This window comes from Micromonospora sp. CPM1, assembly GCF_023896895.1.
In the GTDB taxonomy this organism is placed as follows: domain Bacteria; phylum Actinomycetota; class Actinomycetes; order Mycobacteriales; family Micromonosporaceae; genus Micromonospora; species Micromonospora tulbaghiae.
Genome location: NZ_JAMHIU010000006.1, coordinates 1 through 114,962 on the forward strand (window position 1 = coordinate 1; position 114,962 = coordinate 114,962).

104 protein-coding genes and 1 pseudogene are annotated in these 114,962 nt (G+C 74.5%); 73 read left to right on the top strand and 32 right to left on the bottom strand.

Annotated features, from left to right (window positions below; all coding sequences use genetic code 11):
* Window positions 1-82: 82 nt before the first annotated feature.
* Entirely contained in the window at window positions 83-550 is a 468-nt protein-coding gene (locus tag M8C11_RS09005; RefSeq protein ID WP_252449233.1) for a hypothetical protein, read from the bottom strand.
* A 159-nt stretch (window positions 551-709) separates the two neighbouring features.
* Between M8C11_RS09005 and M8C11_RS09010 the strand changes: the two genes are divergently transcribed.
* The gene (locus M8C11_RS09010; protein WP_252449234.1) at window positions 710-1,801 is read left to right on the top strand and encodes a hypothetical protein; all 1,092 of its coding nucleotides are present in this window, start codon (window positions 710-712) and stop codon (window positions 1,799-1,801) included.
* A 42-nt stretch (window positions 1,802-1,843) separates the two neighbouring features.
* Here M8C11_RS09010 and M8C11_RS09015 read toward each other — a convergent pair whose 3' ends face one another.
* The gene (locus tag M8C11_RS09015; RefSeq protein ID WP_252449235.1) at window positions 1,844-2,332 is read right to left on the bottom strand and encodes a glutathione peroxidase; all 489 of its coding nucleotides are present in this window, start codon (window positions 2,330-2,332) and stop codon (window positions 1,844-1,846) included.
* 143 nt (window positions 2,333-2,475) lie between these two features.
* Here M8C11_RS09015 and M8C11_RS09020 point away from each other — a divergent pair, with 143 nt between their 5' ends.
* From M8C11_RS09020 to M8C11_RS09035, 4 genes are all read left to right on the top strand, one after another.
* Window positions 2,476-4,110 carry a glycosyl hydrolase family 18 protein gene (locus M8C11_RS09020; protein WP_252449236.1) on the top strand — a complete coding sequence of 545 codons (1,635 nt, stop codon included), beginning with the start codon at window positions 2,476-2,478 and terminating at the stop codon, window positions 4,108-4,110.
* A 173-nt stretch (window positions 4,111-4,283) separates the two neighbouring features.
* Complete coding sequence (locus M8C11_RS09025; RefSeq protein WP_252449237.1) at window positions 4,284-4,814, top strand: hypothetical protein; 531 nt, start codon at window positions 4,284-4,286, stop codon at window positions 4,812-4,814.
* 57 nt (window positions 4,815-4,871) lie between these two features.
* A complete protein-coding gene (locus M8C11_RS09030) occupies window positions 4,872-6,278 on the top strand; it encodes a class II 3-deoxy-7-phosphoheptulonate synthase (RefSeq protein WP_013475760.1) in 1,407 nt (468 codons plus the stop codon).
* Window positions 6,279-6,498: 220 nt separating this feature from the next.
* On the top strand, window positions 6,499-7,473 hold the full coding sequence (locus M8C11_RS09035; protein WP_252449373.1) for a low specificity L-threonine aldolase: 975 nt from the start codon (window positions 6,499-6,501) through the stop codon (window positions 7,471-7,473).
* A gap of 107 nt (window positions 7,474-7,580) precedes the next feature.
* Here the strand turns inward: M8C11_RS09035 and M8C11_RS09040 are convergent, their stop codons facing one another.
* Together M8C11_RS09040 and pknB are read right to left on the bottom strand one after the other, a co-directional pair.
* A complete protein-coding gene (locus tag M8C11_RS09040; RefSeq protein WP_252449374.1) occupies window positions 7,581-8,450 on the bottom strand; it encodes a deoxyribonuclease IV in 870 nt (289 codons plus the stop codon).
* Window positions 8,447-10,432: a Stk1 family PASTA domain-containing Ser/Thr kinase gene (gene pknB, locus M8C11_RS09045; protein WP_252449238.1), complete on the bottom strand. Its 1,986-nt coding sequence runs from the start codon at window positions 10,430-10,432 to the stop codon at window positions 8,447-8,449. Before pknB ends, M8C11_RS09040 begins: the two co-directional genes overlap by 4 nt.
* A gap of 142 nt (window positions 10,433-10,574) precedes the next feature.
* On the opposite strand from pknB, the gene M8C11_RS09050 reads away from it, so the two are divergent.
* Complete coding sequence (locus M8C11_RS09050) at window positions 10,575-10,955, top strand: Rv2175c family DNA-binding protein (RefSeq protein WP_252449239.1); 381 nt, start codon at window positions 10,575-10,577, stop codon at window positions 10,953-10,955.
* A gap of 103 nt (window positions 10,956-11,058) precedes the next feature.
* On the opposite strand, the gene M8C11_RS09055 is transcribed toward M8C11_RS09050, so the two are convergent.
* Both M8C11_RS09055 and M8C11_RS09060 read right to left on the bottom strand, forming a co-directional pair.
* Window positions 11,059-12,141 (bottom strand): polyprenyl synthetase family protein, encoded by a 1,083-nt coding sequence (locus M8C11_RS09055; protein WP_252449240.1) that lies wholly within the window; start codon window positions 12,139-12,141, stop codon window positions 11,059-11,061.
* Between the two features lie 63 nt (window positions 12,142-12,204).
* Window positions 12,205-13,659, bottom strand: coding sequence for a helix-turn-helix transcriptional regulator (locus M8C11_RS09060; protein ID WP_252449241.1), 1,455 nt, complete (start codon window positions 13,657-13,659; stop codon window positions 12,205-12,207).
* Window positions 13,660-13,886: 227 nt separating this feature from the next.
* Here M8C11_RS09060 and metF point away from each other — a divergent pair, with 227 nt between their 5' ends.
* Together metF and M8C11_RS09070 are read left to right on the top strand one after the other, a co-directional pair.
* On the top strand, window positions 13,887-14,804 hold the full coding sequence (gene metF / locus M8C11_RS09065) for a methylenetetrahydrofolate reductase [NAD(P)H] (protein WP_121686148.1): 918 nt from the start codon (window positions 13,887-13,889) through the stop codon (window positions 14,802-14,804).
* 44 nt (window positions 14,805-14,848) lie between these two features.
* Window positions 14,849-15,538, top strand: a complete 690-nt coding sequence (locus tag M8C11_RS09070) for a CDP-alcohol phosphatidyltransferase family protein (RefSeq protein ID WP_252449242.1) — start codon at window positions 14,849-14,851, stop codon at window positions 15,536-15,538.
* A gap of 26 nt (window positions 15,539-15,564) precedes the next feature.
* On the opposite strand, the gene M8C11_RS09075 is transcribed toward M8C11_RS09070, so the two are convergent.
* The 6 genes from M8C11_RS09075 to M8C11_RS09100 are packed head-to-tail and all read right to left on the bottom strand — an operon-like array spanning window position 15,565 to window position 20,756.
* Window positions 15,565-17,052: an NAD(P)/FAD-dependent oxidoreductase gene (locus M8C11_RS09075; RefSeq protein WP_252449243.1), complete on the bottom strand. Its 1,488-nt coding sequence runs from the start codon at window positions 17,050-17,052 to the stop codon at window positions 15,565-15,567.
* Window positions 17,053-17,064: 12 nt separating this feature from the next.
* Entirely contained in the window at window positions 17,065-18,192 is a 1,128-nt protein-coding gene (locus M8C11_RS09080; protein ID WP_252449244.1) for a glycosyltransferase family 2 protein, read from the bottom strand.
* Complete coding sequence (locus M8C11_RS09085; RefSeq protein WP_252449245.1) at window positions 18,189-18,992, bottom strand: carotenoid biosynthesis protein; 804 nt, start codon at window positions 18,990-18,992, stop codon at window positions 18,189-18,191. Before M8C11_RS09085 ends, M8C11_RS09080 begins: the two co-directional genes overlap by 4 nt.
* Window positions 18,989-19,543 carry a GNAT family N-acetyltransferase gene (locus M8C11_RS09090; RefSeq protein WP_252449246.1) on the bottom strand — a complete coding sequence of 185 codons (555 nt, stop codon included), beginning with the start codon at window positions 19,541-19,543 and terminating at the stop codon, window positions 18,989-18,991. The genes M8C11_RS09085 and M8C11_RS09090 overlap by 4 nt, the downstream gene beginning before the upstream one ends.
* A complete protein-coding gene (locus M8C11_RS09095) occupies window positions 19,540-20,271 on the bottom strand; it encodes a monooxygenase (RefSeq protein ID WP_252449247.1) in 732 nt (243 codons plus the stop codon). The genes M8C11_RS09090 and M8C11_RS09095 overlap by 4 nt, the downstream gene beginning before the upstream one ends.
* On the bottom strand, window positions 20,268-20,756 hold the full coding sequence (locus M8C11_RS09100) for a YbaK/EbsC family protein (protein WP_120568807.1): 489 nt from the start codon (window positions 20,754-20,756) through the stop codon (window positions 20,268-20,270). The genes M8C11_RS09095 and M8C11_RS09100 overlap by 4 nt, the downstream gene beginning before the upstream one ends.
* A 513-nt stretch (window positions 20,757-21,269) precedes the next feature.
* On the opposite strand from M8C11_RS09100, the gene M8C11_RS09105 reads away from it, so the two are divergent.
* From M8C11_RS09105 to M8C11_RS09145, 9 genes are all read left to right on the top strand, one after another.
* A complete protein-coding gene (locus M8C11_RS09105; RefSeq protein WP_252449248.1) occupies window positions 21,270-21,767 on the top strand; it encodes an SAV_6107 family HEPN domain-containing protein in 498 nt (165 codons plus the stop codon).
* Between the two features lie 140 nt (window positions 21,768-21,907).
* Window positions 21,908-22,669 (top strand): hypothetical protein, encoded by a 762-nt coding sequence (locus M8C11_RS09110; protein WP_120568809.1) that lies wholly within the window; start codon window positions 21,908-21,910, stop codon window positions 22,667-22,669.
* Window positions 22,666-24,339: a DNA polymerase Y family protein gene (locus M8C11_RS09115; protein WP_252449249.1), complete on the top strand. Its 1,674-nt coding sequence runs from the start codon at window positions 22,666-22,668 to the stop codon at window positions 24,337-24,339. Before M8C11_RS09110 ends, M8C11_RS09115 begins: the two co-directional genes overlap by 4 nt.
* A gap of 93 nt (window positions 24,340-24,432) precedes the next feature.
* A complete protein-coding gene (locus M8C11_RS09120) occupies window positions 24,433-27,798 on the top strand; it encodes an error-prone DNA polymerase (RefSeq protein WP_252449250.1) in 3,366 nt (1,121 codons plus the stop codon).
* Window positions 27,799-27,894: 96 nt separating this feature from the next.
* Entirely contained in the window at window positions 27,895-28,074 is a 180-nt protein-coding gene (locus tag M8C11_RS09125) for a hypothetical protein (protein ID WP_252449251.1), read from the top strand.
* Between the two features lie 31 nt (window positions 28,075-28,105).
* Complete coding sequence (locus M8C11_RS09130) at window positions 28,106-28,837, top strand: methyltransferase domain-containing protein (protein ID WP_252449252.1); 732 nt, start codon at window positions 28,106-28,108, stop codon at window positions 28,835-28,837.
* Entirely contained in the window at window positions 28,834-30,009 is a 1,176-nt protein-coding gene (locus tag M8C11_RS09135; RefSeq protein ID WP_252449253.1) for an alkaline phosphatase family protein, read from the top strand. Before M8C11_RS09130 ends, M8C11_RS09135 begins: the two co-directional genes overlap by 4 nt.
* Window positions 30,010-30,117: 108 nt before the next feature.
* Window positions 30,118-31,377, top strand: a complete 1,260-nt coding sequence (locus tag M8C11_RS09140; protein WP_252449254.1) for a DNA polymerase IV — start codon at window positions 30,118-30,120, stop codon at window positions 31,375-31,377.
* A gap of 115 nt (window positions 31,378-31,492) precedes the next feature.
* On the top strand, window positions 31,493-31,906 hold the full coding sequence (locus tag M8C11_RS09145; protein WP_120568815.1) for a DUF3040 domain-containing protein: 414 nt from the start codon (window positions 31,493-31,495) through the stop codon (window positions 31,904-31,906).
* Window positions 31,907-32,726: 820 nt separating this feature from the next.
* Here M8C11_RS09145 and M8C11_RS09150 read toward each other — a convergent pair.
* From M8C11_RS09150 to M8C11_RS09160, 3 genes are read right to left on the bottom strand one after another with little or no spacing between them, the layout of a single operon-like run.
* Window positions 32,727-35,195: a DUF3488 and transglutaminase-like domain-containing protein gene (locus M8C11_RS09150; RefSeq protein WP_121684248.1), complete on the bottom strand. Its 2,469-nt coding sequence runs from the start codon at window positions 35,193-35,195 to the stop codon at window positions 32,727-32,729.
* 16 nt (window positions 35,196-35,211) lie between these two features.
* A complete protein-coding gene (locus M8C11_RS09155; protein ID WP_121684249.1) occupies window positions 35,212-36,510 on the bottom strand; it encodes a DUF58 domain-containing protein in 1,299 nt (432 codons plus the stop codon).
* A gap of 1 nt (window position 36,511) precedes the next feature.
* Window positions 36,512-37,567, bottom strand: coding sequence for a MoxR family ATPase (locus tag M8C11_RS09160; RefSeq protein WP_013287615.1), 1,056 nt, complete (start codon window positions 37,565-37,567; stop codon window positions 36,512-36,514).
* Between the two features lie 397 nt (window positions 37,568-37,964).
* Between M8C11_RS09160 and leuS the strand changes: the two genes are divergently transcribed.
* Window positions 37,965-40,805, top strand: coding sequence for a leucine--tRNA ligase (leuS, locus tag M8C11_RS09165; protein ID WP_252449255.1), 2,841 nt, complete (start codon window positions 37,965-37,967; stop codon window positions 40,803-40,805).
* A 45-nt stretch (window positions 40,806-40,850) separates the two neighbouring features.
* Here leuS and M8C11_RS09170 read toward each other — a convergent pair whose 3' ends face one another.
* The 3 genes from M8C11_RS09170 to M8C11_RS09180 are packed head-to-tail and all read right to left on the bottom strand — an operon-like array spanning window position 40,851 to window position 43,523.
* Entirely contained in the window at window positions 40,851-41,534 is a 684-nt protein-coding gene (locus M8C11_RS09170) for a TVP38/TMEM64 family protein (protein ID WP_374667712.1), read from the bottom strand.
* A 29-nt stretch (window positions 41,535-41,563) separates the two neighbouring features.
* Entirely contained in the window at window positions 41,564-42,286 is a 723-nt protein-coding gene (locus M8C11_RS09175; protein WP_013475779.1) for a type 1 glutamine amidotransferase, read from the bottom strand.
* Window positions 42,276-43,523 (bottom strand): MurT ligase domain-containing protein, encoded by a 1,248-nt coding sequence (locus M8C11_RS09180; protein ID WP_120573665.1) that lies wholly within the window; start codon window positions 43,521-43,523, stop codon window positions 42,276-42,278. The genes M8C11_RS09175 and M8C11_RS09180 overlap by 11 nt, the downstream gene beginning before the upstream one ends.
* A gap of 355 nt (window positions 43,524-43,878) precedes the next feature.
* Here M8C11_RS09180 and mraZ point away from each other — a divergent pair, with 355 nt between their 5' ends.
* The 25 genes from mraZ (at window position 43,879) to M8C11_RS09305 (ending at window position 70,118) form a co-directional block, all read left to right on the top strand.
* Complete coding sequence (gene mraZ / locus M8C11_RS09185; RefSeq protein ID WP_013287610.1) at window positions 43,879-44,310, top strand: division/cell wall cluster transcriptional repressor MraZ; 432 nt, start codon at window positions 43,879-43,881, stop codon at window positions 44,308-44,310.
* Window positions 44,311-44,514: 204 nt separating this feature from the next.
* Window positions 44,515-45,624, top strand: a complete 1,110-nt coding sequence (rsmH, locus tag M8C11_RS09190; RefSeq protein WP_114921323.1) for a 16S rRNA (cytosine(1402)-N(4))-methyltransferase RsmH — start codon at window positions 44,515-44,517, stop codon at window positions 45,622-45,624.
* Window positions 45,621-46,202, top strand: a complete 582-nt coding sequence (locus M8C11_RS09195) for a hypothetical protein (protein WP_121684252.1) — start codon at window positions 45,621-45,623, stop codon at window positions 46,200-46,202. The genes rsmH and M8C11_RS09195 overlap by 4 nt, the downstream gene beginning before the upstream one ends.
* Before the next feature lie 3 nt (window positions 46,203-46,205).
* Window positions 46,206-48,416 carry a penicillin-binding protein 2 gene (locus M8C11_RS09200; RefSeq protein WP_252449257.1) on the top strand — a complete coding sequence of 737 codons (2,211 nt, stop codon included), beginning with the start codon at window positions 46,206-46,208 and terminating at the stop codon, window positions 48,414-48,416.
* Between the two features lie 52 nt (window positions 48,417-48,468).
* Window positions 48,469-50,031 carry a UDP-N-acetylmuramoyl-L-alanyl-D-glutamate--2,6-diaminopimelate ligase gene (locus tag M8C11_RS09205; RefSeq protein WP_252449258.1) on the top strand — a complete coding sequence of 521 codons (1,563 nt, stop codon included), beginning with the start codon at window positions 48,469-48,471 and terminating at the stop codon, window positions 50,029-50,031.
* Window positions 50,028-51,437 (top strand): UDP-N-acetylmuramoyl-tripeptide--D-alanyl-D-alanine ligase, encoded by a 1,410-nt coding sequence (gene murF / locus M8C11_RS09210; protein ID WP_252449259.1) that lies wholly within the window; start codon window positions 50,028-50,030, stop codon window positions 51,435-51,437. The genes M8C11_RS09205 and murF overlap by 4 nt, the downstream gene beginning before the upstream one ends.
* Window positions 51,434-52,561 (top strand): phospho-N-acetylmuramoyl-pentapeptide-transferase, encoded by a 1,128-nt coding sequence (gene mraY / locus M8C11_RS09215; protein ID WP_120568823.1) that lies wholly within the window; start codon window positions 51,434-51,436, stop codon window positions 52,559-52,561. Before murF ends, mraY begins: the two co-directional genes overlap by 4 nt.
* A 145-nt stretch (window positions 52,562-52,706) precedes the next feature.
* Window positions 52,707-54,209 (top strand): FtsW/RodA/SpoVE family cell cycle protein, encoded by a 1,503-nt coding sequence (locus tag M8C11_RS09220; protein ID WP_120568824.1) that lies wholly within the window; start codon window positions 52,707-52,709, stop codon window positions 54,207-54,209.
* The gene (gene murG, locus M8C11_RS09225) at window positions 54,209-55,315 is read left to right on the top strand and encodes an undecaprenyldiphospho-muramoylpentapeptide beta-N-acetylglucosaminyltransferase (protein ID WP_120568825.1); all 1,107 of its coding nucleotides are present in this window, start codon (window positions 54,209-54,211) and stop codon (window positions 55,313-55,315) included. Before M8C11_RS09220 ends, murG begins: the two co-directional genes overlap by 1 nt.
* 31 nt (window positions 55,316-55,346) lie before the next feature.
* A complete protein-coding gene (gene murC / locus M8C11_RS09230; protein ID WP_252449260.1) occupies window positions 55,347-56,828 on the top strand; it encodes a UDP-N-acetylmuramate--L-alanine ligase in 1,482 nt (493 codons plus the stop codon).
* Window positions 56,825-57,643 (top strand): cell division protein FtsQ/DivIB, encoded by an 819-nt coding sequence (locus M8C11_RS09235; RefSeq protein WP_252449261.1) that lies wholly within the window; start codon window positions 56,825-56,827, stop codon window positions 57,641-57,643. The genes murC and M8C11_RS09235 overlap by 4 nt, the downstream gene beginning before the upstream one ends.
* A gap of 228 nt (window positions 57,644-57,871) precedes the next feature.
* On the top strand, window positions 57,872-58,987 hold the full coding sequence (ftsZ, locus tag M8C11_RS09240; protein WP_030500246.1) for a cell division protein FtsZ: 1,116 nt from the start codon (window positions 57,872-57,874) through the stop codon (window positions 58,985-58,987).
* Window positions 58,988-58,996: 9 nt separating this feature from the next.
* Entirely contained in the window at window positions 58,997-59,743 is a 747-nt protein-coding gene (locus M8C11_RS09245) for a YggS family pyridoxal phosphate-dependent enzyme (protein WP_120568828.1), read from the top strand.
* Window positions 59,744-59,936: 193 nt separating this feature from the next.
* Window positions 59,937-60,638, top strand: a complete 702-nt coding sequence (locus M8C11_RS09250) for a cell division protein SepF (protein ID WP_252449262.1) — start codon at window positions 59,937-59,939, stop codon at window positions 60,636-60,638.
* Between the two features lie 28 nt (window positions 60,639-60,666).
* Entirely contained in the window at window positions 60,667-60,972 is a 306-nt protein-coding gene (locus tag M8C11_RS09255; protein ID WP_013287596.1) for a YggT family protein, read from the top strand.
* A 41-nt stretch (window positions 60,973-61,013) separates the two neighbouring features.
* A complete protein-coding gene (locus M8C11_RS09260; RefSeq protein ID WP_252449263.1) occupies window positions 61,014-61,778 on the top strand; it encodes a DivIVA domain-containing protein in 765 nt (254 codons plus the stop codon).
* Window positions 61,772-62,575 (top strand): hypothetical protein, encoded by an 804-nt coding sequence (locus tag M8C11_RS09265; RefSeq protein WP_252449264.1) that lies wholly within the window; start codon window positions 61,772-61,774, stop codon window positions 62,573-62,575. Before M8C11_RS09260 ends, M8C11_RS09265 begins: the two co-directional genes overlap by 7 nt.
* Before the next feature lie 2 nt (window positions 62,576-62,577).
* Window positions 62,578-62,886, top strand: a complete 309-nt coding sequence (locus M8C11_RS09270; protein WP_120568830.1) for a DUF167 domain-containing protein — start codon at window positions 62,578-62,580, stop codon at window positions 62,884-62,886.
* A gap of 22 nt (window positions 62,887-62,908) precedes the next feature.
* Window positions 62,909-64,414, top strand: coding sequence for a potassium/proton antiporter (locus M8C11_RS09275; RefSeq protein WP_252449265.1), 1,506 nt, complete (start codon window positions 62,909-62,911; stop codon window positions 64,412-64,414).
* Between the two features lie 224 nt (window positions 64,415-64,638).
* Complete coding sequence (locus tag M8C11_RS09280; protein WP_030500254.1) at window positions 64,639-65,058, top strand: TraR/DksA C4-type zinc finger protein; 420 nt, start codon at window positions 64,639-64,641, stop codon at window positions 65,056-65,058.
* A 66-nt stretch (window positions 65,059-65,124) separates the two neighbouring features.
* A complete protein-coding gene (lspA, locus tag M8C11_RS09285; protein WP_252449266.1) occupies window positions 65,125-65,727 on the top strand; it encodes a signal peptidase II in 603 nt (200 codons plus the stop codon).
* Window positions 65,724-66,668, top strand: a complete 945-nt coding sequence (locus M8C11_RS09290) for an RluA family pseudouridine synthase (protein WP_252449267.1) — start codon at window positions 65,724-65,726, stop codon at window positions 66,666-66,668. Before lspA ends, M8C11_RS09290 begins: the two co-directional genes overlap by 4 nt.
* Before the next feature lies 1 nt (window position 66,669).
* Complete coding sequence (locus tag M8C11_RS09295) at window positions 66,670-67,518, top strand: hypothetical protein (RefSeq protein WP_252449268.1); 849 nt, start codon at window positions 66,670-66,672, stop codon at window positions 67,516-67,518.
* Between the two features lie 140 nt (window positions 67,519-67,658).
* Window positions 67,659-69,224 (top strand): ATPase, encoded by a 1,566-nt coding sequence (locus M8C11_RS09300; protein ID WP_252449269.1) that lies wholly within the window; start codon window positions 67,659-67,661, stop codon window positions 69,222-69,224.
* A gap of 48 nt (window positions 69,225-69,272) precedes the next feature.
* Complete coding sequence (locus tag M8C11_RS09305) at window positions 69,273-70,118, top strand: DUF2567 domain-containing protein (protein WP_252449270.1); 846 nt, start codon at window positions 69,273-69,275, stop codon at window positions 70,116-70,118.
* Here the strand turns inward: M8C11_RS09305 and M8C11_RS09310 are convergent.
* Window positions 70,084-70,788, bottom strand: a complete 705-nt coding sequence (locus M8C11_RS09310) for an LON peptidase substrate-binding domain-containing protein (protein WP_120568837.1) — start codon at window positions 70,786-70,788, stop codon at window positions 70,084-70,086. The genes M8C11_RS09305 and M8C11_RS09310 overlap by 35 nt on opposite strands.
* 108 nt (window positions 70,789-70,896) lie before the next feature.
* On the opposite strand from M8C11_RS09310, the gene hisD reads away from it, so the two are divergent.
* The 12 genes from hisD (at window position 70,897) to hisF (ending at window position 79,046) form a co-directional block, all read left to right on the top strand.
* On the top strand, window positions 70,897-72,222 hold the full coding sequence (hisD, locus tag M8C11_RS09315; RefSeq protein WP_252449271.1) for a histidinol dehydrogenase: 1,326 nt from the start codon (window positions 70,897-70,899) through the stop codon (window positions 72,220-72,222).
* Complete coding sequence (locus M8C11_RS09320) at window positions 72,219-73,292, top strand: histidinol-phosphate transaminase (protein ID WP_252449272.1); 1,074 nt, start codon at window positions 72,219-72,221, stop codon at window positions 73,290-73,292. Before hisD ends, M8C11_RS09320 begins: the two co-directional genes overlap by 4 nt.
* On the top strand, window positions 73,289-73,900 hold the full coding sequence (gene hisB / locus M8C11_RS09325) for an imidazoleglycerol-phosphate dehydratase HisB (protein WP_013287582.1): 612 nt from the start codon (window positions 73,289-73,291) through the stop codon (window positions 73,898-73,900). Before M8C11_RS09320 ends, hisB begins: the two co-directional genes overlap by 4 nt.
* Before the next feature lie 5 nt (window positions 73,901-73,905).
* The gene (locus M8C11_RS09330; RefSeq protein WP_216936508.1) at window positions 73,906-74,067 is read left to right on the top strand and encodes a hypothetical protein; all 162 of its coding nucleotides are present in this window, start codon (window positions 73,906-73,908) and stop codon (window positions 74,065-74,067) included.
* Window positions 74,067-74,687: an imidazole glycerol phosphate synthase subunit HisH gene (gene hisH / locus M8C11_RS09335; RefSeq protein ID WP_013475799.1), complete on the top strand. Its 621-nt coding sequence runs from the start codon at window positions 74,067-74,069 to the stop codon at window positions 74,685-74,687. The genes M8C11_RS09330 and hisH overlap by 1 nt, the downstream gene beginning before the upstream one ends.
* A 46-nt stretch (window positions 74,688-74,733) precedes the next feature.
* Window positions 74,734-75,054 carry a hypothetical protein gene (locus M8C11_RS09340; protein ID WP_013475800.1) on the top strand — a complete coding sequence of 107 codons (321 nt, stop codon included), beginning with the start codon at window positions 74,734-74,736 and terminating at the stop codon, window positions 75,052-75,054.
* Window positions 75,055-75,073: 19 nt separating this feature from the next.
* Window positions 75,074-75,802 carry a bifunctional 1-(5-phosphoribosyl)-5-((5-phosphoribosylamino)methylideneamino)imidazole-4-carboxamide isomerase/phosphoribosylanthranilate isomerase PriA gene (gene priA, locus M8C11_RS09345; RefSeq protein ID WP_018785235.1) on the top strand — a complete coding sequence of 243 codons (729 nt, stop codon included), beginning with the start codon at window positions 75,074-75,076 and terminating at the stop codon, window positions 75,800-75,802.
* A complete protein-coding gene (locus M8C11_RS09350) occupies window positions 75,799-76,224 on the top strand; it encodes a RidA family protein (protein WP_120568841.1) in 426 nt (141 codons plus the stop codon). The genes priA and M8C11_RS09350 overlap by 4 nt, the downstream gene beginning before the upstream one ends.
* 82 nt (window positions 76,225-76,306) lie before the next feature.
* Entirely contained in the window at window positions 76,307-76,753 is a 447-nt protein-coding gene (locus tag M8C11_RS09355; protein ID WP_252449273.1) for a MarR family transcriptional regulator, read from the top strand.
* 1 nt (window position 76,754) lies between these two features.
* Window positions 76,755-77,180, top strand: a complete 426-nt coding sequence (locus tag M8C11_RS09360; RefSeq protein ID WP_252449274.1) for an organic hydroperoxide resistance protein — start codon at window positions 76,755-76,757, stop codon at window positions 77,178-77,180.
* Between the two features lie 5 nt (window positions 77,181-77,185).
* On the top strand, window positions 77,186-78,193 hold the full coding sequence (locus tag M8C11_RS09365; RefSeq protein ID WP_252449275.1) for an NADP-dependent oxidoreductase: 1,008 nt from the start codon (window positions 77,186-77,188) through the stop codon (window positions 78,191-78,193).
* 85 nt (window positions 78,194-78,278) lie between these two features.
* Complete coding sequence (gene hisF, locus M8C11_RS09370; RefSeq protein WP_252449276.1) at window positions 78,279-79,046, top strand: imidazole glycerol phosphate synthase subunit HisF; 768 nt, start codon at window positions 78,279-78,281, stop codon at window positions 79,044-79,046.
* 8 nt (window positions 79,047-79,054) lie between these two features.
* Here hisF and M8C11_RS09375 read toward each other — a convergent pair whose 3' ends face one another.
* Both M8C11_RS09375 and M8C11_RS09380 read right to left on the bottom strand, forming a co-directional pair.
* Entirely contained in the window at window positions 79,055-79,516 is a 462-nt protein-coding gene (locus M8C11_RS09375) for a hypothetical protein (protein ID WP_091420710.1), read from the bottom strand.
* A 116-nt stretch (window positions 79,517-79,632) separates the two neighbouring features.
* Entirely contained in the window at window positions 79,633-80,268 is a 636-nt protein-coding gene (locus tag M8C11_RS09380; RefSeq protein ID WP_121686157.1) for a YitT family protein, read from the bottom strand.
* A gap of 59 nt (window positions 80,269-80,327) precedes the next feature.
* On the opposite strand from M8C11_RS09380, the gene M8C11_RS09385 reads away from it, so the two are divergent.
* Window positions 80,328-81,779, top strand: coding sequence for a PLP-dependent aminotransferase family protein (locus M8C11_RS09385; RefSeq protein ID WP_252449277.1), 1,452 nt, complete (start codon window positions 80,328-80,330; stop codon window positions 81,777-81,779).
* A gap of 78 nt (window positions 81,780-81,857) precedes the next feature.
* Complete coding sequence (locus M8C11_RS09390; RefSeq protein WP_252449278.1) at window positions 81,858-83,165, top strand: low temperature requirement protein A; 1,308 nt, start codon at window positions 81,858-81,860, stop codon at window positions 83,163-83,165.
* 62 nt (window positions 83,166-83,227) lie between these two features.
* Here the strand turns inward: M8C11_RS09390 and M8C11_RS09395 are convergent, their stop codons facing one another.
* The 3 genes from M8C11_RS09395 to M8C11_RS09405 form a co-directional block, all read right to left on the bottom strand.
* A complete protein-coding gene (locus tag M8C11_RS09395; protein ID WP_252449279.1) occupies window positions 83,228-85,054 on the bottom strand; it encodes a long-chain fatty acid--CoA ligase in 1,827 nt (608 codons plus the stop codon).
* A 138-nt stretch (window positions 85,055-85,192) separates the two neighbouring features.
* Entirely contained in the window at window positions 85,193-86,143 is a 951-nt protein-coding gene (locus M8C11_RS09400; protein WP_013287567.1) for a terpene synthase, read from the bottom strand.
* 129 nt (window positions 86,144-86,272) lie between these two features.
* On the bottom strand, window positions 86,273-86,902 hold the full coding sequence (locus M8C11_RS09405) for a TIGR03085 family metal-binding protein (RefSeq protein ID WP_013287566.1): 630 nt from the start codon (window positions 86,900-86,902) through the stop codon (window positions 86,273-86,275).
* Between the two features lie 193 nt (window positions 86,903-87,095).
* Between M8C11_RS09405 and M8C11_RS09410 the strand changes: the two genes are divergently transcribed.
* Entirely contained in the window at window positions 87,096-88,970 is a 1,875-nt protein-coding gene (locus tag M8C11_RS09410; protein WP_174361725.1) for an ABC transporter ATP-binding protein, read from the top strand.
* A complete protein-coding gene (locus tag M8C11_RS09415) occupies window positions 88,967-90,748 on the top strand; it encodes an ATP-binding cassette domain-containing protein (RefSeq protein WP_252449280.1) in 1,782 nt (593 codons plus the stop codon). The genes M8C11_RS09410 and M8C11_RS09415 overlap by 4 nt, the downstream gene beginning before the upstream one ends.
* 80 nt (window positions 90,749-90,828) lie before the next feature.
* Here M8C11_RS09415 and rpsD read toward each other — a convergent pair whose 3' ends face one another.
* Complete coding sequence (rpsD, locus tag M8C11_RS09420; protein ID WP_013287563.1) at window positions 90,829-91,437, bottom strand: 30S ribosomal protein S4; 609 nt, start codon at window positions 91,435-91,437, stop codon at window positions 90,829-90,831.
* 67 nt (window positions 91,438-91,504) lie between these two features.
* On the opposite strand from rpsD, the gene M8C11_RS09425 reads away from it, so the two are divergent.
* Window positions 91,505-92,236: a DUF2470 domain-containing protein gene (locus M8C11_RS09425; protein WP_252449281.1), complete on the top strand. Its 732-nt coding sequence runs from the start codon at window positions 91,505-91,507 to the stop codon at window positions 92,234-92,236.
* A 40-nt stretch (window positions 92,237-92,276) separates the two neighbouring features.
* On the opposite strand, the gene M8C11_RS09430 is transcribed toward M8C11_RS09425, so the two are convergent.
* Genes M8C11_RS09430 through M8C11_RS09440 form a run of 3 tightly spaced genes read right to left on the bottom strand, consistent with a single transcriptional unit; the run spans window position 92,277 to window position 94,344 of the window.
* Window positions 92,277-92,873, bottom strand: a complete 597-nt coding sequence (locus tag M8C11_RS09430; protein WP_120568850.1) for a TetR family transcriptional regulator — start codon at window positions 92,871-92,873, stop codon at window positions 92,277-92,279.
* Entirely contained in the window at window positions 92,870-93,625 is a 756-nt protein-coding gene (locus M8C11_RS09435; RefSeq protein ID WP_145751853.1) for an ABC transporter permease, read from the bottom strand. Before M8C11_RS09435 ends, M8C11_RS09430 begins: the two co-directional genes overlap by 4 nt.
* Entirely contained in the window at window positions 93,622-94,344 is a 723-nt protein-coding gene (locus M8C11_RS09440) for an ABC transporter ATP-binding protein (RefSeq protein WP_252449282.1), read from the bottom strand. The genes M8C11_RS09435 and M8C11_RS09440 overlap by 4 nt, the downstream gene beginning before the upstream one ends.
* A gap of 109 nt (window positions 94,345-94,453) precedes the next feature.
* On the opposite strand from M8C11_RS09440, the gene M8C11_RS09445 reads away from it, so the two are divergent.
* From M8C11_RS09445 to M8C11_RS09465, 5 genes and pseudogenes are all read left to right on the top strand, one after another.
* Complete coding sequence (locus tag M8C11_RS09445; RefSeq protein WP_121686165.1) at window positions 94,454-94,843, top strand: MerR family transcriptional regulator; 390 nt, start codon at window positions 94,454-94,456, stop codon at window positions 94,841-94,843.
* A 162-nt stretch (window positions 94,844-95,005) separates the two neighbouring features.
* A pseudogene (locus M8C11_RS09450) lies at window positions 95,006-95,656 on the top strand (phosphoribosyl-AMP cyclohydrolase); the annotation flags it as partial.
* Window positions 95,657-95,836: 180 nt separating this feature from the next.
* Window positions 95,837-96,250: a phosphoribosyl-AMP cyclohydrolase gene (hisI, locus tag M8C11_RS09455; protein ID WP_252449375.1), complete on the top strand. Its 414-nt coding sequence runs from the start codon at window positions 95,837-95,839 to the stop codon at window positions 96,248-96,250.
* Complete coding sequence (locus M8C11_RS09460; RefSeq protein ID WP_145751857.1) at window positions 96,247-97,800, top strand: anthranilate synthase component I; 1,554 nt, start codon at window positions 96,247-96,249, stop codon at window positions 97,798-97,800. Before hisI ends, M8C11_RS09460 begins: the two co-directional genes overlap by 4 nt.
* Window positions 97,797-98,354: a Trp biosynthesis-associated membrane protein gene (locus tag M8C11_RS09465; protein ID WP_252449283.1), complete on the top strand. Its 558-nt coding sequence runs from the start codon at window positions 97,797-97,799 to the stop codon at window positions 98,352-98,354. The genes M8C11_RS09460 and M8C11_RS09465 overlap by 4 nt, the downstream gene beginning before the upstream one ends.
* On the opposite strand, the gene M8C11_RS09470 is transcribed toward M8C11_RS09465, so the two are convergent.
* Window positions 98,347-98,622 (bottom strand): hypothetical protein, encoded by a 276-nt coding sequence (locus M8C11_RS09470; RefSeq protein WP_252449284.1) that lies wholly within the window; start codon window positions 98,620-98,622, stop codon window positions 98,347-98,349. The genes M8C11_RS09465 and M8C11_RS09470 overlap by 8 nt on opposite strands.
* A 445-nt stretch (window positions 98,623-99,067) precedes the next feature.
* Here M8C11_RS09470 and trpC point away from each other — a divergent pair, with 445 nt between their 5' ends.
* From trpC to trpA, 3 genes are read left to right on the top strand one after another with little or no spacing between them, the layout of a single operon-like run.
* On the top strand, window positions 99,068-99,871 hold the full coding sequence (gene trpC, locus M8C11_RS09475) for an indole-3-glycerol phosphate synthase TrpC (RefSeq protein ID WP_252449376.1): 804 nt from the start codon (window positions 99,068-99,070) through the stop codon (window positions 99,869-99,871).
* A gap of 34 nt (window positions 99,872-99,905) precedes the next feature.
* Window positions 99,906-101,132 carry a tryptophan synthase subunit beta gene (trpB, locus tag M8C11_RS09480; protein ID WP_121686168.1) on the top strand — a complete coding sequence of 409 codons (1,227 nt, stop codon included), beginning with the start codon at window positions 99,906-99,908 and terminating at the stop codon, window positions 101,130-101,132.
* A 4-nt stretch (window positions 101,133-101,136) separates the two neighbouring features.
* Window positions 101,137-101,940, top strand: coding sequence for a tryptophan synthase subunit alpha (gene trpA / locus M8C11_RS09485; RefSeq protein ID WP_252449285.1), 804 nt, complete (start codon window positions 101,137-101,139; stop codon window positions 101,938-101,940).
* Between the two features lie 97 nt (window positions 101,941-102,037).
* Here trpA and M8C11_RS09490 read toward each other — a convergent pair whose 3' ends face one another.
* Window positions 102,038-102,568 (bottom strand): NUDIX hydrolase, encoded by a 531-nt coding sequence (locus tag M8C11_RS09490; protein ID WP_252449286.1) that lies wholly within the window; start codon window positions 102,566-102,568, stop codon window positions 102,038-102,040.
* A 102-nt stretch (window positions 102,569-102,670) separates the two neighbouring features.
* Between M8C11_RS09490 and lgt the strand changes: the two genes are divergently transcribed.
* Together lgt and M8C11_RS09500 are read left to right on the top strand one after the other, a co-directional pair.
* The gene (lgt, locus tag M8C11_RS09495; RefSeq protein ID WP_252449287.1) at window positions 102,671-103,879 is read left to right on the top strand and encodes a prolipoprotein diacylglyceryl transferase; all 1,209 of its coding nucleotides are present in this window, start codon (window positions 102,671-102,673) and stop codon (window positions 103,877-103,879) included.
* Between the two features lie 11 nt (window positions 103,880-103,890).
* The gene (locus M8C11_RS09500) at window positions 103,891-105,078 is read left to right on the top strand and encodes an NAD(P)/FAD-dependent oxidoreductase (RefSeq protein ID WP_013287548.1); all 1,188 of its coding nucleotides are present in this window, start codon (window positions 103,891-103,893) and stop codon (window positions 105,076-105,078) included.
* A gap of 132 nt (window positions 105,079-105,210) precedes the next feature.
* Here the strand turns inward: M8C11_RS09500 and M8C11_RS09505 are convergent, their stop codons facing one another.
* A complete protein-coding gene (locus tag M8C11_RS09505; RefSeq protein WP_252449288.1) occupies window positions 105,211-106,053 on the bottom strand; it encodes a GNAT family N-acetyltransferase in 843 nt (280 codons plus the stop codon).
* Between the two features lie 145 nt (window positions 106,054-106,198).
* On the opposite strand from M8C11_RS09505, the gene gltB reads away from it, so the two are divergent.
* Together gltB and M8C11_RS09515 are read left to right on the top strand one after the other, a co-directional pair.
* Window positions 106,199-110,866 carry a glutamate synthase large subunit gene (gltB, locus tag M8C11_RS09510; protein ID WP_252449289.1) on the top strand — a complete coding sequence of 1,556 codons (4,668 nt, stop codon included), beginning with the start codon at window positions 106,199-106,201 and terminating at the stop codon, window positions 110,864-110,866.
* Entirely contained in the window at window positions 110,859-112,364 is a 1,506-nt protein-coding gene (locus M8C11_RS09515; RefSeq protein ID WP_252449290.1) for a glutamate synthase subunit beta, read from the top strand. Before gltB ends, M8C11_RS09515 begins: the two co-directional genes overlap by 8 nt.
* A 53-nt stretch (window positions 112,365-112,417) precedes the next feature.
* Here the strand turns inward: M8C11_RS09515 and M8C11_RS09520 are convergent, their stop codons facing one another.
* Window positions 112,418-113,953 carry a M1 family metallopeptidase gene (locus M8C11_RS09520; RefSeq protein ID WP_252449291.1) on the bottom strand — a complete coding sequence of 512 codons (1,536 nt, stop codon included), beginning with the start codon at window positions 113,951-113,953 and terminating at the stop codon, window positions 112,418-112,420.
* A 197-nt stretch (window positions 113,954-114,150) separates the two neighbouring features.
* Between M8C11_RS09520 and M8C11_RS09525 the strand changes: the two genes are divergently transcribed.
* The gene (locus M8C11_RS09525) at window positions 114,151-114,936 is read left to right on the top strand and encodes an SGNH/GDSL hydrolase family protein (protein WP_252449292.1); all 786 of its coding nucleotides are present in this window, start codon (window positions 114,151-114,153) and stop codon (window positions 114,934-114,936) included.
* Window positions 114,937-114,962 lie beyond the last annotated feature (26 nt).

Sequence of the window (114,962 nt, forward strand, 5' to 3'; positions counted from 1 at the left end):
CCGGGCATTACGGTGGGCCATGAGACCTCCGGTTCCGTGTGGGCGTCAGCACCTCACACCTCGCCGGAGGTCTCGCCTCGTCTCAAGCCGCCACGCCGTCAACAACCCTCATGGGCATTACAGCTAGTGCGAGGCCGCCGAGCACGAGGTATGCCGTCGACCGGTCCGCCCGTTCGGCGGGCGGGCTGAGGAGGTTCGCCAGGAACGCGATGCCGGCCAGCAGGACCGTGGACCAGGTCGCAGCGAAGAATCCCACCAGCAGGATCGCCGAGACGAGCGCGTTCTGAAGTAGCCAGAGATGCCGTGCGTGGTAGCAGTGACGCAGGATCGGCTCCAGGTCGTACCCGATGGTCGGCACGACGGCCCGATGGCCCTCGTCGATCAGTTCGGCGATTACTCCATCGGCGAATCGCTCACTGCGGTATGCCGCTCCGCACAAATAGCGGGTGGTCGGCGACATCGGAGCCTGTTGTCGTTCGCGCGGCGGATTATGCGTGAAGAATCGCGTCGTTTCTGTCGGGTTCCTGTCACCGTCGATCGTGCTCGTCATGTGATCACCAATCGATGACGATGTTCCGGGGTCAGCCACGTTATGAGTTCCCGCCCTCTGCGGGAAAGTGGCCGTAGGTACCGCTCGCCGGGCTCGACGGGCCGATCCGTTCGTACGGCCGGACGGAGTTGCGGTCGAACAGGACACAGTCGCGATTCGGTGTTGCGCGACGACAACCGTTTCCGATTCACTCGGGCGAATTCTTTCTCCCGAGGACGCGGGGAGCTGCCGATGTCTGTTCGAGAATGCGCGGAATGCGGTTCGGTCGTTCCGTCTGCCGCGTCGCTCTGCCCGGTCTGCGCCGCGCCTTTCGCCCCGTTGGAAAGCGGCAGGTCCAAACCGGTGGGCCGTGACGAGCCCACGACGTCCGAGAGCGACGGCACCGCGCCGGCCCGGAGCCCCGGCACCGTGCTGGGCTTTGGCCCCGAGCCGGTCGAATTGCCGGTGCCCGTCGACGACGAGCGGGTCGCTGTGACCGGACCGGAGGTGGTGATCGAGCCGGACCGGGTCGCCGAGCTGGATCGCCTCACCGAGCCGGACGACGGCCACGGGTCGGACGGTCCCAGTACCGGGCCGGAACCGCGGCGGGCGTTCCTGCGAGCCATGCTGGTCGCCGCCGTCGTCAGCCTGGCGATCGCACTCGGGGCCGGTGGCGTCCTGTGGTTGGTGCGGGACGACGCCGACGTGCCGGGCGCCGACCCGTCGCCCGGGCAGACGCACAGAATTGAGGACGACCCGGGGGCAGGCACGGATGCGCCCTCGTCCGACCCGGCGAGCGCCGATCCGTGGGAGCTGACGCCGTCCCCTTCGGAGTCACCGGCCGTGGTCGGCCTCGTGACGATCGAGGCGGGCGTGGTGGACGCGCGAGCGGCTGAGGTCGCCCGCACCTTCGACGCCTACTTCAGCGCCGTCAACAACCGAAACTATCCGGCGGCCGCGGCCATGTTCGATCCGGCCGGGGACGTCCTCGACCCGGACGACGGCGGGGCCGTGGAACGGTTCGGGCGTCAGCTCGTCACCACGCACGACTCCGACGTGGTGCTGCGCTCGCTGACCGACGCCGGCCAGGCAGTGGTCGCGGCCGTGGTGACCTTCCGGAGCACTCAGGACCCCGGCTACGGGCCGAAGAACCGCCCGCAGGAGACCTGCACGCTGTGGCAGGTCCGGTACGAGCTCTCGACCACCTCGTCCGGGACGTACCGGATCCTGCGGAGCAAGTCCGCGGTGCCGTCGCGGCCCTGCGCGGCGTAGCCGGGGCGGCAGCCGGCCCCGGCGCCGCCCCGGCTGCGCCCGTCAGGCCGGCAGTACCTTCTCGATCGCCGCGCGCAGCTCGGGGTCCTCGGGCGTGACCTGCGGGCCGAACCGCGCGGCCGGCGTGCCGTCCGGCGCGACGAGGAACTTTTCGAAGTTCCAGCGCACGTCGCCGGTGTGTCCCTCGGCGTCCGGCGTGGACACCAGCTCCGCGTAGAGCGGGTGCCGGTCCGGCCCGTTGACATCGACCTTCTCCGTCAGCGGGAACGTCACGCCGTAGTTGACCTGGCAGAACTCCTCGATCTCGGCGGCGCTGCCCGGCTCCTGGCCGGCGAACTGGTTGCACGGCACCCCGAGCACCGTCAGCCCGCGTCCGGCGTACGTGTCGGCGAGTTCCTGGAGGCCCGCGTACTGCGGGGTGAGGCCGCAGCGGGAGGCCACATTGACCACGAGCAGGGCGCGGCCGCGGTAGCGGCCGAGGTCGGCCGGGTCGCCGGTGAGGGCGTCGATCTGGACGTCGAAAACGGTCATGGGACGAGGCTACGGGCCCTCGTGCCCACCGTCCCGCGTCACCCGTGAAATCGATGCATCTACATCTTGACGAAGTGGTGACGGCGTGAGTAGCGTCTCAGCAATCAATTTGGAAAGTTTCCTAACTATTGGAGGGACGCCGTATGAAGAGATCGCTCCGCCGGGCCCTGTGGGCCACCGGCGCCGTGGTCGCGCTCGCGGTCGCCGCGGTGCCCATGACCACCGCTTCGGCCGCCGGCAGCGTCACCGCCACGTTCGCCAAGGTGCAGGACTGGGGGACCGGCCACGAGGGGCGGGTGACAGTCACCAACGGCACCAGCTCCACCGTCAACGGCTGGCGCATCGAGTTCACGCTGCCCTCCGGCACCTCGATCAGCAGCTCCTGGGACGCCGACATCACCCGCAGCGGTGACCGCTACGTGGCGGTCAACAAGAGCTGGGCCGCGACGCTCGCCCCCGGCGCCAGCTTCAGCTGGGGCTACAACGGCACCGGCGCGTACAAGGCGCCGGTGAGCTGCACGATCAACGGTGGCTCCTGCACCGGCGGCGGCACGCCGACGACCACCGCGCCGACCACGGCGCCGCCGACCACGGCGCCGCCCACGACTGCGCCGCCGACGACCGCGCCGCCGACCACGCAGCCGCCCACCACGCCGCCGCCCGGTGGCAAGAAGGTCGTCGGCTACTTCGCCGAGTGGGGCGTCTACGCCCGCAACTACCACGTCAAGAACATCCACACCAGCGGCTCGGCCGCCAAGCTGACCCACATCCTGTACGCCTTCGGCAACACCACGGGCGGCCGGTGCAGCATCGGGGACAGCTACGCCGACTACGAGAAGGCGTACACCGCGGCGGACAGCGTCGACGGCGTCGCCGACACCTGGGACCAGCCGCTGCGCGGCAGCTTCAACCAGCTGCGCAAGCTGAAGAAGATGTACCCGAACCTGAAGGTGCTCTGGTCCTTCGGCGGCTGGACCTGGTCCGGCGGCTTCACCCAGGCCGCGCAGAACCCGGCCGCGTTCGCCGACTCCTGCTACTCCCTGGTCAAGGACCCGCGCTGGGCGGACGTCTTCGACGGCATCGACGTCGACTGGGAGTACCCGAACGCCTGCGGCCTCCAGTGCGACAGCAGCGGCCCGAACGCGTTCAAGAACGTGGTCTCGGCGCTGCGGAGCAAGTTCGGCTCCAGCTTCCTGGTCACCGCGGCGATCACCGCCGACGGCAGCAACGGCGGCAAGATCGACGCCACCGACTACGCCGGCGCCGCGAACAACCTCAACTGGCTGATGCCGATGACGTACGACTACTTCGGCGCCTTCAACGCGCAGGGACCGACCGCGCCGCACTCGCCGCTCTACTCCTACGCCGGCATCCCGCAGCAGGGCTTCTGGTCGGACGCGGCGATCCAGAAGCTCAAGTCCAAGGGCGTACCGTCCAGCAAGCTGCTGCTCGGCGTCGGGTTCTACGGACGCGGCTGGACCGGCGTGACCCAGGCCGCACCCGGCGGCAGCGCCACCGGCGCGGCCCCGGGAACCTACGAGGCGGGCATCGAGGACTACAAGGTGCTCAAGAACAGCTGCCCGGCCACCGGCACCGTCGCCGGCACGGCGTACGCCAAGTGCGGCAGCAACTGGTGGAGCTACGACACCCCGTCGACCATCGGCGGAAAGATGAGCTACGCCAACAGCCAGGGCCTCGGTGGCGCGTTCTTCTGGGAGCTCTCCGGTGACACCAGCAACGGTGAGCTGATCGGCGCCATCAAGGGCGGTCTCGGCTGAGCCGAGGGCCGACGCACCACCCACCCGGCGGGGAGGGGCCGCACCGGCCCCTCCCCGCCCGCGTGCCGTCCTGGCCGAGCGCGCCGATCCGGGTCAGGATGGGGAGTCACCCGGCCGCCCGGGCCGGATGTGGCACACTCGCCGCTCGACGAGTCCACGCGACGGGAGGACAGATGGGTCGCAGCCACCGGGGCCGGTTCGCCGGGCTCGCCCTCCTCGCGCTCCTGCCGGCGGCCCTGACCGCCTGCGGCTCGGGCGGCCAGGGCGGCGACACCCCGCCCAGCGGGAAGGCGCCGGCCGAGGAGGCGGCGGTCAAGAGCCGGGAACGCGTGCAGGCGTACCTGGACGCGCTGACCGCCCGCGACGCCGCCGCCGGCCGCAGCCAGCTCTGCGCGCCCATGCACGCCGCCTTCGACTCCGCCGCCACCGGCCCGAATGGCGACTTCGCCGACCACTTCACGGTGCCCGAGGCGACGATCACCGAGGTCCGCTCCGGCCCGAACGGCCAGGAGGTCAGCGCCTCGATCACGGTTGCCGCCGGCTCGCGCAAGGCCGCCCGGTCGCTGCTGTTCACCGTCACCCGTAACGGCGCGGACTGGTGCATCTCCGGCGAGGCGCCCGGCGAGCGCGCGGTCGAGCCGACCGCCGACCCGGCGGGGCCACCGCCGCCGGCGATGGCGCCCTCACCGGTTCCCTCCCAGTGACCGGAACCATCCCCCTCGGCGGTGAGTGATCGCGACGGTCGCCGTACGCTTTCCTTCATGCGCCATGAGTGGCATCAGCTGAGTCACCCCGCCGTGGGTAGCCCTGGTCTGCAGACCAGCCGACCGACCGCCGACTCCGCCGAGGACGCGGCCCTCGGCCTCGACCGCTGGCGGGAGCTGCCGCGCGCGCAGACCCCGCCCTGGGACGACCCGGCCCAGGTCGCCGAGGTCTGCCGGGTGCTGGACACGGTGCCCTCCGTGGTCGCGCCCTACGAGGTCGACCAGTTGCGGCAGCGGCTCGCGCTGGTCTGCGAGGGCAAGGCGTTCCTGCTCCAGGGCGGTGACTGCGCGGAGACCTTCGCCGACAACACCGAGAGCCACCTGCTCGCCAACGCCCGCACGCTGCTCCAGATGGCCATCGTGCTCACCTACGGTGCGTCGCTGCCGGTGGTCAAGGTCGCCCGGGTCGCCGGCCAGTACACCAAGCCCCGGTCGCTGCCGACCGACGCCCGCGGCCTGCCCGCCTACCGCGGCGACATGATCAACTCCCTGGAGGCCACGCCGGAGGCGCGGGTCGCCGACCCGCAGCGCATGATCCGGGCGTACGCGAACTCGGCCGCCGCGATGAACATGCTCCGCGCATACCTGGCCGGCGGGCTGGCCGACCTGCACGCCGTGCACGACTGGAACAAGGACTTCGTCCGGCGGTCCCCGGCCGGCGAGCGCTACGACGCGATCGCCCGCGAGATCGACCGGGCGCTGGCCTTCATCCGGGCCTGCGGGATGACCGACGACGAGGCGCTGCGCACCGTCACGCTGCACTGCTCGCACGAGGCGCTCGCGCTGGAGTACGACCGGGCGCTGACCCGGATCTCCAACGGCAAGGCGTACGGCCTGTCCGGGCACTTCCTGTGGATCGGCGAGCGGACCCGGCAGATCGACGGGGCGCACATCGACTTCATCTCCCGCATCGCCAACCCGATCGGGGTCAAGCTCGGCCCGACGACCACCCCGGACGAGGCGATCGAGCTCTGCGAGAAGCTCAACCCGGACAACATCCCCGGCCGGCTCACGCTGATCAGCCGGATGGGCAACCACCGGGTCCGGGACGCGCTGCCGCCGATCGTCGCCAAGGTCACCGCCGCCGGCGCAAAGGTCGTCTGGCAGTGCGATCCGATGCACGGCAACACGCACGAGTCCTCCAACGGCTACAAGACCCGGCACTTCGACCGGATCGTCGACGAGGTGCTCGGCTACTTCGAGGTGCACCGCGGCCTGGACACCCACCCGGGTGGTCTGCACGTCGAGCTGACCGGCGAGGACGTCACCGAGTGCCTCGGCGGCGCCCAGGGCATCGAGGACCTCGACCTGCCCGACCGGTACGAGACGGCCTGCGACCCCCGGCTGAACACCCAGCAGTCGCTGGAGTTGGCGTTCCTGGTGGCGGAGATGCTCCGTGGCTGACGCGAGGAGTGAGCTTGCGAGCCCCGCAGTCGGCAGCCGGAGGGGGCACAGTGGCTGACGCGAGGAGTGAGCTTGCGAGCCCCGCAGTCGGCAGCCGGAGGGGGCACAGTGGCTGACGCGAGGAGTGAGCTTGCGAGCCCCGCAGTCGGCAGCCGGAGGAGGCACCGTGGGTGAGGTCATCGATCTGCGGACGGACACCGTGACCCGGCCGACGCCGGGGATGCGGGAGGCGATGGCCGCCGCCGAGGTGGGCGACGACGTCTACGGCGAGGACCCGACGGTCACCGCGCTGGAGGCCGAGGTGGCCGCGCTGTTCGGTCATGAGGCGGCGCTGTTCGCCCCGAGCGGTTCGATGGCCAACCAGATCGCGCTCCAGTTGCACGTACCGCCCGGCGACGAGCTGCTCTGCGACGCCGACGCGCACGTGGTCACGTACGAGGTCGGTGCCGCCGCCGCGTACGGCGGGATCTCCTCGCGGACCTGGCCCGCGGTGGGCGCGGAGCTGGACCCCGACGTGGTCGCCGGGATGATCCGGCCGGACGGCTACTTCGCGGTGCCCACGCGGGCGATCGCCGTGGAGCAGACACACAACCGGGGCGGCGGTGGGGTGATCCCGCTGCCGACGCTGCGCCGGATGCGTGCGGTCGCCGACGAGCACGGGGTGGCCCTGCACTGCGACGGCGCGCGGATCTGGCACGCGCACGTGGCCGACGGGGTGCCGCTGGCCGGGTACGGCGTGCTGTTCGACACGCTCTCGGTCTGCCTCTCCAAGGGCCTCGGCGCGCCGGTCGGCTCGCTGATCGTGGGCAGCGCGGAGAAGATCGCCCGGGCGCGGTTCCTGCGCAAGCGGATGGGCGGCGGCATGCGGCAGGTCGGCATCCTCGCCGCCGCGGGCCGGTACGCGCTGGCGCACCACGTCGAGCGGCTGGCCGACGACCACGTCAAGGCGGCCCGGCTGGCCGAGGCGGTCGCCCCGCACGGGGTGCTCGCGTCGGTGGTGCGGACCAACATCGTGCCGCTGGACCTGACCAAGCACCCGCTGGACGCGCACGCGCTGGCGGCGGCCGCGCGGGCGGAGGGGCTGCTGATCTCGGTGCTCGGCCCGCGTACCGCCCGGCTGGTCACCCACCTGGACGTCACCGACGCGCAGATCGACCGCGCCGCCGCCATCCTGAACACCGCCCTGCGCGCCTGACCCACCCCGGGTCGGCGGTGATCAAGGAGTTCGTGTCCGAATCCGCGCCGGAGCGGGACACGAACTCCTTGATCACCGGAGTCACGCGGGGAGGGGAGCGAACCCCGTCAAGGGTGGAGGCGCTTGAGGGTGGCTATGTCGGCGGCGTGGCCGATGTGCTTCTCCGTGGGGGTCTCCACCAGCACGGGCACGCCGGCGGTCGCCGGATGCCGCATCAGCTCGGCGAACGCCGGCTCGCCGATGGTGCCCTTGCCGATGTTCTCGTGCCGGTCGCGGGTGGAGCCGCACAGGTCCTTCGAGTCGTTCGCGTGCACCAGCCGCAGCCGGTCCGCGCCCACAGTGGCGACCAGCGTGTCGAGCGTGGCGGTCATGCCGCCCTCGGCGGCCAGGTCGTGACCGGCCGCCCAGGCGTGACAGGTGTCGAAGCAGACCCCGAGCATCGGGTGCCGGTCGACCGCGTCCAGGTAGGGGCCGAGGTGCTCGACCCGGGACGCCAGCGACCGCCCGCCGCCGGCGCTCGGCTCGACCAGCAGCATCGGCCCGCCGGCGGCCGCGATCTCGTCGAGCAGCGGGAGCAGCGCCTCCCGGACCTGCCGCAGGGCCGCCTCGTCGTGACCGGCGTCGACCGAGCTGCCGGCGTGGAACACCACGCCCTCGGCGCCGATCGCCCGGCCCCGCCGCAGCGCGTGGGCCAGCGTCTCCGTCGACCGGGTCACTGTCGCCGGGGTGGGGGAGCCGAGGTTGACCAGCAGCGACGCGTGGATGAACACGGGCAGCCCGCGCTCGCCGCAGCCGTCGCGGAACAACGTGTCCTGCGCCGGGTCACCGGCCGGCAGCGCCCAGCCGCGCGAGTTCGAGACGTAGACCTGCACCACCTCGGACTCGGCCGCGTCCGCGTACGGCAGGGCCGCCCGGGCCAGGCCGCCGGAGGTGGGGGTGTGCGACCCCACCCGCCGGCGCCCGTCACACGCATTCACAGGCACGTCACCGTGACCGTCGTACCCGGCGGCACAGGCGTGTTCTCGGCCGGGTTCTGGAGCCGGACGATGCCGTTCGGGTTGAGCTGGACGTTGACCGGGAAGCCCTGGCTCTCCAGCGTCTGCTTGGCCTGCTGGCAGGGCATGTCGATCACCCGGGGGACGGCCACCTGCGGCGGACCCTTGCTGATCTCCAGCTTGACCTGGGCGCCCTTCTCCACGCCGGTGCCGTCGGCCGGGCTCTGGCCGAGGATCTCGTCCTTCGGCTTGTCGGAGTCCTTGACGTTCTCCACCGGCTTCAGCCCGAGCTGCGCGAGGATGGTGCGCGCCTCGGTGAGGCTCTTGCCGACCAGGTTGGGCACCGTCACCGGGGCGCGGCCCTTGCTGAGGATCACCGTCACCTTCGCCCCGGGCTTGACCACTGTGCCCACCTTCGGGTCGGTGGCCAGCACCACACCCGCGGGCAGCGTGTCGTCGTACCGGGAGGAGCCCTTGACCACGACCAGGTTGGCGCCCTCCAGCTCGGCCTGGGCCAGCGCGTAGTCCTTGCCCACCACGTCCGGCACCGGCAGCCGCTCCGGACCGAGCGACAGGGTCAGCGTGATCGTGCCGCCCTTGACGATCCGCGCGGCCGAACCGGGCGACTGCCCGAGCACCGTGTCCTTGGGGACCTGCTCGTCGTGGCGCGGGGTGGCGTACTTCAGCGTGAAGCCGCCGCGCTGGGCCTGCGCCTCCGCGTCGGCCTTGGTCAGGCTCACCATCTGCGGCGCGACCGTGTAGCGGCCCACGCCGAACCACCAGCCACCCACCGCGGCGACCAGGCCGAGCACCACGACCGCCGCGGCGACGGCCAGCCGGCCGCGCGGCGAGCCCATGATCCGGGTACGCAGAGCGGCGAACCCGGTCCCCGGGACGTCCTCCTCGACGGCGCGGCGCCGGTGCGGGCGCTGTGCGGCGCCGCCCTCGGGCAGCCGCGCCCACGCCGGGCGCTCGACCGGCTGGAGCGCGGCCACCATCTGGGTCGGCTGGCTCAGGACCGCGGTGTCGTCACTGAGCTGCGGCAGCACGGTGGTGTGCGCGTGCGGGTCGCCCAGCTGGTCGCGGACCGCCTGCACCTCGCTCAACAGCGCCGCGGCGTCGGCCGGGCGGCCGGCCGGATCGCGCCGGGTGGCCCGCGCGACGAGCGCGTCGAGAGCCGGCGGCAGCGTCGGCACCAGCGTCGACGGCGCCGGTACGTCCCGGTCGACGTGCTGCCACGCGACCTCCACCGGACGGTCGCCGTCGTAGGGCACCCGGCCGGTGAGCATCTCGAACAGCACGATGCCGGCCGAGTAGACGTCGGTGCGCGGGTCCGCGTGGCCCTGGGTGACCAGCTCCGGCGCCACGTACGCCACCGTCGCCATGAGCTGGTTGCCGTTCTCGTCCTCGGCGCTGGCCTCGACGGCCCGGGCCAGCCCGAAGTCGGCCACCTTGACCACGCTGTCGACCAGGTTGCGGCTGCCGCCGGTGGGCACCTCGGCGACCAGCACGTTCTCCGGCTTGACGTCGCGGTGCACCAGGCCGGCCCGGTGCGCGGCGGCGAGCGCGGCGAGCATCTGCTCGGTGATCGCGAGCGCCTCGTCCGGGTTGAGCCGGCGGCGCTCGGCGAGCACGTCGCGCAGCGTGCGGCCGCGGACGTACTCCATCACCAGGTACGGCAGGCCCGCGTGGATGCCCTGGTCGTAGACCGCCACCACGTTCGGGTGGGTGAGCCGGGCGATGGTCTTGGCCTCGTCGGTGAAGCGTTCGACGAAGCCGGCCATCCGGGCCTTGGCCTGCGGCGCCTGGGTCGGGTGAATGATCTTGACCGCCACGGTGCGCTCCAGGCGCTCGTCGGTGGCGGTGTACACGGTCGCCATGCCGCCTCGGGCGACGCGCCCGCGAATGCGGTAGCGCCCCTCGATCAGCGAGCCCAGCAACGTGTCGGCGACCTGTGTGTCCATCGGCAGGCAGTCTATGTGTCGGAAGGATGAAGGTAGAACAGGATGCTACCGCCGGGTTGCGACACGGGGGGACCGCCGCGCTCCCGGCGGTGGTGCGGGGTGCCGTGCACCGGGCCCGGCGGGCACGTGGCAGGGTGGTCGGGTGACCGATTCCGTACCCGCCGAGACCGGCCCCGACCTGGCCGGACCGGCCGACCCGGCCGGCTGGCTGACGCTGCCCGACGTGGCCGAGCGCCTGGACCTGTCGATCAGCAAGGTGCACCAGATGATCCGCGACCGTGAGCTGATCGCGGTGCGCCGCGACGGCGTCCGCCGGATCCCGGCCGACCTGGTGGCCAACCACACCGTGCTCAAGCACCTGCCCGGCGTGCTCAACCTGCTCGCCGACGCCGGTTACGACGACGAGGAGGCGCTGCGCTGGCTCTACCGGGAGGACCCCAGTCTTCCCGGCACCCCCGCCGTGGCCCTCGGCGGCGACCTGGCCCGAGAGGTCAAACGCCGAGCCCAGGCCGTCGCCTTCTAACCCACCCCGCCGCTGAGCCCGTCGATCATGAAGTTGGCGGCACGATCGGAGATCGACTTCGCCGCCAACTTCATGATCGACGCCCGCAAGGGGCGAGGGGCGGTCAGGCGGGGCGGCGGGTGGCGGCTATGGCCAGGTCGACCAGGGCCTGGCGGGCCTCGGTGTCCAGGTCGACAGCGGTGAGCGCGGCCAGGGCGCTCTCGGTGAGCGCGGCGATGTGCCGCTCGGCCCGATCCAGCGCGCCGCTGCTGGTGATCAGCTCACGCAGCCGGTCCACCCCGGCCGCGTCCAGGTCCGGTACGCCGAGCCCGGCCAGCAGCGCCTCCCGGCCGGCCGGGTCGAGCGTCTCCAGGGCGGCCGCCACCAGGTACGTCCGCTTGCCCTCGCGCAGGTCGTCGCCGGCCGGCTTGCCGGTGCGCTCCGGGTCGCCGAACACCCCCAGCACGTCGTCGCGGAGCTGGAACGCCTCACCCAGCGGCAGCCCGTACGCCGAGTACGCGGCGTGCACCTCGGCCGGCGCGCCGGCCAGCGCGGCGCCGAGCAGCAGCGGGCGCTCGACCGTGTACTTCGCCGACTTGTACCGGGCCACCTTGGCCGCCCGGTCCAGCGAGGTGTCCCCGGTGGCCTGGGTCAGCACGTCCAGGTACTGCCCGACTGTCACCTCGGTGCGCATCTCGTCGAAGACCGGCCGGGCGCGGGCCACTGTGGCCGGCGGCAGGCCGGATGAGTGCAGCAGCTCGTCGGACCAGACCAGGCACAGGTCGCCCAGCAGGATCGCCGCGGCGTCGCCGAAGGAGTCCGCGTCGCCGCCCCAGCTCGCCGCGCGGTGCCGGGCGGCGAACCGCCTGTGCATCGCCGGCTCGCCGCGCCGGGTGTCCGACCGGTCCATCAGGTCGTCGTGGATCAGCGCGCTGGCCTGCACGAACTCCAGCGCGGCCAGGGTGGCGACGACCTGGTCGGAGTCGACCCCGCCGGCGCCCCGGTAACCCCAGTAGCCGAACGCCGGGCGCAGCCGCTTGCCGCCGCCCAGCACGAACGCCTCGATCGCCTCGGCGACGGGCAGCAGGCCGTCGTCGACGGCGGTCAGCCAGCCGCGCTGGCCGGCGAGGAACTCGGTCAGCGCCTTGTCGATCCGCTGGCGCAGGCCGGCGCGATCGACGGGGGATACGGGAGCAGCGTGGGTCACGCCACGACGCTAGCGGTTCGCACCCGCTCTCGTCGTGCCCGGCGTCCCGGCGTGCCTCGTGCGTCACCGGGACGGACGGTCGCGCAGGTGGCGCGGCACGCCGGACGGCAGGTACGGGCGGGCCGTGGTGAGCGCTCGCGCGTACCCCCGGGTGGCCGGACCGGGCGGCGCGTGCGCCAGGCCGCGGCGGAACGCGGTGAGCTGGCCGACGGCCCGGTGGGAACCGGACCGGACCGCGTCGAGCAGCGCATCGCCGGCCACCGCGCACGCCTCGGGCACCGCGCCCAGGCCCAGGTGAGCGCGGGCCAGCCAGCCGCCGTACACGGCGGACCGGCGCGGGCGGCCCCGCGCGCCCACCGCGGGCGTCAGCAGCGGCACGGCGGCGGCCGGACGGCCCAGCGCGACGAGCGTGCGCCCGGTCATCGCCGCCAGCTCGGCCGCGTCGAGCCAGTAGAGCCAGGGCGGCTCCCGGCCGGGCTCCGGCGTGCCGGCCCGATCCGCCCCGGCCAGCGCCTGCCCGGCGGCGCGGGGACGCCCGGCGAGCGCGGCGGCGAGCGCCACCCGGTGCAGCAGCAGCGCCCGCAGGCCGGGTGAGGCGCCGGCGCGGCCGGCGGCGTACCCGATCCGGGCCAGGACCAGCGCGCCGGCCGCGTCGCCGGCGTCGGCCAGCAGGTGACTGGCCGACGCGAGCACGTACCCGGCCAGCGGCGGCTGCCCGGCGGCCACCGCCGCCCGCAGCGCCAGCCGGTACGCGACCAGGCCCCCACCGGGGTCGCCCGCGTCGGCGGCCAGCCAGCCGGCGAGCTGCGCCGACTCGGCGAGCGCGGGCAGCATCGCCCGCCGGCCGGCGGGCCCGGCGCGCCGGTAGCCGCGGACCGCCCGCCGCAGCCGGCGGGCGCCGTGCCCGGCGAGGTCGCCGCCGCCGAGCAGGTCGTCCCAGCGCCGCAGCGTGGCGAGCGTCACCCCGTCCGCCGGGTGACCACGACCGGAACCGCCTCCGGCGGGCTCGTCGTCCGGGCCGCTCGGGACGTCGGCGCCGAGCGGCCAGGGTTCGTCCGCGACGGGCCTGCGTGGGCCGCGGCGAGCGGTCCGGTGCTCGCCGTCCCGCCCGGGACGGCCGGGCCGCGGCGGCGGTGCGGCGGCGAACGGGCCGGCCGGCGTGCGGCCGCCCGGGTCGGCCGCCCAGCGGTACGCGAGCGTGAGCAGGGCCAGCCGGGCGCGGGATCCGGCCGGGTCGACCGCGGCGGGCGCCACGCCCAGCCGGCGGCTGCGGGCGGCGGCCCCGGCCAGCAGCTCGCCCGGCACCCCCAGGACCGTCGCCAGCCAGGCGGACCAGAAGTCGCCGGGAAGCCGCAGCTGGCGTTCCCAGCGGGACACCTCGTTTCGGGTCAGCGTGGGCACCCCGGAGGCGGCACACAGCTCGGCGGCCATCCGCTGCTGGCTCCAGCCACGGGCGGCCCGCAACTCGGCCAGCAGCGGCCCGAGCAGGCGCGGGCCGGGCGGCGGGGACGGGATCATCGGAACCTCCGGGGCGATGGCGCGGATGGCGACGCGGACGCCCGGCCAGGTGGTGGCGCCGGCGCGTCGCCGTCGTGGCGACCCCCGCGCGGGCCCCCGGGACGGCCGTCGGCCGCCCCACCGCGCTGCCGTAGTTCTACCCCCGGGGTACGACGTCGCGCCGGGGCAGGTGTTCGCGGGCTGGGAAGATTCCCGGTGCGGCGTGCCGTCCCGGTTACAGTCGGTCCGTGGCGCTCGGTCTTCCCTCGGTCCTTCCCAATCCCCAGCCGGCCATCGGGGAGCTGATCCGTGACGGCCGCCCCACGTTCTCCTTCGAGTTCTTCCCGCCGAAGACCCAGGCCGGGGAGAAGCTGCTCTGGCAGGCCATCCGCGAGCTGGAGTCGCTGCGTCCCTCGTTCGTGTCGATCACCTACGGCGCGGGCGGCTCGACGCGCGACACCACGGTGGCGGTGACCGAGCGGATCGCCACCGAGACGACGCTGCTGCCGATGGCGCACCTGACCGCGGTGAACCACTCGGTGGCCGAGCTGCGGCACGTGATCGGCCGGCTGGCCTCGGTCGGGGTGCGCAACGTGCTGGCCGTGCGGGGCGACCCGCCGGGCGACCCGGGCGGCGAGTGGATCGCCCACCCCGAGGGCGTCCGGTACGCCGAGGACCTGGTCCGGCTGGTCCGCGACAGCGGCGACTTCAGCGTCGGCGTGGCCGCCTTCCCGTACAAGCACCCGCGCTCGCCGGACGTGGACAGCGACACCGCGCACTTCGTCCGCAAGTGCCGGGCCGGCGCCGAGTTCGCGATCACCCAGATGTTCTTCGACGCCGACGAGTACCTGCGGCTGCGCGACCGGGTGGCCGCCGCGGGCTGCGACACGCCGATCCTGGCCGGGGTGATGCCGGTGACCCAGATCGGCACCATCGAACGGTCGGTGCAGCTGTCCGGCGCGCCGTTCCCGCCGGCGCTGGCGGAGCGGTTCGAGCGGGTGGCCGACGACCCGGAGGCGGTCCGCCGCCTCGGCGTCGAGCAGGCGAGCGAGATGTGCGAGAAGCTGCTCGACGAGGGCGTGCCGGGGATCCACTTCATCACGCTCAACCGGTCCACGGCGACCCGGGAGGTGTGGCAGCGGCTGCGCGCCGCCGCGCGGGTGTGACCACCCGCCACACGACACCCGCGCCGTGCTTCTACGGTTGATCCGTGGTGGGCACACAGCTGAACTGGGACCAGTACGCGACCGCGTGGGCGCGCTTGCACGGCGGCTTCGATCCGCGTACCGCCGCGCCGGTGGTGCGCGCCTGGCTGCGCTTCGCCTACCACGTGGGCTACGTGCTGGGCCGGCTGCGCGTCGGCCCGACCCCGGTGACCGTGTTCGGGGTGCTGCTCTGCTTCTGCGTACCCCTGTTCGTGGAGCGGCCCGGCAACGGGCCGTTCCTGGGCGCGTTGTTCGTGCTGCTGGCGGCCGTGGCCGACAGCGTCGACGGCGCGGTGGCGGTGGCCACCGGCCGCACCACCCGTCTCGGGTACGTGTACGACTCGGTCGCCGACCGGCTCGGCGAGGTGGCCTGGCTGGTCGCGTTCTGGCTGCTCGGCGCGCCGGGCGCGCTGGTGGCGGCGGCCGGCGGCCTGTCCTGGCTGCACGAGTACGTGCGGGCGCGCGCGGTGTCGGCCGGCATGCGGGAGATCGGCGCGGTGACGGTGGGGGAGCGGCCCACCCGGGTCTGCGTGGCGCTGGTCGGGCTGCTGGTCGCCGGGCTCACCGGCCTGATCGACGCCGACCTGACCGCCGGCACCATCACCATGGCCACCACGGTCTGGGTGCTGCTCGCCGGGTTCGGCCTCGGCCAGCTGCTCTCCGCCGTCCGCCGCGCCCTGGCCGACGCCGGCTGACCGCCGCGCCCCCGGGCGGCGGCACCTCACCAGGCCGGGCCGACCGCCTCCGCGACGATCTCCGCGGACAGCGTCACCATGGGCAGGCCGCCGCCCGGGTGGCTGGAGCCGCCGACCAGCCAGAGCCCGGCCACCGGGCCCCGGTTGGCCGGGCGCAGCAGCCCGCCCGCCGTGCCGTAGATCGCCCCGCCCGGCGCGCCGGTGGCCGCGTCCAGGTCCGCCGGGGTGCGGATCTCCCGGAACACCAGCCGGTCCCGCACGTCGGCCCCGCGCTCGGCCAGCACGTCGAGGATCCGGTCCGCGTACGCCTCGGCCAGGCCGGGCCGCCGCCAGTCCACGGCGCTCGCGGCGGTGCCGTGCCGGGGCGCGTTGACCAGCACGAACCACGCCTCGTGGCCGTCCGGCCGGACCGCCGGGTCGTCGGCGGCGGTGACGAACACCGTCGGGTCGGGCGCCGGGCGGGCCCGCACCCCGCGACCCGGGTCACCGAACACGGCGTCGAACTCGGCGTCGTAGTCGCGGGGGAAGAAGACGTTGTGGTGGGCCAGCCCGGAGTCGCCGCGCACGCCCAGCAGCAGCACGAACCCGGCCAGGCTGCGGTCGGTGAGCGCGGCCAGCCGGCGCGGGTCGGGCAGCAGGTCCCGGTAGACGGTGAGCGCGTCCACGTTTGCCACCACCACGTCGGCGGGCACCGGCGCGGCCGTCCCCGTCACGCGTACGCCGTGCACCCGCCCGCCCGCGGCGTCGATCCGGGTGACGGTGGCGCCGGTGCGTACCACCACGCCCAGGTCCAGGCAGCGCGACAGCAGCGCGTCGGCGAGCGTGCCCAGCCCGCCGCGCAGGTACCAGCCGCCGTACGCCAGCTCCGCGTAGGGCACGGCGACGAGCGCGGCCGGGGCGCGGCGCGGGTCCGCGCCGGTGTACGTGGCGTACCGGTCCAGCAGCATCCGCAGCCGCGGGTCGGACAGGTGGCGGCGGCCCAGCCCGCGCAGCGTACGGCCGGGGCCGATGGCGGCCAGGTCGCCCAGCCGCCAGGCCAGCGCGGCCAGGTCGCGGGGCGAGTCGACGGTACGGCGCAGGATGTCCCGGTGCGAGGCCGACCACACCCGGCCGGCGCGCCGCCACAGCCCGCGCCAGTCGGCGGCGGACCGGTCGCCGAACGCGGCGCCGATCCGGGCGGCGAACTCGTCCGGGTCGGCGCAGGAGTCGAGCGCCTGCCCGCCGCCGGGGAAGACGTGCCGCACGATCGGGTCCAGCGGGACCAGATCGAGGTATTCGTCGAGCTTCGCCCCGGTCGCCTCGAACAGGTCGTGGAAGACCTGTGGCAGCGTGAACAGGCTCGGCCCGGTGTCGAAGTGCCACACCCCCTCCGGGGTGTGGTGGGCGTACCGGCCGAGCTTGCCCCCGACCGTGCCGGCCCGTTCGAGGACGGTGACCTCGTGCCCGGTGACCGCGAGCCGGGCGGCGGCGGCGAGCCCGCCCACCCCGGCGCCGATGACCACGATGCGCGCCATGGCGTGCCCCTCCTAGGTGACCGGGCGACCCCGCCAGGTGAGCCGGTGTCGCTTCCGCAGATGGTACGACCGGACGGTCAGCCAACCGAGGACCACGACCGACACGGGGTGGCCCAGCGCGTCGGGCCACGCCCGCCCGCCGGTGGCGCGGGCGCTCACCACCCGCCCGGCGACGCCGGCCAGGTAGGCCAGGAACGCCACAGCGGCCACCGCCGGCGCGCCGGCGAGCAGCGCCCCGGCGGCCAGCAGCGGCGGCGCGACGTAGAGCGCGAACAGCAGCGCCAGCACGGCCGCCGCGGCGGTGGGATGCCCGAACGTCGCCCACAGCGACTTGGTGTAGCCGTCGCGCAGCTGCGGCCAGGTGTCGTACATCCGGCAGGACGCCAGCCGGGACCCGTCGGCGAGCGCGATCCGCCCGCCGGCCCGCTTCACCGCCCGGGCCAGCTCGATGTCCTCCAGCACCTTGTCGGCCACCGCCGCGTGCCCGCCGGCCCGCAGGTAGCCGGCCCGGTCCACGACCAGGAACTGCCCGCCCGCCGCGGCCAGCGAGGGCCGCCGCGAGCGTTCCATCGCGCGCAGCGGCAGGAACGTCAGCCACAACCACTGCAACAACGGCTGCACCAGCCGGTCGGCCGCCGTCCGCACCACGATCCGGGGGTACGGCGACAGCAGCGCCGCGTCCGCCGCGCGCAACTCGGTCACCGCCGCCGCCACCGCGTACGGGGTGAGCACCACGTCGGCGTCGACGAAGGCCAGCACGGCCGGTTCCGGGCCGGTCCGGGTGGCGAGCTGCCAGCAGGCGTGCGGCTTGCCCAGCCAGCCGGGCGGCGGGGCGACGCCGGTGAGCAGCGTGACCCGGGGATCGTCACCGGCCACCGCGCGGACCACGTCGGCGGTGCCGTCGGTCGAGCCGTCATCGAGCACCACGATGCGCAGGTCCGGCACGCCGCGCTGGGCCAGCAGCGCGCGCAGGCACGGGGTGACCCGCTCGGCCTCGTCGCGCAACGGCAGCAGCACCGCCACCGGCTCGGTCACCTCGGCCGGGCCGGCGGTGGGGCGGCGCAGCCAGGCGTACGCGTTGACGAGCGTGTGCCCGGTGAGCGCGGCGACCGCCACGGCCAGCGCGAGGGCGGCGATCATGCCGGGGCGTCGACGCGCGGCGCCGGCTGCGGCTCGGCGGCCGGGTCCCGGCGGGCCCGCCACAGCGTCACCGCCAGCGGCACCGCCGCCACCGCCATCCCGGCCGCGCCCCACAGCGCCGAGGCCGGCAGCCGCAGGAACACCGCGTGCGCCAGCACGCTGGAGGCGTACGTCCAGAGGTAGAGCGCGAACATCGGGGCGTCCCGGCCGTCGACCCGGTCCGCCGACGGCCCGGCGAGCGGGCGCAGCGCGACGGCGAGCAGCACCGCGAAGCCCAGCCACCCCAGGTAGTTGCTGATCGGGATGCCGGGTAGCCCGGGCAGCGCCGGGGTGGCGTCGAGCCAGGTCCAGTAGCCCTCGGCCACCATCTGCGGGTCGAGGAACAGGTCCCAGGCGGCCAGCCCCACCGCGGAGAGCGCGATCCGCGCGACCCGGGAGCGGACCAGCCGGACCGCGGTGAGCCAGGCCGGCCAGGCCATCCAGGTCCAGGCGAGCGGGATGATCAGCGGCACCCCGGCCAGCTTCGGGCCCAGCTCGCCGGAGTAGTCGTAGCTGCCGAACGGGAACCCGGTGGCCACGCCGATCGCCTCCACCGCGAACCCGCCGCCGGTGACGACAGCGACCAGCGCGGCGGCGGCACGGACGCCCCGGGTGAGCAGCGCGTGGCCGACCGAGAGCAGCCAGCCGAGCACCACCGTGGCCACCGTGAGCCCGGCCCGGGTCGCGCCGCCGGTGAGCGGGTAGCAGATCTGGGCGAGCACCAGCACGGCCAGCAGCGCCCAGGGCAGCCGACCCTTCATGACACGTCCGGCGGGGGCAGCGGCAGGTCCCGGCCGAGCACGCCGAACGGCCGCTCGTCGCCGGGGAAGTGGAAGTGGCGCAGGACGTCGACGAAGCCGAACCGGCGGTACAGCCGCCAGGCCCGGGACTTCTCCTCGTCGGCCTCCGGCGTGGACAGCAGCGTGGTGTCGCCCTCGGCCACGGCGAGCAGCGCGCGCAACTGGCGGGCGCCCAGGCCGTGCCCCTGCGCGGGCGGGCGGACGTGCAACTCGACCACCTCGAACGGGTGGGCCAGCCAGCGCTGCCGGTCCTGCGCGTTCAGCGCCCGGTGCACCTGGTCGTGCCACCACTGCCCGGTGGCGCCCCGGTAGCCGTACCCGAAACCGGCCAGGTGCCCCTCGCTGGTCAGGCTGGCGACGGCGCGGAAGCCGGGCCGGCGGACGTGGGTGGCGATGTAGCCGCGGCGGGCCTCCAGCAGGTCGGGCCGGTAGCCCATCGCCTCGCCGTAGACGGCCACCACGTCGTCCAGCCGCCGGACCAGGTCGTCCGGTGTCCACCGCACCAGCCTCATGCGTACCCTCTCGATGTTTCCGGGTCGCCGTCGGCGGCGGCCCAGCCGAGCACCGTACGGTCGCCGACCACGTCGCCCACCGCGAACCGCGCGAACAGTTCCTCCGCGTACCAGCCCTCGGTGGGGGTGCGGGTGATCGCGGCGCGGTGCTCCGGGGAACGGTACGCGAACGCGACCAGGTCCGCCGGGTCGCGCCACACGCTCACCGTGCCCTGCCAGCCCAGCGGCGCCTCGCCGACGCCGAACCGGGCGAGCAGGCCGGGCGCGGTGTGCAGCTCGGCGGCGACCGGCGGGATCGCGCGCCAGAACGTGGCCGCCCGGCGGGCCCGCAGCCGGGCCCGGGTCAGCGCCAGCACCGGCCCGGTGACCCGCCCGCCCGACGGCGCGCCGAACGGCTCCCGGCCGGACCACCGGCCGCGGCTGGTCAGCGGGCGCAGGTCCACCCGTACCGAGGCGTGGGCGATCCGGGCCCAGGAGCGGGCGACCGGGGAGGCTTCGAAGCCGTCCGCGTCGGCGGGGGAGTCCCAGACCACGAGCGCGGCCCACCGGGTCAGGTCGGCGTCGCCGGGGCCGAAGCCGGTGCCGGTCCCGGTGCCGAGCAGCTTGGCGAAGCGCACGCCCGGCAGCCGGCGCAGCCGTGCCGGGTGGGTGGCCATCCGGGCCGGCACACCGGGTACGGCCCGGCGGGGCACACGCCATACGTGCAGCGTGACGAGTCCGGGGTTCACGCCACCTCGGCCGGGGTGCCGGCGGTGATCCGCAGCAGTTCCGCGTACGTGGTGGGGAACACCGCCCGGGGCACGCCGCCGGCCGCCCACACCTCGTCGTACCCGGCCAGTGCGGTGTCGACGACGGTCCGCAGCGGCGCGGGGTGGCCGACCGGGGCGACGCCGCCGATCACCTGCCCGGTGTGCCGCTTGACGAACTCCGGGGTGGCCCGGCGCAGGTGGGTCACGCCCAGCGTGGCGGCCAGCCCGGCGGTGTCCACCCGGTGCGCGCCGGAGGTGAGCACCAGCAGCGGCGCGTCGTCCGCGTCGAAGATCAGCGAGTTGGCGATGGCGCCGACGGCGACGCCGAGCGCCTCGGCCGCCGCGGCCGCGGTGTGCACCGCCTCGGGCAGTAGCCGGACGAGGCTGGCCTCGCCCGATCCGTTCCGCGCGCCCGCGTCGTCGAGCGCGCGCTGCACCGCCTGCACGTTCGGGTGTGGCTGCATGCCCCCATTCTTCCCTCACCCCGGCGCGGCCCCGCCGGGGGCCGTCGCCCTCCCGTGCGTCCCCGGCGCGTCACACGTTGCGTTTTCGTCGGTGGGGAGGTGTACTGTCAGGGTAGTTAGAACGAGTGTTCGATTCCGGCTCGAATGGCAAGCGGCTCAGCTCCCCGGCTGGCCCGGCCTGATCCGAGCCGGTCGCGCACCCGTCGAACGCTCCGGAAGCGGTGTTTCGCGGCACCGGCTTCCGGGAGGTGCGGCACCGCGGGCCGCACCGGGTCTCGGACAGTCGCGAGTCCGGGCCCGTCAGGCAGGTCGTCGCCCGCCGCCCACGACCCCCGGGCGGCGGGCGACGGACCCGCCGGCACGCCGGCCGGGTGTGGGTGTGGGGAAGCGTCCACATCCGGCCGGCCGCCACCTGAAAGGGTGCGTCTTCCTCCGCACCGACCGTTCCGGGCAACCGGGCGACGTTCCCCGTCGCGCGACCGCCCGCCCCGGCCACACGCGGAGGAGAGACCCATGCCGACCAGTCCGGCCCAGGCACCCACGGTGCCCGCGCACGTGCTGCCGCACCGCACCCCCGCCCAGTTGCTCGCGGTGGCCCGCGACGGGCTGGCCGAGGCCGCACGCACCCGCCCCGACGGCCTCCGGTACGCCGCCGCCCACCTCGCGGCGCTGCGCGCCGCCGCCGCCGTGCTCGCCGCCCGGGCCCGCCCCGCGCCCACCCGCCGGCACCGGATCACCAGCGTCTGGGTGCTGCTCGTCACCGTCGCCCCCGAGTTGGACGAGTGGGCCGCTTACTTCGCCGCCGGTGCGAGCAAGCGGGCCGCCGCCGAGGCCGGCATCCCCCGCGTGGTCACCGCCCGGGAGGCCGACGACCTGCTGCGCGCCGCCGAGGAGTTCGTGACGGTGGTGGAGACCGCACTCGGCCTGGCACACCAGCCGGCGCTCGACGGCCTGCCCCGCCCGCTGCGGCTCGGCGCCTCCGACTCCCCGCCCGGAGCAGCCGCCGCCTGATTCGTGGCGCCCGGCCACCACCGGCGGGACCCCGGGTGGCCGGGCGCCGCACCCACGGCACACGCGTGCCGCGCACGACAAGATCCACAGCACCATCCACGGGTGAGGCCCGTGGCGAAACACGACGGGGGGTTGGTCCGATGGCGGGCCGCATGGTGGTCGGTTCCGCCGCCCTGGCCGATCTGGTCCGGCCGGCGAGCGCACCCGACCCGGCCGGCGGCCACCGGGTGCTTCCCGTCCGGGCCGAGCTGACCGGGCTGCTGCCCAACCGCGGCCTGCGGCGCGGCAGCACCGTCGCGGTCGGCGCCGGGCAGCCCCGGCGCAGCGGTGCCACCTCGCTGATCCTCGCGCTGCTCGCCGAGGCGTCCCGGGCCGGCTCGTGGTGCGCCGTGGTCGGCGTACCCACCTTCGGGGCCGGCGCGGCGGCCGAGGCGGGCATCGCCCTGGACCGGCTGGCCCTGGTGCCCGACCCCGGGCCGGAGTGGCCCACTGTGGTCGCCGCGCTCATCGACGGGGTCGACGTGGTGGTCACCGCCGTGCCGGCCACCGTCTCCGCCTCGGTCGCCACCCGGCTGGCCGCCCGTGCCCGGCAGCGCGGAAGCGTGCTCGTCCCGTACGGCCGGTGGGACGGCGCGGACGTCACGCTCCAGGTGGTCCGGGGCGTCTGGCAGGGGCTCGGCCCCGGTCGCGGCCGGCTGCGCCGCCGCGAGGTGACCGTCTCGGCCCGGGGCCGGGGCGCCGCCGCCCGTCCCAAGGAGATCAAGGTGTGGCTGCCCGGCGACGAACTGACCCGGGTGATCCCCCGCTCGGCCGGGCTCGGCGCCCCGTCCGCCACGCCGTCACGCCGGCTGCGCGTGGTCGCCCCACCCGCCCGTACGCTCGCCGCGGCCGGTCCGGCGTGAGCGGCGTACCGCAGCGGACGCTGCTGCTCTGGTGTCCGGACTGGCCGGTCCTCGCCGCCGAGATCGTCGACGGGGTGCCCGCCACCGACCCGGTCGTGGTGCTGCACGCCAACCGGGTGATCGCCTGCTCCGAACGGGCCCGCGCCGAGGGGATCCGGCGCGGTCTGCGCCGCCGCGAGGCGCAGGGGCGCTGCCCGCACCTCACGGTGGTCGACCACGACCCCGGCCGGGACGTGCGCGCGTTCGAACCGGTGGTGGCCGCCGTGGAGGAGGTGGTCGCCGGCGTCGAGGTGATCCGGCCCGGCGCCTGCGCCACGGCGGCCCGGGGGCCGAGCCGCTACCTCGGCGGCGAGGAGGCGGCGGCCGAGCGGATCGTGGAGCACGTCGCGCAGAGCTGCGCGGTGGAGAGCCAGGTCGGCATCGCCGACGGGGTGTTCGCGGCCGGGCTGGCCGCCCGGGAGGGCCGGATCGTGGCCCCCGGCGGCACCCGCGAGTTCCTGGCCGCCCGGCCGGTCGAGGCGCTCGGCCGGCCCGCCCTGGCCGACCTGCTGCGCCGGCTCGGCGTCCGCACCCTCGGCGACTTCGCGGCGCTGCCGGCCGGGGACGTGCTGGCCCGGTTCGGCTTCGACGGGGCGCTGGCGCACCGGCTCGCCGGCGGCCGGGACGACCGCCCGCTCGCGGTCCGGCAGCCACCCGCCGACCTCACCGTCACCGCCGACTACGACGAGCCGATCGACCGGGTCGACGCCGCCGCGTTCGCCGCCCGCACGCTCGCCGAACGGCTGCACGAGCGGCTGGCCGGGTACGGGCTGGCCTGCACCCGTCTCGGCATCGAGGCGGTCACCGCGCACGGCCAGGAGCTGCACCGGGTCTGGCGGCACGACGGCCTGCTCACCGCGGCGGCCATCGCCGACCGGGTCCGCTGGCAGCTCGACGGCTGGCTCTCCGGCAGCAACGGCCGGGGCGGGACGCGTCCGGCCCGCCCCACCGCCGGGATCGTCCGGCTGCGACTGGTGCCCGACGGGGTGCTCGCCCAGGCGGGCCTGCAACCCGGGCTGTGGGGGGAGACCGGTGAGGAGCGGGAGCGGGCGCACCGCGCGCTGAGCCGGGTACAGGGCATCCTCGGCCCCGAGGCGGTGGTCACCGCGGTGCTCGGCGGCGGGCGGTCCCCGGCCGACCAGGTGCGCCTCGTGCCGTGGGGCGACGAGCGGGTGCCCGCGCGCCCCGGCCCGCCACCCCTGCCATCCGTGGCAGCGCCTCCGGCTCCGGCGCCCGCCTCTGCCGTCGTACCCGCTGGGAGTGGTGCGGGGCGACGGGCCGGCCGGGGCCGGGCGGCGCCGGAGCCGCCGTGGCCGGGGCGGATCCCGCCACCGTCGCCGGCCGTGGTGCTGCCCACCCCGTTGCCGGCCGACGTGCGCGACGCCGCGGGGGAGCCGGTCGTGGTGAGCGCCCGGCTGGCGGTCAGCGCGGCGCCGGCCCGGCTCACCGTCGGCGACGGCCGCCCGGCCGAGATCACCGGGTGGGCCGGCCCGTGGCCGGTGGACGAGCGCTGGTGGGCGCCGGCCGAGGCGTGCCGCCGGGCCCGGTTCCAGGTGTGCCTGGCCGACGGCGCCGCCCTGCTGCTCGCGGTCGAGGGCGGGCAGTGGCTGGTGGAGGCGATCTATGACTGAGCGCCGGGGAAGATCTTGGTACGAGAGCGCCCCTCCGAGGGCCGTCTCGTACCAGGATCTCGGGCGGTCGGGTGCAGGGCGAGGCGGGCGCCGGTGAGCTTCCACAACCCGAAGATGCCGTGGTCCAAGCTGGAGCAGGTGCTCTCCGGGCGGGCCAAGGGCGAGCGGCACCTGCACGTGGTGGAGCCGCACGTGGTCGACCCGCTCGCGGTCGACGCCGACGGGGGCGACTCACCGGCCTGGAGCCGCAAACGCCAGGAGTACCGGCCGCCGGAGCTGGCCCGCCCGGACGGCGTGGTGCCGTACGCGGAGCTGCACGCGCACTCAAACTTCAGCTTCCTCGACGGGGCCAGCCACCCGGAGGAGCTGGCCGAGGAGGCGGCCCGGCTCGGGCTGACCGCACTCGCCGTCACCGACCACGACGGCTTCTACGGCGTGGTGCGCTTCGCCGAGGCGGCCCGCGCGCTGCGGCTGCCGACGATCTTCGGCGCGGAACTGTCCCTCGGGCTGCCCGGCCCGCAGAACGGTGAACCCGACCCGCTCGGCCGGCACCTGCTGGTGCTCGCGCACGGCCACGAGGGGTACGCGCGCCTGGCCGCCACCATCTCCCGCGCCCAGCTGCGCGGCGGGGAGAAGGGCCGCCCGGTCTACGGCGAGCTGGAGGAGATCGCCGACGAGCTGCGCGACCACGTGCTGGTGCTCACCGGCTGCCGCAAGGGGCACGTGCCCGCGGCGCTGCTCACCGAGGGCGTCGACGCGGCGGCCCGCGAGCTGGACCGGCTCACCGCGCTGTTCGGCGCGGAGACGGTGGCGGTGGAGCTGACCGACCACGGCCACCCGGTCGACGCCGACCGCAACGACGCGCTCGCCGAGCTGGCCGCCGCGGCCGGGCTGCCCACGGTGGCCACCAACAACGTGCACTACGCCACCCCGGGACGGCGGCGGCTGGCCACCACCGTCGCCGCGGTGCGGGCCCGGCGCAGCCTCGACGAGATCGACGGCTGGCTGCCCGCCGCGGCCACCGCCCACCTGCGCAGCGGCGCGGAGATGGCGGCGCGGTTCGCCGCGTACCCGGGGGCGGTGGCGCGGGCCGCGGAATACGGTGCGGAACTCGCCTTCGACCTCCAGCTCGTGGCGCCGAAGCTGCCGGCGTACCCGGTGCCGCCCGGGCACACCGAGATGAGCTGGCTGCGCCGGCTGACCATGGACGGCGCCCGCGAGCGCTACGGCCCGCCCGAGGCGCACCCGGAGGCGTACGCGCAGCTGGAACACGAGCTGCGGATGATCGAAGACCTCGGTTTCCCCGGCTACTTCCTGGTGGTCTACGACATCGTCGCGTTCTGCCGCGCGCAGGACATCTACTGCCAGGGCCGGGGGTCGGCGGCCAACTCGGCGGTCTGCTACGCGCTGCGCATCACCAACGTGGACGCGGTCCGGCACCGGCTGCTGTTCGAACGGTTCCTCGCCCCGGAACGCGACGGCCCGCCCGACATCGACGTGGACATCGAGTCCGACCGCCGGGAGGAGGTCATCCAGCACGTCTACGCCCGCTACGGCCGGGAGCACACCGCCCAGGTCGCCAACGTCATCTCGTACCGGCCCCGGTCGGCGGTGCGCGACGTGGCCAAGGCGTTCGGCTTCTCGCCCGGCCAGCAGGACGCCTGGAGCAAGCAGATCGACAGGTGGGGTTCGGTCGCCGCGGTCGACGTGGCGGACATCCCGGAGCAGGTGGTCGCGTACGCCAACGAGCTGCAGACCTTCCCCCGGCACCTGGGCATCCACTCCGGCGGCATGGTGATCTGCGACCGGCCGGTGATCGAGGTGTGCCCGGTGGAGTGGGGCCGGATGCCCGGCCGCAGCGTGCTCCAGTGGGACAAGGACGACTGCGCCGCCGTCGGCCTGGTCAAGTTCGACCTGCTCGGCCTCGGCATGCTCTCGGCGCTGCACTACGGCTACGACCTGATCGGGTCCAGCCTCGACCTGGGCGACATGGACCTGGACGACCCCGAGGTCTACGACATGCTCTGCCGGGCCGACTCGGTGGGCGTGTTCCAGGTGGAGAGCCGCGCCCAGATGGCCACGCTGCCCCGGCTCAAGCCCCGCGAGTTCTACGACCTGGTGGTGGAGGTGGCGCTGATCCGGCCCGGCCCGATCCAGGGCGGCTCGGTGCACCCGTACATCCGGCGCAAGAACGGCCAGGAGCCGGTCACGTACGCGCACCCGCTGATGCGCAACGCGCTGGAGAAGACGCTCGGCGTACCGCTGTTCCAGGAGCAGCTCATGCAGCTCGCCATCGACCTGGCCGGGTTCGACGCGGCCGGCGCCGACCAGCTGCGCCGGGCCATGGGGGCGAAACGCTCGGTGGAGCGGATGGCGCAGATCGCCGACCGGCTCTACGCCGGGATGGCCGAGCGGGGCATCACCGGCGAGCTGGCCGACGACGTCTACCGCAAGCTCACCGCGTTCGCCAGCTACGGCTTCCCGGAGAGCCACGCGATGAGCTTCGCCTACCTGGTGTACGCCAGCTCGTGGCTCAAGCGCTACCACCCGGGCCCGTTCCTGGCCGCGCTGCTCAACGCCCAGCCGATGGGCTTCTACTCGCCGCAGACGCTCGCCGACGACGCCCGCCGGCACGGCGTCGAGGTGCGCCGGCCGGACATCAACGCCAGCGGCGCCAAGGCGGTGCTGGAGTCCACCCCGCAGACCCGGTGGGGCAGCGTGCCGGGCGAGCCGCCGCACGCCTGGGGACTGGGCGGCCCGGCGGTACGGCTCGGGCTGGGCAGCGTCCGTACCCTCGGCGAGGACGTGGCCGAGCGGATCGAGGCGGAGCGGACCGCGCACGGGCCGTACCGGGACATGCCGGACCTGGCCCGCCGCGTCGGTCTCACCGCCGCGCAGCTGGAGGCGCTGGCCACCGCTGACGCCTTCGCCTGTTTCGGGCTGACCCGGCGGCAGGCCCTCTGGGCCGCCGGCGCGGCGGCCCAGGACCGGCCCGGCCGGCTGCCCGGCACGGTGACCGGCGCGGACCCGCCCACACTGCCCGGCATGGCCGCGGTGGACCGCCTGGTCGCCGACGTCTGGGCCACCGGTCTGTCCCCGGAGAGCCACCCGGCCCGGTTCATCCGGGACCGGCTCGACGAACTGGGCGCGGTGCCGATCGCCCGCCTCGGCCAGGTGCCGCCCGGGCAGCGGATCCGGGTCGGCGGGATCGTCACCCACCGGCAGCGTCCGGCGACCGCCGGCGGCGTCACGTTCCTCAACCTGGAGGACGAGACCGGGATGCTCAATGTCACTTGCTCCCCGGGGTTGTGGCAGAGATACCGTCGAATCGCCCGCACCAGCGGAGCACTGGTGGTGCGGGGCCGGCTGCAGCGGCACGAGGGCGTCACGAACCTCACCGCGGACCGGCTGGACGCGATCGAGCCCCCCGTCACACCGGCATCCAGGGATTTCCGTTGATGGAGTGATCCACATTACGGTTTCCGTGAGCCGGAGGCGGGAGACTCCCGACGCGGGTGGGCAGAGTGGCCCACCCGGGGTATGGGGGATGAACAGATGACCTTTCACCGCACGTACGCCGGTGGCGTAGCAAACGCCCGACGGACCCGCCTCGGCGCCGACTGGGCGCCCACCCACGAGGCCGAGCCGCGGGAATACCAGGTGACCGACGGCCCGGTGGCCAACCACCAGCGCTCCCGCGCCGAGGACGACCCCGCCGGCGGCGGCGAGTCCTGAACCCGGGCCGGGGGGTGACTAGGCTCGGCGCGTGGAGCAGATCCGAACCCTCACCCCCCGCACCGCCGTCATCTGGTCGGTGCTCCGGGCCGAGCTGGACCGGCGGGCCGGCGAACGACTCTCCGTGCTCGACGTCGGCGGCGGGACCGGCGGCTTCGCCGTCCCGCTCGCCGAGGCCGGTCACCGGGTCACCGTGGTCGACGCCAGCCCCGACGCGCTCGCCGCGCTGACCCGCCGGGCCGCCGAGGCCGGGGTCGCCGATCGGGTACGCGCGACGCAGGGCGACGCCGACGCGCTCACCGGACTCGTCGAACCGGCCACCGTGGACCTGGTGCTCTGCCACTCCGTCCTCGAAGTGGTCGACGACCCGGAACCGGTGATGTCCGCGCTGGTCACCGCGTTGCGCCCGGGTGGCGCGGCGAGCGTGCTCGTCGCCGGCCGGGCCGCCGCCGTGTTCGGCCGGGCGATGAACGGGCAACTGGACGCCGCCGCCGCGCTCGCCGCCGACCCGCGCGGCACCACCGGCGGCCGGGACACGCTGCGCCGCCGCTACGACACCACCGACGCGAGCGCGCTGCTCACCGCCGCCGGCCTCGTCGTGGAGGAGATCCACGGGGTACGGGTGCTCGCCGACCTGCTCCCGGCCGCGGTCGCCGACGGGCAGCAGGCCGCCCTGGTGGAACTGGAGCGCGCCCTGGCTGCCCGGTCCCCGTACCGCGATCTCGCCGCCCAGCTGCACCTGTTCGCCCGCCGCCCGGCATGACCGGCCCGGCCCCCGATCCGGCTCCCGGCCCGCTGGACCGGGTGGCGCCCCGCTACGACGGCGGCGGCCTGACCGACGTGCTGCCCAGCGCGCTGGCGCTGCTCGGCGTGCCGGGCGCGGCCGACCGGCTCGGCCTGGCCCCGCGCCTGACCGGGATACGCCGGATCGCGGTGCTGCTCGTCGACGGCCTCGGCTGGTACCAGATCCCCACCGCCGCCCCGTACGCCCCGACGCTCGCCGGCCTGGCCGCCACCGTCGGCCGGCCACTCACCACCGGCTTCCCGTCCACCACGCCGACCAGCCTGGTCAGCCTCGGCACCGGCACCGGGTCAGGCGCGCACGGCGTACTCGGCTTCACGGTCCGGGTGCCCGGCACCGACCGGGTGCTCAACCACGTCGACTGGGCCGGCGACCCGGACCCGGCGAGCTGGCAGCCGGTGCCCACCTGGTACCAGCGGGCGCGTGCCGCCGGGGTCGCCGTGACAGTGGTCAGCCGTCCCGAGTTCGCCGGCAGCGGCCTGACGCTCGCCGCCAACCGGGGCGGCGACTACCGGGGCGCGGCCGGCGTCGACGCGCTCGCCGCCCGGATGCTGGCGGCGCTCGCCGCCGGGGACGGGCCCGCACTCGTCTCCGGCTACCACCCCGACCTGGACCGGCACGGGCACCTCAGCGGCGTGGACTCCGCGCCCTGGCGGGCCGCCGCCGCCGACGTGGACACGCTGCTGGCCCGGCTCGTCGACGGGCTGCCGCCGGACGCCGCGCTGCTGGTCACCGCCGACCACGGCCAGCTCGACGTGCCCGCCGCGCACCGGATCGACCTGGACACCGACCCCCGCCTGCGGGCCGGGGTACGGGTGGTCGCCGGTGAGCCCCGGGTCCGCTACCTGCACGTCGAGCCGGGTGCCGAGGCCGACGTGACGGCCGCCTGGACCGAGGTGCTGGGCCCGGCCGCGCACGTGCTGACCCGGGCCGAGGCGGTGGCGACCGGCTGGTTCGGGCCGGTGCCCGAGGCACACCTGACCCGGATCGGCGACGTGGTGGTGGTCTGCCGGGACACGTACGCGGTGGTCGCCACCCGCTCCGAGCCGCCGATGGCGTCGCGGCTGGTGGCGTACCACGGCGCGGACACCGCCGCCGAGATGACGATCCCGCTGCTGGTGGTCCGCGGCTGACCCCGGTTCGTCTGTGCCTCTGCGCTGTCTCCTGGGTTGGCCCCGCCTCGTCCGGGGCCGGCGGGCGGTCGCCGTGGGGTTGTCGGACCGGCGGGCTAGCCTGCTGACATGGGCCGTAGCCAGTCGTTGCCCCGAGGCGGTGACCCGCGCTTCGGGCCGGACGCCGACGACACCGGCTGCACCGTCCTGCACGTCGACATGGACGCGTTCTACGCCTCGGTGGAGGTCCGCCGCCGGCCCGAGCTGCGCGGCCGGCCGGTGGTGGTGGGCGGCGTCGGGCCGCGCGGCGTGGTCAGCTCCGCCAGCTACGAGGCCCGGCGGTACGGCGTCCGCAGCGCCATGCCCACCGCCCGCGCCCGCGCGCTCTGCCCCGGCGCGGTCTACCTCCCGCCCGACTTCACCGCCTACACCGAGGCGTCGCGGGCGGTCATGCGGATCTTCCGGGACGTCACGCCCCTGGTCGAGCCGCTCTCGCTGGACGAGGCGTTCCTCGACGTGGCGGGCGCCCGCCGGCTGTTCGGCCGGCCCGCCGACATCGCCGCGCTGATCCGCCGCCGGGTCGCCGAGGAACAGCGACTGACCTGCTCGGTCGGCGTGGGGCCGAGCAAGTTCGTGGCCAAGCTCGGCTCCACCCGGGCCAAACCCGACGGCCTGCTCGTGGTCCCGGCCGCCCGGGTGCTGGAGTTCCTGCACCCGCTGCCGGTGTCCGCGCTGTGGGGCGTGGGGGAGCGTTCCGCGGACGCGCTGCGCCGCCTCGGCCTGCGTACCGTGCGCGACCTCGCCGAGGCACCGGCGGGCCTGCTGCGCCGGGCGGTGGGCGAGGCGTCCGCCACCCACCTGCACGAGCTGGCGTGGGGGCGTGACCCGCGCGCGGTCACGCCCGAGCAGGTGGAGAAGTCGATCGGCGCGGAGGTCACGTTCGACACCGACGTGAGCGACCCGGACGAGATCCGGCGGTCCCTGCTCGCCCTTGCCGACAAGGCCGGCGCTCGGCTGCGGGCGGCCGGACAGGTGGGCCGCACCGTGTCGCTCAAGGTCCGCTTCGCCGACTTCCGGACGGTCAGCCGCTCCCGCACGCTCGCCGTGCCCACCGACACCGCCCGGGAGATGTTCGACACGGCCTGGGCGCTGTGGGGTGCGCTGGCCCCGGGCGAGCCGGTTCGGCTGGTCGGTGTCCGGATGGAAGGTCTCGCCCCCGCAGGGGAGACCCCGCAGCAGCTCACCCTTGGTGCGCCCGAGCGCGGCTGGCGCGAGGCGGAGGCGGCGGCCGACGCCGCGGCTGCCCGATTCGGGCGGTCCGTCATAGGTCCGGCCAGTCTTCTCGGCCGTCGTGATACACGACAAGTCGAAAAACCGACCCGGCCGTAGGTCGTCCCGCTTTCCGACGCGCGGGGGCCCTCGTAGACTTGCGGGTAAGCAGCCGGTTGGCTGCCACGGTCTGTCGGCCCGACCGGGCCGACCAACGTGACCGGGGAGGAGTGCCGTGCCGCTCTCGGAGCACGAGCAGCGGCTGTTCGAGCAGATCGAGCGGTCGCTTGCCGAGGACCCCAAGTTCGCCTCGGCCGTGCGCGCCAGCGACCCGCGTTTCCATGCGCGGCGTCGCGTGCTCGTCGCTGCCGGCGTGGTCGTCGCTGGTCTGGCCCTGTTGATCTACGGTGCCGTGATCAAGATTCCTGCGGTGGCCGTGGCGGGTTTCGTCGTCATGCTGGCCTCGTTGGGCTACGCGGTGCAGTCGCACCGCCGATCCCAGTCGCCCGACCTGCACGTGGTCGGCGGCACAACGAGCCGGCGTCGTCCCCGTGGCCGCAGTGGTGGTGGCGGTGGTGGTGGCCGTCGGGGCTCCTTCCTCGACCGGATGGAGGACCGCTGGCGGCAGCGCCCGGAGGGCCACCGCTGACCGCGTCCCGCCCCTGAACCGGGGGCGGGAAACCGGCGGCGCCTCCGTAGCAGGTCGGCAAGCGCCGCCGGGGCGACCTGCTGCCGGTCGCCGCGGCACACGCGGGCGAGGGCGCTCGCTCAGTCGTGCCCGAAATCGAGTTCACCGTCCCGCCGCGGCGGGACAACCTCCCGGTACGCCTCCCGTGGACACCGCCGCGCCTCCGTCAGCGCGTTGATGCGCGCCCGGTTCGCACCCCGCCCGGGCTGTCACCGTAGAGCCTCCCCGCCTCAACGTGACACCACCTGCCCGAGCTGCCCGGCCGTCACCCAAGCCCTCGCTCCCCACGCGATCTTGCACTTCCGGCCCGAACCGTGCCCCGAATGCCTCCCTCGCGTGGCTTCTCCCGCGCGATCTTGCACTGCCGGCCCGCGCCGCCCCGATGTCTCCCGCACGATCTTGCACTTTCGGCCCGATCTGTGCCCTGAATGTCCCGTTCGCCCGGGCCCGGACTGCAAGATCGCGGATCACCACGGACTGGGCGAACAACGCGCTCACCGCCACCGCGGCGGCGGCGGGCTGCCCAGCCCGTCCGCCCCCTCAATCACGCGCCGCCCGGCAGGCGGGATTCGCCGCCCGTATCCCGGGCGCCGCCGTAGATCTTGGTACGAAAGCGCCCCTATGGGGTCCGTTTCGTACCAAGATCTCGCGTGCGTCCGCGCGGGGCAGCGGCCCAGAAGCGGTGATCAAGGAGTTTGTGTCGTCGGCGGGGCTGGAACTGGACACAAACTCCTTGATCAACGATGAGGGCGGGGCGGGCAGGCGGGCGGGAGGGAGGGGGTCAGCGGGCAGGGCGGCCGGCCAGGAGGCGGCGAGGGCTCCAGCGCGTCATCTGCTGCCGGACCTGACCGCTCGTGGTGACCACCCGGGCCGACCGCTCTGCCAGACCGGTACGCCAGCGTTGCAGCACCGACGGGGGCAGCAGCGCGGCCAGCAGCCGGGTGCGGCGATCCGCGCCCGCCGCCAGCGCGCCCCGGACCGTGCGCAGCGCCGCCGGCAACCCGGCGTCGGTCAGCGGGTCACGGGCGTACCGGGCGCGTTCCTCGGCCCGGCCGAGCAGGCGTACCCCGGTCGCGGCGTCCCCCCTCTCGGCGAGCGCCTCCCGGGCCAGCCGCTCGGCGGTGGCCCGTGGGGTCTCCGTGGGGTCGACGCGGACGTGGAAGTCGACGAGCGTGTCGAGCAGTTCGTCCCAGGCGGCGTGCGCGTCGGCGCGGGCCGCCTCGGCGTCCACGCCGACCACGACCGGCCGTGTCTCGCCGCGCTGGCCCGGCACCGGCAGCGCGGTGGCCGCGGGCGCGACCGCGCGGACGCGCCGGCGGCGGCGCAGGGCGGAGCGGCGCAGGGCCGGTACGGCGAGCAGCGCCAGCAGCACCAGCACACCGGCCAGCCACCACGGCCAGACCGGGCTCTCCTCGGCGGGGCCGCCCTGGTTCAGCGCCAGGCCCTGGTCGGTGTCCTTGTCGAGCCGGTCCGCCTCGTTCGGCCCGGCCGACGGTCCGGCCGCGTCGGGAGCGCTGGTGCTGCCGGTCGAGGGGGTGGTCTCCTCGGGGGCGTCGATGTCCGGCGCCCACGCCGAGCGGACCGAGCCCGGCACGGCCGCCGCCGGGGTGGCGTCGAACGGCACCCAGCCGATCGCGGGGCCGAAGTTGACCTCGGTCCAGGCGTGCAGGTTGCGGTTGGTCAGCACGTACGCGTCGCCGTCGGCCTTGCTGCCGTTGCTGAACCCGACCGCGACCCGGGCCGGGATGCCGGCGGCCCGGACCAGCCAGGCCATCGCTGCGGCGTACTGCTGGCAGTAGCCGACCTTGGTGGCGAGGAAGTCGGTGATGTCCTCCCCGCTGCTGCCGTTGCGGGTGGACAGCGAGTACGTGAAGCCGTTCTCCACGGAGAAGTAGTCGTAGATCGCCCGGACCTTGTCGTAGTTGTTCGACTTGCCCTTGACCAGCTCCGCGACCAGCTCCTCGACCGCCGGGACGGACGGCCGTTCGGTCTGCTGCCGCATCACCGGGCTGTCCGAGGGCAGGGACGGGGCCGCGCGCAGCGCCGCCGGGCTGAAGGTGGACCGGACGTAGTCGAACGAGTAGCTCTTGCCGCGGGCGTTGTCCCGGTTGGAGAAGACGACCTGCTGGTTCGGGTCGTACAGCCAGTTGCCGTTGAGGTCGTCGGTCTTGACCGGCTCGGCGTAGACCGGCAGCAACGGCATGTTCAGGTTCTTCGTCACCTCGACGGTGGCGCGGTAGCGCTGCCGGTCGACGCCGCGCGGGGCGTCGTCGCCCGGGTCGGCCAGCGCACGGGCGACCGACCTCCCGGTGGGCACACGTGCCTGGAAGCCGCTGGGCCGCAGGTCGTCGACCACGCCCAGGCGCAGGTAGAACGGGGTCGTCTCGTTGGTGCTGACCTTGACCAGATCGATCACCTCGCTCTGGTTGAGCTGGCCGCTGAGCGCCGCGAACAGGTCGACCCGGCCCGAGCTGCCGCCCTGGCCCGGCCGTCCGTTGCCCTCGCCGGGCCCGGCGCCGACGTTGTTCAGCAGCCCGCCGGTCATCCCGGGCACTGCGAGCGGCAGCGCCACCGCCACGATCACGCCGACCACGGCGAGCCGCCGGCCGGCCGCGGCCAGCGGGGACGCCTCCCAGACGTCCACGTCGCGTCCCTCGCCGGTGAACCGGCGGCCGAACCGGCGTACCCGGTCGACGTTGTCGGTGACCAGCAGCCAGAGGTAACCGGCGGCGCCCACCACGAACGGGGTGGCCGGGACGCTGTCCACGTACACCGCGACCGGCACCGAGTAGATGGCGAGCATCGGCAGGCCGGCCAGCGCGGGCCGGCGCAACCCGACCGCGAGCACGTCCACCACCACGGCGACCGCGCCGATGCCGAGGACCGCGAGGAACAGCAGCGAGTCGACGTCCGGCACCTTCACGCCGTACGAGCGCATGTCCTGCAACGACGTCTGGAGCAGGTCGCCGAAGTGCCCGAACGTGGCCGGGGTCGGCACGAACGCGAGCAGCTCGGTGCCACCGGGGAAGACCCACGTCAGGCCCAGGGTCAGCCCGGCCAGCATGGCCAGCACCTGCCCCCACAGCGGCATCCGGCCCAGCCGGCTCAACGCGGCCGAGCCGGCCACCACGGCGACCACGACGGCGGCCTGGATCAGCCAGGTCCAGCGTTCGAAGATCGCCGACAGCGGGGCCGCCGCCAGCAGCGTCGCCGCCGCGGCGACGAAACCGATGTTGCGGTGCGGGGTCACAGGACCATCCTTCCGGTCATCGCCGTCCGCCGGCCACCGTCTCGGCCATGGCCGCCCGCAGCGCGAAGCCCTGCGAGCCCCGCCCGGCCTGCGGCCACAGCATCGGCAGTCGGGTGCCGTGCTCCACCCCGATGACCCGCCAGCCGCTCTGCAGCAGCGCGAGCGCGGCGGCACCGTGCGCCCGCTCCGCCTCGGTCCGGGCGTTCGGCGGGAGGTTGAGCCAGGTGTTGCTGTCGAGCAGGAACGCCACACAGGTGGCGCCGGTGCCGCGCAGCCCGGCCAGCAGCTCCGCCTCGGCGGTGCCGAGCGTGCCGAGCAGCGCGATGATCAGACCGCCGTCGGCGCGCTGCCGGACCTGCTGCACCAGCGCGGTGATCTCGCCGCGCCGGTCCAGGTGCACGTCGGCGAGGTGGTCGAGCAGCAGTCCCTCGCCGCCGGCCTCGGTGGCGCCGACGTCGGCCCCGTTGCCGGTGACCAGCCGCAGCTTGTAGCCGGCCTCGCGCAGGTGCACGGCGATGCTGGCGGCGGCCGAGACCGCCCACTCGAAGCTGGCCGTCGGGCCCTCGCCCCGGTGCCCGGCGGCGCGGGTGTCGAGCACCACCGTCGCCCGGCTCTCCCACGGCTGCTCCTCGCGGCGCACCATCAGCTCACCGGTGCGGGCGGTGGACTTCCAGTGCACCCGGCGCAGGTCGTCGCCCATCCGGTACTCCCGCGTGGCGGCGTCGTCCTCGCCGTGCACCGCCACCGAGCGGGCCCGGCTGTCGCCGCTGCCGGCGTACTCACCCGGCAGCCGCACCGCGGGCAGCGGGGTGACCTGCGGGATCACCGTGAGGTGGTCGGTGCTGGGGAACGACCGGGTCAGCTCGCACAGCCCGAACGGGTCGGTCAGCCGGATCACCAGCGGCCCTACCTCGTAGCGGCCGCGCACGTCCGCGCGGACCGTGTACGCCACGGAGCTGGCCTGGTGCGCGCCGAGCCGCTCCAGCACCACCCGGGGCCGGCTGCCCAGCGCGTACGGCAGGCGGTCCTCCAGCAGCAGCGTGCCGGTGGGCAGCCGGGACAGGTTCTGCAGCCGCAGCACCACCCGGGAGCTGGCGCCGACCGGCACCCGGTGCGGCTCCAGCGACCGGTTGCAGGCCAGCTTGTACCGGCTGCGTCCGACGTACGCGGCGGCCAGCAGCGGCAGCACGGCGAGCAGGACCGCCACCCGGAGCAGGTCCTTCTCGCCCAGGATGCCGGCGGAGATCGCCGCGGCCACCGCGGCCGCCAGGAAGGAGCGGCCGCGGGTGGTCAGCCCACGCAGGCCGTCACGCACGTCACGGCCTCCGCGGCTCGTACGGCCCGCGGCCGTTGTTGCCGCCGCCGGGCCGGGTGTCGTACGGCGAGCGCTGCCGGTCGTGCGGCAGCGGCAGGCGGTGCACCAGCTCGGAGACGATCGCGTCGGTGGTGCGCCGGGCCAGCTGGGCGTCCGCGGTGGGGATGATCCGGTGCGCCAGCACCGGCACCGCGAGCACCTGGAGGTCGTCCGGCAGGACGTAGTCGCGGCCCTCCAGGGCGGCCACCGCGCGGGCGGTGCGCAGCAGCTGGAGCGTGGCACGCGGGGACGCGCCGAGCCGCAGGTCGGGCGCCTCCCGGGTGGCGGTGACCAGGTCGATCGCGTACTGCTTGACGGCGTCGGCGACGTGCACCTGCCGGACGTGGCCGATCAGCCGGCGGACGGTGGCCGCGTCGGAGACCGGCCGCAGGCCCGGCAGCGGGTCGGTGGCGCCGTGCCCGTCGAGCATGGCCAGCTCTGCGCGCGGGTCCGGGTAGCCCATCGCGATGCGGGCGGTGAACCGGTCGCGCTGCGCCTCGGGCAGCGGGTAGGTGCCCTCCATCTCGATCGGGTTCTGCGTCGCGATCACCATGAACGGCGTCTGCAACTGGTAGGTGACCCCGTCGACGGTGACCTGCCGCTCCTCCATGCACTCCAGCAGCGCCGACTGGGTCTTCGGCGAGGCCCGGTTGATCTCGTCGCCGACCACCAGGTTGGCGAAGACCGCGCCGGGGCGGAACTCGAAGTCGTGCGTCTCCTGGTTGTAGACGCTGACGCCGGTGACGTCGCTGGGAAGCAGGTCGGGGGTGAACTGGATCCGCCGGACCGAGCAGTCGATGGACCGGGCCATCGCCTTGGCGAGCTTGGTCTTGCCGACGCCGGGCACGTCCTCGATGAGCAGGTGACCCTCGGCCAGCAGCACCGCCAGGGCGAGCCGGACGGTGGCGGTCTTGCCCTCGATGACCTGCTCGATGTTGGCCACGATGGCCTCGCTGGCGGCGCGGAACTCGTCGTGCGGCAGCAGACCGCCCACCTCGTCCCAGGTCTGTTGTGTCACGGGCCTCCTCCTCGTCGCCTGGACGGCAGCTCTTTATAGAGCACCTGGACCCGCCGTTGGGTTCGCGACGCCGAGCCTCGTCTGCCGCAGAAATCTCATTGGTATCTCAGGCTAACCATGTTTGTCGTTACTGCCGACTCCCGCAGGTGGTCGGTCGGTTACGCCCGGAATATTCGCCGGACCGGGGGACCGGCCGCCGCGGGTGGAACGGGCGCGCCGCCGCCGAGGGGTGCGAGGTACACTGCCTGCATGGCCGGGTTCTTCCTGCTTCTTACCGAGCCGTGTTGATGCGCTGAACGCGCGACAGCACGGCCGCCCCTCCTGCGCGAGGGGCTTTTTTGTGCCCGCAGCAGACCGCCCACAATTTTTTCGAATCGATCCGCGCCGAGGAGACGCCATGAGTGAGGCAGCCGCACCGGCGACCGACATCCCCCCGTTCCGGTACACCGCCGCCCTGGCCGACGAGATCGAGCACCGCTGGCAGGACACCTGGGAGCGGGAGGGCACCTTCCACGCGCCGAACCCGGCCGGTCCGCTGGCCGACCCCGGCCACCCGCGCGCGGGCGCCGAGAAGCTGTACGTGCTGGACATGTTCCCGTACCCGTCCGGCGCCGGCCTGCACGTCGGCCACCCGCTGGGCTACATCGGCACCGACTGCTACGCCCGCTACCAGCGGATGGCCGGGCGCAACGTGCTGCACGCGATGGGCTTCGACGCGTTCGGCCTGCCCGCCGAGCAGTACGCGGTGCAGACCGGCACCCACCCCCGGACCACCACCGAGGCCAACATCGAGCGGTACCGGGCGCAGCTGCGCCGGCTGGGGCTGGGCCACGACGAGCGGCGTTCGGTGGCGACCATCGACACCGACTTCTACCGCTGGACCCAGTGGATCTTCCTGCAGATCTTCAACTCCTGGTACGACGCGGACGCGAAGAAGGCCCGGCCGATCGCCGAGCTGATCGCCGAGTTCGAGGGCGGCACCCGCGCCACCCCGGACGGACGTCCGTGGGCCGAGCTGTCCGTGGGGGAGCGGCGGCGGATCGTCGACGACCACCGCCTGGCGTACGTCTCGGAGGCGCCGGTGAACTGGTGCCCGGGGCTGGGCACCGTGCTGGCCAACGAGGAGGTCACCGCCGACGGCCGTTCCGAGCGCGGCAACTTCCCGGTCTTCAAGCGCAACCTGAAGCAGTGGATGATGCGGATCACCGCGTACGGGGACCGGCTGCTGGAGGATCTGGACACGCTGGACTGGCCGGAGCCGATCAAGCTGCAGCAGCGCAACTGGATCGGCCGGTCGACCGGCGCGCACATCGACTTCCCGACCGACGCGGCCCCGGTGCGGGTGTTCACCACCCGGCCGGACACCGTCTTCGGCGCCACCTACATGGTGCTGGCGCCCGAGCACGAGCTGGTCGACGTGCTGACGCCGGCCACCTGGCCGGAGGGCACCCGGGACGCCTGGACCGGCGGGCACGCCGGCCCGCGCGAGGCCGTCGAGGCGTACCGGAAGGCCGCCGCGGCCAAGACGGACATGGAGCGGCAGGCGGACAGCAAGGAGAAGACCGGCGTCTTCGTCGGCGCCTACGCCACCAACCCGGTGACCGGCGGGCAGATCCCGATCTTCATCGCCGACTACGTGCTGGCCGGATACGGCACCGGCGCGATCATGGCGGTGCCGGCCCAGGACGAGCGGGACTGGGACTTCGCCGAGGTCTTCGAGCTGCCGATCGTGCGGACCGTGCAGCCGCCGGCGGGCTTCGACGGCAAGGCGTACACCGGTGACGGCCCGGCGATCAACAGCGCCGCGCCGGAGCGCGGCATCGACCTGGACGGCCTGGGCGTGACCGAGGCCAAGGCGCGGATCATCGAGTGGCTGGAGGCCAACGGGTACGGCGCCGGCGCGGTCACCTGGCGGCTGCGCGACTGGCTGTTCTCCCGGCAGCGCTACTGGGGCGAGCCGTTCCCGATCGTCTACGACGAGACTGGGGCGCCGATCGCGCTGCCCGAGTCGATGCTGCCGGTCGAGCTGCCCGAGGTGGAGGACTTCTCGCCGAAGACGTTCGACCCGGAGGACGCCGACAGCAACCCGGAGACGCCGCTGTCGCGGCGGCGCGACTGGGTCGAGGTCGAGCTGGACCTGGGCGACGGGCCCAAGCGCTACACCCGCGAGACCAACGTGATGCCGCAGTGGGCCGGCTCCTGCTGGTACGAGCTGCGCTACCTGGACCCGACCGACTCGCAGCGCTTCGCCGATCCGGAGAACGAGGCGTACTGGATGGGTCCGCGCCGCGACGGCGACTGCGGGGGCACCGACCTGTACGTCGGCGGCGCCGAGCACGCCGTGCTGCACCTGCTGTACGCGCGCTTCTGGCACAAGGTGCTGTTCGACCTGGGCCACGTCTCGTCGTTCGAGCCGTTCCGCCGCCTGTTCAACCAGGGCATGATCCAGGCGTACGCGTTCGTCGACCCCCGTGGCGCGTACGTGCCCGCCGAGGAGGTCGTCGAGGTCGACGGCCGCTGGTTCCACGGCGAGACCGAGGTCCGGCGCGAGTACGGCAAGATGGGCAAGTCGCTGAAGAACGTGGTCACCCCGGACGACATGTGCGCGGCGTACGGCGCGGACACGTTCCGGGTGTACGAGATGTCGATGGGCCCGCTGGAGGTGTCCCGCCCGTGGGAGACCCGGGCGGTCGTCGGCTCGTACCGGTTCCTGCAGCGGGTCTGGCGCAGCGTCGTCGACGAGCAGACCGGTGAGCTGCGGGTCACCGACGAGCCGGCCGACGAGGCGACCCGGCGGCTGCTGCACAAGGTGATCGACGGGGTCCGCGCCGACATGGACGGGATCCGGTTCAACACCGCGATCGCCAAGCTGATCGAGCTGACCAACGGCCTGACCCGGCTGGCGCGTACCCCGCGCGAGGTGGCCGAGCCGCTGGTGCTGATGGTCGCCCCGTTCGCCCCGCACGTGGCCGAGGAGCTGTGGCGCAAGCTGGGCCACGACACCTCGCTGGCGTACGCCGACTTCCCGGTCGCCGACCCGGCCCTGCTGGTGGCCGAGTCGGTCACGTACCCGGTGCAGGTCAACGGCAAGGTCCGCGGCCGGGTCGAGGTGCCGGCCGACGCGACCGAGGAGACCGTCCGCGCGGCGGCGCTGGAGGCGGTCGCCGGCACGCTGGGCGGCAAGGAGCCGCGCAAGGTGATCGTGGTGAAGGGCCGGATGGTCTCGGTCGTCGCCTGACCCGGCCGGTGGGCGTGTCCACATCGGGGACGCGCCCACCGCCGGTCATGCCGGCTCGGACCGGCGCCGCCGTTCCGCCCGCCACCAGCGGTGGATGATCAGCACGCTGGCGATCAGGCCGAGGCTGGCCGGCGCCGCCGCGTACCAGTTGATCGAACCGGGCGTGGTCACGGCCGCGCCGAGCGCCGCGTAGCCGATGGCGGTCGGGGCGGAGGCGATCACGCTGCCGGCCAGGAACGGCAGCACCCGGGCGGCGGTGGTGCCGTAGCCGTAGCTGACCAGCCCGAACCCGGCGATCGGCAGCAGCCGTACGGTCACCACGCCGAAGACGCTCTGCCGGGCGAACCAGCCGTCGAGGCGGGCCAGCCGTCCGCGTACCCGCTCGGCGACGAAGTCGCGGCCGAGCATCCGGCCCACCGTGAAGCCGATGGCCGCCGCGAGCAGTGCCGCGCCGAGCGCGTACGCGGCGCCCTGCACCGGGCCGAAGATCGCGCCCGCGGCCAGCGTGACGAACGTCCGCGGCACCAGCGCCACCAGCAGCAGCGCGCCGCCGACCACCGCCGCGGGCGGACCGTAGCCGCCGAACGAGTCGGCGAGCCGGGGCAGGTCGGCCGGGTCCGGCCGGGGCACCAGCAGCAGCGTCACGCCGAACCCGGCGAGCAGCAGCAGGAGCAGCCCGAACCGGCGCGCCGAGGGCTGCCGCAGCAACCCGGCGAGCCGGCGGGCCACCGGTCGCCGCCCCGGCCGGGCGGCGTCGGTCACGGCCTCGGTGCGGCGGCCACCGCGGCGCGGCGCTCGGAGCGGAGGCGGTCGGCCCAGGTGTCGTCGAGCGGGGGGAGCTGGTGGATGCCGGTCGCCCAGCGCAGCAGCAGGTCGGCCAGGTCCGGGTTGCGGGCCAGCGCCGGGCCGTGCGAGTAGGTGCCGAGCAGCTTGCCCCGCCACGCGCCCTCGGTGGCCCCGTCGTTGCCGACGCCGGTGGTGACCCGGGCCAGCGGGGACACGCCCGGGCCGAGGTGGGTGCGGCCGCCGTGGTTCTCGAACCCGGACAGGTGCGGGATGCCCAGCCGCGGGTCGACCTCACCGGCCAGCTCGCCCACCGCCCGGGTGGGGCCGCGGTCGGAGGAGAGGTCGAGCAGCTCCAGACCGGCGCAGCGGGTGCCCTTGGCGAAGAAGGAGGTGCCGAGAAGCTGGTAGCCGGCGCAGACGCCGAACACCACCGACCCCTGGGCCACCGCCCGGTGCAGGCCGCCGTCGGCGATCAGGCGCTGGGCGCCGAGCGCCTGCGGGCCGTCCTCGCCGCCGCCGATCAGGTAGATGTCGGCGGTGGCGGGCAGCCGCTGGTCGGAGCGGACCTCCAGCACCTCGACCGGCATGCCGCGCAGCTGGGCCCGGCGGGCCAGGATCAGCGCGTTGCCCCGGTCGCCGTACGTGGACAGCAGGTCGGGATAGATCCAGACGATGCGCAGGCTCTCAGTTGACACGGTCCAGCTCCGCTCGGATGTCCTGGAAGGCGGTGTAGTTGGCGATGACCTCCAGCCGGCCGGGCGGCACGGCGCGGACGGCCTCGTCGAAGCTGCGTACGTGCTGGAACGGCACGCCGTTGACCTCCAGCCGCACCGCCAGGTCGTACGCCCGGTCGCCGGTGATCAGCACCTGCCGGCCGGTCAGCGGGGAGAAGTCCACGTCGAACAGCCAGGAGGTGTCCAGCCCGTCGGGGTCGCGGGCGTTGATGGACAGCAGTGTCGGCGCGACGTCGGCCATGTCGAACGCCTCCAGCCAGCTCGCCGGGTTCTTCGCCAGCAGCAGCCGGATGTTGCGCCCGTCGCGGTCCACCTGGGCGTAGCGGCCGGCCACCGAGGTGACGGTGCCGAGCCGGGACACCGCGTCCACCGGGCGTACGCCGAACTCGGCGGCGACGGCCAGGGCGGTGGCCGCGTTGCCGAGGTTGACCTTGCCGGGGAGCTGGAGCCGGATCTTGTGCCAGGCGCCGGTGGGGTCGAGCACGCCGTCGTCCTCGACCGTCCAGTTCGGCTCGGGGCGGCGCAGCGGGCAACCGGTGCACCACCACTGCTCGCCGGAGCGCTGGATGGTGGAGCCGCACTCGGGGCAGACCCAGGAGTCGTCGTGCCAGCGCTGCCCGGCGCTGAACCAGGTGACGTGCGGCGGCACGTGACCCTGGGCCGGGTCGGCCGGCGGGCAGGCGGCCCACACCACCATCGGGTCGTCGGCGTTGGCGACCACCCGGATCCGCGGGTGCCGGACCAGGGCGGCGCGCCAGAGCTGCGCCATCATGGCGACCTCCTTGGCGCGGTCGAGCTGGTCGCGGGAGAGGTTGAGCAGCGCCACCACGTGCGGCTCGGTCGCCTCCAGCACCTGGGCGAGGTAGTGCTCGTCCACCTCCAGCACCGCGTACGGCGTGCTGCCGGCCTTGGCGAGCGCCGAGGTGTGGCCGGTGGGCATGTTCGCGCCGAAGGAGTTGGTGGCGACCCGGCCCAGCACCCCGACCGCGGCGGTGGTGAGCCGGGTGGTGGTGGTCTTGCCGTTGGTGCCGGACACCAGGGCGATGGCGCGCCCGGCCGAGAGATGGGCGAGCAGGTCCGGGTCGATCTTGAGGCCGATCCAGCCGCCGATCACCGAGCCGTCGCCACGACCCGCGGCCCGCGACAGCGCCGCGGCGGTGCGCGACACGGAGCTGGCCACCTTTGCCCGCAAGGGCATCTTCGCGTCCGTCACCCGAGCGAGGTTACCGGACCACCACCTCCGCCAGATCGCCGCCGACGGCGAACCGTTCGGCCGGGGAGGACCCGGCGGACGGCCGGAGCGCGCGGGGCCGGACGGCGGCGGTCGATGTCGGGTAGCGGACGGTGTGGGGCGCGCCCCACCCCCTCCACTCCGCCCCACCCGCGTTGACGTGCGGTTTTGCGCGCGGAAACGCCACGCCGCGCGGGCGATTCTGGTTGCAGGTGGAGGGAAGTGGAGTAGAGTGGGGCGCGATGGTGAGGCCGGGAGGGCCACACCGGCCCGGGGGGTCAGCGGCGCCGCGAACGCCGCTCAGGGCGAGGGGGTTGGGCCGATGTTCCTCGGCACCCACACTCCGCGCCTGGACGACAAAGGCCGGTTGATCCTGCCGGCGAAGTTCCGGGACGAACTGGCGGGGGGTGTCGTGATCACCAAAGGGCAGGAGCGCTGCCTCTACGTCTTCCCGATGCCCGAGTTCCAGCGGATCGCCGACCAGTTGCGCGCGCAGCCGATGACGAGCAAGGCGGCCCGGGCCTACAGCCGGGTCTTCTTCGCCAGCGCGCACGACGAGGTGCCGGACAAGCAGGGGCGGGTCACCATTCCCGGCCACCTGCGGTCGTACGCGGCACTGGACCGGGATCTGGTCGTGATCGGAGCGAGCACCCGGGTGGAGATCTGGGACAAGGCGGCCTGGGAGGCCTACCTCGCGGAGAGCGAAGACGACTTCGCCGACATCGAGGAGGGGGTGCTGCCCGGCGGTCTGTAGGGCGTGACGGCGCCCGACGTACTGCGAGATCTCCAGCCGCTTTCGAGTTCCTGGCACCCCTTCCCCGGTGCCAGGCGCACGATCCGACACGGAGGGCCGCGGCCTCCGGCGGGCGGGAGCGGATGGGGATCTGGCGGTATGGCGAGGCGTCGTGGCGACGACGGACACATGACGGAACGGTTGGCGAACGGGGTGGGGGTCGAGATGGGGGAGCTACGCGGCACGCACGTGCCGGTGCTGCTCGAGCGGTGTCTCGAGCTGCTGGCCCCCGCACTGGGCCGGCCCGGTCGCACCGTGCACGTCGACGCCACGCTCGGCCTGGCCGGGCACGCCGAGGCGGTGCTCTCGGCGCATCCGGACACGGTGCTGATCGGCCTGGACCGGGACACCGAGGCGCTCGCCCACGCGCGGGTCCGCCTGGCCCGGTTCGCCGACCGGATCCACCTGGAGCACGCCGTCTACGACGAGCTGCCCGAGGTGCTCGACCGGCTCGGTTACCCGGCGATCGACGGGGTGCTGTTCGACCTCGGCGTCTCGTCCCTGCAACTGGACGCGCCCGACCGCGGGTTCGCGTACGCGCAGGACGCGCCGCTGGACATGCGGATGGACCAGACCCGGGGGGTGACCGCCGAGGAGGTGGTCAACACCTACTCCCACCCGGACCTGGCCCGCCTGCTGCGGGTGTACGGCGAGGAGAAGTTCGCCGGGAAGATCGCCTCGGCGATCATCCGGGAACGGGAGCGCGCCCGGATCACGTCGTCGGCCCGGCTGGCCGAGCTGGTGCGGGACGCCATTCCGGCACCGGCCCGACGAACCGGTGGACACCCGGCAAAGAGAACGTTTCAGGCTTTGCGGATCGAGGTAAACAGAGAACTGGCAGCGCTGGAGACGGCGCTGCCGGCTGCTTTGGACAAGCTCACAGTGGGCGGCCGCATGGTGGTCCTGTCCTACCACTCGCTGGAGGACCGGCTCACCAAGCAGGCGCTCGCCGACCGGGTCCGCAGTAAGGGCCCGGTCGACCTCCCGGTCGAGCTGCCCGGGTCGGGCCCGACGTTCCGGCTGTTGAGCCGGGGCGCCGAGCTGCCCGGGGAGGCGGAGGTGGCCGCGAACCCGCGTGCCGCCTCGGTGCGGCTGCGGGCCGCGGAACGGCTTGATCCGGAGGCGGCCCGGCAGGGGCGTACCGACCGCGAACGGTACCGCCGCCGGGTGAAGGCGATGCACCAACCGGGGACGGGGTCACCGGGGTCCGGCAAGGATCCCGCGTCGGCCCCGGGGGACGCGAACGGGACGGACGAGGAGGGGGAGGGGACATGAACGTCGAGAAGCGCGACGGCCGGGGAGCCGTCGGGCAGCGCGCACCGCGGTCGGGGGGCCGGACCGCGGCGCAGCGCACCACGCGGGACACGACAGCGACCGACCGCCGGGAGGCGACTCGCGCCCGGGGGACGCGCGAGTTCCCGACGCAGGGCAGCGCCGCCCTGCGGCCGGCCGAGCGTACCCGGGTCACCGGTGCGCCGGCGCCGCGCCTGCGGGTCGCCCCGCCGGCGCCGATCCGGGTGCCCCGGGCTCCGTTCGTCGCGCTGATCCTGGTGCTGGTGGTCGGTGGGGTGCTGGGCATCCTGGCGGTCAACACCAAGATCAACGAGAACGCGTTCAAGCTGGAGAAGCTCCAGCAGCAGCAGGCCAAGCTGGACGTGGACGAGCAGGAGCTGAAGAAGGAGATCGCCGAGCAGAAGGCGCCCGGCAACCTGACCGCCAACGCCCGGCGGCTCGGCCTGGTCGAGTCCGAGGACCCGGCCTACATCCGGCTGCCGGACGGGCAGACCATCGGGGTGCCGCACCCCGCGCAGGGCGCCCCGTCGGTCACCAGCCAGCAGGGCAACGGAGGCTGAGTCATGCCGCCGAGATCGGATGATCCGCGCCGGGACGCCACGGGCTCCCGGCGCGGATCGTCGCGGGGGTCGGAGCCGCGCGAGCCGGGCCTCGGCGGGATCTCCGACGCCCGCGCGTACACCCCGCGTGGGCGGACCGTGCGCGAGGGCGGCGCCGAGCAACGGCGTACCCCCCGCAGCAACCGGTCCGGCGACCCGTTCCGGCCCGCGTTGCAGGTGCTCGACGGCGGCCGGGCCGGGCGGGCCGGCACGCGCGAGCCCGCGACCGACGGCGCCCGGTCCGGCCGCCGGTCCACCGCCGCGGGCGGCCGGGCCGGCGTGGTGCGGACCGTCTCGTCCCGGCCGGTGCGGGAACCGTTCGACGACGACGAGGACGCGCCGCCGCCGCGCCGCCGGTCCCAGCCGCGCCGCCCCGCCGCCCAGCCCCGCCGCCCGGTACGCAAGCCGCGACGGCCGCCGCGACTCGGCGACCCGCGCCGGCGGCTGCGGCTCGGCACCGTGCTGGCGCTGGCGTTGTTCGCCAGCATCGGCGTGCGGCTGGTCTACCTCCAGACCGTGGACACCCCGGCGTACGCCGACGGCGGGCTGCCCAACCGGCTCGCCGTGGTCGAGTTGCCCGCCCCGCGCGGGGCGATCCTCGACCGCAGCGGCGAGCCGCTGGCGCACAGCGTCGAGGCCCGGTACGTGTTCGCCGACCCGACCCGGGTCAAGGACCGGTTCGCCACCGCGCGTCTGCTCTCCCCGCTGCTCGGCGTGCCCGTGTCCGACCTGGCCGAGAAGATGCGCAAGCGCACCCTGCCCGGCACCGACACCCCGTTGCAGTTCGTCTACCTGGCCCGCGGTGTGGAGATCGCGACCGCCAAGCGGATCATGGAGCTCGACCTGGCCGGCATCAACGTGCACCGCGACGAGCGGCGCGAGGTGCCCGGCGGTGACCTGGCCGCCAACCTGATCGGCTTCGTCAGCCAGGACATGAACGGCCTGGAAGGGCTGGAGGCCAAGTACGACGACGTGCTGCGCGGGCAGGCCGGCAAACGGACCTACGAGGTGGGCCTCGGTGACCTGGCCGCGCCCATCCCGGGCGGCTACAGCCGCACCACCCAGCCGCAGCCGGGCAGCTCGCTGAAGCTCACCGTCGACCGGGATCTCCAGTTCATGACGCAGCGGATCCTGGCGAAGCAGACCGCCAAGGTGAAGGGCAGCGTCGGCGCCGCGGTGATCATCGAGATCCCCAGCGGCGAGGTGCTGGCCCAGGCCAGTCAGCCGACGTACGACGCGGCCAACCCCACGAAGGTCACCTCGCCGTCGGACCGCGACGACGCGGCCACCACGTTCGTCGTCGACCCGGGCTCGATCCACAAGGCGATCACCTTCGGCGCCGCGCTCCAGGAGGGCGTGATCACCCCGGACACCGCGTTCCCGGTCCCCAGCACGATCGACAGGGGCGGGGTCACCTTCCGCGACACCCACCCGGTCGACGGCCGCACCATGAGCATCCCCGGCATGCTCGCCTTCTCCTCGAACGTCGGCACCATCGAGATCGGCGAGAAGCTCGGCAAGGAACGGCTCTTCGACTACCAGAAGCGGTTCGGGCTGGGCCAGGTGACCGGCGAGGGCATGCCGGGCGAGGCGGCCGGGCGGCTGCTCCCGCCCGACCAGTGGAGCGGCTCGGCGTACGGGTCGGTGCCGATCGGGCACAGCGTGGACGCCACGCCGCTGCAGATGGCCGCCGCGTACGCCACCATCGCCAACAACGGCACGTACGTGCAGCCGCACCTGGTCAAGGAGACCATCGGCGCGGACGGCGAGCGCAGCCCCGCCGCGGCGCCCACCACCCGTTCGGTGCTCAGCCCGGCCAACGCGGCGGCGCTGCGCCGGATGATGGAGGCGGTCACCACGGTCGACGGCCCGGACGGCCGGGCGACCGGACTGGCCGCGGCCGTGCCCGGCTACCGGGTGGCCGGCAAGACCGGCACCGGCCTGCGCTACGACGGCGGCAAACAGCAGCCCGGCGAGGTCGGCTCGTTCATCGGCATGGCCCCGGCGGAGAACCCCCAGTACGTCGTCGCGGTGTTCGTGTGGAGCCCCGGCGGCGGAGGCGGCGCGGTCGCCGCGCCCGCGTTCCGGGAGATGATGGGCTTCACTCTCCGCCACTACCGGGTGCCCCCGTCGCTCACCAACAAGTCCCCGAAGTTCGAGGTCTTTCCGCGCTGAGCGGGGACGGCGGGACATCATCGGTGAGTGGCGACGAACCACCGGGGCGGCTGTGCGGTCGGAACCGGACGACCGGGTAGGGTCTGACGCCGTGCCCGGCAATCCACGTCCCACAACCGTGCGTCCCGTACGGCTCGGCGACCTCGCCGCCCGCGTGGCGGCGACCCCGCCGGAGGAGGCCGCCGAACTGGCCGTCACCGGCGTGACCCACGCCTCCCAGGAGGTACGCCCCGGCGACCTGTACGCCGCCCTGCCCGGCGCCCGGCGCCACGGCGCGGAGTTCGCCGCGGCCGCCGCCGAGGCGGGCGCGGTGGCCCTGCTGACCGACCCGGCCGGCGCGGCGCTCGCCGCCGGGACCGGCCTGCCCGTGCTCGTCGTCGACGACCCGCGCGACGCGCTCGGCGAGGTGGCCGCGACCGTCTACGGCGACCCGACCGCCGCCCTGACCGTGATCGGGGTGACCGGCACCGCCGGCAAGACCTCCACCAGCTACCTGGTCGAGTCGGGGCTGCGCGCCGCCGGGCACGTCACCGGGCTGATCGGCACCGTGGAGACCCGCCTCGGCGACCTGGTGATCGACAGCGTCCGGACCACCCCGGAGGCCACCGACCTGCACGCCATGCTCGCGGTGGCCCGCGAGCACGGGGTGGACACCGTGGTCATGGAGGTGTCCAGCCACGCCCTCGCCATGGGCCGGGTCGGCGGCGTCCGGTTCGACGTCGGCGGCTACACCAACTTCGGCTCCGACCACCTGGACTTCCACGCCGACGAGGCGGACTACTTCGCGGCCAAGGCCAAGCTGTTCGACGGCCGCTGCCGGGTCGAGGTGCTCAACCACGACGACCCGGCGCTGCGTCCGCTGCACAAGCCGGGCACCGTGACCTACTCGGCGGCCGGCGACCCGGACGCGACCTGGTGGGCCGACGGGATCGACGGCGAGGGCTACGCGCAGCGCTTCACGCTGCACGGGCCGGACGGTCTGGCGCTGCCCACCGGCGTGGCGCTGCCCGGCCGGCACAACGTCGCGAACGCGCTGCTGGCGGTGGCGCTGCTGGTCGCCGCCGGAGTGGACGCGGAGACCGCGGCGCGCGGCGTGGCCGCCTGCGGCGGCGTACCCGGCCGGCTGGAACTGGTCAGCGGCGACGCGCCGGTACGCGGGGTGGTCGACTACGCGCACAAGGCCAACGCGATCGAGGCGGTGCTCATCGCGCTGCGCGACCTGACCGAAGGCCGGCTGATCTGCGTGCTGGGCGCCGGCGGCGACCGGGACCGGGGCAAGCGGCCGGTGATGGGCGGCGTGGCCGCGCGCGGCGCCGACGTGGTGCTGGTGACCGACGACAACCCGCGGACCGAGGACCCGGCCGCGATCCGGGCCGAGGTGCTGGCCGGCGCGTACGCCGCCGCGACCCCGGCCCGCGTCATCGAGGTGCCCGGGCGGCGGGCGGCGATCGAGGAGGCGGTCCGGGTGGCCGAACCGGGTGACGTGGTGGCGGTGCTGGGCAAGGGCCAGGAACGCGGTCAGGAGATCGGCGGCGAGGTGCTGCCGTTCGACGACCGGGTGGAGCTGGCGGCGGCGCTGCGCGCCCGCTTCGGCGACCTGGTGGGTCAGCGGTGATCCCGCTGACGCTGGCCGAGGTGGCCGCCGCCGTCGACGGCCGGCTCGTCGGCGCCGACCCGGACGCCCGGGTCACCGGCACCGTCGAGTTCGACTCCCGCAAGGTGAGCCCGGGTGGGCTGTTCGTCGCCTTCCCCGGCGAGCGGGTCGACGGCCACGACTACGCGGCCGGTGCGATCTCGGCCGGCGCGGTGGCGGTGCTCGGCACCCGGGAGGTGCCGGGCGTGCCGATGGTGCTCGTCGGCGACGCGCTCGACGCGATGGGCCGGCTGGCCCGCGCGGTGGTGGACCGGCTGCCCGGGCTGACCGTGATCGGGCTGACCGGCTCGTCCGGCAAGACCACCACCAAGGACCTGATCGCCCAGCTCGCGGTGCGGCTCGGCCCGACGGTGGCGCCGCCCGGCTCGTTCAACAACGAGCTGGGGCACCCGTACACCGCGTTGCAGGCCACGCCGGAGACCCGCTACCTGGTGATGGAGAAGGGTGCCCGCGGAGTCGGGCACGTCCGCTACCTGTGCGACGTGGTGCCGCCGCGGATCTCCGTGGTCCTCAACGTGGGCGTGGCGCACCTGGGCGAGTTCGGCTCGGTGGAGACCATCGCGCTCGCCAAGGGCGAACTGGTCGAGGCGCTGCCCGACGACGGGCTGGCGGTGCTCAACGCCGACGACCCGCGGGTCGACGCGATGGCGTCGCGTACCGGTGCCCGGGTGGTGCGCTACGGCGAGTCGGAGCGCGCCGACGTGCGGGCCGTGGACGTGACGCTCGACGGCCGGGGACGGCCCTCGTACACCCTGGTCACGCCGGAGGGCAGCGCGCCGGTGCGGCTCGGGCTGACCGGCCGGCACCAGGTCTCCAACTCGCTCGCCGCCGCGGCTGTCGGCCGGGAGCTGGGCCTGCCGCTGCCCGACCTGGCGGCGGCGCTGAACGAGCTGGGCCTGGTCTCGACCCGCCGGATGGACGTCTTCGAGCGTCCCGACGGGGTGACCGTGATCGACGACTCGTACAACGCCAACCCGGCGTCCACCGGCGTGGCGCTGCGGGCGTTGGCCAGCATGCGCGGCGACGGGCGTACCGTCGCGGTGCTCGGCTACATGGCCGAGCTGGGTGACTTCGAACGGGAGGGGCATCAGCAGGTCGGCCGGCTCGCGGCCGAACTGGGAGTGGACCGGCTGCTCGTGGTGGGCGAGCCGGCGGCGCCGATCCACGAGGGCGCGACAGCGGTAGGTAATTGGGGAGGAGAGTCGGTGCTGCTCACCGATCAGGCGGCGGCCGTCGAGGTGCTGCGGAGCGAGCTGCGTCCGGGAGACGTGGTGCTGGTGAAGGGCTCCCGGTACCGGACCTGGGAGGTGGCCGACGCGTTGCGCGCGGACGCCCGTGAGGGTGCGACGGAGGGCGGCGCCGCATGAGGGCGGTCATCGTCGCCATCGGGGTCGCGTTCCTGATCTCGCTGTTCTGCACCCCGATCGCGATCAAGGTGTTCGCCCGGCTGAAGGCCGGCCAGCCGATCCGATCGAATCTCGGGCTCGCCAGCAACGAGGGCAAGAAGGGCACGCCGACGATGGGCGGCGTGGTCTTCATCCTGGCCACGGTCATCGCGTACGTCGCCGGGCACCTGGCCCTGACCACGCTGCCGGACGCGCAGATCGCCCAGGTCGAGCCGACCATCACGGCGCTGGTGCTGCTGGGGCTGATGGTGTTCTCCGGCGCGGTCGGCTTCATCGACGACTTCCTGAAGGTGCGCAAGCGGCACAGCGGCGGCCTCAACAAGCGGGGCAAGCTGGCCGGGCAGATCCTGGTCGGTGCCGTGTTCGGCGCGGTGGCCGTCTACTTCCCGTCGAGCATGACCGACGCCGGCGGCAACGCGACGAACACCGAGACGGTGGGCAGCACCACGCTGAGCTTCATCCGGGACATCCCGGCGCTGGAGATCGGCAAGATCGGCGCGGTGATCGTCATCATCATGGTGGTCATGGCGGCCACCAACGGCGTCAACCTCACCGACGGCCTGGACGGCCTGGCCACCGGCGCCTCGGTGATGGTGCTCGCGGCGTACGCGCTGATCGCGTTCTGGCAGTACCGTCACTGGTGCGCCGACCCGAACTACACCGAGTCGTACTGCTACACGGTGCGCGACCCGCTGGAGATCGCGCTGATCGCCGGCGCGGCGGCCGGGGCCTGCGTGGGCTTCCTGTGGTGGAACACGTCCCCGGCGCGGATCTTCATGGGTGACACCGGCGCGCTCGGGCTGGGCGGCCTGATCGCCGGCATGGCGATGTCCACCCGGACCATCCTGCTGCTGCCGATCCTGGGCGGCCTGTTCGTGATCATCACGATGTCCGTGGTCATCCAGGTCATCTCCTTCCGCACCACCGGCAAGCGCGTGTTCCGGATGTCGCCGTTGCAGCACCACTTCGAGCTGGCCGGCTGGAGCGAGGTCAACATCGTGGTCCGGTTCTGGATCATCGCCGGTATCGGCGTGGCCATCGCGCTGGGACTGTTCTACAGCGAGTTCCTCGCCGCGGTGAGCTGACCGCACCACCGCGTCACGGCGGGGCTCCCGATTGTCACCGGGGCCCCGCCGTCTCACGTTCCGACACGCCGACCGGGCGGTTGCGCCACGGGCGGGCGGGTCGAACGGCCATGATGGGCCTGTGGGGGAGGGACGAGACATCCAGGTGACCAGCGACCCGCCGGCCCGCCGTGCCCCGGCTGCCACGCCTCCGGCCGACCCGCCCGCGGCGCGCTGGGATCCGGCCGGTGGCCTGGCCGCGCTGCGCGGCCTGCTGGCCCGGCCGCTGGCCTCGTACTACCTGCTGCTGTCCAGTGCCGGCCTGCTGCTGCTGATCGGCCTCACCATGGTCTTCTCCGCCACGAGCGTGAAGGACTTCGCCGAGGGCGGCGACGCGTCCGCGTCGCTGACCAAGCAGGCGGTGTTCGCGGTGATCGGCATCGGCGCGTTCTGGGCCTGCCAGCGGCTGCCCGCGCGCACGTTCCGGGCGGTGAGCCGCCCGGCGCTCGGCGTGGCGGTGGCGCTGCTGCTCACGCTCAACCTGTTCGTCGCGCTGAACTCGCTGTTCGGGGTGACGGCGATCGGGCCGCTGCGGGCCGAACTCCTCTCGCTCTCCCTCGGCCCGATCTCGCTGCAACCGGTCGAGGTGGCGAAGTTCGCGCTGGTGCTGTGGGCGGCGCACGTGCTGGCCCGCAAGGGCGCCGCGCTGGGCTGGTGGAAGGAACTGGCCACCCCGCTGTTCCCGGTGGTGGGCCTGCTGTTCGTGCTGGTCGGCTTCAACGACCTGGGCAGCATGCTCTGCCTGCTGGCGCTCGTGGTCGGGCTGCTCTGGGCGGCCGGCGTGCGGGGCCGGGTCTTCGCCGCGCTCTCCGCGATCGGCCTGGCCGGCATCGGCCTGCTGGTGGCCGCCGCCTCGCTCGGCGCCGGCTCCGGCTCCCGGGACGCGGACAACTACCGGCTCGGCCGCCTCACCATGTGGCTCGACCCGCCGGACCCGAAGACCTGCTTCGAGCAGAAGCTGGACTACTGCTATCAGCTCGTGCAGGCCCGCTACGCGATCGGCAACGGCGGCTGGTTCGGCGTCGGCCTGGGCCAGAGCTCGCTGAAGTGGAACTACCTGCCCGAGGCGCACAACGACTTCATCTTCGCCATCGTCGCCGAGGAACTGGGCGTGGTCGGCTGCACAGTGGTCCTGACGCTGTTCGCCGTGCTCGCGTACACCGGGATGCGGATCGCCCGCCGGGTCGAGGACCCGTTCCGCCGGCTCGCCGCCGCCGGCGTGACCGCCTGGCTGGTCGGCCAGGCCGTCATCAACATCGGTGGCGTGACCGGCCTGCTGCCGCTGACCGGCGTACCGCTGCCGTTCATCTCCGACGGCGGCAGCGCCCTGGTGGTGACGCTCGCCGCGATCGGCATGCTCGCCTCGTTCGCCCGCGCGGAGCCGGACGCGGCGCGAGCGCTGCATGCCCGTCCGCCCGCCCGATGGGTCCGACTAGTGTGGGCCCCGTTGCCGCCGCTTCCCGGCCGGCGCCGCAAGCCGGCGCCGCCCCCGGCCGACCGAGGGTCCGTGCCCCGGTCCCGGCAGCGGCGGCAGGACGATCAGGCCGCGCCCCGCGGCGCCCGGCCCGACCGGGCGCGCTCCGGCGCGGCGAGCGAGAGGAGACGCTGATGGGTCCGCTGCGTTCGGTGGTGCTCTGCGGAGGGGGTACGGGCGGGCACATCTACCCGCTGCTCGCCTTCGCCGACTGCCTGCGCCGACACGACCCGAGCGTCCGGATCACCTGTCTGGGCACACCGAAGGGGCTGGAGAACGAGCTGATCCCGCCGGCCGGCTACGACCTGCGGCAGATCCCGGCCTACCAGCTTCCCCGGTCGGTCAACATGAGCCTGGTGCGTACCCCGGACCGGATGTGGAAGGCGGCGCGCGCGGCGGGCAAGGTGATCGACGAGGTCCAGGCCGACGCCGTGGTCGGCTTCGGCGGGTACGTCTCGGTGCCCGGTTACCTGGCCGCGTGGCGGCGGGAGCTGCCCATCGTCATCCACGAGGTGAACGTGCCGCCGGGTGTGGCGAACCGGCTCGGGATGAAGTTCACCAAGAACGTCGCTGTCGGCTTCCCGCACCAGCCGGCCCAGGCCGAGGCGCTGCGCGACGCCCGCGTGGTGGGCGTGCCGCTGCGCCGGGGCATCGCCGGGCTGGACCGGGCCGCGCTGCGCGACGCCGCCCGCGCCCACTTCGGACTCCGCCCCGACCTGCCGGTGCTGTTCGTCGCCGGCGGCTCGCAGGGCGCCCGCTCGATCAACCTGGCCGTCTCCGGCGCGGCGAAGGAGCTGGCCCGCAACGGTGTGCAGGTGCTGCACGTCATCGGCGCCCGCAACGAGCCGGTCTCCGTGCCCACCGACCTGCCGGTGCCGTACGTCACGCTGCCGTACCTGTCCGAGATGGAGCTGGGTTACGCCGCGGCCGACCTGATGCTGGCCCGCGGCGGCGCGATGACCTGCGCCGAGGTGGCCGCGATCGGCCTGCCCACCGTCTACGTGCCCTACCCGCACAGCAACCAGGAGCAGAAGCGCAACGCGCTGCCGGTGGTGGAGGCGGGCGGCGGCCTGCTGGTCGACGACGCCGAGATGACCCCGGCCTGGGTGGAGCGGACGGTGATCCCGCTGATCCGGGACCCGCAGCGCCTGTACGCGATGAGCCACGCCGCAGCCGGCTACGGCCGCCGCGACGGCGACGTGGCGTTGCTGAACTTCGTCTACGAGGCGGTTTCCCGCTGATGAGGGCAACCGCGACGGGAAGGTACGTCTGATGAACACCGCGCAGTTCACGCCCGCCGGCACGATGACGGCGGAGGACCTGGGCCGGATCCACCTGATCGGGGTGGGCGGCGTCGGGATGGCCGGGCTGGCCCGGCTCTTCCTGACCCGGGGCCTGCCGGTCTCCGGCAGCGAGCTGCGGGAGTGGCCGTCGCTGGCCGGCCTGCGCGCGCTCGGCGGCACCATCCACTCCAGCCACGAGGCGTCCAACCTCGACGGGGTGGACACGGTCGTCTACTCCTCGGCCATCCCGCAGGACCACCTGGAGATGGTCGAGGCGCGCCGCCGGGGTCTGCGGGTGCTGCACCGCTCCGAGGCGCTGGCCGCCGCGATGACCGGCCGCCGCACGGTGGCGGTGGCCGGCACCCACGGCAAGACGTCCACCACCTCGATGGTCACCATGGTGCTCCAGCAGGCCGGCACCGACCCGTCGTTCGTGATCGGCGGCGAGATCTCCGAGGTGGGTTCCGGGGCGCACCACGGCACCGGCGAGCACTTCGTGGTCGAGGCGGACGAGAGCGACCGCTCGTTCCTCATCTACCGGCCGTTCGTGTCGATCATCACGAACGTCGAGGCGGACCACCTCAACACCTACGGCGACCTGGCCACCCTGGAGGCGGCGTTCGCCGAGTTCGCCCGGCTCACCGACCCGGCCGGCTTCGTGATCACCTGCGCCGACGACGCGGGCGGGCGCCGGCTGGCCGAGACGCTGCGCGCCGAGGGCCGCCGGGTCTGGACGTACGGCGAGTCCGCCGACGCGGACCTGCGGATGAGCGAGGTCGTGTCGTCCGCGCACGGGGTGCGCTACCAGGCCGAGGTCGAGGGCCGGCCGCTGGGTGAGATCCGGCTGCCCGTACCGGGCCGGCACATGGCGCTCAACAGCGCCGCCGCGGTGCTCGCCGCGTACCTGCTGGACCTGCCGGTGGCCGCGGCGGAGGCCGCGCTCGGCGCGTTCCCGGGCGTGCGGCGCCGCTTCGAGCGCAAGGGCGCCGCGGACGGCGTGCTGGTCTACGACGAGTACGCCTACCACCCGACCTCGATGACGCTGGCGTTGCAGACGCTGCGCGAGGTGGCCGGCGACGGCCGGCTGATCGTGGTGTTCCAGCCGTACCGGCTCTACCGCACCCGCGACAACCAGGCGGAGATCGCCGCCGCGCTCGGCATCGCCGACGAGGTGGTGCTGCTGGAGGTGTTCGGCCCCGGCGAGACGCGCCGCCCCGGCGAGGGCTCGGCCGCGCTGATCCAGGAGGTGTCGCTGCCGGCCGAGCGGAAGGTGTTCGTCGAGTCGTGGGACGACGTGCCGGCCGAGGTGGCCCGGCGGGCGCGGACCGGCGACGTGGTGGTGACCATGGGCGCCCCGCCGATCTCGCTGATGGGTGACCAGTTGCTCGACGCCCTGCTCGCCCGCTCCGCCGGGGGCACGGGGATCGGCGCCGGCGTCGACCCGGACGGCGCGGCGACCCCGGCCGGATGAGTCCCGGTCCGGCCCGCGGCCGTACCCCCGGACCGGACGGCGGCGGCGGGCGGCGCAGCCCGGCCCGGCGCTGGCAGCTCGTGCGGGCGAACGCGGACGCCGTGCCGCCGTCGACCCGCCGGTTCATGGCCCGGGCCCGGCAGCGGCGGATGCGGGCGGCGCTGCCCTGGGCGGTCGCCGCCGCGGTGCTCGCCGTCGCGGGCCTGGTCGCGTGGACGGTGCTGGGCACCGGCCTGTTCGGCGTGCGCGAGGTACGGGTGGTCGGCGCGCGGCTGGTCACCCCGGTGCAGATCCGCGACGCCGCCGCGGTGCCGGACAACGCGCCGCTGGCCCGGGTGGACCTGGACGCGACCGCGCGCAAGGTCGGCACGCTGCCGCCGGTGGCCCGCGCCACGGTGGAGCGCCAGTGGCCGGACACGCTCGTGATCCGGGTGCAGGAGCGCACCCCGGCGGCGGCGGTGCCGCAGGGCGAGGGCTTCGTGGTCGTCGACGGCTCGGGCGTGGTGTTCCAGCGCCTGGACCGGGCGCCGGACGGGTTGCCGCTGGTCAGGGTGGCCCGGCCGGGCCCCGACGACCCGGGTACGCGGGCCGGGCTGGCGGTGCTCGCCGCGCTGGGGGAGAAGCTGCGCGCGGAGCTGGTCGCGGTGGACGTGGCCGGGCTGGCCCGGATCACGCTGGTGCTGCGCGGGGAGCGTGAGGTCTTCTGGGGCGACGCCTCCCGCGGCACCGACAAGTCGACAGTGGCCACCGCGTTGCTGAGCCGCAAGGCGGACCGGATCGACGTCAGCGCGCCGGACGTGGTCACGTTCGAGTGACCCGTGGCTCAGCGAGCGGGTGATGTGTCCCCTGTCGCTCGGTCGGCGACACGCCGGAACAGGTCCTTGGCTCCTGGCGCGGCGGCGCATACGTTGCCCCGAAGAGATCAGTGGTTGACATAACTCTAAGCCTCTAGTAGAGGGTGAGGGTTCAGCCGTCGGAGGCCGCTGATCCGGCCAAGCCGTGTGGGGTCGGCCCATGCCAATCTCGAAGGGAAAGGACCGGAGATGACACCTCCGCACAACTACCTGGCGGTCATCAAGGTCGTCGGCATCGGGGGCGGCGGCGTCAACGCCGTCAACCGGATGATCGAGGTTGGGCTCAAGGGCGTCGAGTTCATCGCGATCAACACCGACGCGCAGGCGCTGCTGATGAGCGACGCCGACGTCAAGCTCGACGTGGGCCGGGAGCTGACCCGGGGACTGGGCGCGGGCGCCAACCCGGACGTCGGCAAGAACGCCGCCGAGGACCACCGCGACGAGATCGAAGAGGTCCTCAAGGGCGCCGACATGGTGTTCGTGACCTGCGGCGAGGGTGGCGGCACCGGCACCGGCGGCGCGCCGGTGGTGGCGAACATCGCCCGCAAGCTCGGCGCGCTCACCATCGGCGTGGTCACCCGGCCGTTCTCGTTCGAGGGCAAGCGCCGGCAGGTCCAGGCCGAGGCGGGCATCGAGGAGCTGCGCAACCAGTGCGACACGCTCATCGTGATCCCGAACGACCGGCTGCTCGCGCTCGGCGACCGCAACATCTCCATGATGGACGCGTTCCGCACCGCGGACCAGGTGCTCCTCTCCGGTGTCCAGGGCATCACCGACCTGATCACCACGCCGGGTCTGATCAACCTGGACTTCGCCGACGTGAAGAGCGTGATGAGCGGCGCCGGCAGCGCCCTCATGGGCATCGGCAGCGCCCGGGGCGAGAACCGCGCCGTCGAGGCGGCCGAGGCGGCCATCTCCAGCCCGCTGCTGGAGCAGAGCATGGACGGCGCACGCGGCGTGCTGCTGTCCATCGCCGGCGGATCGGACCTCGGCCTGTTCGAGATCAACGACGCGGCGCAGCTGGTCACCGACGCGGCCCACCCGGACGCGAACATCATCTTCGGCGCGGTCATCGACGACGCGCTCGGCGACGAGGTGCGGGTCACCGTGATCGCGGCGGGCTTCGACGGGGGCGCGCCGGCGTACAAGGCGGTGGAGCCGCCGCGCAAGAGCAACCAGAACCCGCCGGCCCAGCCGAACGCGCCGGTGAGCCCGCCGGCCACCATGCCGGCGCCGCAGCAGCCGTCGCGCCGGGTGCTCTTCGACGACGTCGACGTGCCCGACTTCCTCAAGAACGGGTCCTGAGCCGCGCCGATGACGGAGTCACAGACGGCGGTGCGGCCCGAGCGGCGCGCCGAACTCGCGGCCGGCCTGGCCCGGGTGCGGGCCCGCATCGCCGACGCCTGCGCCGCGGCCGGGCGGCAGCGCGACGAGGTCACACTGGTCGCGGTGACCAAGACGTACCCGGCGGCGGACGTGGTCGCGCTGGCCGGGCTCGGTGTGACCGACGTCGGGGAGAACCGCGACCAGGAGGCGGCGCCGAAGGCGGAGGCGGTGGCCGCCGCCGGGGCGGCGCCGCGCTGGCACTTCATCGGCCAGTTGCAGCGCAACAAGGCCCGCTCGGTGGTCCGGTACGCCGACGTGGTCCAGTCGGTGGACAGCGTCCGGCTGGCCGCCGCGCTGGACGCCGCCGCCGGCGCGGTCCGGGACCGGCCGCTGGACGTGCTGGTGCAGGTGAGCATCGACGGCGACGCGGCCCGGGGCGGGGCGCTGCCCGGCGCGGCCGATCCGCAGCGGGGGCTCGACCCGGTGGCCGCGGCGGTGGCCGGCGCCGACGGTCTGCGGCTGGCGGGCCTGATGGCGGTGGCGCCGCTGGGCTGGGAGCCGGACCGGGCGTTCGCCCGGCTGGCCGAGGTGGCGGCGGCGCTGCGGGCCGACCATCCGGGTGCGACGGTGCTGTCGGCGGGCATGAGCGGAGACCTCGAGAGCGCGATCGGTCACGGCGCGACACATGTCCGTGTCGGCAGCGCGTTGCTCGGAATGCGCCCTGCGCTGCGGTAGCCTCACCACGACGGAAGCAAATTACATCAGTGTTGTTCAGGACGGCGTTCCCGTAGCCGGGGGCCGTGACGGGCGGACCGCGAACCGCGCGTCAGGGGATTGCCGATCCGGTCCGGTGGGCATGATCGTCCACTCGTGATCAAGCGACACGGCACGGGGGCGCGTGCCGCACGGCGGACGGAAGGGCGCGGGGATGGGTGCACTGCGCAAGGCGGGGGTCTGGCTCGGTCTCGTCGAGGAGGACGACGAGCGGGCGTACGAGGACGGTGGCTACGACAAGGGTGGCTACCGGGACTCGTCGCGCTACCGGTCGAGCCGGTACGCCGAGGAGTTCGCCGACGAGGACGACGACGAGGCCGAGGAGCCGCCGACGACGCGGAGCCGGCTCGGCGACCGGGGCCGGCTGTCCGAGCGCGCCTCCAGCCGCGCGGTCGACGCCGACCGGGCCGAGTCCGAGCGCCCGGAGCGGGCCGAGCGGTCCAGCGTGCGGTCGATCACCCGGTCCTCCGCCGGGGACACCTCGGGCGCCCTGACCTACCACACCCGCGACAACCTCGCGCTCGCGCCGCAGACCCAGCCGCGGGAGCGGGAGCGTGTGGCGCCGGAGGACGAGCAGCGCTACCAGATCACCACGCTGCACCCGACCACGTACCGCGAGGCGCGGACCATCGGCGAGCACTTCCGCGACGGCGTACCGGTGATCATCAATCTCACCGAGATGGACGAGGCGGACGCCCGCCGGCTCGTCGACTTCGCCGCCGGGCTCGCGTTCGGTCTGCGCGGTACGATCGAGCGCGTGACCAACCGGGTGTTCCTGCTCTCACCGGCCAACGTCCAGGTCACCGCGGAGGACAAGGCCAAGATCGCTGAGGGCGGCTTCTTCAGCCTGAGCTGAGCCGCACGACCGAGGGACGTCGCCTGCCGTGTTGTCGATCCTGTTCCAGGTGCTCTACCTGCTGCTGTACATCTTCCTAATTGTCCTTTTGGCGCGATTTGTTCTTGGGGCGGTACTGGCCTATGGTCGCCGCTGGCAACCGGGACGGGGAGCGTCGGCGGGACTGGAAGTCGTGTGGAGCGTCACTGATCCGCCCCTGCGAGCGTTGAGGCGTGTGATCCCACCACTGCGAATTGGTACCGTGAGCATCGACCTGGCCTCCCTTGTGCTCCTGGTTATCCTGTTCGTGCTGATGGAGTTCGTGTTTAGGCGCCTGATCTTCGCGTTTGCCTGACCAGAGCGCTTTCGCGGCCGCAACTGACCCGAGGAGTTTCGATGCCGCTGACCCCGGCCGACGTCCACAACGTCGCCTTCAAAAAGCCGCCGATCGGCAAGCGGGGGTATGACGAGGAGGAGGTCGACGCCTTCCTGGACGAGGTCGAGCGCGAGCTGGCCCGTCTGATCGAGGAGAACAACGAGCTGCGCGCCCAGGTGGAGCGCGGCGGTCGGGGTGGCGCTCCCGCCGGCCCCGGCGGCGACGCCCGCCTCGCGGCGGAGCTCAACGACGTCAAGGCCCAGCTCGACCGGGTGCAGCGCGACAAGGCGGCCGCCGAGCAGGCGGCCCGCGCGATGCAGGCCGAGCTGGAGCAGGTCCGCACGCAGGGCGGCCCGGCCGGCGTGACCGGTGACGGCGAGCAGCAGGCGCTGCGGGTGCTCATGATGGCCCAGCGCACCGCCGACGACCACGTCTCCGACGCTCGTCGCGAGGCCGACCAGCTGCTCTCCGAGGCCCGTTCCAAGGCCGAGGAGGTCACCCGGGAGGCGCGCGCCAAGGCCGACGCCCTGGAGCGGGACGCCCGCCAGCGGCACCAGGAGGCCATGGGCGGCCTGGACGCCAAGCGCACCGCGCTGCAGAAGCACATCGAGGAGCTCAAGCAGTTCGAGCGCGAGTACCGCACCCGCCTCAAGGCGTACCTGGAGAGCCAGCTGCGTGACCTCGACGGTCGCGGCCAGGGTCTCGAGGTGGAGATGAACCGCTCCGAGGGCAACCGCGCCACCGGCAGCAACGGACACGACGCGGCCGGGGGTGAGCCGTGGTAGCCGCCAGCATCCTGCTCATCCTCGTCGCGGTCGTGCTGCTGATCGCCGGCCTCGCCGGCGGATCCAGCCTCCTGCTCATCGTCTCGATCGCGGCCAGCCTGCTGTCCGCCGTCGCCTTCGTCGCGTTCGCCCGCCAGGCAGCCGCGGCACGGGCCACGGCCGGCCGGGAGGCCGGGCCGCGACCGCGGACCGCGCACACCGTCCCGTCCCCGGACGAACCGGTGAGCCCGGTCCCGCACCACACGTCCACGGTCGGCGCCGGCGGATCCGGGTGGCGGCAACCGCCCGGATCGCCGGTGACCGAGCCGGACGACGTCCCGCCGCCGGCCGCGTACTCGCCGCCGGCCGAGCCGTTCGACGGGCCGTACGAGCCGGTCACCGGGACGCTCGACACCGAGGCCGCCGCGGGGCCGTACACGACGGCGTTCGACGCCGAACCCGCCGCCGGGCCGTACACGGCGCCGGACCCGGTGGTCGCGGACTCGGCGCCCTACTCGCCGCCCGGCCCGCGGACGCCGGAGACCGCGCGGCCCACCTCGCCCGCACCGGGCGAGGCGTTCGACGGCGACCCGCCGGCCGAGTTCCTCTCCACCGGTGAGGTCGCCCGGCTGGTCCGGCTGCCCGGCGAGGTCCTGGTGGTCGACGGCCACCCCCGCTTCCACCTGCCCGACTGCCCGCACCTGGTGGGCCGGGAGGACGAACCGCTGCCGGTCGCCGAGGCGGTCGCGCTGGGCTTCACCCCGTGCGCGCACTGCGCCGCCGCCACCACCCTGCTCGCCGAGGCCCGGCCGCGCTGACCATGACGATCGCGGACGACACACTCACCGTCGCGGTGCGGGTGAAGCCCGGGGCGGCCCGTGCCCGGGTGGGCGGGCGGTTCGACGGGCCGTACGGTCCGGCGCTCGTCGTCGCGGTGCACGCGCCCGCTGTGGACGGCCGCGCCACCGAGGCGGCCCGGCGCGCGCTCGCCGACGCGCTCGGCGTCCGGCCGGCGACCGTGTCCCTGCGGTCCGGCGCGGCCAGCCGCGACAAGCTCTTCCTGGTCGAGCGCCCGCACGACGGGCTGCCCGAGGTGCTGCGCCGGCTGCGCGACGGCAGCACGGCGTGAGGTCCGGTCGGGCCGGCCGGCGATGACCCCGGGGCTCGACGTCGCGCTGCTCGTGGGCGCCGCCGTGCTGCTGGTCGCGGTGGGCGCGGTGCGGTTCTCCACCCGGCTCGGCGTACCCAGTCTCCTGGTCTACCTGGCGCTCGGCGTGCTGCTCGGCGAGGCCGGCCTGGGCATCCGGTTCGACGACGTCGAGCTGACCCGGGTGCTCGGCTTCTGCGCGCTCATCGTGATCATCGCGGAGGGCGGCCTGACCGCGCGGTGGAGCACGTTGCGGCCGGTGCTGGGCCTGGCCGCGGCGCTGTCCACGGTCGGCGTCGTGGTCAGCATCGTGGTCGTCGGCGTGGTGGTGCACCTGCTGCTCGGCCTGGACTGGCGGCTGTCGCTGCTCTACGGCGCGGTGCTCTCCTCGACCGACGCCGCGGCCGTGTTCGCCACGCTGCGCCGGTTGCGCCTGCCGCCCCGGCTGGTGGCCGCGCTGGAGGCCGAGTCCGGGGTGAACGACGCCCCGGTCGTGCTGCTGGTGCTGCTGCTGTCCCGCGCCGGGGTCGAGGCCCACCACCCCTGGTGGTACGAGGTGCTGCTGCTCGGCTACGAGCTGAGCGCCGGCGCGGCGGTCGGGGTCGGCGCCGGGCTGGCCGGCCGGTACGCGCTGCGCCGGGCCGCGCTGCCGTCGGCCGGCCTGTACCCGATCGCGGTGGTCGGCTTCACCGTGCTGGCGTATGCGGCCGGCTCGATGCTGCACGCCTCGGGTTTCCTCGCCGTGTACGTCGCGGGCGTACTGCTCGGCAACTCGCGGCTGCCGCACCGCCAGGCCATCCTCGGTTTCGCCGACGGGCTGGCCTGGCTGGCCCAGATCGGCCTGTTCGTGCTGCTCGGCCTGCTGGTCTCGCCGAGCCGGCTGGACGCGGCGGTGCTGCCGGCCGTGATCACCGGGCTGGCGCTGCTGCTGCTCGCCCGGCCGCTGTCGGTGGCGGTGTCCGCGCTGCCGTTCCGGGTGAACCTGCGCGAGCAGCTGTTCCTGTCCTGGGCCGGGCTGCGCGGCGCGGTGCCGGTCGTGCTGGCGACCATCCCGCTGTCGCTGCACGTGCCGGGGGCGGACCGCCTGTTCGACGCCGTCTTCGTCCTGGTGGTGATCTTCACGTTGCTCCAGGCCGGGACGCTGGCGCCGGCGGCGCGCCGGCTGGGCGTGACCGCGCCGGCCGAGGCGAGCGAGATCCTGCTGGAGACCGCCCCGCTGGAACGGATGCGCGCGGACCTGCTCCAGCTGGAGGTGCCGGCCGGGTCGCGGCTGGCCGGGGTGCACGTGGACGAGCTGCGGCTGCCGGTCGGCGCCGCGGTGACGCTCGTGCTGCGTGACGGCGTCGGTTTCGTGCCGGGCGCCGACACCCGGCTCAAGGTCGGGGACAGCCTGCTCATCGTCGCCACCGCCGGCGTTCGGGACGAGACCGAGCGGCGGCTGCGGGCGGTGAGCCGCCGGGGTCGGCTGGCGAGGTGGTTCGGGGAGTACGGCGAGGAGCAGGCCCGCTGATCTGCTACCGTTCCTTTTGCCCCGATTGATGGCAGTCCGGGGCGGATACGTGGGACGACGGTGCGGCACGTTGTCGGACGCCTGTACGTTCCGTATTCTTGCCAACCTCCGGAGTGCACGGCGGACCCGCTCGCCGTGCACCCTTCCGTACGCGGACGACGCCGACGACGGCGTCCCCGCCCACGTACCGCTGACCGCCGCGCCACGCGGCTGAGGGAGCTGACATGGCGAAGCCAGCCGACACCAGGACCGCCGGCCGCAAGCCCGCGCCGAAGGCCACCCGCAGCGCCGCGGAGACCGAGAAGATCCGGGCCGCCCTGGCGGCACGGCGGGACGAGCTGAACGCCGAGTACGATCAGACGCTGAGCGAGATCACCGAGCTGCAGCGCGACCGGCTGACCGACTCGGCCGGGGACGACCAGGCCGACACCGGCACCAAGACGTTCGAGCGTGAGCAGGAGATCTCTCTCGCCAACAGCATCAAGGAACGGATCACGCAGGTCGAGCGCGCGCTTGAGCGCCTCGACGAGGGTGGATACGGCTGGTGCGAGCGGTGCGGCAACCCGATCCCGGTGGAGCGGCTCGCCGCGTTCCCGTCGGCCACCCTCTGCGTGACGTGCAAGCAGCTGGAGGAGCGGCGCTGATCACCGCTCCCCGGCGGCCGTACGGCAGACGGTGACCACACCGTCGCGAGCGTCGATGGGGAGCAGATGACCGCAGCACCGCCCGCCGGGGCCGGCACCACCGAGTCGGGCGCCGGCGCGCCCCGCCGTAAGGCCGTCGGCCTGCTGCTCGGCGTGTCCCTGTTCTCGCTGCTGGCGGATCTCGGCACGAAGCAGCTCGCGCTCGCCGAGCTGACCGGCCGGGAGCCGGTGTCGCTGCTCGGCGGCGCGGTCTACCTCAGCCTCACCCGCAACAGCGGCGCGGCCTGGAGCATCGGCTCCGACCACACCTGGGTCTTCCCGATCATCACGTTCGTGGTGATCGGGTGGATCGCCTGGATGGCGTTGCGGCTGCGCTCGCTGCCGTGGGCGGTGTCGCTCGGCCTGGTGCTGGGCGGCGCGCTCGGCAACCTGATCGACCGGATCTTCCGCGCGCCCGGGCACTTCGTCGGCCACGTGGTCGACATGATCAGCCTCTTCGACCCGTACGGCCAGGTCTGGCCGGTGTTCAACCTGGCCGACAGCTCGCTGGTGTGCGGCGTGGTGCTCGCGGTCTTCCTGGAGTTGACCGGCCGGCAGCGCGACGGCTCCCGGCTGCGCGACGAGAAGCGCGACGACGCCGCCCCGGCCGAGCAGCGGGAGACCGCGTGACCTCCGCGTTCGCCGCCGGCGGCGACACCCGTTCCCTGCCCGTGCCGGACGGCCTCGACGGCATGCGCCTGGACCAGGCCGTGTCCCGCCTGTTCGGGCTCTCCCGCACCGCCGCCGCCGGCCTGATCGACGCCGGGGACGCGCTCGTCGACGGCGTGGCCCGGCCCAACTCGCACAAGGTCAAGGCGGGGTCGTGGCTGGAGGTCACGCTGCCCGCGCCGCCCGCCCCGCCGACCGTGGTGCCGCAGGCCGTGCCCGGCCTGACCGTGGTGTACGCCGACGACGACATCGTGGTGGTCGACAAGCCGGTCGGGGTGGCGGCGCACCCGAGCCCGGGCTGGACCGGCCCCACCGTGATCGGCGGGCTGGCCGGCATCGGTCACCGGATCTCCACCAGCGGCGCCGCCGAGCGGCAGGGCGTGGTGCACCGGCTCGACGTGGGCACCACCGGGATCATGGCGGTGGCCAAGAGCGAGCGCGCGTACACCGCGCTGAAGCGGGCGTTCAAGTTCCGCGAGGTGGAGAAGCGCTATCACGCCGTGGTGCAGGGCCACCCGGACCCGCTGAGCGGCACCATCGACGCGCCGATCGACAGGCATCCGCACCACGACTACCGCTGGGCGGTGGTCTCCGGCGGCAAGCCGAGCATCACGCACTACGACACGATCGAGGCGTTCCCCGCCGCCAGCCTGCTCGACGTGCGGCTGGAGACCGGGCGTACGCACCAGATCCGGGTGCACTTCTCCAGCATGCGGCACCCCTGCGTGGGCGACCTGACCTACGGCGCGGACCCGACGCTGTCCGCCCGGCTCGGGTTGTCCCGGCAGTGGCTGCACGCCCGCTCGCTGAGCTTCGCGCACCCGGGCACCGGCGACGAGGTGACGTTCGTCAGCGAGTACCCGGACGACCTGGCCCGGGCGCTGGAGATCCTGCGCGACTGACGTGAGCGACGATCCCGCGCCACCGCGCCGGTCCCGGTCCGCCGCGCTGACCTGGCTCGCGCTGGCCTGCGCGCTCGTGGTGCTGGTGGTGGCGGTGGCGCAGCGGCGGGACCGCCCGGTGAGCGACCGCACGGTCGGCGAGGTGACCCGGGTCGGCGTGACCGACGGCGCGAGCATCCCGGCGTACCTGCGCGCCGCCGGGGACGAGCTGGCCCGCCTTGACGCGCCCGACGGCTACGCGCTCGTGTCGTTCGGCGACTACCTGACCCCGGCGCGGGCGGCCGCCGCGCTGGACGGCGCGCGGGTCTCGGCGGTGGTGGCGCGGGTGCCGCTGCCCGGCCGGCAGACCGAGATCGTCCGGATCGCGGCACTGCGCCTGCCGCAGGACGTGGTGGCCGGGATGGCCGGCGTCGCGACCCGCAAGGACCGGGAGGCCGCGGACTACCGGTCCCGCGCCGCCGCGACCACAGCCGATCCGGAGCTGCGCCGGGTGTACGACAGCGGCGCCGAGGTCGCCGCCCGCGAGGCGCAGGCGTACCGGGCGGGCTGCGCCTGCGTCTACGCCGCAGTGGTCGGTGCCGCGCCGGACGCCCTGCGCGCGCTCGCCGGTCGTCCGGGCGTGCGGGTGGTGGACCCGGCGCCGGAGGTGACCCGTCTGGACCGGACCGTGTTCACCCCGCCGCTGCCCGAGCAGCGTGACGTGGTCCGGCCGCCGGCCGACACCGGGCCGGCCGGGGCAGGCGGAATGGGCGATTCGTCGGAAGCCGCACGGACGGTGAGCGAACCTTCACCCACCGCCCCCGCGTCCGTCGCCGGCTCCGGGACACCCAATCCGGCTCCCACCTCCTGAGACACCGGGGCACGCGGCGACCGGGCCGATCCCATGGTGCGGCGGGCCACCGGGCGATGTGCGGCGCGGGGAGTGGTCCGAATAGGGTTTCGTTCGTAGCCTGTCAGGCGGAGATCGATGGGCTGGGGGAGGGCGAATCCTTGGACGGCAGCGAGACCGGCTGGGGTCGGCAGGGCGAGCCGGCACCGCGGTGGCGGGCGCTGCTCGACCGGGCCCGGCTCGGCGGTCGCGGCGCGGAGCACGCCGACGCCGACCGGCACGTCGAGGAGCAACCGGCGCCGCCGCCCGACCCGCTGCCCCGCCGTGGCGCGGGCACCGGGTGGACCGGCCGCGCCACCGCCGTCGGCCGCGCCCCCGACGGGTCGTACGGCGCCGAGCCCGGTTACCGGGCCGAGGCCACGTTCCGGGTCGACCCGGCCTTCCGCGCCGATCCCCGGCACGACGGCGAGCCGGCCTACCGGGCCGAATCGGCGTACCGCAGCGACCCCGAGCCGTCCTGGCGCGCCGGGCCGCCCTACCCGCCCGAGCCGTCCTGGCGCGCCGACCCGGCGCTCGCGCCCGACCCGTCGTTCCCGCCCGACCCGTCGCTCGCACCCGAGCAGCCCTTCACCGCCGAGCCGCGCCCGGAACCGTCCTGGCGACCCGAGCCGGCCCGTCCGGAGCCGCGCGGCCGGGCCGAGGCGCCGGCCGAGTCCCGGTACTCCCTTCTCGACGGCGGCTACCGGCCCGCGCCGCCGCCGGCCGAGTCCCGCTACGCGCTGCTCGACCGGGGCCGCTACCGGCCGGACACGCCGCCCGCACCGGAGCCGGTGGTGCCCGCGCCCCGCCGCCCGCTGGAGGGCCGCTCCGGCCGGGTCGACGCGGCCCAGGTGCAGTGGCGCGCCCCGGAGCCGGACCCGGAACTCGAACGGGCGACCAGCGTGCTGCGCCGCGAGCTGGGCACCCCCCGGGTGCTCGCCTTCGCCAACCCCAAGGGCGGGGTGCACAAGACCACCGCGACGGTGCTCGCCGCCGCGACGGTGGGCAGCGTACGCGGGCGCGGCGTGCTCGCCTGGGATGACAACGAGCTGCGCGGCACGCTCGGTCTGCGGGCCGGCAGCGCCCGGCACGCCCGCACCATCCGCCACCTGGTCCACGACCTGGCGCAGATCGAGATCCTCGAGGGCAACACGCTGCTGTCGCACCTCGACGACTACCTGCGGCACGCCTCCGACGGCTCGTACGACGTGCTGGCCGGCGAGGAGAGCCCGCGCTTCGCCCAGCGGCTCGACCAGTTCACCGTCAAGCGGGTGCTGGAGCTGCTGCGCCGCACCCACGAGGTGGTCTGCGTGGACACCGGCAACAACGTGGAGAGCCCGAACTGGCGCACCGTCATGCAGGCCGCCGACCAGCTCGTGGTGACCACGGTGCCGCGCGAGGACGCGGCGTTCAGCGCGGACTGGATGCTCGACCTGCTGCACGAGGTGGGCATGGGCGAGCTGGCCGACAACGCGGTCACGCTGATCTCCTGCCCCACGCCGGGGCGTACCTCGTTGCAGGACGACCTGGAACGGCACTTCGCCACCCGGACCCGCGCGGTCGCCGTGGTGCCCTACGACCCGGCGCTGGAGACCGGCTCCTCGATCGAGTACCACCAGCTCCAGGCCGAGACCCGCAACGCCTGGCTCAAGGCGGCAGCGGTGATGCTGGAACCGTTCGCGCGCTGAGCGCCGACCACCGCCCCGCGCCGTGCCCGGGCCTGAGAGGATCAACGGGTGAGTCCGGACACCCCTGAGCCCGAGCGGGCGCGCGAGCGCACCGACGGCAGCGACGCGCGTACCGGCGACGCCCCACGGCCCGGCGATGCCCCGCGTCCCGGCGGCGCGTGGCCCGCGCGCGAGCAGCCGCCCGGCTGGCCCGGTGGCCTGCCGGTGCCCGCCGGCACGCCGGTCACCGCGCCCGGCGCCGACCCGCTCGCCGGGCATCCCGGCGTGGTGGCGGAGCTGCCCGGCGCCACGCGGTCCGGCCGCCCGCTGCTCACCACCCTCGGCGTGGTCGCGCTGCTCACCGCGCTCGGCGTGCCGCTGGGGCTGCTGTGGGCGTGGGCGGCGCCCGAGACGCCGGTACGGCAGACCCCGGCCGGCGCGGTCTACGCGACCACGCAGCCGGAGCAGCCGATCGCGGCGGACGGCTGGTTCAGCCTCCTGACGCTCGGCTTCGGTGTGCTCGCCGCCGTCGCCCTGTGGGTGCTGCTGCGCCGCCGGCGCGGCCCGGCCGGTCTGCTCGCGGTGACGCTCGGCGGTCTCGGCGCGGCGGCGGTGGCCTGGCAGGTCGGCCGCCGGATCGGGTTGTCGACGTTCCAGCGGCTGGTGGAGACCGCGCCGCCGGGCACCGCGTTCACCAAGCCGGTCGACCTGCGCGCCGGCGGCGTCGACTGGTACGGCCCGCTGCCGTTGCCGCACGGGAACCTGCTGCTCGCCGCGTTCGGCGCGGCAGTCACGTACACGCTGCTGGCGGGCTGGTCGCGGTGGCCGTCGCTGCGGCCGGAGCCGGAGCCCGACGCGGCCTGGCCGCCCCCGCCCGGGTTCAGTTCGGCGCCGGGGGACCAGCCAGCTCGCTGAGCGGCACCGGCACCGCGCGCACCTGCCGCAGCAACGCCGTCTCCCGGTTGAGCAGGCGCAGCTCGGCACGCAGCCGGCCGGCGGTGTCGTCGACGGCGAGCAGCCGCTGCCGGTCGGCGACGGTCAGCGCGGCGGTCGCGGCGACCAGGTGCGACAGGACCGTCGGGTCCTCCGGCAACTGCTCGGTGATCTCCTGCTGGTCCGGCCGGATCAGGCCCAGGTACTGCCGGAACACCGAGATCACCCGGGCCGCCAGCAGGTCGGAGACCTCGTCCGGGCCGTCCGGCTCCGGCAGCCACTCCACCTCGGCGGTGAGGTACGGCTCGGCGGAGTCGTCGACCTCGGCGACCCGGAACCGCCGCCGCCCGACTGTGACGATGTCGAAGCCGCCGTCGGCCAGCTCGGTGACCTGCCGCAGCTCGGCGGTGCAGCCGACCTCGTGCAGCGTCACCTCGCCGCCGGCCGGCCCGGAACGCCCCGGCGGCCCGGCCGGCGCGACCTCCCAGCCGGCCTGGATCGCCACCACGCCGAACTCGCGCGGCGCGCCCTCGGGCAGCCCCACGAGGTGGCGCACCAGCGCCTTGTAGCGCTCCTCGAAGATGTGCAGCGGAAGGACCAGCCCGGGGAAGAGGACGGTCCCGAGCGGGAACACCGGCAGCCGTGCGCTCACGTGATCGAGCGTATCGCCAACCCGCCCGCCCGCGCGTGTCCCGGCTCACCGTCCCGGCGTGCGGGCGGGCCCGGCCGGTGACACCGGCGGCGGCCTAGACTCGCAGGCGTGCTGAATCGGATCGACCTGCGCGGCGGGGCCCGTGACCCGCGCCGCCTGCTGCCCCGTGCCCAGCTCGACGTCTCCGTGGCGGTCGAGCGGATCCGCCCGCTCGTGGAGGCGGTCCGGGACCATGGGTACCCGGCGATCCGGGAGGCGAGCGAGCGGTTCGACGGCGTCTCCCCGGAGCGGCTGCGGGTGCCGGTCGAGACGATCCGCGCCGCCGAGGACGAGCTGGACCCGCAGGTCCGCGCCGCGCTGCTGGAGTCGATCACCCGGGCCCGCAAGGTCCACGCCGACCAGCGCCGCACCGACCACACCACGACCGTGGTGCCGGGCGGCACGGTGACCGAGCGGTGGGTGCCGGTCGACCGGGTCGGTCTCTACGTCCCCGGCGGCCTGGCCATGTACCCGTCGACGGTGGTGATGAACGTGGTCCCGGCCCAGGCGGCCGGGGTGCGCTCGCTGGTGGTGGTGAGCCCGCCGCAGAAGGACAACGACGGGCTGCCCGACCGGCGGGTCCTCGCCGCCTGCGCGCTGCTCGGCGTGGACGAGGTGTACGCCGTCGGCGGCGCCCAGGCGGTCGCCATGCTCGCGTACGGCGCGGGCGTCGACCCGGCCGGCGACGAGCGCTGCGAGCCGGTCGACATGATCACCGGTCCGGGCAACATCTGGGTCACCGCCGCGAAGCGGCTGCTGCGCGGCGTGGTCGGCATCGACGCCGAGGCCGGCCCGACCGAGATCGCGATCCTGGCCGACGACACCGCCGACCCGGCGCACGTGGCCGCCGACCTGATCAGCCAGGCCGAGCACGACCCCCTCGCGGCGAGCGTGCTGGTCACCCCGTCCACCGCGCTGGCCGACGCGGTCGACGCCGAGCTGGCCCGGCAGGCGCCGGCGGCCAAGCACGCCGAGCGGATCGGCACCGCGCTGCGCGGCGAGCAGAGCGGCGTGGTCCTGGTCGACGACCTGGAGGCGGGGCTGCGGGTGGTCGACGCGTACGCGGCCGAGCACCTGGAGATCCAGACCGAGAACGCCCGCGAGTGGGCGCTGCGGGTGCGCAACGCCGGTGCGGTGTTCGTGGGCGCCTGGTCGCCGGTGTCGCTCGGCGACTACTGCGCGGGCTCCAACCACGTGCTGCCCACCGGCGGCTGCGCCCGGCACTCCTCCGGGCTGTCCGTGCAGTCCTTCCTGCGCGGTGTCCACCTGGTCGAATACACGCAGGACGCGCTGCGCGAGGTGGCGCCGCACGTGGTCACGCTGGCGACGGTGGAGGACCTGCCCGCGCACGGCCAGGCGGTCAGCGTCCGCTTCCCCGAGGGCGGCGCGTCGTGACCACGCTCGACGATCTGCCGATCCGCGACGACCTGCGCGGGCGGACGCCGTACGGTGCGCCGCAGCTCGACGTGCCGGTGCGGCTGAACACCAACGAGAACTCCTACCCGGTGCCCGAGCCGGTGGTGGAGGCGATCGGCAAGGCGGTCGCCGCCGAGCTGCGCGACCTCAACCGCTACCCGGACCGGGACGCGGTGGCGCTGCGCGCCGACCTGGCCGCCTACCTCGGTCACGGTCTCACCGCCGGCCACGTGTGGGCGGCGAACGGCTCCAACGAGATCCAGCAGCAGCTGCTCCAGGCGTTCGGCGGTCCCGGGCGCACGGCGCTCGGCTTCACGCCGGCGTACTCGATGCACCCGCTGCTGGCGCTCGGCACCGGCACCCGGTGGGTGCCCGCCCGGCGCGGCGAGGACTTCGGGCTCACCGCCGGCGAGGCGGTGGCCCAGGTCCGCGAGCACGGGCCGGACGTGGTGTTCCTCTGCTCGCCGAACAATCCGACCGGCACCGCGCTCGACCCGGCCGTGGTCGCCGCGGTGCTGGACGCGGCGCCCGGGATGGTGGTCGTGGACGAGGCGTACGCCGAGTTCGCCCGGCCCGGCACGGTGAGCGCGCTCGCCGTGCTGCCCGGCCACCCGCGGCTGGTGGTGACCCGCACCATGAGCAAGGCGTTCGGGTTCGCCGGCGGCCGGCTCGGCTACCTGGCCGCCGACCCGGCGGTGGTGGACGCGGTGCAGCTGGTCCGGCTGCCGTACCACCTGTCCGCGCTCACCCAGGCCGCGGCCCGTGCGGCGCTGGCGCACCGGGACGCCCTGCTCGGCACCGTGGCCGCGATCAAGGAGCAGCGGGACCGGATCGTCGCCGAGCTGCGCGCCCGGGGTCACCGGGTGGCCGACAGCGACGCCAACTTCGTGCTGTTCGCCGTCGAGGGGGACCAGGCGGTGGCCTGGCGTACCCTGCTCGATGCCGGCGTGCTGGTGCGCGACGTGGGCCTGCCCGGCTGGCTGCGCGTCACCGCGGGCACCCCGACCGAGACCGACGCCTTCCTCACCGCGATGGAGACAGTTTCATGAGCCGGATCGCCCGGATCGAGCGGGTCACCAACGAGACGAAGGTGCTCGTCGAGATCGACCTCGACGGCACCGGCAAGGCCGACATCGAGACCGGCGTCGGCTTCTACGACCACATGCTCAACCAGATCGCCCGGCACGGCGGCTTCGACCTGACCGTGCACACCGTCGGCGACCTGGAGATCGACGCGCACCACACGATGGAGGACACCGCGCTCGCGCTGGGCGCCGCGTTCGACCGGGCGCTGGGCGACAAGGCCGGCATCCGGCGGTACGGCTCGGCCACCGTCCCGATGGACGAGGTGCTGGTCCGGGCCGCCGTCGACCTGTCCGGCCGCCCGTACGTGGTGCACGACGAGCCGGCGCTGGCCCCGTACATCGGGCCGGTCTACCCGACGAGCATGACCCGGCACATCTGGGAGTCGTTCGGTCAGTCGGCCCGGATCACGCTGCACGTGGACGTGCTGCGCGCGGCTCGTCCCGGCGGCCACCCGGACGCCCACCACGTGGTCGAGGCGCAGTTCAAGGCCGTCTCCCGCGCGCTGCGCGAGGCCACCGCGATCGATCCGCGTAACGCGGGCGTAGTGCCGTCCACGAAGGGCGCTCTCTAATGAAGGTGCTGCCCACACTTCTGTTGATCCTGGCCGGCCTGCTGGTCGGCGGGACGTGGTCGCTGCTCAAGCAGGGCGCGCCCCGCGCCGCCGTGGTGATCACCGGCCTGCTGGCCGTGCTGGCCACCGTCGCCGGGGTGCTCTGGCTGCTGCCGGGGGAGAGCTGATGGCACGGGTGGTGGTGCTCGACTACGGCTCGGGCAACCTGCGCTCGGCCGAGCGCGCGGTGGCGCGGGCCGGCGCCGAGGTGACTGTCACCGACGACCTGGACGCCGCCGCGTCGGCCGACGGTCTGGTGGTGCCGGGCGTGGGCGCGTTCGCCGCGTGCATGGCCGGGATCGAGGCGCTGGGCGCCGGGCCGGTCATCGCCGACCGGGTCGCCGCCGGGCGGCCGGTGCTGGGCATCTGCGTCGGCATGCAGATCCTGTTCGGGCACGGCGAGGAGCACGGCGTGGTCACCAAGGGGCTCGGGCTGCTGCCGGGCGGCGTGACCCGGCTGCCCGCGCGGCGGCTGCCGCACATGGGCTGGAACACCGTGCGGCCGCCGGCCGGCTCGACGCTGTTCGCCGGGCTGCCGGACGACACCCGGTTCTACTTCGTCCACTCCTACGGCGTGACCGACCCGGCGGCGCTGGCCGAGGCGGGTGCCGCGGTGACCACCTCGCACCACGGCGCGGACTTCGTCGCGGCGGTGGAGCGGGGGCCGCTGTCGGCCGCGCAGTTCCACCCGGAGAAGTCGGCCGACGCCGGTGCCGCGCTGCTGCGCAACTGGCTCGGCACGCTGTGACCGGACCGGTCCGGGGCACGCGGGCGGGGCGTCCGCGAGTGTTCGCGTGAGCAAGGAGCGGGCCCGCCGCCGCGCGGCGCGCGAGGCCGAGCAGGAGCGGGCGCGCGCCGTCCGCGCCCGCCGGGTGGCGCGCCGGGAGCGGCGTCGTTCCCTGGTACGCCGGCTGACGCCGTCGCTGCGGCGCGGCCGTACCGGCCGGCTGCGCCGGCACACCCGCCGCGAGCGGGCGACGATCCTGGTGCTCACCGTGGTGGCGGTGGTCGCCATCTGGAATCTGGTGGACGACCTCGCGCTGCGGCTGGTGCTGGTCGTGTTGTTGTTGCTGGTCCTGCCCGCGGTCGTGGTGATCGCGCTGGACCGTCGTTGAGGATCCGAGGAGAGATGCGTTGAGCCTCACCCTGTTGCCCGCCGTGGACGTCGCCGACGGCCAGGCCGTCCGGCTCGTGCAGGGCGCCGCCGGTAGCGAGACCGCGTACGGCGACCCGCTGGACGCGGCTCTGGCCTGGCAGTCCGACGGCGCGGAGTGGATCCACCTGGTCGACCTGGACGCCGCGTTCGGGCGGGGCTCCAACGCCGCGCTGCTCGCCGAGGTGGTCGGCAAGCTGGACGTGAAGGTGGAGCTGTCGGGCGGCATCCGCGACGACGAGTCGCTGCGGGCGGCGCTCGGCACCGGGGCGGCCCGGGTCAACATCGGCACCGCCGCGCTGGAGGACCCGCAGTGGTGCGACCGGATCTGCGGCGAGTACGGCGACCGGGTGGCGATCGGGCTGGACGTGCGCGGCCGTACCCTGTCGGCGCGCGGCTGGACCCGCGACGGCGGTGACCTCTACGAGGTGCTGGCCCGGCTCGACGCCGCCGGAGCGGCGCGGTACGTGGTCACCGACATCACCAAGGACGGCACCATGCGCGGGCCCAACCTGGACCTGCTGCGCGAGGTGTGCGCCCGCACCGACGCCCCGGTGATCGCCTCCGGCGGCGTGTCCACGCTGGACGACCTGCGGGCGCTGGCCACGCTGGAGCCGGTGGGTGTGGAGGGTGTGATCGCCGGCAAGGCGCTCTACGCGGGCGCGTTCACAGTCGCCGAGGCGCTGGCGACGCTGCGGGCCGGCGCGTGACCGCCGAGCCGGTCCGGACGCCGGTGGACGCCGGGGTGGTGACCCGGCTCGGCTCGGGCGGCCCGTGGGAGGCGCTGTACGGCTACTCCCGGGTGGTCCGGGCCGGCTCGCTGGCGATCACCGCCGGCTGCACCTCCACGGTGGACGGCCGGGTGGCGCACGCGGGCGACGCGGCGGCGCAGACCGCGCAGGCGATCCGGATCGGCCTGGACGCGCTGGCCGAGGTCGGCGCCGGGCCGGGTGACGTGGTGCGGACGCGGATGTACGTGACGGACCGGATCTACGCCGACGAGGTGGGCCGGGCGCACAACGCGGTGTTCGGCCCGGTGCGTCCGGTCGCCACGATGGTGGTGGTGGCCGGGCTGATCGATCCGGATCTCCTGGTCGAGGTCGAGCTGGAGGCGTACCTGCCGGACCGCTGACCGGTCCCCGGCGCGGTCGGCGCCGGCCGTCTCGCGGCCCGATAAGTTGTGCACAACTTGATTGCACGCTACGGTTCAGGGCGTGACCGATGATCTGGTGCTGCGCCGGCAGGTGTGCTTCGCGCTCTACGCGGCGTCGCGCGCCCTGACCGACGTCTACCGGCCCATCCTCGACGAGCACGGACTGACCTACCCGCAGTACCTGGTGCTGCTGGTGCTCTGGGAGCGCGACGACGACGCCCCCACGGTCTCCGAGCTCGGCGGTCAGCTCCGGCTCGACTCCGGCACGCTCTCCCCGCTGCTCAAGCGGCTGGAGGCGGCCGGTCTGGTGGTGCGTACCCGCTCGGCTGCCGACGAGCGCCGGGTCGAGGTGGGCCTCACCGACCGGGGCCGGGCGCTGCGGGAGCGGATGGGTGACGTGCCGCGCCGGGTGGCCACCGCGACCGGGCTCACCGAGACCGAACTGGTCTTCCTCCACGGCATCCTCACCCGGGTCACCGAGACGATCCACCGACAGAAGGAGCAGTGACATGCAGGTGCTCTACACCGCCTCCGCCCGCGCCACCGGCGACGGCCGCGACGGTCACGTCCGGACCTCCGACGGCACGGTCGAGCTGGACCTCGCCGTACCGAAGGAGATGGGTGGCGCCGGCGGCGCGGCCAACCCGGAGCAGCTCTTCGCGGCCGGCTACGCGGCCTGCTTCCACTCCGCGCTGCGCGTGGTGGCCCGCCAGGCCAAGGCGGACGTCTCCGGCTCGGTCGTCGAGGCCGAGGTGGGCATCGGCCCGAACGGCAGCGGCGGCTACGGCCTGGCCGTGACGCTCGTGGTGGACCTGCCCGCTGCCGAGCGCGCCGCCGCCGAGCAGCTCGTGGACGCGGCCCACCAGGTCTGCCCCTACTCCAACGCGACCCGGGGCAACGTCGAGGTGACCCGCACGGTCCGCGCGGCCCTGTGAGCACGATGAGCGAGGCGAGCGTCAACCGGGAGATCCACCTGGCGTCCCGGCCGGAGGGCTGGCCGACCCCGGAGAACTTCCGGCTGGTCACCACCGAGGTGCCGACGCCGGGCCCGGGACAGGTAGTGGTCCGCAACCGGTTCATGTCCGTCGACCCGTACATGCGCGGACGGATGAACGACGTCAAGTCGTACGTGCCGCCGTTCGCGCTCGACGCACCGCTGGACGGCGGCGCGATCGGTGAGGTGGTGGCCGGCGAGGCCGGCGGCGTCAAGCCCGGCGACACGGTGCTGCACGGGTTCGGGTGGCGCGAGTACGCGCTGGTGGACGCCAAGGGCGTGCGCAAGGTCGATCCCGGCCTGGCGCCGGTCACCGCGTACCTGGGCGTGCTCGGCATGACCGGGCTGACCGCGTACGCCGGGCTGCTCGACGTGGCGGCGATGAAGCCGGGGGAGACGGTGTTCGTCTCCGGCGCGGCCGGCGCGGTGGGCAGCATGGTCGGCCAGATCGCGAAGCTGCGCGGCGCCGGGCGGGTGATCGGCAGCGCCGGTTCCGCGGCGAAGGTGGAACGCCTCACCGCGCTCGGGTTCGACGCCGCCTTCGACTACCACGACGGCCCGGTGTACAAGCAGCTGCGGGCCGCCGCTCCGGACGGCGTCGACGTGTACTTCGACAACGTCGGCGGCGACCACCTGGAGGCCGCGATCGGGGCGATGAACCTGCACGGCCGGGCCGCGATCTGCGGCATGATCGCGCAGTACAACGCCACCGAGCCGCCGGCCGCGCCGCGCAACCTGGCGCTGGTGATCGGCAAGCGGCTGACGCTGCGCGGATTCCTCGTCGGTGACCACGGTCACCTGCGGGAGCAGTTCGTGCAGGAGGTGGCGGGCTGGCTGCGCGAGGGCCGGCTGTCGTACGACGAGACGATCGTGGACGGCATCGAGCAGGCCCCGGAGGCGTTCCTCGGCCTGCTGCGCGGCGAGAACCTCGGCAAGATGCTGGTCCGTCTCTGACCGGCGCGAACCACTCCACCGCGGGCGGTGGTGACCGGCCTCACCGGCGGGTCACCACCGCCCGCGCGTTCGTTAGGCTCGGGGCATGACGGTGGCGGTACGGGTCATCCCGTGTCTGGACGTGGACGCCGGGCGCGTGGTCAAGGGGGTCAACTTCCTCGACCTGCGCGACGCCGGCGACCCGGTGGAGCTGGCGGCGGCGTACGACCGGGCCGGCGCGGACGAGCTGACCTTCCTCGACGTCACCGCCTCGTCCAGCGACCGGGGCACCATGCTCGACGTGGTGCGGCGCACCGCCGAGTCGGTCTTCATCCCGCTCACCGTGGGCGGCGGCGTACGCCGGGTCGCCGACGTCGACACGCTGCTGCGCGCCGGTGCGGACAAGGTGGGCGTGAACACCGCCGCCATCGCCCGGCCGGAGCTGATCGCCGAGATCGCCGACCGGTTCGGCCGCCAGGTCCTGGTGCTCTCGCTCGACGTGCGCCGCGCACCGGACGGCACGACGCCGAGCGGCTTCGAGGTGACCACCCACGGCGGCCGGCGGGGCACCGGGCTGGACGCGGTCGAGTGGGCGGCGCGCGGCGCCGAACTGGGCGCGGGCGAGATCCTGCTCAACTCGATGGACGCCGACGGCACCAAGGCCGGGTTCGACCTGCCGCTGATCCAGGCGGTCCGTGAGGTGGTCGACGTGCCGGTGATCGCCAGCGGCGGCGCGGGCGAGGTGGCCCACTTCCCGCCGGCGATCGGCGCCGGGGCGGACGCGGTGCTCGCGGCGAGCGTCTTCCACTTCGGCGAACTGACGATCGGCGAGGTCAAGGACGCGCTGCGCGGCGCCGGGCACCCGGTGCGCTGAGGCGGCGGTCACTGCCGGCCGGAGTGCCCCTCGGGGGAGCGGCGCGGCATCGGGATCGACCGGACCACGTACTCCTGCACGGCGGCGGCGTGGTCGTCCTCGTCGAGCTGCCACTCGGACTCGGCGGGCGGGTGCCGCCGGGTCAGCACGCCCTGCACCGTGTCGACAGTGGTGCCGAGCCCGGCGCTGGGCCGGGTGCGCCAGAGCCGCTCACCGTCCGGGGTGACCCGGAACCAGCCGTCGGCGACGCTGACCAGGCCTGCGCCGACGAGCCGCCGGACCGCCCCCTCCACCTCGTGCCGCTCCGGGATGGCCTGGTTGAGGTGGTCGGCGGTGGAGAGGACGTCGGCCAGCCGTACGCCTTCGGGGCGGCGTGTCGCGGCGGCCCGCCGGTGCCGGCCGGCGCCACTGGCGATGACCAACGCGACGAAGATCCAGGCGTCGCTCCAACGCCATCCGTTCTCCCCCATGCAGGAATGATGCCCGGCGGCGACGGCGGAGGAAACACCTGGTTTCCCGGTTCTGCGTCGTCGCAGCTCAGCGCGTTGCGGCTCGGGCCGGGCCGTGGCGGTCGGCCCGGCCGTGGTCACGTAGCGTAGGCGCCGGCCGCCGGTCGTGCGGGCAGCGCGAAGACCGGGATGAAGAACTGGGCCAGCGGGCCGATGGTCAGCGCGTAGGCCACCGTGCCGAGGCCGACGGTGCCGCCGAGCAGCCAGCCGAGCGCCAGCACGGTGATCTCGATGACGGTGCGGACCAGCCGGACCGAGAACCGGGGGTGGCGGGCGACGAAGCCGGTCATCAGGCCGTCGCGCGGGCCGGGGCCGAGCCCGGCGCCGAGGTAGAGGCCGGTGGCGGCGCCGTTGGCGACGATCCCGGCAACGAGCAGCGCGACGCGCGCCGGCATGCCCTCCCCGGGCGGCAGCACGGCCAGGGTGGCGTCGACGACCAGTCCGATCACCACGACGTTGCTGACCGTGCCGAGGCCGGGCCGCTGCCGCAGCGGGATCCAGAGCAGCAGCACGAGGGCGCCGACGGCGATGGTGACGGTGCCGAAGGACAGGCCGGTCTGCCGGGCGAGCCCCTGGTGGAACACGTCCCACGGGTCCAGGCCCAGCTCCGAGCGGATCATCAGCGCCATGCTCACGCCGTACAGGACCAGCCCGGCATAGAGCTGGGTGAGTCGTCGCGCGGGCCGGTGCCGGAGATTGCCAAGCGGTGCCATGCATGCCACCCTAGGGGCCAATCGCGGTCATCAAGGGTGCCAATTTCGGAGGTGTGGCCATGACCAGCCAGGTGCGCGGCGTCCAATTGGCGCGACTCCTCGGCCAGTGGCACGCCCTGCCGGGCCGCCGGCGCAGCCCCGACTACGCCGCGCTCGCCGGCGCCGTCCGCGGGTTGCTCGCCGACGGGCGGCTCCCACTCGGGGTACGCCTGCCGGCCGAGCGGGAACTGGCCGAGGCGCTGCGGATCAGCCGGACCACCGTCACCGCCGCGTACCGGGAACTGCGGGAGAGCGGCCACCTGGCCAGCCGCCGGGGCGCGGGGAGCTGGACCATGCTGCCCGGCGGGCACCGGGTGGCCAGCACCGGGCTGTGGACGCCGCTGGACGACCGCGACATGATCGACCTGGGCGTGGCCGCGCTGTCCGCGCCCCCGCAGCTCGTCCCGGCCGCCCGGGCCGCGGCCGAGGACCTGCCCCGCTACCTCGGCGGCGCCGGCTACCACCCGACCGGCATCATCGAGCTGCGCGAGGCGGTGGCCCGCGCCTACACCGAGCGCGGTCTGCCCACCAGCCCGGAACAGATCATGGTCACCAGCGGCACCCAGCACGCGCTGGACCTGGTGCTGCGGCTGGCCCTGTCGCCCGGCGGCGCGGTGCTCGTCGAGTCGCCCACCTATCCCAACGCGCTGGCCGCGCTGTCCGCCCGGCGGGCCCGGATCGCCACGCACGGCCTGTCCGACGACGGCTGGGACGCCGAACTGCTGCTCGGCAGCCTCCGGCAGACCCGGCCGAAGCTCGCGTACGTGATCCCCGAGTTCCAGAACCCGACCGGCCACCTGATGGCCGCCGACCTGCGCGAGCGGCTGGTCGGGACGGCCCACGCGGCCGGCACCGACCTGGTGGTCGACGAGTCCTTCGTCGATCTGCCGCTGGACGACACCACGCTGCCGCCGCCGGTGGCCGTCTTCGACCGGCACTCCCGGGTGATCAGCATCGGCGGCATGAGCAAGCCCTACTGGGGCGGGCTGCGGATCGGCTGGGTACGCGCCTCCGCGCCCCAGGTGCAGCGGCTGGCCGCGGCCCGGGTCGGGGTGGACATGGCCAGCCCGGTGCTCGACCAGCTCGTCGCCGTGCACCTGCTCACCGAGGCGCCGGCCATCGTGGCGGCCCGCCGGGCGCAGCTCGTCGCCCAGCGGGACGCCCTGGTCGCCGCGCTCGCCGACCGGCTGCCCGACTGGCGGGTACGGGTACCGAGCGGCGGCGTCACGCTCTGGGCCGAGCTGGACGGCCCGATCTCCAGCGCGCTGGCCCGCGCGGCCGAGGAGGTCGGCGTACGGCTGGCGCCCGGACCCCGGTTCGGCCTGGACGGGACGCTGGAGCGCTTCCTGCGGCTGCCCTTCACCCTGCCCGCCGACGAGCTGGTGGAGGCGGTCGGGCGGCTCGCGGCGGTCCGCTACGACCTGGACCGGACCAGCCGCCCGCAGTGGCGCGAGCCGAGCGTCATCGCCTGACCCGGCCCGGCTGCCCGATCCGGTGGTGATCGGCCCGAAGCGCGGCTCCGGACGGGCGGGTGCCCGCAGACTGCCCGGGTGGGGAACGGGAGGGGAGTCCGGTGGTCGTGGACGGTGCGGCGCAGCGCGCCGGGCTCCCGGACCACCCGGCTGGAGCTCTTCTACGACCTGGTCTTCGTCTTCGCGTTCCTGAGCGTCACCACACTCACCGCCACGGTGCTCACGCCGGTCAACCTCTACCGCTTCCTGCTGGTGCTGGCGTTGCTCTGGTGGTCGTGGACCGGCTTCGCCCGGATGGGCAACGCGTTCCGCGCCGACCAGGGGATGCTGCCGCTGGTCGGCTTCGTCACAGTGGCAGCGACGTTCCTGCTCGTCCTCAGCACGCCCAGCGCCTTCACCAACCGCGGGGGCTGGCTGCCCGGGCCACTCGTCTTCGCCGGGTGCTACTTCGTGATCCGGACCGCCCAGCTCACCGTGTTCGCGTGGGCCGACCGCGCCGACCCGGACCGGCGGCGAGGGCTGCGGATGCGCTTCCTGGCGCCGACCGTGGCCACGGTGCTGCTGGTCGTCGCCGGCACCCTGCCCGGCCGGGTGCCGGAGGAACGGATCGCGGTGTGGCTGCAACTGGCGCTCTGGACGACGGCGCTGGTCGTCGAGTACGTCGCCGGGACGACCCTGGGCCAGCAGTGGTGGGTGGTGCTCTCGGCCGGGCACTGGGCGGAACGGCACGCGCTGATCGTGCTCGTCGCACTCGGCGAGTCGATCATCGCGCTCGGGCTCGGTCCGAAGCGCGGGCTGCCGCTCACCGGCCCGGTGGTGATCGCCGCGTTGCTCGGCATCACGATCGTGGCGGCGCTGTGGTGGGCGTACTTCGACACGCTGGCGTTCGCGATGGAACAGGCCCTGCACCACGCCCGGGACCGGGCCGCACGGCTGCGGCTGGCCCGTACCGCCTACACGTTCCTGCACCTGCCGATGGTCGCCGGGATCATCCTCTACGCGCTCGGCCTCAAGGACCTGCTGGCCGAGGCCGTAGAGCCCAACACGCCCTCCTGGGGGCTGCCGCTGGGCGACTTTTGGGGCTCGATCCTCTTCGGCGGAGTCGCGTTGCACCTGCTCAGCGTCGCCGGGTGCTGGTGGGTGGCCCTGCGCGAGGTCCACTGGCGGCTGCTGGTCACGGTGGCGGCGCTGGCCGTGGCCGGCCCGTTCGTGTTCCGCATCCCGGAGCTGGTCGCGCTGATGGCGCTGGCGGTGCTCACCTGCGCCGGCATCGCCTGGGAGACGCGGGGCGAGGACGGCCACCGGCGCCGGGTACGCGAACTCGCGCTGGAGGAGCAGATCGCCGCCGAGGCCGAGCAGAGCCACTGGCGGCAGCAGCACCTGTGAACGGCGCGCGGCCGTGCCCCGGGACGGTGGGGCACGGCCGGCGCGACAGTGTGGCGGTGCGGCTACAGCTCGGCGAGCGTGCCCTCGTACATCTTGTCGATCTCGGAGGCGAAGTTCGTCTCCACGCTGCGGCGCTTGATCTTCAGCGACGGCGTGACCTCGCCGTCCTCGATGGTGAGGTCACGGGGGAGGATCGACACCTTCTTGATCGTCTCCCAGCGGTTGAGCTTGGCGTTCAGCTCGGCCACGTATCCCTCGACCATCTCCCGCGCCTGCGGCGAGGTGACGATCGTGGTGTAGTCGCTGCCCTCCAGCGCGGTGCCGGCGGCCCAGCCCTTGATCGCGTCCGGGTCCAGCGTGACGAGCATGGTGCAGTAGTTGCGCGCCTGCCCGATCACCACTGCCTGCGAGGTGTACGGGCACACCGCCTTGAACATGCCCTCGATGTGCGACGGCGCGACGTACTTGCCGCCGGACGTCTTGACCAGGTCCTTCTTCCGGTCGGTGATGCGCAGGTAGCCGTCGGCGTCGAGCGTGCCGATGTCGCCGGTGCGGAAGAAGCCGTCCTCGGTGAACGCGGCGGCGGTCTCCTCGGGCAGGTTGTGGTAGCCGCGCATGACCGGCTTGCCCCGCAGCAGGACCTCGCCGTCGGTGTCGATCCGGCACTCCAGGTCGCCCATGGCGCGGCCCACGCTGCCGATCTTCAGCCCGTCCGGCGGGTTCACGAACGCGCCCGCGCTGGTCTCGGTCAGACCGTAGCCCTCCGAGATGGGCAGGTTGGCGGCGGCGAAGAAGGTGGCGATCTCCTTGCTCAGCGGCGCCGCGCCGGAGACCAGCACCCGCATCCGGCCGCCGAGCCGGGCCTGGAGCTTGCTGAACACGAGCTTCTCGGCCAGCGCGTACTTCATCCGCAGGCCGGCCGGGACCGGCTTGCCGGCCTGCTCCAGCGCGACCTTCTCCTTGCCGACCCCGACGCCCCAGGCGAAGATCTTGGCCTTGGCGCCACCCGCGCCCTGCGCGGTGGTGACCGCCTTGTTGTAGACCTTCTCGAAGACCCGGGGCGCGCCGCACATGAGCGTCGGCTGCACCACGCCCAGCAGGTCGACGAGCTTGTCCACCCGGCCGTCGACGTACGTGGGCAGGCCGACGTGCGTGGCGCCGCAGAGCAGCGTCTTGCCGAACGAGTGCGACAGCGGCAGCCACAGGTACTGCAGGTCGTCGACGCGCAGCAGGCCCAGCTCGGCCTGCGCCACGCCCTCCCAGCACCAGCCGCCGTGCAGCAGCTCCACGCCCTTCGGGCGGCCGGTGGTGCCCGAGGTGTAGATCAGCGTGGCCAGGTGGTCCGGGCCGATGCCGGCGACGAGCATGTCGATCAGGTCCGGTTCGGCGCTCAGCGCGGCGGCGCCGCGCTCCTCCAGCTCGGCCAGGGTGAGCTGCGGGACGGCCGCCGCCGGGTCGGGCGTGCCGTCGAAGAGCACGACGTGGGTCAGCGCGGGCAGGTCCGCCCCGGCGATCTTCGCCGCCTGGGCCGGGTTCTCCGCGAACAGCACCTTCGAGCCGGAGTCGGCGATGATGTAGACCGCGTCGTCGGGTTCGGTGGTGGGGTAGACGGTGGTGGTCGCCCCACCGGCGCACATGATGCCGAAGTCGGCGAGCACCCAGTCCAGGCGCGTGTTGGCCAGGATCGCGACCGGGTTCTCCAGGCCGACACCGAGCCCGTGCAACCCGGCGGCGATCGCCTTGGCGCGCTGCCCGACCTGCTCCCACGTCAGCCAGACCGGGCCCGAGTCGTCGGGTGCGGGGTGGGCGAAGGCGTGCCGGTCGGGGGAATCCGCCACGCGCTTGAGGAACATGTCCGGTACGGAACGGTACGGTACATCGAGAGCCATCGCTGTAGCCGCCTTCAGGGGTGGAGGGACGTGACGGGGGTCACGCCGGTCTGCGGTTACCGAAGGGTATTGCCTGCACCCGGCCAGCGGCTAGCCCCGATCGGTCGAGTCGCCACCGGTCCCGCCTGCTGGAACCGCTCAGGCGTACCGGCTGGCCGCGCGGGACCAGTCGTAGGTGGCCCTGATCCAGTCCCGGCGGGTGTCCAGGAAGACCCGCATCCCCTCGTCGGCCACGACGCTCAGCGCCGCGTCCCGCTCCGCGTACGTGGCGAGGGCCTTGTTGAACCGGTCCGCCGCCGCGTACAGCGCCGCCGACTCGTCCTGCCCGGTCTCACCCGCGATCGTGGTGACCAGGTTGTGCGCCTCCGGGGCGGCGCCGCGCTCCTTGCCGTAGGAGAACAGGTCGTTGCACCAGCAGACCAGGTCGGTGGCGAGGGTGTCCAGGGCGGTGAGCGCCGGCGCGACCCGCTGGTCGGCGCGGGGCGCGGACGGGCGGGCCAGGTCGGTCACCGTGAAGCTGGGGCGCACCCCGCCGGTGTGGCGGCGCATCTGCGTGTACTCGGCCACCCCCGGCACCCGCCGGCGCTCCCGGTTGGCGGCCTCCCAGAGCAGCGCCAGCAGGTACTCCCGCAACTGGCTGACCAGGCGCAGCAGGTGGGCCGGCCGGCCCCGGCCGCGGGCCCGCCGGCACAGGTCGTGCAGCGCCAGGGCGATCGGCCCGCCGTCGGCGGGCGCCGGCGCGTCCGGGTCGCCGTGCCGGTCGAGCACCGCCAGCAGCGCGGCGAGCGTCGGCGCCAGCAGCGTGGGCGTCGCTCCGAGCCCGTCGTCGTCGCAGGCGTCGTCCACCACGAACAGCCAGTTGATCAGGTCGGTGAGCAGGCGCAGCCCGTACGGCGACGCCTCGGGGCAGGCGCGAGCGGCCAGCTCCGCCGCGTGCGCCCCGGCCAGCCGCCGGCGGCCGGCCTGGTCCTCCACCAGGCCGAAGTCACGTACCCAGGCGGCGCTCTCCGCGGCCGCCTGGTCGGCGGCGGGGTGGCGCCGGGAGGGAAAGGGCGGTTCGTGCAGTGCCGAGAGGGCGAAGTCGCGCATCGTCGTCCCCCTGTCCGCCGCCCCGCGGGGTCGGGCCGGTGCGCAGGAGCGTACGGGAGGACGTAACCGTTATCGACGTTCGGGTGTCCACTGTCCACTGTCAGCCGGCGATCGGCTGCACACCCTCGGTCACAAGCCCAGCTCGGCGGTACGCAGACGTTCGGCGCGATCGGCCGGACCGTCCACCTGGACCCGGGCCACCCGCTGCCGTCCGGTGAGGAACAGCACCAGCTCGCCCGGCGCGCCCACCACCCGCAGCCGTTCGCCGCCGGCGCCGGCCCGCAGCTCGCCGTGCCCCGGGGCCTGCACCAGCACCTCGGCCGGGAACCGCCGCAGCGCCATCCGGGCCAGCAGGGACGCCCGCTTCCACAGCACCGCCTGCTGCCCGGCGGGCAGGTCGCGCGGGTGCCAGCCCGGCCGGGCGCGCCGCACGTCCTCGTGGTGGATGAAGAACTCCATCCCGTTGGCCAGCTCGTCGGTGAGCGGGTTGCTGACCGGGCTCCACACCGGGGGACGGCGTACCCGGGCGATCAGGTCGGCGTACGGCCCGGCGGCGATGCGCCGGCGGACCGACTCGCCGTAGCCGCGCAGCGGCGGCAGCAGGATCCCGCCCGCCGCGTCCGGCCGGCGCTCCCGCACCAGCAGGTGCGCCGCCAGGTCACGGGTGGTCCACCCCTCGTTGACAGTCGGTGCGTCCGGTCCCAGTTCCAGCATCAGGTCGGCGAGCGCCTCGCGCTCCGCTCGGGCGTACCGCGGCATGGCCCGATCGTAGGCCCGTTCCGGCCGATCGGCGCGCCACGCCCGGCGGGACCGCGCCGCCGGGCCGGTTCCGGCCGCCCTCCAGCCGGGTCCGGCGGGAACGTGACGGCGGACATATCCCGGCCGGGTCGGCGGGACCGGCGGCGAGCGGTAAGGATGGGGGAGAAAACTGCGGCTTACGGCGGGGGAGAGCGTGGCGAGCGGGACAAGTCGGGACGTGCTCGGCAGGGGGCTACGGGTGCTCGGCCGGGCCATCCGGGAACAGCCGCGGATCTTCGCGGTCGCGGTCAGCGGCAGCGTGCTGTTCGGCCTCCTGGTGATCGCCAGCGCGTACGTGGTCGGGGGGGTGGTCGGCGACGTGGTCGTGCCGGCCGTGGAGCGCGGCGAGGTGGCGGAAGGGGCGCTGGCGCTGGCCGCGACGGCGCTGTTCGGCATCAGCGTGCTGCGCGTCGTCGGCATCTTCGGCCGCCGGCTCGGCGCCGGTTACATGCAGTACCGGCTCCAGGCCGCCTACCGTCGCCGGGTCACCCGCCGCTACCTGGAACTGCCGCTGGCCTGGCACCACCGCAACTCCACCGGCACGCTGCTGTCCAACGCCAACTCCGACGTGGAGGCGGCCTGGTACCCGATCGCGCCGCTGCCGTTCGCGGTCGGCACGCTGGTGATGCTCGTCGGCGCGGTGGCCTCGCTGTTCTTCACCGACTGGGCGCTGGCCCTGGTCGGCCTCGCCGTGTTCCCCGCGCTGTTCGCGCTCAACGTGGTCTACTCCCGCCGGATGGCGCCCCGGCAGGCCCGGGCGCAGCGGCTGCGGGCCGAGGTCAGCGGCATCGCGCACGAGAGCTTCGACGGCGCGCTGGTGGTCAAGACGATGGGCCGCGAGGCCCAGGAGACGGCCCGCTTCGCCTCCCGCGCCGGTGAGCTGCGCGACGCGCTGATCTCGGTCGGCCGGCTGCGCGGCGTGTTCGACCCGCTGCTGGAGACGCTGCCCAGCCTCGGCACGCTCGCCGTGCTGGTGGTCGGCGCGATCCGGTACCGGCAGGGCGCGATCAGCGTGACCGAACTGGTCAGCGTCGCGTTCCTGTTCACCGTGCTGGCCTTCCCGGTCCGCGCCATCGGCTGGGTGCTGGCCGAACTGCCGCGCAGCGTCGCCGGCTGGGACCGGGTCCGCCGGGTGCTGGACGCCACCGGCGAGATGCCGTACGGCACGAGGACGCTCGACCCGGCCACCCGCGAGCCGGCCACGCTCGCCTTCGACGACGTGCACTTCGCGTACGAGCCGGCCGAGGCGCACCTGCCCGGGGCCCAGGTGCTCGGCGAGGTGACGTTCACCGTGCCGGCCGGGAAGACGGTCGCCCTGGTGGGGCCCACCGGCGCGGGCAAGTCGACGATCGCGTCGCTGGCCGTGCGGCTGGTCGACCCGGGCGCCGGACGGGTCACGCTGGACGGCGTGGACGAGCGGGAGCTGACCGCCGCCTCGCTCGCCGGCACGGTGGCGCTCGTGGCGCAGGTGCCGTTCGTCTTCGACGACACGGTCCGGGCCAACATCGCGCTCGACCGCGCCGGCATCGGCGACGACGAGGTGTGGGCGGCGCTGCGGCTGGCCGAGGCGGACGGCTTCGTGGCCGCGCTGCCGGACGGGCTGGACACCATGGTCGGCGAGCGGGGCACGTCGCTGTCCGGCGGGCAGCGCCAGCGGCTCACGCTCGCCCGGGCGCTCGCCGGACGCCCCCGGCTGCTGGTGCTCGACGACGCCACGAGCGCTGTCGACCCGCGCGTCGAGGCGGCCATCCTGGCCGGGCTGCGCGCGCCGACCGACGGCGGCGCCCCGGCGTCGATCCTGGTGGTGGCGTACCGCCGGGCGACCATCGCGCTCGCCGACGAGGTGATCTACGTGGAGCAGGGCCGCGTGGTCGCCCGCGGCACCCACACCGAGCTGCTGGCCACCGTGCCCGGCTACGCCGACCTGGTCACCGCGTACGAGCAGGCCGAGCAGGAGCGCGAGCAGAATCGGACGTACGACGAGGTCACGCCGTTGACCTCGGGCCTGGAGATCGAGGTGGACCGGTGAGTACGACCACGGGGGAGAACACCGAGAGCACCGAGACCACCTGGCAGACGCTGCGGCGCGGGCTGGCGCTCTCCCCGGAGCTGCGCACCGGCCTCGCCGGCACGCTGGCGCTGGCGCTGGTCTACATGGTCGGCCGGGTCGCCGTGCCGGTGGCGGTGCAGCGCGGCATCGACCACGGCATCGTCGGCGGGCTCGACCTGGACGTCATCTCGCTCACCGTGGCGATCACCGCCGGGGTGCTGGTGGTCACCACCATCTGCGGCTACCTGATGATGCGCCGGCTGTTCACGGTCAGCGAGACCGCGCTGGCCGGCGTGCGCACCCGGGCGTTCCGGCACGTGCACGACCTGTCCATGCTGCACCAGCAGTCCGAGCGGCGCGGCTCGCTCGTCTCCCGGGTCACCAGCGACGTCGACCAGATCACCCAGTTCCTCCAGTGGGGCGGCGTGATCCTCATCGTCAACCTGGGCCAGCTGCTGGTCACCACCGCCGTGATGCTCGCGTACTCCTGGCAGTTGACGCTCGTGGTGCTCGTCGCGTTCGCGCCGGCGGTGCTGGTGATCCGGCAGTTGCAGCGCCGCCTCGCCGGGGCGTACGGGCTGGTGCGGCAGCGCACCGGCACGCTGCTCGGGGCGATCGGCGAGAGCGTGGTGGGCGCGCCGGTGATCCGGGCGTACGGCATCGCCGGGCGCACCGCGCGGCGGCTCGACACGGCCATCGACGGGCAGCGGGTGGCCCAGCAGCGGGCGATCCGGATCAGCATCATGGGCAGCTCCGTGGGGGAGCTGGCCGCCGGGCTGGCGCTGGCCGGCGTGGTGGTGGTCGGGGTCAGCCTGGGCGTCGACGGCACGCTGTCGGTCGGCCAGCTCACCGCGTTCCTGTTCCTGGTCACGCTGTTCATCCAGCCGGTGCAGATCGCCACCGAGGTGCTCAACGAGGCGCAGAACGCGATCGCCGGCTGGCGCCGGGTGCTGGACGTGCTGGACGTCTCCCCGGACGTGGCCGACCCGGGCGAGCAGGGGCGGGAGCTGCCGCCGGGGCCGCTGGACGCCCGGTTCGCCGGCGTGACGTTCGCCTACCCGGGCGGGCCGCCGGTGCTGCACGAGGTGACGCTGGACATCCCGGCCAAGAGCCGGGTGGCGGTGGTGGGCGAGACCGGAAGCGGCAAGACCACGTTCGCCAAGCTGCTCACCCGCCTGATGGATCCGACCGAGGGCGCGGTGCTGCTCTCCGGGGTCGACCTGCGGCAGGTGCGCTTCGACTCGCTGCGCTCCCGGGTGGTGATGGTGCCGCAGGACGGCTTCCTGTTCGACGCCACGGTCGGGGAGAACGTCCGCTTCGCCCGCCCCGACCTGACCGACGAGCGGCTCACCGCCGCCTTCGGCGAGCTGGGCCTGTCCGACTGGCTGGACGGGCTGCCGTCCGGGCTGGACACACCGGTCGGCGAGCGCGGGGAGGCGCTGAGCGTCGGCGAGCGGCAGCTCGTGGCGCTGGCCCGGGCGTACGTCGCGGACCCGGACCTGCTGGTGCTGGACGAGGCGACGAGCGCTGTCGACCCGGCCACCGAGGTCCGCCTGCAACGGACGCTCGACGCGGTGACCCGGGGCCGGACCACGCTCGCCATCGCGCACCGGCTGTCCACCGCGCAGGCGGCGGACGAGGTGATCGTGGTGGACCGGGGCCGGATCGTGCAGCGCGGCCCGCACGAGGAGCTGGTCCGCGACACCGACTCGGTCTACGCCCTGCTGTACGCCTCCTGGCTGGAACAGACCCGCTGATCTTGGCGGGTCCGCCAGGGCTGGAGCAGACCCGCTGATCTTGGCGGGTCCGCCAGGGCTGGAGCAGACCCGGTAACCGGTCAGCGGGAGTAGAACTCCACCACGAGCTGCTCGTCGCACACCACCGGCACCTCGTGCCGGGCCGGTTCGCGCACCAGCGTGGCGCGCAGCTCGGCCGGCTGCGCCGACAGGTACGGCCGGGGCTGGGCGTCGGCGTGCGCGCCGGCGGCGGCGAGCTGGAACGGCGGCAGCGCGCGGCTGCGCTCGCGTACGCCGACCACCTGGCCGGGACGCAGCCGGTACGACGGCCGGTCGACCTTGCGCCCGTCGACTGTGATGTGGCCGTGCGCGACGAGCTGACGGGCCTGGTAGACGCTGCGCGCCAGCCCGGCCCGCAGCACCACCGCGTCGAGGCGCCGCTCCAGCAGCGCGACGAGCGTCTCGCCGGTCTTGCCGGCGCCCCGGGCCGCCTCGTCGAACAACCGGCGCAGCTGGGCCTCGCTGACGTTGTACTGGTGGCGCAGCCGCTGCTTCTCCAGCAGCCGCACCTGGTAGTCGGAAGTGGTGCGGCGGGACCGGCCGTGCACGCCCGGGGGATAGGGGCGCCGCTCGAAGTACCGCACGCACTTGCGGGTCAGCGGGATACCGAGGGCGCGGGAGAGCCGGGCCTTGGGCCGGGGGTGGTTCACGTCGACGTCTCCGATCGTCTAGCCTGCTTCTTAGGTAAGCCTAACCTATATTGAGGAGGTCGGGATCATGCGGCCCAGCCCGGCGGAGATCGTGCGAACCCTGGTCGCGGGCCGGTTGCCCGCCCTCGTCCACCTGGCCCGGCATCCCGGCCCGCACCAGGTCCGGCACGCCGTCGACCCGGACGGGCGGGTGCTGCTGCTCGTACCCGTGGTCAGTGACCTGGCCGCGGCGCTCGTGCCGCCGCCGGGCGACACCGACGTGGCCACCGTGCTCGACGTGCTCGACCTGCCGCCCGCGGCCGGGGCGCCCTCGCTCGGCCGGGCGTGGGTTTCCGGCTGGGCCGCCCGGCTGGACGGGGACGAGGCGCGCGACGCGGCGGTCGACTTCGCCGCCACCGACCCGGTCGGCGACCTGCTCGACGTGGGCCGCCGGTTCCACCTGCACCGCTTCGAGGTGGCCGAGGCCCGCTGGGAGCGCGCCGGGCGCGTGCGCCGGGTCGACCCGGAGGCGTTCGCGGAGGCCGAGCCCGACCCGCTGCACCCGGTCGAGGCCGACCTGCTGGCCGACCTGGCCGACCACCACACCGAGCAGGTCGGCGACTACCTGCGGCGGCGGCTCGCCCTGCCCGGCGACCAGGTTCCCCGGGTGGTCCGGATCGACAGGTACGGGCTGCTGGTCGCGCACGGGCGGCCCGGCGCGACCCGGCGGGCCCGGCTCGCCTTCCCCCGGCCCGTCGCCGACGTGGCGGAGCTGTCCCGCCTGCTGCACCCGATGCTCTGCCCCCGGGCGGCGGCCTGAGCGGCGCCGTCCCGGCTGCCGGAGCCGGCGGCCGGCCGGCTCAGGTGATGTCGCCGGTCAGGTACCGCTGGACCGTCGGGCCGATGGCGGCCACCAGCGTCGCCGGCTCGGCGGTGGCGACCGCGTCGAGACGGAGCACGTACCGCATCATGGCCAGCCCGGCGAGCTGCGTGGCGACCAGCCCACCGCGCAGCGCGCGTTGCGCCGGGTCGACGCCGAGGTGGTCGAGCACCCGGCGCAGCACCTGCGTGACCAGGAACTCGCGCAGCAGGCGCGCGGTCCAGTCGTTGCTGACGGCGGAGCGCAGCAGCGCCACCGCCGCCGTGCCGGTGGGGGAGTCCCAGACCTCCAGGAACACCCGGACCATCCGCTCGCCGGCCGCGTCCGGGCCGCCGGCGAGCACCGCCGGCAGCAGCCGCCCCGGGTCGGCCGGGAAGGCCGTGGCGGCCCGGAACAGCTCCTCCTTGCCGCCGAAGTAGTGGTGCACGAGCGCCGGGTCCACGCCGGCCGCCGCGGCGATGGCCCGGATCGACGCGGCGTCGAAGCCGCGCTCGGCGAACGCCTCCCGCGCCGCGGCGAGGATGGCCTCACGGGTGTCCGGGCTGCCGGGCCGCCGCCCGGTGCGCCGCGCGTTCACCCGCTGCGCCGGCGCAGCGTCGCGGCGGCCAGCACCAGCGCCGCCACCGCCGCCCCGGCCACGATCGCCACGTCCCGCCACATCGTTCCGGTCGGCTCGGCGTGCGCGCCGACCTCCTGGAGCGCCTCGACCGCGTACGACAGCGGCAGCGCGTCGCTGACCGCCTGGAGCCAGCCGGCCATCTCGTCGCGCGGCACGAACAGGCCGCACAGCAGCAGTTGCGGGGCCACCACCACCGGCATGAACTGGACCGCCTGGAACTCGGTGCGGGCGAACGCCGAGCAGAACAGCCCGAGCGCCACCGCGAGCACCGCGTTCACCCCGGCGATCAGCACGACCAGCCACGCGCTGCCCGCGGTCTCCAGCCCGAACACCCGGTACGCGACGACCGAGGCGACAGTGGACTGGAGCACCCCGGCCAGGCCGAACGCGATGCCGTACCCGAACAGCAGGTCGAGCTTGCCCAGCGGCGTGGTGAGCAGGCGCTCCAGCGTGCCGGTGGTGCGCTCGCGGAGCATGGCGATGCTGGTCACGAGGAACATGATGATGAACGGGAAGAAGCCCAGCATGATCAGGGCCACCCGGTCGAACGTGCTCGGCGCGCCGGGCGGGGCGGGCTGGTCGACGTACATGAAGTAGACGAGCGTGAGCAGCACCGACGGCACCACCACGAGCAGCGCCACGGTCCGCCGGTCGTGCCGGAGCTGGCGCAGGATGCGCCCGGTGGTGGCGGCCAGGATCCGTCCGTTCATCGCGCCTCTCCCTCGGCGTCGCGGATCAGGCGCAGGAACGCCTCCTCCAGGTCGTCGGTCCCGGTCGCGGCGCGGACCGCGGCCGGGGTGTCGTCGGCGACCAGCCGGCCCTCGCGGATGAGCAGCAGCCGGTCGCAGCGGGCAGCCTCGTCCATCACGTGGCTGGAGACCAGCAGCGTGGTGCCGTTCGCGGCCATGGCGTGGAACCGGGCCCACAGGTCGGCCCGCAGCACCGGGTCCTGGCCGACAGTCGGCTCGTCGAGGACCACCAGCTCCGGTTCGCCGACGAGCGCGCAGGCGAGTGAGGCGCGGCTGCGCTGGCCGCCGGAGAGCGTGCCGACGAGCTGGTCGGCCGCGCTCGCCAGGCCGACGTCGGCCACCGCGCGGTCGGCCTCGGCGCGGCCCCGGCCCTGGAGCACCGCGAAGTAGCGGGCGTTCTCCCGCACCGTCAGGTCGGCGTACACGCTCGGCGCCTGGGTCAGGTAACCCACCCGGCGGCGCAGGTCGGCCGAGCCGGCGGTGCGGCCGAGCACGTCCACCGCGCCGGAGCCGACCGTCTGCACGCCGACCACCGCGCGCATCAGCGTGGTCTTGCCGCTGCCGCTGGGCCCGAGCAGCCCGGTCACGGTGCCCCGGGGCACCCCGCAGGTGATGCCGTGCAGCACCCGCCGCCCGCCCCGGTCGACCACCAGCTCGCGGACCGACACCGCGTCGTCCATGCTCGCCTCCGTCAATTCATCACCCGTTGAACTCAACGGTAGGTGAATTCCTCCCCGAGGGCAACGGGGACTTGACTTCGAGTGCGCTCGAACTGGAAGCCTGGAGGGCGTGGACATCAGCACGCGGGAGATGAGCCTCACCGTGGGTGAGGCGGCGGAACGGGTCGGCCTGACCACCTACACGCTGCGCTGGTACGAGCAGGAGGGCCTGGTGGGCCGCGTCGGGCGGGACTCGTCCGGCCGCCGGCGCTACACCGAGTCCGACGTCAACTGGCTGTTCCTGCTCACCCGGCTGCGGCGTACCGGGATGCCGGTGCGAGACATGCGCCGCTATGCCGAACTGGCTCGGCACGGGGACGGCACGCTCGGCGCGCGGCGGGCGCTGTTCGAGGCGCACCGGGCCCGCGTCCTGGCCCGGATGGCCGAGCTGGAGGAGGACCTGAAGGTCCTCGAACACAAGATCGACGCGTACCGCCGGGCGGAGGAGGAATCCGGCTGAACGCCCCAGTGGCGGACACGGGGTCCGGCAACGGTCATTGCGGTGAAGATCGGATTTCGGCACCATGGCGCCGTGGGTCCAGCGCAGTTGCCCGACACCGCGTTCCTCGACGACTGGGCCGCCCGCCTGCGGCAGGCCGCCGACCGGCCGGTCGTCGGGATCATGCTGCGCGGCAGCCATGCCCGGCGGGCCGCCACCGAGCACAGCGACGTGGACGTGGACGTGCTCGTGGCCGCCGACGACGGACGGCCCGCCGGTGCGGGCGCCCGGCAGGCCACGTCCCGCCGCGGCACGCCGTACGCGGCCCGGCGGGCGTACCTGACCGAGTTCGCCGGTCGCCTCGTGCACGTGTCGGTGGCCGCCCGCGACGTCCGCTCCTGGGTACGCCGCCTCGGCCAGCCCGCCGACTGGGCGTTCGGGCTCCCGGTCACCGCGCCCGCCCGGCTGCTGTGGGCCGTACCGGAATGGCGCCGCCTGATCGACCTGCCGGTGCTCTGCCAGCCCGCCGACGAGCCGCGACTGGAGGAGCTGATCGCGACGCTGGGCAAGGTCGCCGCGGCCCGCGTGGCCGACGACCCGGTCGGGGTCCGGCTCGCCGCGGCCGACCTGGCCCGGCTCTGTCCCTCGGTGCTGCGGCCGGCCAACCCGACCGTGCGCGTGGTGTCCCGCCGGGCCGCCCTGACCGCCGCGCTGGACCTGCCGGTCGCCCCGCCCGGTTACCGCCACGACATGCTGCTCTGCCTCGGCCTGCGCGCCGGTGACCCGGCCGAGGTCGGCGCCGCCGCCGGACGGCTGGTCACCGGCATCCTCCCGCTGATCCGCCCGTACGCCGGCGAGATCGCCGCCACCCACGGCGCGGACCTGGCCGAGGCGCTGGTCGACGGCCGGGTGGACCGCTACCTCGCCCGGCTGGGCCGGGCGCTGGGCACGGTGACGACCGCCTCCCGGGACACGTCGGCGGTGCCCGGACCGCGTGCGGGAGAATGGTCAACCGTGCCCGCCCCTGACGCGCCGCTGACCGGCGCCCCCGCTCCCGGACCGGCCCGCCCGTCCCGGCTCGACCCGGCCATCGCGGCGAAGCTCCGCCGCACCCCGGACGGCCTGGTCGCCGCCGTGGTCCGCGCCCACGACTCGGGCGAGGTGCTGATGGTCGCCTGGATGGACGACGAGGCGCTGCACCGCACGCTCACCACCGGTCGGGCCACCTACTGGTCGCGCAGCCGCGGCGAGTACTGGGTCAAGGGCGCCACCTCGGGCAACCACCAGTACGTGCGCTCGGTGGCCCTCGACTGCGACGGCGACGCGCTGCTGGTCAGCGTCGAGCAGGTCGGCGCGGCCTGCCACACCGGGCAGCGCACCTGCTTCTTCACCGAACTGCCGGTCAGCTCCCCGGAGGCGACCCCGTGACCGACGGCACGGTCAGCCCGGACCGGTCCACCTTCGCCGACCTGGCCGCCCGCTGGCGGGTCGTGCCGGTGACCCGGCGGCTGCTCGCCGACGCGGAGACGCCGGTCGGGGTCTACCGCAAGCTGGCCGGCGGTCCCGGCACGTTCCTGCTGGAGTCCGCCGAACAGGGCGTCGGCTCGGCCGGCACGGCCTGGTCGCGCTACTCGTTCATCGGCGTCCGCAGCAGCGCCACGCTCACCGAGCGCGACGGCGCGGCGAGCTGGACCGGCACGCCACCGGCGGGCGTGCCCACCGGTGGCGACCCGGTCACCGTGCTGCGCGAGACGGTCGCCGCGCTCGCCGGGCCGGGCTGGGATCCGGCCGGTGACATGCCGCCGCTGACCGGCGGCCTGGTCGGCTACCTCGGGTACGACCTGGTCCGCCGCTTCGAGCGCCTGCCCGAGCTGACCGAGGACGAGCTGGACGTGCCCGAGCTGGGCATGATGCTCGCGACCGACCTGGTGGTCCTCGACCACTACGAGGGCTCCGCGATCCTGGTCGCCAACGCGGTGCTGCCGCCGCTGGACGACCCCGACCGGGCCGGGCGGGTCGAGGCCGCGTACCACCACGCCGTCGGCCGCCTCGACGCGATGACCAGCGCGTTGTCCCGGCCGATTCCGCCCATGGTCTCGACTGTGGGCCGGCCCGGCGTCGGCGAGGTGGTCAGCCGCACCCCCGAGGGCGGCTACCCGCAGGCGGTGGAGGCGGCCAAGGAGGCGATCCGGGCCGGCGAGTGCTTCCAGATCGTGCTCAGCCAGCGCTTCGAGCGCCCCACCGACGCCGACCCGCTCGACGTCTACCGGGTGCTGCGCACCACGAACCCCAGCCCGTACATGTACCTGCTGCGCTTCGACGGCTTCGACATCGTCGGCTCGTCACCGGAGGCGCACCTCAAGGTCAGCGCCGGCCCGGACGGGCGGCGCCGGGCGCTGCTGCACCCGATCGCCGGCACCCGGCCGCGCGGCGGCTCCCCGGACGGCGACGCCAAGCTCGCCGCCGAACTGCTCGCCGACCCCAAGGAACGCGCCGAGCACGTGATGCTCGTCGACCTGGGCCGCAACGACCTGGGCCGGGTGTGCCGCCCGGGCACCGTCGAGGTGCCCGAGTTCGCCACCATCGAGCGCTACAGCCACGTCATGCACATCGTCTCCACAGTCGTCGGCGAGCTGCGCGACGACCGCACGGCGTTCGACGCGCTGGCCGCGACGTTCCCGGCCGGGACGCTCAGCGGCGCGCCAAAGGTGCGCGCCATGGAGATCATCGAGGAGCTGGAGCCGGTGCGGCGCGGCGTCTACGGCGGCACCGTCGGCTACTTCGCCTTCGGCGGCGACCTGGACATGGCCATCGCCATCCGTACCGCGCTGATCCGCGACGGCCGCGCCTACGTGCAGGCCGGCGCCGGGATCGTGGCCGATTCCGACCCCGCCGCCGAGGACCAGGAGACGCGCAGCAAGGCCGCCGCCGTCCTCGCCGCCATCGCGGCCGCCGAGACGCTGCGGGCCGCCCGGTGAGCGCGCCCGGCACCACCGCGCCGACCGCCCGCGGCCGGCGCGAACTCGCGTACGCGGTGCTGCTCTGCCTGGCCGGCGCGGGCCTGGCCTGCTGGGCGGTGACCCGTACCTGGTCGGTCGAGGTGACCGCCCGGGGATCGCTGCCGTCCGGCCGGGCCGGGCGCACCGGTACGGAGCTGCTGCCCTGGGTGCTGGCGCTGACGTACGTGGGACTCGCCGGCGGCGGCGCGGTGCTCGCCACCCGGGGCCGGCTGCGCCGGCTGCTGGGTGTGCTGCTGGCCGGCGTCGGCCTGGCGGTGGCGGTCGGCGGCGGGATCGGCCTGACCGAGACCGGCGTAAGCCGGCAGTGGCCGGCGCTGGTGCTGGCCGGCGGCCTGGCCCTGGCGGCCGGCGGCGCGTTCACCGCGCTGCGCGGCGACGGCTGGCCGGCGATGGGCGCCCGGTACGAGCGGCGGTCCGCCCCGGCGGACGAGCCCGGCCGGCCGGCGGTCGAACGCGGCACCCGGGACGCGTGGGACGCGCTGGACCGGGGCGAGGACCCGACGGTCAGCTGACCGGCTGCGCCTCGCGGGCGTCGCGCCGCTGCCGGGCCGCGGCCCGCGCGGCGGCCAGCTCGGCCACCAGCCGCTCCAACTCGCGGCGCTGGGCGGCGCGGGCCCGGTCGGCGCAGACCGCCTCCCAGGCGTTGCCCCTGGCGGTACGCATCCGGCCCTCACCGGCCATCGCGCGTTCGAGCGTGTGCACCACGCCGACGGCGAGCGAGGCGACGGTACGGGAGATGGTGGTCAAGCCGATGGTCTGGGTCGGCCCGTTGGCGCTCATGGTCACCCCATGCGAGATCGTTGGCGACGGTCGGCAGCCGCCGGCGTCGAGTGTGCCCGACGACGATGCTTCCGGGTGGACGTTTCGCCGCCGTGAAGCACAGGTCAACGCTGTCGCACCGGGGTCGACCTGGGCAGGGCCGGAGGTCCTTGAGCTTGGTCACAGCCCACCGCCGGAACCCGTCCTGCGGGCCCGGAACGATCGTGGTGAGATAGGGGATGGGTGACGGTCGATGCCAGCGGTGGCGCTGCGTGACATGGCGTTCACCGGAAGTCGGCCATCATGCCACAGCCCATGTCGTGAGGTGCGCCATACCCCCCGGCACTCGTCGCCAGGTGGCGCCCCCTAGCATCGGCCCATGACGCCCGGAGAGGGGAGTCCGTTGGTGACTGCTGAGCATGCGCACGCGGAGGGGGACGACGCCGGAGCGGCGCCGTCCGCAGGGGTGCTCGACGAGATCCTGGCCGGCGTGCGCGAGGACGTGGCCCGGCGCCAGGAGCAGGTTCCGCTGGAGCGGATCCGGGAACGGGCCGCCGCCGCGCCGCCACCGCTGGACGCGTACGCGGCGCTGCGCCGCCCCGGCGTGGCCGTGATCGCCGAGGTGAAGCGTTCGTCGCCGTCCAAGGGGCGGCTGGCCGAGATCGCCGACCCGGCCGACCTGGCCGGGGACTACGCCGCCGGTGGCGCGCGGGCGATCAGCGTGCTGACCGAGGGCCGCTGGTTCGGCGGGTCGCTCGACGACCTGGCGGCGGTGCGGGCCGCGGTGAACGTGCCGGTGCTGCGCAAGGATTTCGTGGTCTCCAGCTACCAGGTGCACGAGGCCCGCGCGCACGGCGCCGACCTGGTGCTGCTGATCGTCGCCGCGCTGGAACAGAACGCGCTGGTCGGGCTGCTGGAGCGGATCGAGTCGCTCGGCATGACCGCGCTGGTCGAGGTGCACACCGAGGAGGAGGCGGACCGCGCCCTGGAGGCCGGTGCGCAGGTGATCGGCGTGAACGCCCGCGACCTGCGTACCCTGGAGGTCGACCGCTCGGTGTTCGAGCGGATCGCTCCCGGCCTGCCGAGCAGCGTCGTCAAGATCGCCGAGTCCGGGGTGCGCGGTCCGCACGACCTGATCCGGTACGCCTCCGCCGGCGCCGACGCCGTGCTGGTGGGCGAGGGCCTGGTCACCCAGAAGAGTCCGCGTGAAGCGGTCGCCGAGCTGGTCAACGCCGGTAACCACCCGGCGACGCCCCGCCCGGTCCGCTGAGCCGCCGGGCACCCGATCCGAGAGGACGCCCGCGATGAGCGCCGCACCCGCAGCCGGCCAGGTTCCCGACGCCGCCGGTCACTTCGGCCGGTTCGGCGGCCGGTTCGTCCCCGAGGCGCTCGTCGCCGCGCTGGACGAGCTGGACGCGGCGTACCGGAAGGCGATGGGCGACGAGGACTTCCTCGCCGAGTTCGACGCGTTGCTGCGCGACTACGCCGGCACGCCCTCGCTGCTCTACGAGGCCCGGCGGTTCTCCGCGCAGATCGGCGCGCGGGTCCTGCTCAAGCGCGAGGACCTCAACCACACCGGCGCCCACAAGGTCCGCAACGTGCTGGGCCAGGCGCTGCTCACCAAGCGGATGGGCAAGCGGCGGGTCATCGCGGAGACCGGCGCCGGCCAGCACGGCGTCGCCACCGCCACCGCCGCCGCGCTGTTCGACCTGGAATGCGTCGTCTACATGGGCCAGGTGGACACCGAGCGGCAGGCGCTGAACGTGGCGCGGATGCGGATGCTCGGCGCCACCGTCGTCCCGGTGACCACCGGCTCGCGCACGCTCAAGGACGCGATGAACGAGGCGATGCGGGACTGGGTCGCCAACGTCGAGGACACCCACTACCTGATCGGCACCGCCGCCGGCCCGCACCCGTTCCCGGAGATGGTCCGGGACTTCGTGCGCGGCATCGGCGAGGAGGCCCGCCGGCAGTGCCTGGACCTGACCGGCGCGCTGCCGGACGCGGTCGCGGCCTGCGTCGGCGGCGGCTCCAACGCGCTCGGCATCTTCCACGCGTTCGTGCCGGACACCGGGGTCCGGCTCTACGGCTTCGAGGCCGGTGGCGAGGGCGTCGACACCGGCCGGCACGCCGCCAGCATCACCGGCGGCTCGTCCGGCGTGCTGCACGGCACCCGCACGTACGTCCTCCAGGACGCCGACGGGCAGACCATCGAGTCGCACTCGATCTCGGCCGGCCTGGACTACCCGGGCGTCGGCCCGGAGCACGCCTGGCTGCACGACACCGGCCGGGCCACCTACCTGCCGGTCGACGACGCGGACGCGATGGCCGCGTTCGAGCTGCTCTGCCGCACCGAGGGCGTGATCCCGGCGATCGAGAGCGCGCACGCGCTGGCCGGTGCCCGCGCGATCGCCCCCCGGCTCGCCGAGGAACTGGGCCGGGAGCCGGTGATCGTGGTCAACCTGTCCGGCCGGGGCGACAAGGACGTGCACACCGCCGGCGCGTACTTCGGCATCCTCGACAAGGAGTGACAGCGTGAGCCGCATCGGGGTCGCCTTCGACAAGGCGCGGGCGGACGGGCGGGCGGTGCTGGTCGGCTGCATGCCGGCGGGCTTCCCGACCGTCGAGGGCAGCATCGCCGCCATGAAGGCCATGGTCGAGGCGGGCGTGGACGTCATCGAGGTGGAGATCCCGTACTCCGACCCGGTGATGGACGGCCCGGTCATCCAGAAGGCGAGCGACATCGCGCTCGCCGGCGGTGTCCGCGTCGCGGACGCGCTGCGCGTCGTCGAGGCGGTCGCCGCGACCGGGGCCAGCGTGGTCACCATGACCTACTGGAACCCCATCGAGCAGTACGGCGTGGACGCGTTCGCCCGCGACATGGCCGCCGCCGGTGGCACCGGCCTGATCACGCCGGATCTGATCCCGGACGAGGCCGCCGAGTGGCTGGCCGCCTCCGACGCGCACGGCCTGGACCGCACGTTCCTGGTGTCCCCGTCCTCGACCGACGCGCGGCTGCGGATGACCGTCGAGCACTGCCGCGGGTTCGTCTACGCCACCGCGATCATGGGCGTCACCGGCGCTCGCGCGCAGACCTCCGAGGCGGCCCCGGTCCTGGTGTCCCGGCTGCGCGAGGTCACCGACATCCCGGTCGGCGTCGGGCTGGGCGTGGGCACGGGCGCGCAGGCCGCCACCGTCGCCGGGTACGCCGACGCGGTGATCGTGGGCAGCGCGCTGGTCCGCTGCGTGCTGGACGCCCCGGACCAGGCCGCCGGCCTGACCGCGCTGCGCAAGCTCAGCGCCGAACTCGCCGAAGGCGTCCGCAACCCGGCCCGCTGACCGCTCCTGGCCGCCCACCTGCTTGATCGACTCCATTTCGCCGAGGTGGCGTGGTCGGGGCCGCCGGGATGCCGCCACTTCGCCGATCTGGTGTCGATCATGCGCGAGCGCGCTGGCCGGGCGGGGTGGGCTTCGCGTCAACGGGCTTCCCGTCGCCGGGTGGCATGAGCGCGTCGGCGGCGGTCGTGTGCCGCAGCACGCCGGCGCGGCCGGCGAGCGCGTCCGCGATCGCCGCGCGCGTGGTGGGGGTCAGCACGTCGGGTAGCTCCTGCGGCGGCCACCACCGCGGCAGGCACCCGGCCACCGGCTCGCCCGCCGGTTCGACGTCGGCCGGCCCGGCGCGGAACACGTGCACCAGCACGTCGGGGCGGGCGCCGCACCGCCCGGCCGGGAGCGAGGGCGCCTGCGGACCGGTGACCCGGTAGAGGCCGACCAGGTCGGTCAGCTCCACCGCCCAGCCGGTCTCCGCGCGGACCGCCCGGACGGCGGCGTCCGCCGGGCTCTCGTCGTGACGCAGCCGCCCGCCCGGCAACCCCCAGCGGCGGGCCCCCTCGGTCCGGCGGCAGAGCAGCAGCCGGCCGGACCCGTCGGTGACGACAGCGGCGACCGCCCAGGTGAGCGGGCTCATGGACAAAGAGCCTACGACCGTGCAAACCAGAAGTCATCCGACCCGCGCGGCAGGCGGCCCGGGGTGCCGCACACACGGTCCGCACCGGTACCGTGTGCACCCGTGACCCTCGCCCCGATGACCCCACTGGCGGCCATGCCCAGCCCCAGCACCGCTGTCTGGCAGCTCGGTCCGGTTCCGATCCGGGCGTACGCGCTCTGCATCATCCTCGGCATCGTGGTGGCCTGCGTGGTCACCGAGTACCGGCTGCGCCGTCGCGGCGTGGCGCCGGGCGCGGTGCTCGACATCGCCGTCTGGGCCGTGCCCGCGGGCATCATCGGCGCGCGGATCTACCACGTGATCACCTCGCCGGAGAAATACTTCGGCGCCGGTGGTGAGCCGATCAAGGCGCTCTACATCTGGGAGGGCGGTCTCGGCATCTGGGGCGCGGTGGCCGGTGGCGCGGTCGGCGCGTGGCTCGCCGCCCGGCAGCTCGGCATCCCGTTCGCCGTCGTCGCCGACGCGCTGGCGCCGGGGCTGCCCCTGGCGCAGGCCGTCGGCCGCCTGGGCAACTGGTTCAACAACGAGCTGTACGGCGGGCGGACCACGCTGCCCTGGGGCCTCGAAGTGCACGTGATGGACCCGGACAACCCGGGTCACGCGCTGCGCGACGACGCCGGCAACCCGGTGCTCCAGCCGGGGCTCTACCACCCGGCGTTCCTCTACGAGGCGCTCTGGAACATCGGCGTCGCCGCGCTGGTGCTGTTCCTCGACCGCAAGCTGCGGCTCGGTCGCGGTCGGGCGTTCGCGCTCTACGTGATGGGCTACACGGCGGGCCGGTTCTGGATCGAGCTGATGCGTACCGACGAGGCGAACCTGATCCTCGGCGTACGCCTCAACGTCTGGACCGCCGCGCTGGTCTTCCTCGGCGCGCTGGCCTACTTCATCCGGGTCCGCGGTCCCCGCGAATACCTGGTGCCGGTGGGCGAGCCGGCTCCCGTGGCCGGCCCGGCCGGCGACGTGTCGCAGGTCGACCTGTCCGCCCGGGAGGCCGCCGCGCGGCCGGTCGCGCCCGAGGGCTACCGGGTGGTGAGCGAGGAACAGTTCGACGCGTACCGGGAGACCGGTGTGCTGCCCCCGGAGCCGGACGACGAACCGGCACGGGCCGAGTCCGCCGCCGACGACGCCGCGACGGGCGGCACGGACGGCGACGACAGCGCGAACGCCGACCGGGCGGACGGCGACGACACGGACCCGGAGCGGGCGGACGCGGAGCGCACGAACGCCGGCCGGGCCGACGGCGGCGGGCGCCCGGCGGACCGGGACAGCTGAGCGGGGGAGTCATGCGCAGCGCGGTGGTGGTCGGCGCCGGCCTCGGCGGAATGGCGGCGGCCGGTGTGCTGGCCCGTTCGGGCTGGCAGGTCACGCTGCTGGAACGCGCCGACCGGGTCCGCCCGGAGGCGACCGCCGTGGTGCTCTGGCCCAACGGGGTGCGCGCGCTGCGCGCCCTCGGGCTGGGCGACGGGCTGGACGCGATCGCCACCCCGCTGCCCGACGGCGGCGTGCGCCGGCCGGACGGGCACTGGCTGGTGCAGGCCCGGTCCACGCCGGCCGAGCGGATGCCGGTGGTGGTGCACCGGGAGGACCTGCACGACGCGCTGATCGCCGGCCTGGGCGACCGGGTCGAGCTGCGTACCGGCGTCACCGTGCGGACGGTGCGCGCGGCGTCGGGCGAGCGCCCGGCGGTGGGCGACGGCCGGCACACCTACGAGGCGGACCTGGTGGTGGCCGCCGACGGCACGGACAGCGAGATCCGCCGGCACCTCGCACCGGAGACCGCGGTGGTCAGCTCCGGGTGCGCGGCCTGGCGTGCGGTGATCCCCTGGTACCGGGCCCCGCAACTGCCGGACGACCAGCCGGTGCACGGCGAGACGCTCGGCGCCGGATACCGCTTCCTGGCCGCCTCGCTCGGCGAGCGGGGCACCGCGGGTGCGTCCCGCCGGGGCGGCGTCTACTGGGTCGCCACCGCCGCGGGGGCGCCCCGGCCGGAGCCGCCGGAGATCCAGCTCGCGCTGCTCAAGCGCTGGTTCGCGGGCTGGCCCGCGCCGATCGGCACGCTGCTGGAGGCGACCGACCCGGAGGACGTGGTCCAGCAGGAGATCCGCGAGCTGCGCCCGCTGCCCAAGGCGTACGGCTTCCCGGCCGGCCCGGGCGGCGTGGTGCTGCTCGGCGACGCCGCGCACGCCATGCCGCCGCACCTCGGGCAGGGCGCCTGCCTGGCGTTCGAGGACGCGGCGACGCTGGCCGGGCTGCTGCGGGAGTCGCGACTGCCGGACGCGGTGACCGCGTACGACAGGTTGCGCCGCCCCCGCGCGGCCACGATGGTCCGGCAGACCCGGCGGATGTCGGCGGTCCTGCAGGCCCGGGGCCGGCTGGCGCTGCGCGCCCGGGACGCCGCCCTGGGCACGATCAGCCCGCGGCTGCGCAACACCGCCGCCGCGGCCGCCGCCGCCTGGCAGCCGCCGTCCTGACCGTCCGCGCGCGGGCCCGTCCGCGTGCGGCCGTCCCTCGGGCGGCACGGCTTCCCGGCGGCCCGGCCCTCAGCCGGCGCGATCCCCGGGCGACCGGCCGGGCCCGGCCCGGTCCGACAGCCGCGCCGGTGCTCAGATGACGGCGGCGGGCTCGGCGATGCAGGCGGTGCCCACCCGGCGGAACCCGACCCGCAGGTAGACGCGGGCGATGTCCTCGCTGCCGGCGCTCAGGAAGATCAGGTCGGTGCCGGCGGCGCGCAGCTCCCGCGCGAGCGTGGCGGTCACCGCCGCGCCCAGCCCGCGCTGCCGGGCGGACGGCAGCGTGGCCACGCCGGCGATCTCCGCCACGTCGTCGACCCGCATCGCCATCCCGCTGGCGAGCGCGCCCGCGTCGGGCGTCCCGGCGAGCACCGAGATGCGCCGTCCCTCGGCGACCCGGGTCGCCTCCTCCTCCAGCGCGGCCACGTCCAGCTGGGCGAGGGCGGCGTCCCGCTCGGCCGGTCCGGCGTCGCCGCGCGCGGTGCCGCCGTTGGCGAAGCCGACCGCCGCGACGGCCCGCCGCAGCGCGATGTCCGCCGCGAAGCCGGGTTCGGCGGGGTCCAGCACCCGCACCGGTACGTCGCTGAACGTCCCCGGGTCGGGCAGCCGCTGGGGTTCCAGCAGCATCAGCGGCGCCTCCAGCACGCTGAGCCCGGCCGAGCGGGCCACCGCGAGCAGGTCCGGCTGGTGCTCGTGCACCCACTCGAACGCCTCCGGCAGGCCCAGTTCCCGCTGCCGGGCGCGGACGGCTGTGACGTCGGCGAGCGTGGGCGCCTCGTCGGCGCCGAGCCGGGGCCGGGCGTAGAACGGCCATCCGGCGCCGTCCCGGACGAACAGCACCAGGGCGCCGTAGTCCTCGGTCCGGGCCCCGTCGCGGGGCACCGCGTCGTAGAACCGCTCCAACCGGTCGAGTACGTCAGCGCGTGCGAGATCCACCGCGCGAGACTACACGTCCCAGCATCTGGAAGTGTGATCAATCTGAACTGGCCTTGCGCCGGAAGCCCTAACGTAGACTCAATAAACCGCAGAGGGCCGACGTCGTCCCCATCATGATCCATCCTGAGTGACGACAGGAGGCCCGGTGGCCTTTCCGTACCCTCACAGCCCGCAGTCGGCCCCACCGGCGACCGGGCTCTACGACCCCGCGTACGAGCACGACGCCTGCGGCGTGGCCTTCGTGGCCGACCTGCACGGGCGGCGCTCGCACCAGGTCGTCGCGAACGGCCTCGGGGCGCTGTGCCGGCTGGACCACCGGGGCGCCCGGGGCGCGGAGCACAACACCGGGGACGGCGCCGGCATCATGATCCAGGTGCCGGACGCGTTCCTGCGCGCCACCGTCGACTTCCCGCTGCCCCCGGCCGGCCAGTACGCCACCGGCCTGGTGTTCCTGCCCGACGACGACGCGGCCGAGGCCCGTGCCCGCCAGGTGGTCGGCAAGTACGCGCTGGTCGAGGGCGCCGACGTGCTCGGCTGGCGGGAGGTGCCGACCGACCCGTCCGGCCTGGGTGAGACCGCGCTCGCGGCGATGCCCCGGGTCCGGCAGCTGTTCGTGGCCGCGCACCGGCTGACCGGCTCGCCGGACGGCCCGGCCGGCTCCCCGCTGACCGGGCTCGACCTGGACCGGGTGGCGTTCTGCCTGCGCAAGCAGGTCGAGCGGGAGACCGCCGAGCGGGGCGTGCCGGCGTACTTCCCGTCGCTGTCCGGCCGCACGATGGTGTGGAAGGGCATGCTCACCCCGGACCAGCTCCCCGCGTTCTACCCGGAGCTGACCGACGAGCGGGTGGTGAGCGCCATCGCGCTGGTGCACTCGCGCTTCTCCACGAACACGTTCCCGTCCTGGCCGCTGGCGCACCCGTACCGGTTCATCGCGCACAACGGCGAGATCAACACGATCCGCGGGAACCGGAACTGGATGCAGGCCCGCGAGGCGCTGCTGCGCAGCCCCAGCATCCCCGGCAACATCCGCCGCGTCTTTCCGGTCTGCACCCCGGCGGCGTCCGACTCGGCCAACTTCGACGAGGTGCTCGAACTGCTGCACCTGGCCGGCCGGAGCCTGCCGCACGCGGTGCTCATGATGATCCCCGAGGCGTGGGAGAACGACCCGGACATGCGCGCCGACAAGCGCGCGTTCTACCGCTTCCACGCCAGCCTGATGGAGCCGTGGGACGGCCCGGCGTCGGTCGCGTTCACCGACGGCGAGATCGTCGGCGCGGTGCTGGACCGCAACGGCCTGCGCCCGGGCCGCTGGTGGCACACCGCCGACGGCCTGGTGGTGCTGGGCAGCGAGGCGGGCGTGCTCGACCTGGACCCGGCCACCGTCGTCGCCAAGGGCCGCCTCCAGCCGGGCAAGATGTTCCTCGTCGACACCGTCAACGGCCGGATCGTCTCCGACGACGAGATCAAGACCGAGCTGGCCGCCGAGCAGCCGTACCAGGAGTGGCTGCACGCCGGCCTGATCGAGCTGGACGACCTGCCGCCGCGCGAGCACACCGTCTACACCCACGACTCGGTGCGCCGCCGTCAGCAGACGTTCGGCTACACCGAGGAGGAGCTGAAGATCCTGCTCGGCCCGATGGCCCGCAGCGGCGCGGAGCCGATCGGCTCGATGGGCACCGACACCCCGATCGCGCCGCTGTCCACCCGGCCGCGGCTGCTCTACGACTACTTCCATCAGCTCTTCGCCCAGGTCACCAACCCGCCGCTGGACGCCATCCGCGAGGAGCTGGTGACCAGCCTGGCGTCCACCATCGGGCCGGAGGGCAACCTGCTCGACCCGGGCCCGGCGAGCTGCCGGCAGATCGTGCTGCCGTACCCGGTGATCGACAACGACGAGCTGGCCAAGATCCTGTCCATCGACGAGGACGGCGACCTGCCCGGTTTCAAGGCGGTCCGGGTCTCCGGCCTGTACCGGATCCGCGACGGCGGCGCCGGCATCAAGGCCCGGCTGACCGAGATCTGCCGGCACGTCTCCGAGGCGATCGAGGACGGCGTGCGCATCCTGGTGCTCTCCGACCGGGACTCCAACGCCGACCTGGCCCCGATCCCGTCGCTGCTGCTCACCGCCGCGGTGCACCAGCACCTGGTCCGCGAGCAGACCCGTACCCAGGTGGCGCTGGTCGTCGAGTCCGGCGACTGCCGCGAGGTGCACCACGCGGCGGTGCTGATCGGGTACGGCGCGGCGGCGGTCAACCCGTACCTGGCCTTCGAGTCGGTGGAGGACATGATCTCCACCGGCGTGCTGACCGGCGTCGACCGGGTGAAGGCCGTCCGCAACTACGTCAAGGCGCTCGGCAAGGGCGTCCTGAAGATCATGTCCAAGATGGGCATCTCGACCGTGTCCTCGTACTGCGGCGCGCAGGTGTTCGAGGCGGTCGGCCTGGACACCCGCCTGGTCCACAGGTACTTCCGCGGCACCCCGAGCACCATCGGCGGCATCGGCCTGAACGAGATCCACGCCGAGGTGGCGGCCCGGCATTCGCTGGCCTGGCCGGCGCCGGGCGCGCAGGCCAGCGACCGGCTGGAGGTCGGCGGCGAGTACCAGTGGCGCCGCGAGGGTGAGCTGCACCTGTTCAACCCGGAGACCGTCTTCCTGCTCCAGCACGCCACCCGCAGCCGCCAGTACGACGTGTTCCGGCAGTACACCGCGAAGGTCGACGAGCTGGCCGCGCAGGCGGGCTCGCTGCGCGGGCTGTTCCGGCTGCGCACCGGCGTACGTCCGGCGGTGCCGCTGGACGAGGTCGAGCCGGCCACCGAGATCGTCAAGCGCTTCGCCACCGGCGCCATGTCGTACGGGTCGATCTCGGCGGAGGCGCACGAGACGCTCGCGATCGCGATGAACCGCCTCGGCGGCAAGTCCAACACCGGCGAGGGCGGCGAGGACGTCGAGCGGCTGCACGACCCGGCCCGGCGCTCCGCGGTCAAGCAGATCGCCAGCGGCCGGTTCGGCGTGACCAGCGAATACCTCGTCAACGCCGACGACCTCCAGATCAAGATGGCGCAGGGCGCGAAGCCCGGCGAGGGCGGGCAGCTACCAGGCAACAAGGTCTGGCCGTGGATCGCCCGGACCCGGCACGCCACCCCCGGCGTCGGCCTGATCTCCCCGCCGCCGCACCACGACATCTACTCCATCGAGGACCTGGCCCAGCTCGTCCACGACCTCAAGTGCGTCAACCCGGCCGCCCGGGTGCACGTCAAGCTGGTCAGCGAGGTGGGCGTGGGCACCGTCGCGGCGGGCGTGGCCAAGCTCAAGGCCGACGTCATCCTGATCTCCGGGCACGACGGCGGCACCGGCGCGTCTCCGCTCAACTCGCTCAAGCACGCCGGCACCCCGTGGGAGATGGGCCTGGCCGAGGCGCAGCAGACGCTGCTGCTCAACAAGCTGCGCGACCGGGTCACCGTACAGGTCGACGGCCAGCTCAAGACCGGCCGGGACGTGCTGGTCGCGGCGCTGCTCGGGGCCGAGGAGTTCGGCTTCGCCACCGCGCCGCTGATCGTCGAGGGCTGCGTGATGATGCGGGTGTGCCACCTGGACACCTGTCCGGTCGGCATCGCCACCCAGAACCCGGTGCTGCGCGAGCGCTTCACCGGCAAGCCGGAGTTCGTGGAGAACTTCTTCCTGTTCCTCGCCGAGGAGGTCCGCGGCTACCTGGCCGAGCTGGGCTTCCGCAGCATCGACGAGGCGATCGGCCACACCGAGCTGCTCGACGTGGCCGGCGCGATCGACCACTGGAAGGGCCACGGGCTCGACCTGAGCCGCGTGCTGCACCTGCCGGAGCTGCCCGAGGGCGCGGCCCGCCGGGGTGTACGCGCCCAGGACCACGGCCTCGACGCGGCGCTGGACAACCGGCTCATCGAGCTGGCCGGGCCGGCGCTGCGCGACCGTACCCCGGTCCGGGTCGAGGTCGAGGTCCGCAACGAGCACCGCAGCGTCGGCGCGATGCTCGGCGGCGAGGTGACCCGCCGCTTCGGCGGCGCCGGCCTGCCCGACGACACGATCGAGTTCCGGCTGCGCGGCACCGCCGGTCAGTCGTTCGGCGCGTTCCTGCCGAGCGGGGTCACGCTGCGCCTGTACGGCGACGCCAACGACTACGTCGGCAAGGGACTGTCCGGCGGCCGGATCGTGGTCCGGCCGGACGCCGACGCGCCGTTCGTGGGCGTGGACGCCGCGCCGGGCGGTCGCGCCGAGGACCAGATCATCGCCGGCAACACCATCCTGTACGGCGCCACCGGCGGCGAGGTGTTCCTGCGCGGCCGGGTGGGGGAGCGGTTCGCGGTGCGCAACTCCGGCGCGGTCGCGGTGGTCGAGGGCCTCGGCGACCACGGTTGCGAGTACATGACCGGCGGCACCGTCGTGGTGCTCGGGCCGACCGGGCGCAACTTCGCCGCCGGCATGTCCGGTGGCACCGCGTTCGTGCACCGGCTCGACCGGCGGCTGGTCAACGCCGAGCTGGTCGACCTGTCGCCGCTGCGCGACGAGGAGCGCGACCGGCTGCACGAGCTGGTCCAGCGGCACTTCGCCGAGACGGACTCGGCGGTCGCCGAAGATCTGCTCAAGCGGTGGCCGCAGGCGGTGGAGGAGTTCACCGCTGTGGTGCCCCGGGACTACCGCCGGGTCATGGAGATCATGCGGGCCGCCGAAGCCGCCGGCCGAGACGTCGACGACGCGGTGATGAGCGCCCTCTCCCCGGCGCCGTCCGCGCCCCTGCCGCCCGCGCCCCGGGCGGTCGCCCAGGAGGTGGCTCGTGCCTGACCCGAACGGTTTCCTGCGCTACGACCGGCGGCTGCCGGCCCGCCGTCCGGTGCCGGTGCGCATCTCCGACTGGCGCGAGGTCTACCCGCCGGCCGGCGAGGAGCTGATCCGCGAGCAGGCCACCCGGTGCATGGACTGCGGCATCCCGTTCTGCCACGACGGCTGCCCGCTGGGCAACCGCATCCCGGACTGGAACGACCTGGTCCGCACCGGCAACTGGGACGCCGCTGTGGAGTCGCTGCACGCCACGAACAACTTCCCCGAGTTCACCGGGCGGCTCTGCCCGGCGCCGTGCGAGGCGGCCTGCGTGCTCGGCCTCGGCGGCCAGCAGCCGGTCACCATCAAGCAGGTCGAGGTGGAGATCGCCGACGCGGCGGTGGCCCGCGACGGCCTGCGGCCCCGGCCCGCCTCCGCCCCGACCGGCCGGTCGGTCGCGGTGGTCGGCTCCGGCCCGGCCGGGCTGGCCGCCGCGCAGCAGCTCGCCCGCGCCGGTCACACGGTCACCGTGTACGAGCGCGACGACGCGATCGGCGGCCTGCTCCGCTACGGCATCCCCGACTTCAAGCTGGAGAAGCAGCACATCGACAAGCGGCTGGCCCAGCTCACCGCCGAGGGCGTGCGCTTCCGGACCGGCGTCGAGGTCGGCGTCGACGTGACCGCCGAGCAGCTGCGCGCCGAGCACGACGCGGTGCTGCTGGCCTGCGGCGCGTTGCAGGGCCGGGACACCCCGGCCACGCCCGGCCGGGCGCTGCGCGGCGTGCACCAGGCGATGGCGCACCTGGTGGCCGCGAACCGGGTGGTGGCCGCCGCCGGGAACGGGCGGCCCGCGCTGGCGACGCTGCCCGACGGTACGCCGATCGACGCCGCCGGCAAGCACGTGGTGATCATCGGTGGTGGCGACACCGCGGCGGACTGCCTCGGTGTGGCGCACCGGCAGGGCGCGGCCGGCGTACACCAGCTCGACCTCTACCCGCAGCCGCCCACGGAGCGCGACGCGGCCCGCGACCCGTGGCCGACCTGGCCGTGGCTGCTGCGCAGCTACCCGGCGCACGAGGAGGGCGGCGAGCGCGTGTTCGCCGTCGCCGTGCAGGAGTTCGTGGACGACGGCACCGGCCAGGTCCGCGCGGTCCGGATCGCCGAGGTGACTGTGGAGAAGGTGGACGGCCGCCGCATCGTCACCCCGCTGCCCGGCTCCGAGCGGGAGATCCCGGCCGACCTGGTGCTGCTCGCCATCGGCTTCGAGGGCACCGAGGAACAGCCCTTGCTGGCCCAGTTCGGGGTGGCCCGCAACGCCCGCGGCGCTGTCGACTCAGCCCCGGACTGGCAGGCCGCCGACGGTGTCTTCGTCGCCGGCGACATGCACCGGGGCGCCTCGCTGATCGTCTGGGCGATCGCCGAGGGACGCGCCGCCGCGGCGGCGATCCACGCGTACCTGGGCGGGGTGGGCGAGCTGCCCGCCCCGGTCGACCCGGCCCGCCAGCCGCTCGCCGCGCGCTGACCCCGCACCGGCCGGGCCGCCCCCGTCGTAGGGAGTGGCCCGGCCGGCGCCGGTCAGCGGCCGAGCAGGTCGTGCGCCGCCCGGATCTTCGCCCACGAGGCGGGCTGCGCCGGTGCGGCGGTCGTCCGCGCGGCGGTGGCCACGTCGGGCCGGCCGGGGGTGAACAGCCAGGTGGTGAACACCGCGTCGAGATCCCGCCCGGAGATCCGCTCGGCGAGCGCCTGGAACTGCCCGACGGTGCCGGTGCCGTACTGCCGCTTGGCCGTCCAGGTGCGCAGGATGCGGAAGAACGCCGCGTCGCCGACGGCGAGCCGGATCTGGTGCAGCGCCATCGCGCCCCGGTCGTAGACGGCGTCGTCGAAGATCCCGCTCGGGCCCGGATCGCCGGGGCGCACCTGCCAGAACTCGGAGTCGGCCGGATAGCTGTCGTAGGTGAAGTCGAACAGCTCCTGAGCGGTGCCCTCGCCCTGCTCCTCCGACCAGAGCCACTCGGCGTACGAGGCGAAGCCCTCGTTGAGCCAGATGTGCCGCCAGTCGGCCACCGACACCGAGTCGCCGAACCACTGGTGTGCGTTCTCGTGCACCACCACGTACGTGTTGGCGCCGCGCCGCCAGAAGCCGGGGCCGTACACCGGGCGGGTCTGCGTCTCCAGCGCGAAGCCGATGCCGTCGACCGGCCCGGCCACGCCGCCCTGCGCCTCGAACGGGTACGGGCCGAACAGCCCGCTCTCCCAGTCGACGATCTCGGCGGTGCGTTCGATGCTGGCCCGCGCGGCCGGCAGGCGCTCGCCCAGCGTGGTGCTGTACGCGTTCACCACCGGCTGCCCGTTCGGCGCGACGTCGGTGACGATGTCGTACTGACCGATGGCCAGGAACGCCTGGTAGGTGGCACCGGGCTTGACGCTGCGCCAGCTCCACCGGGTGCGGTTGCCGGCCTCGGGCAGCGGGTCGCGCGGCTGCACGCCGTTGCTGATCACCTCGACACCGGTGGGCACGGACACCGAGACGTCCCAGGTGGCCTTGTCCTTCGGGTGGTCGTTGCTCGGGTACCACCACCAGGCCGACTCGGGCTCGTTGACGGCGAGCGCCCCGTCGGCGGTACGCGTCCACGCGGTGTAGCCGTAGACGGTGGTCTGGGACGGCACACCGGCGTACTTCACCACGACGGTGAGTTGCTGGCCCTTTGCCGGCGGCCGGGCCGGGGTGATCACCAGCTCGTGGTCGCCGGCCCGGGTGAAGCCGGCGACCCACCCGTTGACCCGCACCGACTCGACGTCGAGTGCGAAGTCCAGGTTGAACCGGGACAGGTCCTTGGTGGCGGTGGCGAGGATCGTGGTGGTGCCGCTGAGCCGGTCGGTGGCCGGGTCGTAGCGCAGCCGGATGTCGTAGTGGCCGACGTCGTAGCCGCCGTTGCCGTAGTCGGGGAAGTAGCTGTCGCCCAGCCCTGGACTGCCCGGCGTCGGGGTGGCCGCCGCGGGTTGCGGCCGGCCCCATCCGCCGGGGACGGCCTGGGCGGGCGCGCCGGTCACTGTGGTGCCGGCCGCGGTGAGGGTCAGGGCGGCGATGGCCGCCGTGAGTGCGCGTCGCACGGTGGGACTCCCTCCGTCGGGTGTCGTCACCGTCAAGCTAATCGACACATGTGAACATATCTGTCCCGCCCGGCCGATCTCGGCTATTCAATTCTTGCGAATGTTTCGATAGCATTACCGACCAGTAACAGCACCGATCCCTCGGCCACGCGCGCGGTCAACGGGCTCCACCACCCCTGCCCCGTGGAGGCTCTGTCATGTCCCGTCGCGTCCGTACCGCGTTCGCCGCCGTCCTGGCGGCCGTCCTCGGCGCCGTGCTCCTGCCCGGCGCCGCCCGGGCGGCCACAGTCAACTACGTCGCCCTCGGCGACTCCTACTCCTCCGGGGTCGGCGCCGCGCCGTACGACCTGTCCACCTGCCTGCGCAGCCAGAAGTCGTACGCCCCGCTCTGGGCCGCGGCCCATTCGGTCACCAGCTTCAAGTTCCCGGCCTGCGGCGGCGCGGTCACCGCCGACGTGCTGAACAACCAGGTCGGCCAGCTCAGCAGCAGCACCACGCTGGTCACCATCACCATCGGCGGCAACGACGCCGGTTTCGCCGACGTGATGACCAGTTGCCGCTTCGGCAGCACGTCGAGCTGCGAGAGCGCGGTCAACGAGTCCAAGGCGTTCGCCACCGCGACGCTGCCGGGCCGGCTCGACGCCACGTACGCCGCGATCCGCAACCGGGCCCCGAACGCCCGGCTGGTGGTGCTCGGCTATCCGCGGCTGTTCGAGACCGGCTCCTGCGGACTGCTCGCCATGAGCAGCTACAAGCGCACCATCCTGAACCAGGCCGCCGACACGCTCAACGGCGTCATCGCCGGCCGGGCCACCGCCGCCGGTGGCACCTTCGTCGACGCGCGGCCGTTCTTCGCCGGGCACGGCGTGTGCGCCGCCGACCCGTGGATCCGTGACGTCAGCGGCGTCATCGAGGCGTACCACCCGAACGCGAGCGGCTACCGCTACGGCTACCTGGCCGCGCTGACCGCCGCCATCGGCTGACAACAACGGCGAAGCCCCGCCCGGCA

What these genes read in the sequence shown, in the direction of transcription:
- hisF (WP_252449276.1), top strand. Translation starts at nt 78,279, where the DNA reads ATGACGGTGGCGGTACGGGTCATCCCGTGTCTGGACGTGGACGCCGGG.
- M8C11_RS09280 (WP_030500254.1), top strand. Translation starts at nt 64,639, where the DNA reads ATGGCGAAGCCAGCCGACACCAGGACCGCCGGCCGCAAGCCCGCGCCG.
- M8C11_RS09005 (WP_252449233.1), bottom strand. Translation starts at nt 550, where the DNA reads ATGACGAGCACGATCGACGGTGACAGGAACCCGACAGAAACGACGCGA.
- M8C11_RS09195 (WP_121684252.1), top strand. Translation starts at nt 45,621, where the DNA reads ATGAACGTCGAGAAGCGCGACGGCCGGGGAGCCGTCGGGCAGCGCGCA.
- M8C11_RS09100 (WP_120568807.1), bottom strand. Translation starts at nt 20,756, where the DNA reads ATGCAGCCACACCCGAACGTGCAGGCGGTGCAGCGCGCGCTCGACGAC.
- M8C11_RS09180 (WP_120573665.1), bottom strand. Translation starts at nt 43,523, where the DNA reads ATGCCCTTGCGGGCAAAGGTGGCCAGCTCCGTGTCGCGCACCGCCGCG.
- M8C11_RS09405 (WP_013287566.1), bottom strand. Translation starts at nt 86,902, where the DNA reads ATGCCGCGGTACGCCCGAGCGGAGCGCGAGGCGCTCGCCGACCTGATG.
- trpB (WP_121686168.1), top strand. Translation starts at nt 99,906, where the DNA reads ATGAGCGCCGCACCCGCAGCCGGCCAGGTTCCCGACGCCGCCGGTCAC.
- pknB (WP_252449238.1), bottom strand. Translation starts at nt 10,432, where the DNA reads ATGGACACACAGGTCGCCGACACGTTGCTGGGCTCGCTGATCGAGGGG.
- lspA (WP_252449266.1), top strand. Translation starts at nt 65,125, where the DNA reads ATGACCGCAGCACCGCCCGCCGGGGCCGGCACCACCGAGTCGGGCGCC.
- M8C11_RS09090 (WP_252449246.1), bottom strand. Translation starts at nt 19,543, where the DNA reads ATGAGGCTGGTGCGGTGGACACCGGACGACCTGGTCCGGCGGCTGGAC.
- M8C11_RS09025 (WP_252449237.1), top strand. Translation starts at nt 4,284, where the DNA reads ATGGGTCGCAGCCACCGGGGCCGGTTCGCCGGGCTCGCCCTCCTCGCG.
- M8C11_RS09035 (WP_252449373.1), top strand. Translation starts at nt 6,499, where the DNA reads ATGCGGGAGGCGATGGCCGCCGCCGAGGTGGGCGACGACGTCTACGGC.
- M8C11_RS09525 (WP_252449292.1), top strand. Translation starts at nt 114,151, where the DNA reads ATGTCCCGTCGCGTCCGTACCGCGTTCGCCGCCGTCCTGGCGGCCGTC.
- M8C11_RS09250 (WP_252449262.1), top strand. Translation starts at nt 59,937, where the DNA reads ATGGGTGCACTGCGCAAGGCGGGGGTCTGGCTCGGTCTCGTCGAGGAG.
- M8C11_RS09470 (WP_252449284.1), bottom strand. Translation starts at nt 98,622, where the DNA reads ATGAGCGCCAACGGGCCGACCCAGACCATCGGCTTGACCACCATCTCC.
- M8C11_RS09375 (WP_091420710.1), bottom strand. Translation starts at nt 79,516, where the DNA reads ATGGGGGAGAACGGATGGCGTTGGAGCGACGCCTGGATCTTCGTCGCG.
- M8C11_RS09030 (WP_013475760.1), top strand. Translation starts at nt 4,872, where the DNA reads ATGCGCCATGAGTGGCATCAGCTGAGTCACCCCGCCGTGGGTAGCCCT.
- M8C11_RS09490 (WP_252449286.1), bottom strand. Translation starts at nt 102,568, where the DNA reads ATGAGCCCGCTCACCTGGGCGGTCGCCGCTGTCGTCACCGACGGGTCC.
- M8C11_RS09395 (WP_252449279.1), bottom strand. Translation starts at nt 85,054, where the DNA reads ATGGCTCTCGATGTACCGTACCGTTCCGTACCGGACATGTTCCTCAAG.
- rsmH (WP_114921323.1), top strand. Translation starts at nt 44,515, where the DNA reads ATGGGGGAGCTACGCGGCACGCACGTGCCGGTGCTGCTCGAGCGGTGT.
- hisH (WP_013475799.1), top strand. Translation starts at nt 74,067, where the DNA reads ATGGCACGGGTGGTGGTGCTCGACTACGGCTCGGGCAACCTGCGCTCG.
- mraZ (WP_013287610.1), top strand. Translation starts at nt 43,879, where the DNA reads ATGTTCCTCGGCACCCACACTCCGCGCCTGGACGACAAAGGCCGGTTG.
- hisB (WP_013287582.1), top strand. Translation starts at nt 73,289, where the DNA reads ATGAGCCGGATCGCCCGGATCGAGCGGGTCACCAACGAGACGAAGGTG.
- M8C11_RS09400 (WP_013287567.1), bottom strand. Translation starts at nt 86,143, where the DNA reads ATGCGCGACTTCGCCCTCTCGGCACTGCACGAACCGCCCTTTCCCTCC.
- M8C11_RS09275 (WP_252449265.1), top strand. Translation starts at nt 62,909, where the DNA reads ATGACCCCGGGGCTCGACGTCGCGCTGCTCGTGGGCGCCGCCGTGCTG.
- M8C11_RS09235 (WP_252449261.1), top strand. Translation starts at nt 56,825, where the DNA reads ATGAGTCCCGGTCCGGCCCGCGGCCGTACCCCCGGACCGGACGGCGGC.
- M8C11_RS09500 (WP_013287548.1), top strand. Translation starts at nt 103,891, where the DNA reads ATGCGCAGCGCGGTGGTGGTCGGCGCCGGCCTCGGCGGAATGGCGGCG.
- M8C11_RS09360 (WP_252449274.1), top strand. Translation starts at nt 76,755, where the DNA reads ATGCAGGTGCTCTACACCGCCTCCGCCCGCGCCACCGGCGACGGCCGC.
- M8C11_RS09365 (WP_252449275.1), top strand. Translation starts at nt 77,186, where the DNA reads ATGAGCGAGGCGAGCGTCAACCGGGAGATCCACCTGGCGTCCCGGCCG.
- M8C11_RS09015 (WP_252449235.1), bottom strand. Translation starts at nt 2,332, where the DNA reads ATGACCGTTTTCGACGTCCAGATCGACGCCCTCACCGGCGACCCGGCC.
- murC (WP_252449260.1), top strand. Translation starts at nt 55,347, where the DNA reads ATGAACACCGCGCAGTTCACGCCCGCCGGCACGATGACGGCGGAGGAC.
- M8C11_RS09110 (WP_120568809.1), top strand. Translation starts at nt 21,908, where the DNA reads ATGGCGGGCCGCATGGTGGTCGGTTCCGCCGCCCTGGCCGATCTGGTC.
- M8C11_RS09080 (WP_252449244.1), bottom strand. Translation starts at nt 18,192, where the DNA reads ATGATCGCCGCCCTCGCGCTGGCCGTGGCGGTCGCCGCGCTCACCGGG.
- M8C11_RS09440 (WP_252449282.1), bottom strand. Translation starts at nt 94,344, where the DNA reads ATGGACGACGCGGTGTCGGTCCGCGAGCTGGTGGTCGACCGGGGCGGG.
- M8C11_RS09385 (WP_252449277.1), top strand. Translation starts at nt 80,328, where the DNA reads ATGACCAGCCAGGTGCGCGGCGTCCAATTGGCGCGACTCCTCGGCCAG.
- murG (WP_120568825.1), top strand. Translation starts at nt 54,209, where the DNA reads ATGGGTCCGCTGCGTTCGGTGGTGCTCTGCGGAGGGGGTACGGGCGGG.
- M8C11_RS09060 (WP_252449241.1), bottom strand. Translation starts at nt 13,659, where the DNA reads ATGATCCCGTCCCCGCCGCCCGGCCCGCGCCTGCTCGGGCCGCTGCTG.
- leuS (WP_252449255.1), top strand. Translation starts at nt 37,965, where the DNA reads ATGAGTGAGGCAGCCGCACCGGCGACCGACATCCCCCCGTTCCGGTAC.
- M8C11_RS09140 (WP_252449254.1), top strand. Translation starts at nt 30,118, where the DNA reads ATGGGCCGTAGCCAGTCGTTGCCCCGAGGCGGTGACCCGCGCTTCGGG.
- M8C11_RS09260 (WP_252449263.1), top strand. Translation starts at nt 61,014, where the DNA reads ATGCCGCTGACCCCGGCCGACGTCCACAACGTCGCCTTCAAAAAGCCG.
- M8C11_RS09135 (WP_252449253.1), top strand. Translation starts at nt 28,834, where the DNA reads ATGACCGGCCCGGCCCCCGATCCGGCTCCCGGCCCGCTGGACCGGGTG.
- M8C11_RS09425 (WP_252449281.1), top strand. Translation starts at nt 91,505, where the DNA reads ATGCGGCCCAGCCCGGCGGAGATCGTGCGAACCCTGGTCGCGGGCCGG.
- M8C11_RS09075 (WP_252449243.1), bottom strand. Translation starts at nt 17,052, where the DNA reads ATGGCGCGCATCGTGGTCATCGGCGCCGGGGTGGGCGGGCTCGCCGCC.
- ftsZ (WP_030500246.1), top strand. Translation starts at nt 57,872, where the DNA reads ATGACACCTCCGCACAACTACCTGGCGGTCATCAAGGTCGTCGGCATC.
- M8C11_RS09200 (WP_252449257.1), top strand. Translation starts at nt 46,206, where the DNA reads ATGCCGCCGAGATCGGATGATCCGCGCCGGGACGCCACGGGCTCCCGG.
- M8C11_RS09085 (WP_252449245.1), bottom strand. Translation starts at nt 18,992, where the DNA reads ATGAAGGGTCGGCTGCCCTGGGCGCTGCTGGCCGTGCTGGTGCTCGCC.
- M8C11_RS09270 (WP_120568830.1), top strand. Translation starts at nt 62,578, where the DNA reads ATGACGATCGCGGACGACACACTCACCGTCGCGGTGCGGGTGAAGCCC.
- M8C11_RS09020 (WP_252449236.1), top strand. Translation starts at nt 2,476, where the DNA reads ATGAAGAGATCGCTCCGCCGGGCCCTGTGGGCCACCGGCGCCGTGGTC.
- M8C11_RS09245 (WP_120568828.1), top strand. Translation starts at nt 58,997, where the DNA reads ATGACGGAGTCACAGACGGCGGTGCGGCCCGAGCGGCGCGCCGAACTC.
- M8C11_RS09125 (WP_252449251.1), top strand. Translation starts at nt 27,895, where the DNA reads ATGACCTTTCACCGCACGTACGCCGGTGGCGTAGCAAACGCCCGACGG.
- M8C11_RS09380 (WP_121686157.1), bottom strand. Translation starts at nt 80,268, where the DNA reads ATGGCACCGCTTGGCAATCTCCGGCACCGGCCCGCGCGACGACTCACC.
- mraY (WP_120568823.1), top strand. Translation starts at nt 51,434, where the DNA reads ATGAGGGCGGTCATCGTCGCCATCGGGGTCGCGTTCCTGATCTCGCTG.
- M8C11_RS09105 (WP_252449248.1), top strand. Translation starts at nt 21,270, where the DNA reads ATGCCGACCAGTCCGGCCCAGGCACCCACGGTGCCCGCGCACGTGCTG.
- M8C11_RS09435 (WP_145751853.1), bottom strand. Translation starts at nt 93,625, where the DNA reads ATGAACGGACGGATCCTGGCCGCCACCACCGGGCGCATCCTGCGCCAG.